Consider the following 115,343-nt stretch of genomic DNA (forward strand, 5'->3'; position numbering starts at 1 on the left):
TGTATCTTATACTGGAGGCGCAGCCCCCACTGACTGCCATCACCCAGAAGTTGCTCAAAGCGAGAGGTATCCTGCGGTGTGCTGATGATAAGAATATCTTTAATACCTGCGAGCATCAGCGTTGAAAGCGGATAGTAGATCATCGGCTTGTCATAAATGGGCAACAGCTGCTTACTCACCGCCATTGTTACGGGATAAAGTCGAGTGCCCGAACCGCCCGCCAGGATAATACCTTTACGCTTCGTCATTACCTGCGTTCTCCATAATTCTGTTCAATCCAGCTCTTATAGGCACCACTTTTAACATTAGAAACCCATTCTGAATTATTTAAATACCATTCGACCGTTTTACGTATACCGCTCTCAAAGGTTTCCTTGGGCGTCCAGCCCAGATCATGACTAATTTTATGCGCATCGATAGCATAACGGCGGTCGTGGCCAGGACGGTCTGCGACATAGGTTATCTGTTCGCGATATGATTTTTCCTTCGGAACAATTTCATCCAGCAAATCGCAAATGGTGTGTACAACCTCAATATTTTTCTTCTCGTTGTGACCACCGATATTATACGTTTCGCCGGGTTTGCCTGTTGTCAGAACGGTATAAAGCGCACGGGCGTGATCTTCCACATACAGCCAGTCACGAATTTGATCGCCCTTCCCGTAAATCGGTAACGGCTTGTTCTCAATGGCATTAAGAATGACAAGCGGGATAAGTTTTTCCGGGAAGTGGAAAGGCCCATAATTGTTTGAGCAGTTAGTTACTATTGCCGGCAGGCCGTAAGTACGGACCCACGCCCGGACTAAATGATCGCTGGACGCTTTGGATGCGGAATACGGGCTACTCGGTGCGTATGACGTTGTTTCTGTGAAGAGCGGTAACGGCGTGGAAACAGCTTGCTCATCCGGATGAGGTAAATCACCATAAACTTCATCAGTCGATATATGATGAAAACGAAATGCTGCTTTTGCCGCATTATCCAGTGATGACCAGTAAGCGCGGCAGGTTTCCAGCAGGACGTAAGTACCGACAATATTGGTTTCAATGAACGCCGCAGGCCCGGTAATTGAACGATCGACATGGCTTTCTGCCGCCAGATGCATTACTGCATCGGGTTGGTGAGCAGCAAAAATACGCTCCATTGCATTTTTGTCGCAAATGTCAGCATGCTCAAAAACATAACGGTCGCTATCGCTTACCTCACGCAAGGATTCCAGGTTACCGGCATAGGTCAGTTTATCAACGTTAACAACGCTATCCCGTGTATTGCTAATAATATGTCGGATGACAGCAGAGCCGATAAAACCGGCACCACCAGTAACAAGAATTTTCACGCAATCTATTCCATTAAAAGTGAGTGGATTGGGCGGGACAAAAAAGCCCGGTATCGCTACCGGGCTTAGTGAAATGGCTAAACCGAGATCGGATTAATCAAGCCATTCGGTGTGGAACACACCTTCTTTGTCGGTACGTTTATAGGTGTGCGCACCGAAGTAGTCACGCTGAGCCTGAATCAGGTTGGCAGGCAGAACGGCAGCACGGTAGCTGTCGTAGTACGCCACCGCAGCAGAGAAGGTTGGAACTGGAATACCGTTCTGTACAGCGTAAGCAACGACGTCACGCAGCGCCTGTTGATATTCGTCCGCGATTTTCTTGAAGTACGGAGCCAGCAGCAGGTTCGCAATGCCCGCATTTTCTGCGTAGGCATCGGTGATTTTCTGCAGGAACTGCGCGCGAATGATGCAGCCAGCGCGGAAGATTTTCGCGATTTCGCCGTAGTTCAGGTCCCAGTTGTTTTCGTCAGAAGCGGCACGCAACTGAGAGAAGCCCTGCGCGTAAGAAACGATTTTACCCAGGTACAGTGCGCGACGCACTTTCTCAACGAACTCAGCTTTGTCGCCTGCTGGCTTGGCCTGCGGGCCAGACAGCACTTTGGATGCCGCAACGCGTTGCTCTTTCAGAGAAGAGATGTAGCGAGCGAATACGGATTCAGTAATCAGAGACAGCGGTTCGCCCAGATCCAGAGAGCTCTGGCTAGTCCATTTGCCGGTACCTTTGTTTGCTGCTTCATCCAGAATCACATCAACCAGGTATTTACCCTCTTCATCTTTCTTGGTGAAGATATCTTTGGTGATGTCGATCAGGTAGCTGTTCAGCTCGCCTTTGTTCCACTCGCTAAAAGTCTCAGCAAGCTCCTCGTTGGAGAGGTTCAGGCCGCCTTTTAGCAGGGAATACGCTTCAGCAATGAGTTGCATGTCGCCGTATTCGATGCCGTTGTGAACCATCTTCACATAATGGCCTGCACCGTCTGCACCGATATAGGTTACGCACGGCTCACCATCTTCAGCAACGGCTGCAATTTTGGTCAGGATAGGTGCGACCAGCTCGTACGCTTCTTTCTGACCACCAGGCATGATGGATGGGCCTTTCAGAGCGCCTTCCTCACCACCGGACACACCGGTACCGATGAAGTTGAAGCCTTCGGCAGACAGTTCACGGTTACGACGGATAGTGTCCTGGAAGAAGGTATTGCCGCCATCAATGATGATGTCGCCTTTATCCAGATAAGGTTTCAGGGAGTCGATTGCTGCATCTGTACCTGCGCCCGCTTTCACCATTAACAGGATACGACGAGGCGTTTCCAGGGACTCAACGAACTCTTTAACCGTATAGAAAGGAACCAGTTTCTTGCCTGGGTTTTCGGCAATCACTTCTTCAGTTTTTTCACGGGAGCGGTTGAAAACGGAGACGGTATAACCACGGCTTTCGATGTTGAGCGCCAGGTTGCGCCCCATCACTGCCATACCGACAACGCCGATCTGTTGCTTGGACATTACATACTCCTGTCAGGTGTGGATACCCCGCCGTAACGGAGTCGGCGGGTAAAGTGAAGAACATGTTAACTCAGGATAGAGGCCAGAAGGTAGCAATAGATGTCTTCTTGAGAATGAACTTAATGGGTATAAAACCCTATTATTGATGCATTAATATGCACCATCACGATGAAGAACGACTTTCACTGTTTTGAACAAAATTGCGATGTCATTCCAAAGCGACCAGTTCTTGACATACCAAGAATCAAAGTAGACGCGCGTATCGTAATCTACATCGTTACGACCACTTACCTGCCATAAACCCGTCATACCGGGCTTCGCCATCAGGTAATAGTCGACGTTATCATCATAGCGAGGCAGCTCTTCCGAGATAATGGGACGTGGCCCCACCAGGCTCATTTGTCCTTTAAGAACATTAAATAACTGAGGCAGTTCATCCAGGCTCGTTTTCCGGATAAAGCGACCTACTGAAGTGATTCGAGGATCATTTTTTAACTTAAAATCACGATCCCACTCTTCACGAGCGGCAGGATCTGAATCGAGAAGTTTTTGCAGGACTTCCTGGGAATTCATCACCATCGAACGGAACTTGTAGCATGGAAACAGTTTGCCATGCCTACCGACGCGCATATGCCCGTAGATTGCCGGTCCACCGTCGCGAGTGACCTTGTACCAAAGGTAAATAAGCAGTGGCGACGATATCAGGATGATCAGTGAGGAACAAACGATATCGAACGTGCGCTTCAGGAAGCGAGAGGTACGTTTTGCCAGATTATTATGGATCCGTAACAGCATCACTTCATGGCTGAAGATGAATGACATATCGGTATTGTATAGCGGCAGCCCGCGCAGAGAAGGAATGACCGTCACCGATCGACAATCCTTCTTCGACAGTTCTCGCAGCCAATTCATCGTTTTATCGCTGTTTTCCATTTCAAAGGCAACGATGAAATGGATATCACCGGTTTTCTTCATCTCCCAAAGAATATTAGGATCGCGCAGAACGGGCAGCCCCTGCAGCACCGGTTCTGTTGATTCCTCGTCGAAAAATGCGACGACATCAAAACCTAACATTTCTTCGCTCTGTAAAGCGAAATAAGCCTCTACAGCATTACTCCCGCTTCCAATGATGATCGTTTTTTTCTTCCAGATACCAAGACGATTCAGAAGATGTTTGGTCATAGCTCTGAAGAATGGCAGCAAGATTAATGCAAAGGTCCAGCAAAAAACCCACACATATCGTGAAAATTGCCATTTAGAAAAGGCCACAAGGGCCAGATCAAAGACGGCAAAAATAACAATTGTGCGGATGATTTCCTTCAACTCAAACCAGAATGGTTTGCGATAAGAATAGTGCCGCAACCGAACCCAGAACCATCCCACGCAGATCACGCTTAAAACGACGTGGGAGATGATACGCATCTCCAGCTGATTGTCCGGGATAAACCGATACAGATCGTTAAAGATCCAGTACACACAACCGATGGAAAGCGCGAGAGAGATATTAAAAAAAATAAAATCCGAGGCTGCCAGAAAAACCTTGCATAGCAACGGGTTATATTTATTCAAAAAATTATCCGTATCCATGACAACACCTGAAATTAACGAGGATTAATATTAAATACAGGCATTGGCTCCTGATTTCTTTGGCATTCGAGATATTTTTTGGCAACGTCAATGGCTTCGCGAATAGTAACGTCCATATCCAGATAGCGATATGTGCCAAGGCGTCCAACAAACGTGGTATTGCTTAGCGCCTGAGCTTTATCCAGGTAACGGTTGAGCAGCTCTTTTTCCTTTACCATGCGAATTGGGTAATAAGGAACGTCGTTTTCAGTGCACAAACGGCTGAACTCACGGTAGCACGTGGTATTTTCGTGAGATTCCCACGGAGAAAAATGCTTATGCTCGGTGATACGTGTATAAGGAACGTCTTCTTCACAGTAGTTAATAACCGCCGTCCCTTGATAGTCGCCTTCAGCAGAGAATTTTTCGAAATCCAGGGTACGATAGCCGAGACGCCCTTCGCTAAAGTTAAAGTATCCATCAAGTGCACCAGACCAAAATACGTGCTGGTAGGCATTGCTTTCATCCGCAGAAAACTCAGTATCGGTTCTCACCTCGATCAGTTCATGGTCGAGAATTTTTGCGACCATATCGGTATAGCCTTCTTTAGGCATACCCTGATATTTGTGGTTGAAGTAGTTATCATTGTAGTTAAAACGCAATGGGAGGCGTTTCAGAATGCTTGCCGGTAATTCAGTCGGTTCAACGCCCCACTGCTTACGCGTATAACCCCGGAAGAATGCTTCATAAAGCTCCCGGCCGATCATACTTATTGCCTGTTCTTCGAAGTTCTGCGGGTCAACAATAGATTTATCCGCTTTTGATTCGATGAAGGCTCGAGCTTCATCCGGACGCAGCGTTTTATTGAAGAACTGGTTGATAGTGTGCAGGTTAACAGGCAGCAGATAAACGTTGCCTTTGTAGACAGCTTTTACACGGTTGGTGTAAGGCATAAATTCTGAATAATCATTTACGAAATCCCAAACTTCTTTATCATCCGTGTGGAAGATATGAGGGCCGTAAACATGTAACATTACATTCGTCTGCGGATCACGTTCTGAATGGCAGTTACCTGCAATATGTGAGCGCTTATCAAAAACAACGGATGATATTCCTTGCTCAGCTAACAGCCTGGCGATAACGGCCCCAGAGATACCTGCTCCAACAATAGCGACTGTCATTTTGTTCCCCAAAAATGTCGTTTTAATAATCCAATACCTTTCAAAACCAAGTTCTCACCATCAATATTGACCACCGGCATATATTTGATGCTCAGCCGATCGCGCTGATGATAAAGCCATACGTTGAAAAGTCTTTCTGCCATAAAGCCAAATACGCGTTTTTGGTACGCATCATAATTTTGGTAATCTATTTTTTGTTCCAGTGCAAACAGCAGCGGGAAGAGCCAGGCAAAATACTCGTCAATCAATGATTTTTTACAAACGAACATATTGTAAAGACTGATTTTGGTTCCACCCATGACATGGTCGAAATCGGCGACATAATCAGGCTGCTGCAAAATAATTTCGTCACGAAGTTGAGTATAGTCGGACTCATGATGAGCGTGGATATAATGGCTTTTAATACTGGTGATGAAATAGTTGCGTGGCTTTGCTACCAGAATATCAGCACTTTTGAGCATATCCGCCATCTCTTCTGGAGACGCAATACGCTTGCCCTTTACCGTCAGGTTGCTCGTGGAAGAGGCAAAATAACGACGATAGTGTGCAAGGCCGACAACCTCTTCCTGAACGTTTTTCCAAATCCAGTATGCTGCGGTAAGTTCGCAGAATGATGGATTCAGGTGGGTGATGTTGTCGCTTACACAATCTTGCTCGTAACTCGAAGAAATGTCATCACTCGACATACCAACTTTAAGAGGCACATATTCCCGAGTGATTGGGAATTCATAAGGCTTATGAGACACTACAAATACTTTCATTTATTACCTTTAACATAATCACTGCCAGAGAAATTGGCCGACCCGCCTTTTTATTTACTAATAATTTTGTACAGCATCTTGAAACAGAAAAAACCGATCTTATTCATTTTTAAAAGTGCAAAACAAATTTTGTCTGGACGGTTAGCATCACATTGCAATATTGTAGAAAGTGAATATCGATTAAATTTTGTGTAAATAACCTCTTGATTTTTATTTAATATAAGTGAAGAACTATCTGCTTTAGATGTTTTATATAAAGTAATCAATGCACTTCTCGATAAGTGAGCAACACAAGCATAAAGACTGGGTCGATATTCATTGAACCCTTCGACTCTTTCCTCAAGAAGCGAGAGCGCACTTACTAACTCCATATTTCTTAGTACATTAAAATTGGTCAACGAATCTTTTCTAATGCGGTAATGATAGAGCACTTCATTGATTCTTAGAACTTTTACAGCCCTAGCATTCAGCAGAGGAATCGTTACAGAATCCTCATAAATAATACCTTCTGGAAAAAGATTATCTCTATATAGTTCTCGCCGCACAATTCTTATCCAGGGGTAGTTGTGCAGAGCATAAAGCGTTTTTTTCGGAACATATTCAAACGAAGAAAAATCAACTTCATGATTATTTAATACTTCAACACCTGTACCATCAAGAAATTTCTCATAGCGGTAAATAATTGTGTCAACATTATGAAAATTTTTGATTGAAAAGTCTATATATTTAAAAAATACTGGGGAAATTATGTCATCCGGATCTAAACATGAAATAAATTTTCCTGAGGCATGACAAATACCGTGATTCCTTGCAGTTGATACGCCACCATTTACCTTATCTAAAACAATTACTCGCGGGTCATCCTCAGCAAACAGTTTGAGTATCTCAGCTGACGAATCAGTAGAACCATCGTTAATAAAAATTATTTCGCAAGACAATGTGCAAAGCTTGAAAGGCGAAAAAAAATCCCTAAGATAAGCAGACACATTATAGACGGGTATGATAAAAGAAATATCAGGCATTGGTTCCATAAGCTCTGTTTTTTGTATGTGCGACCAAGGCAAAAATCAAAGGCAGCAGTAAAAGAATGATTTTCCATTCAAACAAAAGATATACTCTACCCATTAATATGAACTGAATAGCGATATTGAATACCTTCATCGCTATAAATAACAAGATATAATCTCTATTTCTTAGCGTATAAACTGTGAACCAAAGTGCCAGTGCGAGGAAAACTGCCAGTATCGCGCATACTAGTATAGAAAAAAATGGTCCAAAAAATAGTAATATGTTTGCAGGAAATGCCATCGTCAAAGCAATTCCCGCTTCTTGGTAAACATTGAATAATTGCTGAGGCATTACCAACCCCATCAGATATAACATGCCTGTATTTTCAGGCTGAACTCCAATACCGAAAAAGTTACCAGTAATATTCAACATATCAATTTCAGCATTCTTCGCACTTTCTGTCAACGACCACCAAAGCTGGCTTTGCGCGGCAATACGTGTTTTCAGGGATTCAAATGCGAGCGAACTATCTCCAGAAAGTGAGAAATAGCTAGTCCATACCAGAATAATAAAAATAATGGCCAGAATTGAGAAAAATAATATAGTTTTAAATGAAAACAATTTTTTGCTGATTGTTTTGTTAGATGCGATAAGAAAACATACGCTGAAGAAAAGAAGCATCTGGAAGATTCCCGTGAATTTTTCCCCAACAAGAATTTGTGAGATTAAACCAAGAAGAAATACTCCCAGAATATTTTTACTCTTAGTTCTTGCATAAATACAACCAAGAATAAAAACTGACTGTTCCACAAACAATCGCATAAGATTGCCCCAAGCTGGAGCAACGTTATTCCAGTAATAAAATCTGTCCTGGCCGTAGTCGCTTGGTCTACCGAACTTGATGAAGAAAAATATCACGACAAAAGTGGCCAGTAGCACTAATACTGGATATATTCTTTCTATAATTGCATTCAAAAAAAATGATGTATTTAAATTAACCATTATACGATCATTCATGAAAACAAAAACATTCGAGGCAATCAAAAGGGTTATTACTGCTAAGCTAAGATTAATAGCAGTTGCACCATTTACCGTAGACATTTCCCCAAGTTCAGGTAAAAACACACCAGTCTCAAGAATCAAACCGCTTATGGCTGTTGTTAAGATCGACCACAAGAAGAAACTACTAATGATAAAAAAAGATTCTTTTTTCATTAAAAGCAAAAAAAGAACTACTATATAACCCAGTACGATGACCAGATTAAATATCTCTGAACCATGGAAGATATAGCTTGCTATGAACAAACATATCCAGCACCACAACATTAACATTTAGTGGCCCTTTAATGTGTGCATTATTTGTGAGCTAATTTTTTCAACAAACTCATTAGCTGGGGATTTTGCATAATTTATTGTTAGTGGGAAACAAAGCGAATCATAAGCACCGACAAACCTGATATTGTATTCGCTGTAATTCGCAGATTGGTTCTGATCAATATGCTGAACGGCATTTATAATATCATGGTATCCTTTGCATTGATGGACAAGAGGGTGCCCCATATAAAATACATCACCAAAAACTGCAACTGGCTTATTCATCAGTACAGCTTCATAGCCTACCGTACTAGTTAATGTGAATACCCCTAGTGATTTTTTTATCAATTCTTTCGAATTCAGTTTCGGATTGGCAAGTTTAACGTTAGGCAGTTTAAGGATTTTCTTATAGAACTCTAACCCTTCATATCCCGTAGCAGATATATGATCTTTTACCACCAAAGATTTGCCATGCGGGAGACTGAAAGCTAAATTACGAATAAGATTATATTCATCATAAAATTTTGCAAGTATAGACGTTGATGATTCTGGATGATAGTGTAATGGATATAGGTAGAAGGCTTGCGATGTAAGATCTTCGCTAAATAAATTCTTTATTTTTTTTACACAAAACCATCGTTTCACTTCTCTGAAATTCATGTGGAAGCTTTTTAATAAAGGATTTCCCACTTGGAACAAAACATTTTTGCCGACAATAGTTTGTCTGATAGTTTCTGTAATGAAAGTAAAATCTCGTTTCTTTAAAATTTTATTCAGAAAATTAACGGAAGAAAGACCGTTATTTTTCATATAATCAGGTTGGATATATTGAATGTTATCAATATATTCACTTAACTCAGCTTTTTTTTCCTGACTGAGTTCAGGCATTGTATCTGTCAACTTAAATATTTCTTGAGATAAACTGTCATCCAGAGAAGAAAATAAAGACTTACCAGGCAAACGACTCGCTGTTAAGCCTAAATACTGAACGCCGAATTTTTTAGCGACTTCATTTGCAGTATATGCCAATCCATTTGAAACGTTTTCATAAAAAATAAAATCAAATTTTTGCTGACTAAAAACACTTTCAAAAAAGCAGTATAAATCCTTAGAGACGTGCCCCCAAAAATTGCTATCACTAGATTTAATTGAATGATAATAGTTATCACGATCATAATCAGAATGTATATTCCACTTGTCATATTGAGCCATTAATTCAGTGTGTTTATCTGCTTTGGAATATTCTTCAAAGCAAATAATTTCGCACTGAACTTCATGAAGCTTATATTTTCTTATGGAAAAATAGCTATCGGTAACAATGGTAATATCGAAATTTTTATTTTTTAATTCAATCGCCAGCTTTTTAAATACCGGGGAGAAAATTGCATTATTAATTAAGATGACGCCCTTCACCATTGAACTCCTTTTTAAAAGTTTTATATTTAGCCATCAGGATAAATAGATTAGAACCAATCAAACCTATTAATATTGCAAGCATACCACTATCAGGAAGTAGCTTAACACCGCCGAATGAAGTTATTACAAATAATAGCAACGCCATTGCATTGATACAAATGATGGATATATCTTTCTTCATCGAATACAACACATAGTGATATGGCATTGACATATTTAAAAAAGATGTTGCAATGACAATTAAAATGTACCATGAGAAATGGTCAGCATATTCAACTTTACCTGTCAATTTAATTATTAGATAAGTAGCTGGGATAGATAATGCAAAAAAGATACAATTATACAAGAAGATTTTCCGCTTGAATATTACAAATGCTTTTTTCGCACCCACCCAATCATTAGCTTGAACGGCTTTAACTAGAGAAGGGTAATATCTTGTCACGACTAAAACATCAATAATTGCCTGAACGGCGGCCGCTATTCCAAAAAAGAATACATACACCCCTAAATTGGGCGACGAAATAAAATGAACAGCAATAACTTTGTCAAGATAGTTTATTACCCGAAGACATATCGTACCTAGAAAAAAAAGAAATGATGTTTTTATACCTCGTTTCAACCATTGAATGTCAATTTTAAAATCATAAAATGATATCGATTCAAATTTTGCGATAAAGATAACACCGATAACTACGGATATTCCAGAAAAGACAAGCCATAAATAAAATATTTGTTCTAACTTTATAAATTGGAAATACAGCAATGGCACACACAAATAACACCATATTCCTGAACGAATAAATAATATAAAATTAGCAAGCGTAATTTTTTCTTTAATAATTAGTATACGATAACATTCTTGGGAAAGATGTTCAGTGATTGTTAAAACAAATAGCAATCCGCCGACTCCAGTTATTGCGGATAAAGTCAACAATCCAGGCCAAACTGCTGCAAGTAGTAAATAACTAAAAACAAAAAAAACAAACTGATTAAAAAGTATCTCACCTGTTTTTTTCTTAACTTTTGGATCTAACATCTCTCGAGTTGAAAAAATATAGAAATCCAGTCCAACAAAATAAAGTGAGATGACTATTATACTAACATATAACCCGTAATCGCCAACATCTTTAACTGTTAAGAATCTGGCAATAGCCATCATCAGCAAAAATTTACCACCAAGCGCAGCGATTCGTAAAGACAAATCAAATAGATATGTTGGAAATTTTATTTTCAATAACATTACACCATCCTAAGAACTCTTAACCGTCCCTGGTTAATATTTCAATTAAAATGTTCTTTCTGAAGTGGGGTGCCTTTAGTGAGATCACGAGTAGAAATTTTACCAATTACATCGTCATAATTTTTTGGCGCAAGCCCATAACCAGGACGAATGCTTTTGACATTTTCAGTAGTTAGCTTTTCACCCTTTTTTACATCCTTAACAATATAAAGTGAACGCCGAAACTTAACATTTCCCTTTTCGCTTTCTTTACGTTCATAATTCACACAGCCTAACGCTTTCCAGGCTGTTTTAGCATCCCTACAAAGCGCTACTAACTCAGCGGGCTCAAGCGAGAAACTATCATCTGGCCCCCCACCATTTCGATCCAGCGTAACGTGTTTTTCAATGACGTTGGCACCAAGGACTACAGATGCCACTGCTGTTGTATTATCAATGGTATGATCGGAAAGACCAGTAATAACACCAAATCGCTCAGCCATATCAGGTATGGTTGCAAGATTATAATCTTCTGCCGGAGCCGGATAGCCACTTACACAGTGTAGAACGACGAGCTCCTTGCATCCCCCTTCGCGAGCAGCTGTAATCGCTTCCTGAATTTCCTGCTCGTCTGCCATGCCTGTTGATATAATCATTGGCTTGCCAGTTTTGGCTACATATTTGATTAACGGTAAATCAATCGCCTCAAATGAGGCAATTTTATACGCCGGAGCCCCTAACTCTTCAAGCAAGTCAACAGCTGTAAAATCAAACGGACTACTGAAAATAGTAATACCAAGCTGTTTTGCTTTGTCAAACAGTGGCTTGTGCCATTCCCATGGCATTTGGGCCCCTTTGTATAAATTAAAAAGGGTTTGCCCATCCCATAAGCCGCCATGTATCTGAAAATCTTCAGTATCACAATCAATTGTGATGGTATCAGCACGGTATGTTTGTAATTTTATGGCATCGGCACCTGCAGCTTTCGCTTCTTCCATAATCTTAAATGCACGGTTGATGTCACCATTATGGTTCGCAGAAAGCTCAGCAATAATATAAGGAGGATGATCTTTACCAATTTTTCGGCCATTAATTGTAATAAATTCGTTCATTAATTTTTCTCGCTGATATATTCGCTAGGCGATAATTTGTAAAATCCAAGACGCTCAAATAAGTGATGCGATATATAATTTTCTGATAAAACCGTTGCCAATAGAGCTATACCCTCATGCAGCATCAAAACGCGTTTGATAGATGCACTCGCAATGCCTCTACCATGACATGCAGATGTCAGAAAAATCGATATTTCATATTTTGCAAAGGCATGCTCAACTGGATCTAATCGAATAACACCACATGCACCACCATTTTCGATGATATAAAAGAACGAATCATCGGCATTTAATTTACGTTTCATCCATTGAAGATGATTATCATAAGAAGGAATGTCAGGATTTCGCGCATACTTACGCGTTTGGGGCTCACACTGAAGCTGATATACAAAGTCGATATCGTCGAATGTTGCCTGGCGAAGAGTAACATTAGTGCCATCTTTAGCTGGCATAATAACTATTTCCTGAATATCCCTGTAAAGCCCTTGACCATCGCAAATGTTCATAGCAAGGAGACGTTGCTCGTGATAATTCCTAATCAAGTGATTGAGTGCGACTCTGAGATCTTCAGAGCTAAAATTATCAGCATAGAGCACAATTGCACCAGCTTTAGCCAAGTTGTTTGCAATGGTTTTTTGGTTATCCGCAATGGCTACGTTTACTGCAGGTAATCCCATAGCACATCGTTCCCAGGTCGTTCCCCCCATAGCGCCGATTGCAAAATCGTGTTCTAGCATCAATTCTGCCATATTTGACACATTGACGAGGACGTCAACATCATATTTCGATTTATTAGCAAGGGAGATAATTTCTGCGCGGTATGGGCAGGCAGTACCTAATACGACAGTGATTTTTTCTATGTTTTCAAAAACTGACTGCTCAAGAAAACCCAACATTTTTCCAGCAACATTATGAGCATCTACTCCGCCCATTGTTAACAATAGTCTTTTCGGCAAGGTAATTTTCGTTTTACGATCAATTGATTGATTTCTTAAATGTGGAAACTCAGGATTAAGCAAGGCATAATTCGCGCCAGCTAAAATTTTACCTTCATTTTTATTGAACGGTGCGTATTCTTTCGCGCTACGCATATATGTTTGATCGATCAGTAAATCACTGCAATGCGGTCGGTTGCAAAGATCATCGATTACCACTAAATGTACGTCAGGAAAACGGGTTTTCACAATCACTTCCCACTCATGATCAAGGGAATAGTGATCCATAATGACAATGTCTGGATAAAAACAACTATCTATAATTAAATCGATAAATTTCTCAGCATCATCAGACTGACTTCCATTGAGCCAGGATTTTTCATCTCTGATGTAAGTGCTCGACTTGTCGGAGACTGTGATGACCTGGACAGGAAAACCTTCCTGTTTTATTTTATCCAGAATATTGCCTGGGTGGTCTTTTGAAATGAAAGAACATCGCGCTCCTGCTTTTTCTAAGCCCTTTGCTAGATTCAGACAACGGATTATATGACCAGAACCGATCGAAAGCGATGAATCAGCCCGCAGAAACACGTTCATTTTTAAACTCCATGGCTTTAAACAACCACTCTGCTACGCGCCAGTCTTCTGGAGTATCAATATCCTGGACACGTTCACGCGGAAGTTCAATCGAGAAGGAATTTGCGCTAAAAATCGGTTTTTCATTCAACCAGGCAGTGGATGTCCCCCAGTAAAATTGCCCGGCATCGTGCCACGACTCTTCAAGATCTTGTGAACGAACATGGAACATATCAGGTGAAAACATACTTATACGTTGCTCATCACTGACTCTAAGTGCTCGTTGAATGGGATAAGGAAATCTAGAAACAGTGAAAGCATAATCGCCTTGCCGCTCCTGGAGAGTTCCTAATCCCAGAACAATATCTTCAGCGCAGATAAATGGGGCTGTAGCATAAATACAGCAAACGAAATCAACCGCACAATCGTGACTAATGAGCCAATCAGTAGCATGGCGAATAACAGGAATAGTTCCCGCAAAGTCATTCGACAATTCTTCTGGCCTCATGAACGGCACTTCCGCACCATATTGGCGTGCAACCTCAGCAATCTCGTCATCATCTGTTGATACAATGATTCGATCAAAGACGCCGCTCTTTTGAGCGGCTTCAATGGACCAGGCAATCATTGGTTTCCCACAAAATTCTTTAATGTTTTTGCGTGGAATACGTTTACTGCCACCACGCGCAGGAATGATTGCCACATTCATTTAAAAGAACTCCCGAATGCACTGGATAACGTAATCCTGCTCTTCATCAGTCAACGTGGAGTACATAGGAATGCTAATTGCACGCGCATAGTAATCCTCCGCGACCGGGTAATCCCCTGCTTTATGCCCTAACTGCTCATAGTACGGTTGAGTGTGAACGGGAATGTAGTGCACGTTAACACCAATCCCTTTTTCACGCAGGTGATCGAATAATGGCTTACGCATGCCAGGGTCATTGACCGTTAACGGGTAAAGATGTAATGCGCTGTAGCCACTTTCTGCTTGAAGTGGTGTCGACACAGGAATGCCATCAAACGCAGTATGATAACGTTTTGCGAGTTCATGACGGCGCGCCACAAATCCATCGATACGCTTAAGCTGGGTCACACCCAGTGCTGCCTGCAGTTCGGTCATGCGGTAGTTCAAACCAAGGTCAACCTGCTGGTAGTACCAACCACCTTCAGATGCTTTGGTCATTTTATCGCCGTCACGCGTAATGCCATGGCTGCGGAAAAGCTGCATGCTTTCAGCCAGTACATCATTGTTCGTCAGCGCCATACCACCTTCCGCCGTGGTGATGATCTTAACCGGGTGGAAGCTCAGAATGGTAATATCAGCAAAACGGGAGTTGCCAATTTTGGCTCCCTGGTAGTTGCCGCCGATGGCATGTGATGCATCTTCAATAATGGCAAAACCATACTCTTTCGAAAGCTGATGGATCGCTTCCATATCGCATGACTGTCCAGCAAATGCCACCGGTACAACAATTTTAGGCAACTTGCCTTCCGCTTTCGCCGCAATGAGTTTGGTTTTCAGCGCTACAACACTCATGTTATAAGTCTGCGGGTCGATATCCACGAAGCTTACATTTGCATCGCAATAGAGCCCACAGTTTGCCGAAGCCACGAAGGTGTTAGGCGATGTCCACAGCCAGTCACCTTTTTTCAGCCCCAGTGCCAGGCATGCAATATGAAGTGCAGACGTTGCACTGTTTACCGCAACGGCGTGCTTAACGCCAACGTAATCAGCGATGGCCTGCTCGAACTGTGGAACACAAGGCCCCTGAGTCAAGAAATCAGACTTCAGTACGCCCACTACTGCATTGATATCTTCATCAGAGATATCCTGCCGTCCATAGGGGATAAATTTCATTAGATATTGCCTACTTTTTCACGATTATCATCAATCCATTGACGCAGCTCTTCAATGCTCATCCATTCTGCATTGCTATCACTCTCGTAAACGAAGCCTTCTGGAACGCGCTTGCCATCCTTAATACGTTCTGGGGAATCGCACCAGTTATGGATAGCAGGCAGGATTTTGAAGTGTTCAGGATACTCATAGGTGTAATGCGCATCTTCAGCACTGATCATCTGCTCATGCAGTTTTTCACCAGGACGAATACCAATCACTTTCTGAGCAGCATCTGGCGCAACGGCTGTTGCCACGTCGGTCACTTTCATTGAAGGGATTTTCTTAACGTAGATCTCGCCGCCTTCCATATCATTGAAGGCATGCCATACCAGCTCAACGCCCTGCTCCAGGGTGATCATGAAGCGGGTCATGCGATCATCAGTGATTGGCAGTTCACCCTTGTCTTTGATGGAAAGGAAGAAAGGAATAACGGAACCGCGGGAACCCATCACGTTGCCGTAACGCACAACGGCAAAGCGGGTTTTGGTTGCACCCGAATAAGAATTACCTGCCACAAACAATTTGTCAGATGCAAGTTTGGTTGCACCGTACAGGTTTGCTGGACTACTTGCTTTGTCAGTCGAAAGTGCAACGACACGTTCGATACCTTTGTCAATACATGCATCAATTACATTCATCGCGCCGTTAATGTTGGTTTTAACACATTCGAATGGATTGTATTCTGCGGTAGGTACGATTTTGGTTGCTGCTGCATGCACCACAAAATCAACCCCATCCAATGCACGGTATAAACGATCTTTATCACGTACATCGCCGATGAAAAAGCGGATACGACTTTCATCTTTAAAATGCTTAGCCATTTCCCACTGTTTCATTTCATCACGTGAATAAATGATAATTTTTTTAGGATTATATTTTTCAAGCGTCATGCGAACGAACTTATTGCCAAATGAACCTGTGCCGCCAGTTACCAGAATTGTTTTATTATCAAACATGTTTTTCACCAGAAAATATCAACTTATTGAATGCTACAATTGAAGAGATTGTAACCCAGCCCCGCAAGGGTTTTTCCACGCTACCGCCCCTGGCTTAACAGCTACCAGTGCACTGAGAGAAGGTAAATGTTCCATATGCTGAAGTCTGACACCGCACGCTTGCTGGCGCTGGACAACTGCAAAAGCTGGCGTTAATTGTCGTCCTAAACGACCTTAGAAACAAGCACAAATCGTTACAAATCTGGAGAGATTTGAATCAGATAAATCCATGTTATTATTAGAATTAATAACAAAAAACGGCAGACATCATTTTGGTTATGTATCCACATACCCTGAAGATGACTACCGTTTATACAGATCGTGTAAGAAAATATCAGTCGTTAGCCAACAACTTCTCAATGCGGCTTCTGAACTTCGCCCCTTCCTTCAGGTTACGCAGCCCGTAGTTCACAAATGCCTGCATATACCCCATTTTCTTTCCGCAATCATAGCTGTCGCCGGTCATCAGCATGGCGTCAACGGACTGTTTCTTCGCCAGTTCAGCAATTGCATCGGTCAGCTGGATACGGTCCCAGGCGCCTGGCTCCGTTTTTTCCAGCTCGGCCCAGATATCCGCGTTCAGAACATAACGGCCAACGGCCATCAGATCGGAGTCCAGCGTCTGAGGCTGATCCGGCTTTTCGATGAACTCAACAATGCGGCTCACCTGCCCTTCCGTCTCCAGCGCTTCTTTAGTCTGAATGACAGAGTACTCAGAGAGATCGCCATCCATGCGTTTCGCCAGCACCTGGCTGCGGCCCGTTTCGTTGAAACGCGCCACCATTGCCGCCAGGTTGTAACGCAGCGGGTCCGCAGACGCGGTATCAATGATGATATCTGGCAGAACGACGATGAACGGGTTATCACCCACGACCGGACGCGCGCACAGAATCGAGTGGCCCAGACCCAGCGGCTGCGCCTGGCGCACGTTCATGATGGTCACGCCAGGCGGGCAGATAGATTGAACTTCTGCCAACAGCTGACGCTTAACGCGCTGCTCAAGCAACGCTTCGAGTTCGTAAGAGGTGTCGAAGTGGTTTTCAACCGCATTCTTTGAGGAGTGCGTGACCAGAACGATTTCTTTGATCCCTGCAGCAACAATCTCGTCGACGATGTACTGAATCATCGGCTTGTCGACAATCGGCAGCATCTCTTTAGGAATTGCCTTGGTGGCTGGCAGCATATGCATGCCCAGACCCGCTACCGGAATGACTGCTTTCAAATTAATCATTATCTCTTCCACCTTAAAATGGTTGACGAATTATAGCTTTTAAACCTGTTTTCGCCAGTACGTTTTGCTGTAATTCTGGATTCATGTTACGCCCAGGCACCACAAATTACAGTAGTTGTAATCTGAATAGATCACATTATCCAACCAGGAATCGTCGCAAAATTGCCCGCGGGTGATTATCTATTCGGCAGCGCAAAATTCAGCCGTTCCGTATTAACCACATGCTGGTCAACCCGGTCAATATCCACCGAGCTTTGCCCCTTTTCATTGACGGCCTTAACGTTTGCCAGCGACAGCAGCGTTTCGTCTTTGGCCATAAACTTACCCCGCACGTCCTTACGCAAATCGAATTTGATTTTCAGCGCCGGTCCCACGGCCGCTTCCTGCATCACGTTGATGTTACGCAAGAAAAGATGCTGAGGCTTGTTGTGCAGCTCAAGCGTCGCGCGCTGCATTTCAACATTGGTGATGGCGACAAACGAGGTCGCGTTGCCGGATGAAATTTGTATTCCGCGCAGCTTATAGGCAAGTTGCCGATTATCCAGGCGAATATCGTTGAGCTTAAAATTCTGCGGTATCGACAGGTAGTTGCCTTTAATTACGCCGTAACCGATTAACATTCCAGCACTATTGACCATGTCGACATTATCAATAACGAAATTATCACAGCCGTAAATCGCTACCGTGGCGTTATCTATTCCCGCTTTTTTGCTGAAGTCGGGGGTGATATTTTTAGCCTTAATATTGCGAATGACAAAGTGTTTACCGTTTTCGACGTGAACTAACTGACGACAGTTGCTGCCCGTAATATTGGCCACCACGAAGTTCTTCACGGTTTGCTTTTCGGGGTAGTCATTGTCGTAGGTACTGCCCGCAAGCCCGATGCCAATCCCCCAGTTGATTTTACCGTTGGTGCAGTTGATGTTGTCGATCACATGGTCAGAGATCAGAATGTTACGGTCGTTGATCGCCACGTTCCACTCAATCGCGTCACCCTGCAGGTGGCTAAATCTACTGTTAGTAATGCGTGCACCGTCCACCTGATTATGGAAGCCCTGTCGCAAAATGGCGTAGTTGGCCTGGCTCACGTTGATATTATCGATGAGAAGGTTGCGCATCACCCTCGGCTTTTTGCCGCCGATGTAGATCTGCGTGACGGGGCCAAAGCCGCTCATCGCCAGATCTTTGATGACGCAATCGGAGCCGCGGACATCCAGCGTGATGTTGTGCGTGCGCCCTTCTCCCTCAGCGATAACTTTACTGCCTTCCTGAAGCACAAAGCGTCCGCGCCCGTTGCCCTTGAGCCCACCCCGTATCAGGAGCGTTTTACCGTCGGGGATAAAAATCCCGGTATTGATGTTGTCACAGACGAGATCGGCGGGTACCACAACGGTGTCGGCCTCGGAGAACGCCTGCTTAAAAGCGGCGATCCAGTCGCTGTTGTTGTACTGTTCCACAGAGACCGTCCTTCCGGTGGCTGCCCGCGCGGCGCGCGGCGACAGCAGCGGCATTGCCGCCAGCACGGATAAGGAAGAGACAAAATGGCGTCGGGTAATCTTTTTCAGCATACAACCTCGGCGTTACAGCGTTTGCAGCAGGCTCGCTAACTGGCGATTAATCACCTGCTGGTTAAATTCTGTTTCGACTTTTTGTCGGGCATTTTGCAGCACCGGTACCAGCTCCTGCTGGTCGATGTCGCTGAAGGCCGCTAAGCGATCGGCCAGGGCGAAAGCATTATTTTCAGGCACCAGCCAGCCGGAATACTCCGATCTGATCAGTTCAGGGATCCCGCTGTGCAGCGTAGACACAACAGGAATGCCCACGGCCATTGCCTCCATCAGCGCGACCGGAATACCTTCCATATCACCGTCTGCACCGGTCACGGAGGGCAGCAGGAAAACGTCCGCCTCGTCGAGCATCGCCTTCACCTCATGGCTTGGCTTGAAGCCCGGCATCTCCACGCAGCCTTCCAGCTGATACTGTTCGATCAACGTGCGCAGTCGGCGCTCCCAGGGGCCAATACCTAAAATGCGATAGTGGAAATCCACCCCACGCGCTTTTAGCTGACGACAGGCTTCAATCGCGACGTGCAGACCTTTCTTCTCGGTTAACCGCGCGACCGAAATAATCTGCAGCGGTTTCCCCGGCACCTTCACCGGGCGCTGGGTGAAGCGCTCCATATCGACGCCCATCCTTGATACGGTGATTTTTTCGCCCGGGCAACCCATCTTTTTCAGCCGACCGGCCCACAGTTCGCTGATGGGCAGCATCATGTCGCCGCGGCGGAAGAGCTGCTGATACTCAGGCGTATAGTGGTTCAGCACTTCCCGGCTGGAAATGTCGATACCGTGGAAAATGGTCGCGATTTTGCCGTCAATCACCCCCAGCTCGCGCAGCTTCGCGGCGGTCACGCCCGCCGGGCCGAAGTGGGCGATAAACACATCCGCACAATACGGCTGCGACGTTTGCCCGCAGATGGCGGAGAGGATCAGATTGCGGGATTCCGCCCCGTAGCGCGACACGTTCAGCGCCCGCCACGTCGAGGGACGATGCAGCCCGCGCAGCGTCTGGCTGGCGCGGTAGCGAAGTTTGTTTAGCCGTCCGCCCGGCTCATCCTGCAGCCAGCGGGTTTTGGCTTCCAGCCCATACTGGGTGTACGCCGCATGGGTGTTTTGCGTATCGCCCTTTTGCAGGGCGATAATCTCCACGTCATATCCCATATCGATAAACGCGGTGATCTGGTTCAGTACAAAGGTCTCAGACGACAGCGGAAATTTCAGTAAGAAGAAACCAACCTTCATTTCCCCTCCCCGACGCGGTCGAGCACCGATTTCACCATGCCGATCCCCTTTTCGCGCTCGGCTTTCACCGCCACGGCCAGGCGTTCGTTAATCGCAGGCAGCTGTCCCAGCGTGTCGCCGACCATGGCCCCCAGCGAACCGTCGAGAAGATGGCGAATATCGACCGCCATTTCCGGCATGCCGAGCTGCTGCATAATGCCCGCTGATTTGTGCTCGTAGTTGATGGCAATCGCTGGCGTGCCGAAGTTCATGGAGATAATGGCCGAGTGCAGGCGCGTGCCGACGGTGAGGTCACAGGCGGAGAGCAGTTTGCCCATCTCCAGGTCGTTCAGCTCGTCCATCACCACGTGATAACGGGACGGATCGTTAACCAGGTTGCGCAGATTGAGCGCCACCATGCGGTCATCTTTGTTGTAGCTGTCAATACCGGTACAGGTTGAGAGCGCCAGCACCTGGTAGCCACTGTCCAGCACGCGGTTCACCACATCGGCGAAGGCTTTCTCGTAGGCCGCCTGGGTGGTGCCAAGACGTTTATCAAATGGCGCGAGCTCGCGCAGGGTGATGGCGACGGTTTTCTGTTTCGCCGCCACGTCGAGCCAGTGCTGTACCGCATAGCTTGGCTGGAAATTATCGTCCTGGTGATCCACCAGCCAGGCGGTATCCACGCCGTGCTCAACTTTTGACGTGTCGATCTCGCTGCGCTTCATCAGGTCGAGGCTCACGGACTCGCGCAGGATCAGCGCATCGCAATGACCAAACACGTAGTTCGCCAGCTGGTTAAACTGCGGATCCTGGAATGGCCCGACGCTGTGGCCGATCATAAACAGCGGCTTTTTCGCCATAAAGGTGCAGAGCGCATGCTCAAACTGCGGCACGCCGTAGAGATCGACGAAGAACGAACCGCCAACCTGAATAATGGCGTCATAGCCCGACAGCAGACGGACGAAATCGGTAAAGCCCTGCGCGATAGCGATATTGCGCAGCTTGCCGGTATCGGTCACGCGGGAAAGCAGCACCTGATGCTGGTAACGACGACGCAGGACTTTCTTCACGCGCCCCATCACGCCCGCAGCGTTGTTTTGCTGTTTCATCTGGCTGTAGAGCGGATCGCCCATCACCGGGCGGTTCAGTAACCAGGATGAGCTGACCGGATAACGGCTCATCACATCCACTTCTGTCTCAGGCTCAAGGGTGTTAATTGCATCCAGTAAACCGCGCAGGATGGCACTGTCGCCACGGTTGCCGCAGGTATGGTTGCCAAGAATAAGTAATTTCATAATGGCCTCTTAAAATTAGCCTGCGCGAAGCAGCGTTTTCATTTTTTCGTTACGGCAAAACTGGCGCTTCATCTCGACCACCAGCGCATTGCGCGACAGCACAATCATCACGCCGAACGCCAGCGCGCCTGCGGCAACCTGCACCGCCAGCAGCGCCGCCAGCGGCAGATGACCGCTGAGCACCACGCCCAGGCCATAGCTGACCGCCAGAGTGGGTAAAGAGAGATAAAACGGCAGCCACAGGCTCAGGATGTACTGACGGTAGCTAGAGCCCAGCACCGGCTTGATCATGATGAAGTAGCTCAGCACGGTGTTGATAATTTGTACCAGCAGGAACCCGAGGGTGACGCCAATGGCACCCGCCATATGCCCGCCCACGAGGATCGCCGGAATAAACAGGAAGGTTTTGAACACGTTGAACTTAAAGCTGATGTCCACACGCGCTTTTGCCATCAGCAGGGAACCAATCGGATTCCCCACGGAGCGCAGCAGCCCGACCACGCACAGCAGCTGCAGGATTGGGATGATGCTGTTCCACTTCTCGCCAAACACCAGCGGCACGAAATTGCTGGCGACCACCATCAGCCCCAGCAGTACCGGGAAGTTGATGATCCCCACCACGGAGAGCAGCTTGTAAAAGTTCACGCGCAGCTTCTCGGTATCGTCCTGAATTTTGGCGAACGCCGGGAACAGCACGCGGGTAATGATCGGGTTGAGCTTCATCGGCGGAACAACCGCGACGTTATACGCCAGGTTGTAGCCACCCGCGACGCTCGCGCCCAGAATACGCGCCAGCACCAGCGTGGAGAGGTTAGTATTCACGTAGTTGATAATGCTGTCTGCCGTCAGCCACGCGCCGAAGCGCAGGTTGGATGAAACCGACGCCAGCGAAAAATGCATCCCCGGGCGATAAATCTTGCGGCCAAAGAAGCCAAACAGCAGCGTGCGCACGGCAGAGTTAACGAGGTAGCCGAGGATGGCGGTCATCGCCAGCGGCCAGAAATGGGCGCTGACCACGGTGAAGGTAAAGCCCGCCAGCACGGCGCTGGTTTCAATCATGCCGATTTTGTTGAACTCCAGCTCTTTCTGCATCAGCGCGCGGAACTGCTGCCCGTGGGGGATCACCACGAACGCAAACGACAGGGTGCGCATCAGCGGCGCCAGGTCCGGGTTATGCAGTACGCCGGCAATCACATCGCTCAGCAGAAACACCAGCACAAAGACGAAGATACCCAGCCCGACGTTCAGCCAGTAGAGCGTGGTCAGCTCCAGATGGCTGATTTCCTTGCGCTGAATAATGGAGTTGGCGATACCAAAGTCCGACAGCGTATCGGCCAGGGCGATAATCACCAGCGAGACGGTCAGCAGGCCGAACTGGTGATTATCGATAATGCGCGCCAGCACCGTCATCTGCACCAGGCCGAGGCCAATGATGACGATGGTGGCCATGGCTGACCATTTCGCACCGCTGATGGTTTTTTCTCGTAAGCTCATCTTAGTACGCCGCTTTGTTCACGAAGCCTTTGAAAATGGTCAGAAAAACAATCTTGATATCGAACCAGAGGCTCCACTCGCGGATGTACTCCAGATCGAACTCGATACGTTTCTCCATTTTTTCCAGCGTGTCGGTCTCGCCGCGCCAGCCGTTGATCTGCGCCCAGCCGGTGATGCCTGGCTTCACCTTATGGCGCAGCATGTAACCTTCAATCAGGGTACGGTACTGCTCGTTATGGGCCACGGCGTGCGGACGAGGCCCGACGATGGACATCCCGCCGGTGAACACGTTGATGAACTGCGGCAGCTCATCGAGCGAGGTTCGGCGCAGGAAGTTGCCCACGCGGGTGACGCGCGGATCGTTCTGCGTCGCCTGGGTCACTACCTTGTCGTTCTCCATCACCTTCATAGAGCGGAATTTCCACACCATGATCGGCTTACCGTCCATGCCGTAGCGGGTCTGACGGAAGATGATCGGCCCCGGCGAGCTGAGCTTCACCGCCAGCGCAATGCAGCACAGCACCGGGGAGATAAGCAGCAGGATCAGGGACGAAAGCACGATATCTTCCACGCGCTTCAGCACGCGGTTAATCCCCGACAGCGGCGTGTCGTACAGTGGAACAACCGGTACCCCGTTCACCTCTTCAATACGGGAGTGGAGAATATTAAAGGTGAAGACATCCGGGATGAGGATCACCGAGCAGGTGGTATCCGCCAGCTCGCGCATCAGTTTCTTGATGCGGGATTCATCTTTCATCTGCATGGCGATATAGACGTTGTGGATCTTTCCGGCTTTCGCGTCGTCAATAAGCTGTTCGTAGTTACCCGCCCAGTCGGACGGCACGCCGCCGGGCTTCGCGTCGTGATAAATCCCGACCACTTCAAAACCTAACCACGGCTCTTTGCGGAAGCTGTCGAGCAACACCTGTCCCACCGGCAGATCGCCCGCCACGGCAACGAAGCGACGGTTATACCCGCGGTTGCGCAGCCAGCCCGCGCCAAAGCGGATCAGCGAGCGGCAGACCACCATGCCAACGCTGGTTAACAGATACCAGCAGAGATAGGTCACAAGACGGTTATCAAAATCATGGCTGAACGCCACCAGGCCTGCGCTGAAAATCAGGCTTAAGGTCCAGTTCTGGAGCAGCAGCATCAGTTCGGTGGTCATTTTGACGCCGCGCCATGAACGATAGAAATCGGTCATGCCGCCGATCATCTGAAACACCACCAGCGCAATCAACGCCATCAGCAAGTGCATGTATAAGAACGACTGCCCGCTAACCCAACACACCGCCCACAGTCCGCCGACCATGATGGTGATATCAGAAAAACGCTGCACCATAGAGATTAACGATGCATTCGTTCTCGCTCGTTCGCGCTTTTTTAGATTTGTCATCGTTGTTCCTTTAGTTCTAAACCTTACCCCTCGCCCCTCACCCCGGCCCTCTCCCCAAAGGGGAGAGGGTGTTCAAGTTCCCTCTCCCCTTTGGGGAGAGGGTTAGGGTCAGGGGTAAGGTTTTCTTTTTACTGATTCAACAGCGCCAGAATGTCCTTCGTTCGGGCTTCCATCAGCGCGGTATCGGCGCGGGACTCTACGTTCAGGCGCACCACCGGCTCGGTGTTGGAGGAGCGCAGGTTGAAGCGCCACTGCGGGAACGCCATGCTGATACCGTCCGTACGGTCAATCTCCAGCGCGTGAATGGCAAAGTGGTGCTCCACGCGGGCAATGGCGTCGGCAGGCTGCGCCAGCTTGCTGTTAATCTCACCGCTCGCCGGGAAGGCCGCCATGCGGTCGCGCACCAGCTCGCCCAGGGTCTGCCCTTTCAGGCACAGCAGCTCGGTCACCAGCAGCCACGGGATCATCCCGCTGTCGCAGTAGGCAAAATCACGGAAATAGTGGTGAGCGCTCATCTCGCCGCCGTAAATGGCGTCTTCTTCACGCATGCGCTCTTTAATAAAGGCGTGGCCGGTTTTGGACATCACCGGCGTGCCGCCCGCCGCGGACACCACGTCGACGGTGTTCCAGGAAAGGCGCGGGTCGTGAATGATCTTCGCCCCCGGGTTTTTCTCGAGGAAGGCTTCCGCCAGCAGGCCGACGATGTAGTAGCCCTCGATGAACTGCCCTTTCTCGTCGAACAGGAAGCAGCGGTCGAAGTCACCGTCAAAGGCGATACCCATGTCGGCACCGTGCTCAATCACCGCGTTACGGGTGTCGTCGCGGCACTCCGGCAGCAGCGGGTTAGGAATACCGTTCGGGAAGTTGCCGTCCGGGGTGTTATGCACTTTGATGAAGGTGACCGGCACGTTCAGCGCCTTAAAGCGAGCTTCCAGGGCATCCACTACCGGGCCTGCCGCGCCGTTACCGGAGTTGATGACCAGCTTCAGCGGCTTCAGGTTTGCCACGTTGATATAGCCCAGCAGGTGGTCGATGTACTCGTTTTGCAAATTGATTCGCTTGTAGCTGCCGCGCTTCGCGTCGTTCACCGGCGGGAAGTCGTTGGCTTCGGCCAGACGCTGCACGTCGCGCAGGCCGGTATCGCCGCTGATCGGACGCGCGCCCTTGCGCACCAGCTTCATGCCGTTGTAGTCCATCGGGTTGTGGCTGGCGGTCACTTCGATACCGCCGTCCACGCCCAGGTGGAAGGTGGCAAAGTAAATCTCTTCAGTGCCGGAAAGGCCGATGTCCAGCACGTCCACGCCCGCATCCTGCAGCCCTTTCGCCAGGGCCAGCTTCAGGGACTCGCTGGTCAGGCGCACGTCGCCGCCCAGCACGATGGTTTGCGGCTTTAAATATTCGCCGTACGCGCGGCCAATGCGCCACGCAATGTCTTCATTCAGCTCTTCGCCCAGCTTGCCGCGAATATCGTAGGCTTTAAAACAGGTTAACTTTTCCATGATGACCCCTTTTTCAGGCAACAGTTGGCCCTGACCAATTAATGGCCAAATTCATTTTTTTCATTCGTAGGCCCGGTAAGCGCAGCGCCACCGGGCAGGAAGCAGAGGCGCTACACTCGCCCGTAGCGGTCCTGGAAGCGAACGATATCGTCCTCCTCCAGATACGAACCGGAGCGCACTTCAATCAGGTCGAGCGGAATTTTCCCCGGGTTCTCCAGACAGTGCGTCGCCCCCAGCGGAATGTAGATGGATTCGTTTTCGCCCAGCAGTTTGATTTCGCCGTCAATGGTGACTTTCGCGGTTCCCGCCACCACCACCCAGTGCTCGGCGCGATGGTGGTGCATCTGTACGGACAACCCTTCACCCGGCTTCACGGTAATACGCTTCACCTGATAACGGTCGCCGGAATCGATGGAGTCATACTTGCCCCACGGGCGGTAGACTTCGCGGTGAATATGGTGCTCGTGACGGCCATCGGCCTTGATTTGTTCAACCACTTTTTTAACGTCCTGCACGGCGTTACGGTCGGCAATCAGCACCGCATCTTTGGTCTGCACGACCACCAGGTCCTTCACGCCAACCGTGGTGACCAGGCCTGATTCGGCGTAAACGTAGCTATTTTCCGTTTTGTGGCTAATCACATCACCGTGATGGACGTTACCCTCCGGGGTATGGGCGCTGATCTCCCACAGGGATGACCAGGACCCCACATCGCTCCAGCCAGCGTCCATCGGCACCACGACGGCATCCGCCGTGCGCTCCATGACCGCGTAGTCAATGGACTCCTCCGGGCAGGCGAGGAAGGATTGCTCATCCACACGAATAAAATCGAGGTCAGGATCCACCACCGCCATCGCTTTCTCGCAGGCGCTCAGGATGTCCGGACGGTATTTTTCCAGCTCTTCCAGGTAGCGTCCGGCGCGGAACAGGAACATGCCGCTGTTCCAGTAATATTCCCCGCTGGCCACGTAGGCCTGCGCGGTTTCCAGATTCGGTTTTTCGACGAACTGCGCCACGTCAAACGCCACGCTGTCGCCTTCGCCCGGCGTCACGCTGCCGCGACGGATGTAGCCATAGCCGGTTTCCGGCAGGTCCGGCACGATGCCGAAGGTCACCAGCTTGCCGCTTTCCGCATAAGGAATGGCCGCACGCACCGCGTCGCGGAACGCCTCCTCCTGCTGAATGACGTGGTCAGCCGCCAGGACCAGCATCAGCGGGTCGCAGTTCGGGCTGCTGCGTTTCGCCGCCAGCGCCGCCAGGGCGATCGCAGGGGCGGTGTTACGACCGGCAGGCTCCAGAATGATGTTTTCTGTGAGTTTGTTCAGCTGGCGCAGCTGCTCGGCAACGATAAAACGGTGCTGTTCGTTACAAATAACGACCGGACTTTCACACTCCACGCCGTGCAGACGGTTGACCGTCGTTTGCAGCATGGTGAGGTCCCCTTTCAGGCAGAGGAACTGTTTTGGATAGAGCACGCGGGACAGCGGCCACAACCGGCTACCAGAGCCACCTGCCATCACAACCGGATACAACGTGGTTTGACTCATGATTTATCCCCGTATATCTGCAATAAATTGGCTCAGCACGTTCTCTTTTTCGAGCGTGCGTTCGGCATATTCACGTGCCACCGTGTTCTCTTTCGGCATGGCGAGTGCCTGCTCAATACCGGCTACCAGCGCGGGAACGGATTCCGGCTCCACGCAAACGGCAATGCCGGGATAGCTGTTACACAGCTGGCCTAATTCTGTTTCGGCTTCTGCTGTAATCACCGCATTACCGCCCACCGCCAGAATATTGGTCAGTTTGGACGGCAGCACCGCGTCCGCCGCGCCGCGCTTTTGCACGACCAGATGGCAGTCGCCCATCTTCAGCAGGGCAGGCAGCGCCTCGTAAGACTGAAGCGGGAAAAATTTCACGTTGGTCAGGCCGCGTTCGAGGGCCATTTTTTCCAGCCGCGCTTTTCCACCGCCCTGCCCGACAATCACAAACGTCCACGGATGTGCGCTAAGCTGCTGCGCCGCTTCAATGACGCTCTCCAGCCCCTGCTTTTCGCCGATGTTGCCGGAGTAAAGAATGATTTTTTGATCTTCAGGCAAACCGAGCTGCGCGCGGAGCGCATAAGCGTCTTGCTCTGTCACATCGCGGAAACGCGCCACTTCGGACCAGTTCGGGAAGAAAATGACTTTCTCCGCCGGGACGCCCTTCTCCTGCGCTTTGTTCATCATCGAGCGCGAGATCGTCGAGACGTAATCCACGTTGTGCAGCCCGCTGCGCTCAAAGGCGCTGGCGAGCTTCGCCACCTTGCCGCCCTTACCCTTGCCTGCCATTCCCAGGCCGAGCATGGCGTCCACTTCATAATCCTGAATGTGCAGCAGGGTACGCGCGCCGGAAAGTTTGCCCAGCAGACGCATGCCCGGCGTACAAAACAGCGTCGGCACCACGCCGATAATGCGATCCGGCTTCCAGCGACGCTGCGCCATCAGCGGGAAAAAACTGCTCAGGGCAAAGCTGCCCAGATGAATTAAACGTTTCAGGGTCGAAGGCTGTTTCGGCACATAGAGCGGGCAGCGCCACACGGTCGCTGCACCCTCTTCGCGGCGATAGCGCCAGCTTGAGTAGCGCTCGCCCACCTTCCACTCCGGGTAGTACGGCGGCGCGGTAATGACCCGCACGTCATGTCCCTGGCTCGCCATCCACTCGACCATCTCGCCGGTGTATTTCCCGATGCCGGTTAATTCCGGCGAATAGTTAATGCCATACACAAGGATCTTCATAAACCCGGCACCCCGGACTGACGTTCTGCGAGGAAGTACGCTCGACTGTTATCGTGAACGTTATCGCTCGCCAGCAGCGCCTCTGGCGTCTGCCAGCGGTAGTCGTCATGCTGAGAATCAGGCAGACGCAGGTCTGCCTCACTCACCTTCAGGCGGAACCCCAGTACAATGTAGTGCGTGGAGAACCCGGTGCCTGAAAAGTTATCGTCATAGAAGTGCTGCCAGACCCCGTAAAACTGGCCTGCCGCCATTGGCAGCTGCAGGCCCAGCTCCGCCAGAGTGAGACGCTCAAACGCATCGGTAAGCCGCTCATCCTTCTGCACGCGCCCGCCGGGCACGAACCAAAAGCCCTGTGCAGGACGATTGGTTCGTTTCCCCAGCAAGAACTCGCCGCGTCCGTTCTCCACGATCAGATCAATTGAGATCAGCGGAGTAGAACGCACTACCGTGGCAAAATCTTCCTGACTTAAAAACATCATTACCCCCGGAAGCGGTGCTGGTTTTCCAGGAACCACTGGTAGGTGCTGGCCAGCCCCTGCTCCAGTGACACCTCGTGATACCAGCCCAGCTGGTGCAGGCGGGTCACGTCCAGCAGTTTGCGCGGCGTGCCGTCCGGCTTGGTGGCGTCAAACACCACGCGGCCTTTGTAGCCCACTACCTGCGCGATGGTTTGCGCCAGCTCGCGGATGGTGCAGTCCACGCCGGTACCGACGTTGATGTGCGACAGCATCGGCTCGGTGTTCTCCTGCCATACCTCGCGATCCAGCTCCATCACGTGAATGCTGGCCGCAGCCATGTCGTCCACGTGCAGGAACTCGCGCATTGGCGTACCGCTGCCCCACACCACCACGTCCGGCGCGTTCTCGGCGGTCGCCTCGTGGAAGCGACGCAGCAGCGCCGGGATCACGTGCGAATTGCTCGGGTGGAAGTTGTCGTGCGGTCCGTACAGGTTGGTCGGCATCACCGAGCGATAGTCACGGTTGTACTGACGGTTGTAGGACTCACACAGCTTGATCCCGGCAATTTTGGCAATCGCGTACGGCTCGTTGGTGGCTTCAAGCGTGCCCTGCAGCAGTTCGCTCTCGGCGATCGGCTGCTTCGCCATTTTCGGGTAGATACAGGATGAGCCGAGGAACAGCAGCTTATTCACGTTGTGCAGGTGCGCTGCGTGAATAATGTTGCTCTCGATCATCATGTTCTCGTAGATGAAATCCGCCGGGTAAGTGTTGTTGGCAACAATGCCGCCCACTTTCGCAGCCGCCAGATACACCTGGTCAATACGTTCGTTGGCAAAGAAATCCTGCACCGCTTTGCTGTCGAGCAGATCCAACTCGTCGCGCGTGCGGACAATCACCTCTGCGTCGCCGCGCTGCTCCAGCTGGCGAACAATCGCGGAACCCACCATTCCGCGATGACCGGCGACAAAAATACGTTGTTTTGTCATTCTCAGGACTCCAGCGCGATGGCAACCTCGTAGCCATGAGACTTGAGCAGGGAGTGTTTTTTCGCTGCTTCAAGATCTTTGGCCACCATCTCGGAAACCATCTCCTGCAGAGTGGTCTCTGGTTTCCAGCCCAGGGTCTCGTGCGCTTTGGTTGGGTCACCCAGCAGGGTTTCCACTTCAGCAGGACGGAAGTAGCGCGGATCAACCTGAACGATAACGTCGCCCGGCTTCACGCCCGGTGCGTCGTGACCAGTCACGGACACCACAATGCCCTTCTCTTCCACGCCGGTACCTTCGAAGCGCAGTTTGATGCCCAGCTGCGCGGCAGCCATTTCAACGAACTGACGCACGGAATACTGCACGCCGGTCGCGATCACGAAGTCTTCTGGTTTGTCCTGCTGCAGCATCATCCACTGCATTTTCACGTAGTCTTTCGCATGGCCCCAGTCACGCAGGGAGTCCATGTTGCCGAGGTGCAGGCAAGATTCCAGGCCCTGAGCGATGTTGGCGATCGCGCGGGTGATTTTACGGGTCACGAAGGTTTCGCCGCGACGCGGGGATTCGTGGTTGAACAGAATGCCGTTACAGGCGTACATGCCGTAGGATTCACGGTAGTTCACGGTGATCCAGTAGGCGTACAGTTTAGCGACCGCATACGGAGAGCGCGGGTAGAACGGCGTGGTCTCTTTCTGCGGAATTTCCTGCACCAGACCGTACAGCTCGGAGGTGGACGCCTGGTAGAAGCGCGTTTTCTTCTCAAGGCCAAGGAAGCGAATGGCTTCCAGCAGACGCAGGGTGCCCATGGCGTCAACGTCGGCGGTGTATTCCGGGGATTCGAAGGAGACCGCAACGTGGCTCATCGCGCCCAGGTTGTACACTTCATCCGGCTGCACTTCCTGCAGGATACGGGTCAGGTTGGAGGAGTCGGTCAGATCGCCGTAATGCAGATGGAATTTCGGGTTCGCGGAGTGAGGATCCTGGTAGATATGGTCAACACGCTCGGTGTTGAACGAAGAGGCACGACGTTTAATACCGTGTACTTCATACCCTTTTTCCAGCAGCAGTTCTGCCAGGTAAGAACCATCTTGTCCGGTAACGCCGGTGATGAGAGCGACTTTAGACATGTTTATATTCCTCTGTACTTATCAAAGTTTTTCAGTTTCAACGCGTTCGCGTATCACCACTGCGGGGTTGCCACGGCAAATTGTATTTGCCGGTAGCGATTTAAAAACGCTGCTGCGGGCACCGACTACCGTGCCATCACCAACAGAAACACCAGGTGCAACAAAGACATCTGTTGCCAGCCAGCATTTTTCACCAATCACAATTGGCGAAGCGGTAATATCAAAATGCTGACTCATAAAATCATGGCTGCCGGTGCACAAATAACACTTCTGCGACACCACCGAATTTGCGCCAATCGTAATCTCGCCCAGGGTATATAACACCGCGTCATCCCCTACCCAGGCGTAATCCCCGAGCGTTAATTTCCACGGGTAGGTAATTTTCACCGAGGGGCGAATCACTACGTTTTTTCCGATTTTTGCGCCAAACAGACGCAATAAAAAGGCTCGCCAGCGGTACAGAATTTGCGGGGACCAGGCAAATAATGTCGCCTGAACCGCCCACCATAGCTGCACCTTAATACCGTTCCCGCCCCGAAAGCCTTTCGGCACGGAGAATCCATTAAGTTCCTGCATTACGCTTCCTTATATTTCAGGCTTTGTTATATAAGGCTTTCGCTTTACCTGTCGTTTTCAGGCGTAAAAAATAAGACAATTCCGCCCAGAACCCCGGCACGCGTAATATTTTACGCTGCACGTTTTTTGCATCCTGGCACAATTCCAGATTATTTGAGGTTGACACACCGCCCATGGAAAATTCAGACACCAGCCCTTTAATTCGACGGAATGGATAACCTGATTTGTACAAGCTGGCAGTCAGTGCATAATCTGATGACACTTTATACTGCAAATCGTAAGGCTGTTTTTTCAGACCCTCGACCGGGAAGAAAATGGCCTGATGGCTGGCCGGCAGGCTGTGGTAGATATACCAGCCCGGCTTGGCGCTGCGCAGGACTTTATTTCCGTCACCAAAATCAAGCAGTGCATCGCCAATATACAAGGCGTCCTCTTTCTGGCGGGCGAGCTGACGGGCAAACAGGGCCACGTCCTCATGGAACACATCGCCAGAATTCAGGAAGATAGCGTAACGCCCCTGCGCCATCGCGATGCCTTTATTCATCGCGTCGTAAATGCCTTTATCTTTCTCGCTGATGTAACGTAAGTTGAACTCACCGTTGAGTTTTTCCAGAAACTCAGCCGTACCGTCGTTCGAACCGCCATCAACCACGATCCACTCAAAGGTGAGGCTCGGATCGCGCGCCAGATTGCGCAGCGAGCGCCAGGTTTTTACCACCCCTTCGTAGTTACGAAAGGCGACAGTAATGACGCTTAGAAACATAAATCACCTCATTTCGTCATGCCCGTCATACTTCAAGTTGCCTGTGCGTTGGCTTCCTCGCTCACCCCAGTCACGTACTAAAGTACGCTCCTGAGGATTCGCTACGTCGCCGCCTTCATGCAACTCGAATTATTTAGGGCTTACGCGCGTAATATTGAGCGCTTTGCGCAAAATAAACGGGCAGACAATCAAGAAAGCATATTCCGGGCTAAATATTGACCCCGTAAAGAACAACGACACTGGTGTAAAAAGATAAAGCTGCACGCGAAAGTTTTGGTTATCACCGAACGCGTTAATCATCATTTTAAAAACTTTAAACAGATACCAGATCGTCAACAGTACGGCGAACCACGAAAAATAAATAATTAACAGATACAGGCCATTGTCTATGGTTTTACCGACATCCGCACCGTTAAAGATTCCGAATGATGCAACATATTCGTAAAGTGAGCCGAATCTTACTACCCCATCAATATGGGTTAAGGAATAACCCACCATCACCAGCGGCCCGATGATGCGATAATAGGACGAAGACCCTTCCGTTCCTAAATCTCCCAGACGTTCTGAGATGTAAGGGAAGGCAAATATCACGCCAATCATAAATACCGTCAGGGAGATAATCGCCAGCGGCAGTTTTTTCTTAATTGCATCTTTGTTCAGGTACTGGAACGCCCACTCCAGGAGGTAAAACAGGATAAATGTCATTACCCCTGAGAACGATCCAGACAGAACAATTCCTGCAAGAATCATAGCATCGGTTTTGGGGGTTTTGATACCAAACTGTTTGATGCTGAGCCAAATTGAGATTAATGCCAGAGCAAAGAAAGCCGGTTCAAAATAGAGCGCAGTAGTACGCTTACCGCCAAACTTAATGAAGTTCAGTACATAGCTGTTACTGTATATGAGATATTTCGAAATTATCTCCATCAGGCTGCTGCCGCCGGTCAAAATAATTTGCGCCATTTCCATCGCGGCAAGCATAACAATGACCCCGACGACAATATAAAAGAACCTAAGGATTTTCTTATAATTGTGCGGAGAAATAGTTTTAAAGCGAATACTCCACACCATACCAATAATGATAACGATATAAACAAACAGCATGGTTGAGGTGACGTATTTGCTGGCATCCAGCGACTGACCAAAGATGTAGTTAAACGCGGTCAGACCAAACCCGAGTCCTAGCGCAATCATCAGCTTCTTGAGACTGATTTTCTCAACGTAGAGTAAAAGCAGAACGGGCAAGAAGGTGACGATGGTAATCGGGAAGCTCTCTCCCAGCTGGGCAATCTTGACGTTGACCAGCAGGTAGATCAGCGGCAGCAGCAGATAACTACAGATTCTGATAGAACGAGACATACTCCTCCAGCATCTGTTGTCCACTGTAGGCCTTGCGGCTGCGGTTGCGGAACGATTCCAGGTCAGTGCCAAAAACGGCCTGAGCGATCTGCGCCTTCGGCATTTGCACCAGCGGCAGGACCTCCTGCTCCGCAAAAGTTTTCCCGCCGGATTTTTCCAGCACCTCACGTGCCGCATCGCTGTGGGTGGCAATCACCGGCACGCCAATAGAGAGCGCTTCACAGAGGATCAGCGGATAGTTGTCCACGCGGGAGCTGAACACCAGCGCATCCATTCCATTCAGCGCGCTCATCAGCTTGCGCTTGTCGGTTTCAAATCCATGATTCACCACGTTCGCCCCTTCAAACGGGGAAAACTTGCCGAAGGTGTGCAGTTCAATTTTGTCGCCAAGCGCCATGATGTCGCGCACCAGCTGCTGGTTGGTTTTGCCGTCGTAGCGCAGGTCATGCGCAACAATGGCAATTTTCGGTTTGCCTGGCGTTTCGGCTACGGGCGTCAGTTCCGCCAGGATCTCTTCCGTTGCCACGTCGATCCCGTTGTTGATGATCTTGCAGCGCCCTGCCCCGTACAGGCTGTTGAAGGCATCCGCCACGTGCTGGCTTGGGGAAATAAAGGTGCAGCCGAGCGAGAGCATGTCGCGGAACAGCTGACGCTTGCCCTCAACCAGCTGATGCGCACGATCCACCTTCACCGGCGGGTAATTGTTCAGCGTCGGGCATTTCTGGCAGTTATCTTTCCAGCCTTCACAGCCGTCCGTAAAGGCACAGCGTCCGGTCACGCTCCAGTGATCGTGCAGCGTCCAGACGAATCGGGTGTCCGGCTTATGCCCTTTCACCTTCTCACAAAACGCCACCACCTCTTCCAGATTCAGCCAGTAGCTGTGCAGAACGTGAAAATGCAGCACAACCGGGCCGGTCGTGCGCGTCACGGTGCGGTAAAGGTTGTTCAGGTTGCCAAACAGATCGCGGTTAAACAGGCGGAACAGCGCGATGTTGGCAATGGATGTCAGACGCGGGGTCTGCTTCAGCACCTGAGGATAGTTATCATGGCTAACGCTTTTCTTGCCGCCTTTGCCGTAGCCGTAAACAAAACGCGACTGTAATCCTTTTTGCAGGGCGCGCTGATGCAGATCCAGCGCCACGCCTGCCGCGCCTCCTTCTGCGAGGCGGACGTTAAATTGCAGAATGTTCATTTAATCACCTTCACGCGGGCTTTTTCCCCCACCACCAGCGCGTTGTCCGGAACGCTGTCCAGCACCACGCTACCGGCGCCAATCGTGACGTTGTTGCCGATAGTAATGTCGCCGATAATCACTACGTTGGCGCCCAGCTCGACGTTATTGCCAATCACCGGACAGGCCAGGCTCTCTGGCCCACGGTTGCCGATGGTGACCGCGTGGCGAATAGTGAAATCATCCCCCGCCACGACGAACTTATTGATCACCACGGCATACCCGTGATGGATGGTGAAGCGGCGGCCAATGGTGGCTGCGGCCTGAATCTCATAGCCAAAAAAGCATTCGGTGATGATGCGGTACAGCACCAGCACGGGTGCCGCCCAGAGGTTGTTCAGCACATTTTTCTTACGCCACACCGAGCAAAAGTGCGCGATGCGGTACGCCAGAACCATGCAGCACGGGCGCAGGCTCCAGCTGTTAGCGCGACAATCTTCCAGAAACATTATTTCCCCCGAAGCCCGTCGGCCAGACGCTTGCCGTTACGCACGGAAAGCAGCGTCAGCAGCGTGCGCCAGTTCATGCGCTTGTTGCGGATCTGATACAGGGTAAAGAGCTGATACTTCCGGCTTGCACGGTCAAACTTGTCCTTGTGCTTGCGGTAGAAGTGGAAGTAGCCCGAGAACTTCTTCGGCGACGAGGTGATTTGCATCTCCCCGTGGTTGATGTGCAGGATCTGCGTGGCCTCTTCCACCTTCCAGGGCTCGCCATACTCCACCACCATCCGCAGGAAGATGTCGTAGTCCTGCGCGGCCTTCAGTTCGGTATCGAACAGGCACTCTTTAAAGCGCCACGCCCAGGTAAAGACCTGGTTACCGATAATGTTGCGCTTGTAGAACAGGCGGCGGGAGTACGGTGATTTCGGGTACAGCGGCAGGCTGGCCGGCTGCGAGTACACTTCGCCCTGGCAAACGTAATCGTTGGCATACAGGAACGCGTGCGTCACCAGCTGCGCTTTATGAGAGAGGAAGATCGACAGCCGGTTTGGCGTCCATTCATCATCGTCGTCAATCCCGGTCAGATACTGCCCTTTCGCCTGCATAATTGCCTGATTACGCACCGCACATGCGCCGGAGTTAATGGCGTTATGCGTATAGACCACCCGCGGGTCGTTGAGGTCAGTCACAAACTTTTGCAGCTGTTCATACGAGGAAGAGCAGTCATCAACGATGATCAGCTCCCAGTTATCGTAATCCTGTCGCAGGACCGATTTAATCGCGCGGATCGCCAGCTGCTGACGATTCCATGTCGGCATATAGATTGAAACTAAAGGGCGTTGTGTGGTCATTTCTTCCTCCTACACCCACACCCCTCACCCTAACCCTCTCCCCAAAGGGGAGAGGGAACGATGACACCCTCTCCCCTTTGGGGAGAGGGCCGGGGTGAGGGGGGTGGGGATATGTTTTGGCTGTTATTTGCTGTCAGACTTGTATTCGTACTCGTAATACCCGTAATCCTGGTATCCGGTCGCGCGACGGAAGATGGAGTTCAGGATCACCCCTTTTACCTCAATGCCGTTCTGCTCGAAGCGGCTCAGGCTGGTTTCCACTTCCTTCAACGTGTTCACCGCGTAGCGCGCCACCATCAGCGTGGTGCCGGCATGACGGCCCACCACGGCGGCATCGGTCACGGCCAGAATTGGCGGGGTATCGATCAGCACCAGGTCGTAATGCTTACTCGCCCACTCCACCAGCTCGGTGAAGCGTTCGCTCATCAGCAGCTCGGACGGGTTTGGCGGCACCTGACCACGCGGGATCAGGTCAAATTTCGGGATAGAGGTCGGTTTCGCACTCTCGCTAATCTCCCCTTTGCCGAGCAGGATTTCCGACAGGCCGTTAACGTTATTGGTGCCGAGCAGCTCATGGGTGTAGCCCTTACGCATATCGCAGTCGATCAGCAGCACGCGCTTGTTGGTCTGGCTTACCACCGCCGCCAGGTTGGCACAGACGAAGGTTTTACCGATAGAGGGGCTAACACCGGTCATCATCAGGACGTTGTTTTTCGCCTGCATCATGGCGAAGTGAAGGCTGGTACGCAGGCTGCGCACTGCTTCAATCGCCAGGTCAGTCGGGTTACCCACGGCCAGCAGCTGGCTCTGTTTGTAACGCTTGACCCCTTTGATGGTTTTGACGCTGTCACGCGATTTTTGCCATTCGGAAAGCGGGATGCTGGCGTACACGTTGATGCCATGCTCTTCCAGCACCTGCGGACTTTCGATACCGCGGTTGAACAGCGAGCGCAGCAGCACACCCACGATGGAGAGCATCAGGCCGAGAATAATGCTGCCGAGGATAATCAGCGCTTTCTTCGGCTTCAGTACGCCCGGCTGGGTAATCGCCGGGTCAACGATACGCACGTCGCCGACGGTGCTGGCTTCGGTGATTTTCAGCTCCTGCTGTTTGTTCAGCAGCTGCATGTAAACCTGCTGGCCGGATTCCACATCACGCGTCAGGCGTACAATTTCCTGCTGCGTCTTCGGCATCGCGGTCACGCGGTCATTCAGCTTCGCCTTCTCTTCTTCCAGGGTACGACGTTTCTCCAGCAGCGTGCGGTACGCCGGGTGACGTTTGGTATAGAGCTTGGAAATCTCCGCCTCTTTGAAGGTCAGCTCGTTCAGCTGCGCATCAATATTCACCATGGAGTCGAGAACCGATTTCGCCTCCAGCGGCAGATCGACGGAATCCTTGTCCTGACGGTAGGCGTTCAGCTTGTTCTCAGCGTCATCCAGACGGGCGCGCACCTCCGGCAGCTGTTTGCTGAGAAACGCCAGGCTTTTTGCGGCTTCCGCTGACTTGCGCTCAACGTTCTGCTCCAGATAGTTGCGGGTGATGCTATTAAGGATGTCGCGGATTTGATCCTTGTCTTCACCGGTAAAGGTCATGCTCAGAACGCCGGTGTCCTTCCCATTTTCGGTGACGGTGAGGTTGTTTTGCAGGTTATTGATCATCCCCAGCGTGGAGAATTTGGTGACGGTAAACTCACCGCCTTCCTGGGCGTGGATTGCGCTCACCATCATGCTGACGCCATCTTTGGTCAACATCTGCCCCACTTCGCCGCGCGCGCTAAGACCCGCATCGCTGGTCAGCTGGTACTGCTTCGGACCCAGTACCGTCAGGGTAAAGGTCTGATCGCCCGCCCCTTTTGGCAGCACGAAGTCCGTCACTTTGACAGTGTCATTGCTGCGCCCCATCAGGCGATCCCAGCCAGCCCCGAAGATCGGGAAGGTGTTTTTGGTGACGGAGATATCAAGCCCCAGATCGTGCACCGTTTTGCCCAGTACCAGACGCGACTGGATCAGCTGAATTTCAGCGTCAGATGCAGGCGGTTTGTTCGCCAGCGCAGAGCCGATATCCTGTACCAGCGAGTTACCGGTGTTCTGTTCAATTTGCACCAGCGCGTCAGCGCTATAGATAGGCGTCGCGAACAGCGTATAAACAATCGCCGCCACGGCAAACACGGCGGTGATCCCTATCACCCACCATTTCGCTTCAACAACGGTGCCGACCAGGCGACCAATATCGATTTCATCACTGCCCGAAGTCGGGGCGGCAGAAGGTTTTGTTTTTTCTGTCATTGTTATCCCTGCTGAGCTTTCAGTGCCTGCGCCCACTGACGGGCAGACTGGTCAAGTAAGGTGTATACCGCCTCAAATGCCTCACGGCTCTTGCGATACGGATCGGGGATTTCACGCTCGCCATCCCAGTGACCAAACAGCATCACCTTGCCGCGCATCTCCGGTGCGATCTCGCACAGCGCGTGAATGTGGCGTCTTTCCATCGTGAGGATCAGGTCATATTCGCGGCACATCCGGCCTGAGACCTGACGGGCAACATGCCCGTCGAGGGAGAGGTTATGCGCCTGCGCAACGCTCGTCGCACGCTCGTCGGCCCCTTTGCCAACCAGCGCGCCAAGCCCTGCGGACTCGACCGTTAACGCAGGCTGATACTGCTTCAGCAGCCGCTCAGCCGTGGGGGAACGGCAAATGTTCCCCACGCATACCACCAGAATTTTGTTAAACATCGCGGATTACCAGGTATGAATGTCGCGCGCCGTATCCGTCATGTAGCGAACGCCACTGATGGTTGGCAGCAACTGGTTGATCAGGCGGTTCCAGCGAGCAACCGGCGCGGTGGTAACGTAGACCACATCGTATGGCTGGAGACGGAACTCCGTTGCCATCACCAGCGACGTCGCGTCAGACATATCCAGCTGGTAGATGTTGGCAATCTTGCCTTTCGTACCCTCGCCTTTCAGCGGACGGATAACGAAGATACCGCTGGCGTTCGACGAGGTCAGGTCGATGCCTTCCGCGTTACCCAGCGCTTCGGTCAGGGTCATACCGCTGAAGTCCATCTTGAGGGTGCTCTGTTTCTTCACTTCACCCATCACGAACACTTTCAGATCGTCGTTGCGTGGCACATACAGAATGTCACCCGGATAAAGCAGTCGGTTCTGCGTCAGGTCGCCGTTTTGCATCAGCGCCTGCAGCGAAATGCGCTGCTCTTTGCCTTCGTGGGTCAGGACAACGTTGCGCCAGTCGGCACCGTCGGTTAAGCCGCCTGCAGCGTTGATGGCATCCAGAACCGTCAGCGGGACGTTAGTGATGGCCTGCTGGCCGGATTTGTTCACCTGGCCGGAGATATAGGCTTTCTGCGAGCGGAAGGCGGCGATATTAACGTCCACCTGCGGGTCAGCGATGTACTGCGCTAAGCGGCCGGTAATATCACTACGGATCTCGGCCAGCGTCTTGCCAACCACATGCACTTTGCCTATGTACGGATAGAACATCGTGCCATCAGACTGAACCCAGTTACCGGTGTCGCTTGAGCTGCGGTACTGGCCCGCTGGAGTCGTCAGTTCCGGGTGGTCCCATACGGTCACGTTGATCACGTCACCCGGTCCTACGCGGTACTGGTAAGAGGCGATTTCCTGGTCCAGCGACATATTCGGCTGGGCAACATTAGGACGCGGTCGTAATTGTTCCACCAGACGTGGGGTCAATGGATAAACATTCACCATTTTGTCGAGGTCAAAATCGGCGTCCTGTTGTTTGATCACATCCTTGCCCATTGTTGACATATTGCTGCCGGGAAAGACCGTGCAACCACTCATCAAGGTCACAGACACCAATAATGGCATCAATTTCATTTTGGATTTCATCATTGATTATTTATCACTTTGGCAGAGTAATTATCCTGTGCAATTTAAATAAGCGCGGGTCGTTTTGGCATTCAGAATGCAGTTAAGCAATTAGAAATATAACTGGCATCAGTCCTAAAAAAAGCTTATTCATCCATTGGCTATTGACAGAATAATCGAGGCTGATTCACACGCTTTCAGGCACGCTACCGCCCTTGGCTTTCAGTTACCAATCCACTGACTAAACAATGTGTTATGGATAGACACCCTCTTAAACAAGGTCTTATGGGAATATTTCAGCCACGTTAAATAGCCCGCTGGCAATGAATTGCCACGCCATAAGAACGAAACAAAAATAGCAACAAAGAAATTTAACATTTGATGCTGGGAGAATTGTTGCAGCTAACCTAATAGCAGGCAAGGAGACAACCCTCCTAATATCTGTTTTTAAGATTAATATTAATAGCAAAGTTTTGAGGTTTTAGGATTTTCTTTATATTGACAAAATACGAGTTAAAACCATTTGTTGCGATATATCCTAAATGTGAACCAGTGTAATTAAATCTTCGCCATTACCTTATTTACACGGCTCATTTTTCCAGTTGTTTTATCCTGCCTTCTATTAAGAGAAATCTCAGCCTGGCATTGCAATTTCGGTCAGCTTTATCCATGATCGAAGTGTGACATTGCTCATGTAACTGAAGGTATTGCTATTACTATGGAATGGATTGCCGATCCATCAATCTGGGCCGGGCTGGTTACGCTGGTCGTCATCGAATTAGTGCTCGGTATTGATAATCTGGTCTTTATCGCCATCCTCGCTGAAAAGCTGCCCCCGGCGCAGCGCGACCGTGCGCGCGTTACGGGTTTGCTGCTGGCGATGGTGATGCGTTTGCTGCTGCTGGCCTCAATCTCCTGGCTGGTTACCCTCACCACACCGCTGTTTACGCTCTACGGCCTGAGCTTCAGCGCGCGTGACCTGATTATGCTCTTTGGCGGGTTGTTCCTTCTCTTCAAAGCCACGGTTGAACTCAATGAGCGGCTCGAAGGGAAAGACAGCGATAGCCCCACGCAGCGGCGCGGCGCGAAATTCTGGCCGGTGGTGGCGCAAATTGTGGTGCTCGACGCTGTTTTCTCCCTGGACTCCGTTATCACCGCCGTCGGCATGGTTGATCACCTCGCGGTGATGATGGCCGCCGTGATCATCGCCATCACGCTGATGGTGATGGCCAGTAAAGCGCTCACGCGGTTTGTGAACAGCCACCCGACTATCGTGATCCTGTGTCTGAGCTTCCTGCTGATGATTGGTTTCAGCCTGGTCGCCGACGGATTTGGTTTCCACATTCCGAAAGGCTACCTGTACGCGGCGATTGGCTTCTCGGTCATGATCGAATCGCTAAATCAGCTGGCAATCTTTAACCGTCGCCGCTTTCTCTCTGCAAATCAGACGCTGCGCCAGCGCACCGCCGATACGGTAATGCGCCTGCTGAGTGGGCGAAAAGAGGATGCCGAGCTGGATGCCGAATCCTCTGCAATGCTGGCCGATCACAGCGACGGGCAGATCTTCGATCCGCAGGAACGCCGGATGATTGAGCGGGTGCTCAACCTGAACCAGCGCTCCGTCAGCAGCATCATGACCTCCCGTCACGATATCGAGCACATCGATCTGACGGCGCCGGAAGAGCAAATCCGCGCCCTGCTGGATAAAAACCAGCACACCCGGGTCGTGGTAACGGGCGGTGAAGAGGAAGAGGAGCTGCTGGGCGTGGTGCACGTGATTGACCTGCTTCAGCAGCAACTGCACGGCGAGCCGCTTAATCTGCGCGTGCTGGTACGCCAGCCGCTGGTGTTCCCGGAAGGGCTGCCTCTGCTCTCTGCGCTTGAGCAGTTCCGTAACGCGCGTACCCACTTCGCCTTTGTGGTGGATGAATTCGGGTCCGTCGAGGGGCTGGTGACGTTGAGCGACGTGATGGAAACCATCGCCGGTAATCTGCCGAATGAGGTGGATGAAATCGATGCGCGCCATGACATTCAGAAAAACGCAGACGGTACGTGGACGGCTAACGGCCATATGCCGCTGGAAGACCTGGTGCAGTTTGTGCCGTTGCCGCTGGATGAGAAGCGTGAGTATCACACCATTGCGGGCCTGCTGATGGAGTATTTACAGCGTATCCCGCAGCCGGGGGAAGAGGTTCAGGTGGGCGACTATCTGCTGAAAACGCTGCAAATTGAAAACCATCGCGTGCAGAAAGTTCAGCTCATTCCACTGCGGGATGAGGACGAAATGGATTTTGAGGTATAAAAAAGCCGGGTGGCGCTTCGCTTACCCGGCCTACGGCGTCTGGCTTTTGTAGGCCGGGTAAGCGAAGCGCCACCCGGCACAACAGGCATCACAGCTTATCGAGCAGCTTCTTCACGTCCTTGCCGGTTTGGGAATCTTTATTACGGTCCGCCCAATTATTCAGCCGACGTTTTGCTTCGTCCTGCAGATGCTTACGCAAGATCTGATCGACCTGCAGGCTGTAATTCATCGCCTGCCATTTACCGTAAACGTTCAACGGGATCGGCGTCTCTTTCAGGAAATCGACAAGCTCGCCTTCGCCTTCCCATCCGGAAAGCACACGGACGTTAAACCGCGTATCCGCCGTCTCTTCCACTAAATCCAGCTTGCCCTCACCCGTTAACGACAGCAGAGAAGACGTTCCCTGCATCTCGTCCAGGGACAGCTTTCCGTTATCCAGGGTCAGCTCACTGGTAAAGTTATCGAGACGCGTTGCGCTATCGTAGTTTTCTTGCGCTTTGACATTGCTGCTGCGCTCTACCGCCTGTTGCACCAGCTGCTGGAAGTTGAGGCCTTCCATTCGGGTATCTTTCAGCTCAACGTGCGCCTGACCCTGCCAGTCGCGGCGAAATGCCTCCGCGTCAATCTTCGTGCCGGAGAAATCCCCCGCCAGCGTCAGCTGCCCCGTGAGGTCAATTGGATAATTGAAGGCTTTAAGGATCGTGCCAATCTCAATGTTTTCAAGGCGTGGCTGGAATTCGGCGCTGGCCACGTCTTTGCGCACGTCCAGCGTACCCGGCAGCGACATGTGCCCCGCCCCCATCTTGCCGCTGAGTTCAGAGATCACCAGCAGGCCATTATGGTTGAACATCTGGCTGCTGACGTCGGTAAAATCAATACCGCGCCAGCGTACGCTGTTGGCTTTCAGCAGGATGTCGGCGGTAAATCCGCGCAGACCGTTATAATTGGGCTGATCGAGGTTTGAGGAGATCACCGGACGCGGTTTCGCGGCCTGGCTTTGCCCTGTCTGCGCGACGTCGCCGTCAGCCGCTGCGTTCGGCTGCGGTGGCAGCAGGTTTTCCAGGTTCAGCTTGTCGAACTGCAGATCAAAAACCCATTTCGGTTTTTCAGCAAGCGAGACGCTCGCCTGTCCTTTCAGGGTACTGTCGTTGGCCTGCAAATTGAGAGTGTTTAGCTCCAGCTGCTTGTTCTCTTCATGCCAGACGGCCTGCAGCGTGCCCTGACCGGTAATCCCTGCTGTCGGCAGGTCTGCCCCCGTCAGCTGCCAGTTCAGCTGCTGGACATCCGCCGTCAGACGATGGGGATAGTCCGACGCGTTCACGTTAGCCTTCATGGAGAGGTTCAAATCGCGCTGATCGCGGTTCACCCGCCCGGAGAACTCCACGGTGGCGATATGGTTGGCGTCTTGCTCCATCCTGAGGTTGATGTTGCGCACGGTGACCTGCTCGTCACCTTCATGCTGGAAAACCAGCACGCTGTCGGCCACTTTCAGGTTACCAATATCGAACGACCAGCCGGTATCAGACGGCTCATCCGGTAAGGTATTTTCGCGTGGCGCGACAGGGGCATCCGCTTTGCGCACTGCCTCGGTTTGGGGAGTAAGCTGGATCACCGCCCCTTTCAGCATCACCTGGTCAACCTGAAGCTGATGGGAGAAGAGCGGGATCAGCGCCACATCAAGGCGCATGTTGTCTGCCGACACCAGCGGCTGAGACGCCCCTGGCGCGGTTAACGACATACGACCCGAGAGAATGCTGAGTTGCGGCCAGACGTGCCAGCGCAGCGGCCCGTCCAGCTTCAGTTCATACCCGCTGCGTGCTTCGACCTGCCGCACCATATAAGCACGGAAATCATTGGGGTTAACCAGCAGCACCAACGCAGAAAGGCCAGCCACCAGTACCACCAGCAAAATCATCAGCGTTGTCAGAACTCTTCTCATGGCATCCTCAGTGAACGAACAATCAGTCTTTATCAATACGACTGGCAACCGCACCCTGCTGGTCGCGATATTTTGCGTCCTGACGGCGGTTGTAAGGACGATCTGCCGGGCCTGTCAGCGGCTCAAAGCTCAACGCGCCAATCATCATGCCCGGGCGCAGCGCCAGAGGCAATTTACCGGCGTTGAAGAACTCCAGCACGATGCGGCCAGACCAGCCGGGATCGATACGGTGAGCGGTAACGTGAACCATCAGGCCCAGACGCGCCAGCGAAGAGCGGCCATCCAGCCAGCCCACCAGATCGGCAGGCAGCGTCACCGACTCAAAGGTCACTGCCAGCGCCAGTTCGCCAGGATGCAGATAAAACGCCTCGCCCTCATCAAGGACGATTTCGTCACTCATCACGCGATCGAGCGCGGCGCTGACTTCATCTTTCGGCCCGCTGAGATCGATAAACGGTGCCGTGTGGCCGCTGAAGGTGCGGAATTTATTCCCCAGGCGCACGTCGACGGTGACACCGTTAATGCGCTCTACCGGCGGACGCGGGGTGATAGACAGGCGGCCTTCATCCAGCCAGGCTTCTATATCGCGGTCACAAAGACGCATGGCACTTTCTCCTTTCGTGCATCGTGCCCCGCAACCGTATGGCCACAGGGCAAAACCAGGTTATCTCTGAACGGTACACAATTCGCGCGGCTTATTCAAAAAACTGGCTGATTTTCGCTTTTAAGATATCAATAGCAATACGGTTTTTACCGCCGCGAGGCACGATAATATCGGCGTATTGCTTAGATGGCTCGATAAATTGCAGGAACATTGGACGCACGGTTTTCTGGTATTGCGCCATGACGGAGTCCATGGAACGACCGCGTTCGTTAACGTCGCGCTTGATGCGGCGCATCAAACAGATATCCAGCGGCGTATCGACGAAAATGGAGAAATTCATCGACTCGCGCAGACGAGCATCGGTCAGCAGCAGGATGCCTTCAAGGATAATGACTTTTTTCGGTTCAATGTGAACCGTTTCCTGCGTACGGGTGTGTTCTACGTAACTGTAGACCGGCAGTTCAATGGCCGTACCGTTTTTAAGTGACTGAAGATGCTGGAACAACAAGCTGTGATCCATCGCACTGGGGTGGTCATAGTTGGTTTTGACGCGCTCTTCCATCGAAAGATGGGATTGGTCTTTGTAATAGCTGTCTTCGGGAATGACGCCGATGTGCTCATCACCGACTTGTTCACGCAATTCGCGATAAAGCGTACTGGCAATTAGACTCTTACCTGAAGCCGATGCGCCGGCGATGCCTATGATGACGCACTGATGAGACTTATCAGTCATAAATTTAGCGACCTGATTAACCTGGATGTTAAGGAAGGACGACGCCGGAGCGTCAAACGCGGCAATTATAGGGATTTCGCGGGCGTGATACCAGTCGAAAGCGCAGGTTATGCGAGACGGCCTGAAAAGTGTCTTTTTACTCCCTGAGTGAAATTTTAATGCCTGCTTTTTCGGCGTTCACCCGAAATTTTTCCCGGAGTAACTATTTAATAAGTCTATGATGTCAAAATCTGAGCAGTCAGCATATGATTTGTAAATTGTTTGTACTAGCATAAACGAAATTAATCCTTTCACGCGCCCGGACCTCGCTCCTGACGGCATGGCGTCCCTGGATAGAGCGGTAATGAATAAACAATACCAACGGGTTTTGGTTACCACCCCACATCCTTTATTACGACTTGTCTGCCTGGGCCTGGTCACCTTCATTTTTACCCTATTTTCTCTTGAGCTGACCCGCTTTGGTACGCTGCTGGCACCGCTGTGGTTCCCGACGTCCATCATGATGGTGGCCTTTTATCGCCACGCCGGGAAAATGTGGCCCGGTATTGCGTTGGCCTGTTCGTTCGGCAATATTCTGGCCTCGTGGATGCTGTTCTCATGGGGATCCCTCAACCTCGCCTATACCTTTGTGAATATTATCGAGGCGTGCGTTGGGGCGTTACTGCTGCGCAAACTCCTCCCCTGGTACAACCCGCTGCAGAACCTTAACGACTGGATCCGCCTGGCCGTGGGCAGTGCGTTGATCCCGCCTCTTGTGGGCGGGGTACTGGTTTATTTACTGGTACCGAGCACAGACCCCCTGCGTAATTTCCTCATCTGGGTGTTGTCGGAATCCATCGGCGCGCTGGCGCTGGTGCCATTAGGGCTGCTGTTTAAACCCCACTACCTGCTGCGTCACCGTAACCCGAAACTGCTACTGGAAACGCTGGTGACAACGGGTATAACGCTGGTTCTCTGCTGGGCGGCGATCACCTGGCTCCCGTGGCCTTTCACCTGCGTCATCGTCCTGCTGATGTGGAGCGCCGTTCGCCTGCCGCGGATGGAAGCCTACCTGGTATTTTTAGCCACTATCATGATGGTCTCCCTGATGATGGCGAGAAACCCGGCGTCCATAACGCCGCAGAATGTTATCGTTGCGTTCAACGCGCCCTGGCTCCCCTTCCTGATGATGCTGCTCCCCGCCAACGTCATGACCATGGTGATGTACGCGTTTCGCGCCGAACGCAAGCACATCACCGAAAGCGAAGAGCGTTTTCGTAATGCGATGGAGTATTCCGCCATCGGTATGGCGCTGGTGGGGATCGAAGGCCAGTGGCTGCAGGCCAACAAAGCGTTGTGCAATTTCCTTGGCTATAGTCAGGCGGAGCTTCAGTCCCTCACCTTCCAGCAGTTGACCTGGCCTGAGGATTTGAACACCGATCTGGAGCAACTTGAGCAACTGGTCAGCGGCGAAATTAATACCTACACGCTGGAGAAACGCTATTACACCCGTAACGGCGAGGTTGTCTGGGCGCTGCTCGCCGTCTCCGTTGTTCGTCATGCTGACGGCACGCCCCTCTATTTTATCGCCCAGATTGAAGATATTAACGACCTGAAACAAACCGAGTGGGTCAACAAACGCCTGATGGAGCGCATTACGCTCGCCAACGAAGCGGGCGGGATTGGCATCTGGGAGTGGGATCTGGAGCCGGATATCATCAGCTGGGACAAGCGGATGTTCGAGCTTTACGACATCCCGCCGCACATCAAACCGACCTGGCAGCTCTGGCATGACGCCATGGTGCCAGAAGACCGGGAGCACGCCGAAAAAGTGCTACGCGATTCATTAATCGCAAGGCTGCCGTTTAAGCTGGAATTTCGCATTCGGGTGAAGGACGGCATTCGCCACATTCGTTCGCTGGCGAATCGGGTGCTGAACAAGCAGGGCGAGGTGGAACGCCTGCTCGGCATCAATATGGATATGACCGAGGTGAAGCAGCTTAACGAAGCGCTGTTCCAGGAAAAGGAGCGTCTGCATATTACGCTCGACTCCATCGGCGAAGCGGTGATCTGTACCGACATCGACATGAACGTCACCTTTATGAACCCGGTCGCCGAGAAAATGAGCGGCTGGCCGCAAACCGAAGCCATTGGACAACCGATCCTGCGCGTGCTGCATATTACCTTTGGCGAAAATGGGCCGTTGATGGAGAACATCCACAGCGGCGATATGTCACGGTCAGATATCGAACAGGACGTAGTGCTCAACTGCCGCAACGGCGGGAGCTTCGACATTCACTACAGCATCACCCCATTAAGTACCCTGGATGGACACAATATTGGCTCCGTACTGGTGATTCAGGACGTGACCGAGTCGCGTAAAATGCTGCGTCAGCTGAGCTATAGCGCCTCCCATGATGCGCTAACCCGGCTCGCAAACCGCGTCAGTTTCGAGAACCATCTCAAACGCCTGCTGCAAACGGTGCAGGAGACGCACCAGCGTCATGCCCTGGTGTTTATCGATCTCGATCGCTTCAAAGCCGTTAACGATACGGCAGGTCATGCCGCGGGTGACGCCCTCCTGCGGGAGCTCTCATCCCTCATGCTGACCATGCTGCGTTCAAGCGATGTTCTGGCGCGGCTGGGCGGGGATGAGTTTGGTCTGCTGCTACCGGACTGCAATCTCGAAAGCGCGCGCTATATCGCGGGACGGCTGATCAACACCATCAATAACTACCACTTCACGTGGGAAGGACGGCTGCACCGGATCGGCGCCAGCGCGGGTATCACGCTGATTGATGAGAGTAACCATCAGGCGGCGGAAGTGATGTCTCAGGCAGATATCGCCTGCTATGCCTCGAAAAACAGCGGACGTGGTGTGGTAACACTCTACGAGCCACAGCAGGAGCGGATCCACAGCAACCGCAGTATGATGTCACTGGACGAGCAGTGGCATATGATCAAAGACAATCATCTGATGATGATAGCCCGCAGCGTGGCCTCCCCGCGCATTCCGGAAAGCGCCAGCTTCTGGCTGCTGTCGCTTCGCCTGTGGACCAGCCAGGGTGAGATGCAGGAAGAGCATGCCTTCCGATCAGGTCTGGCGGAGCCTGAACTGCTGCACGCCCTCGACAGGCGGATCTTCAACGAGTTCTTCCGTACCTTTGCCGCGCCCGTCGCCGCAAAAGGCATGGGCGTTGCCCTGCCGCTCTCGGAAGCCGGATTAGCCAGCGTCACGCTGGTGGATGAACTGCTCGATTTGCTTGAGAAAGGCCCGCTGCCCGGCCGTCTGCTGCATCTGGTTATCCCCGTTGACGTGGTGCGCAATCCGGATGAAAACGCGCAGCGTAATTTGCAAAAACTCCGCCATGCGGGCTGCCGCGTGGTATTAAGCCATGTGGGACGCGATATGAATGACGTTAACCACCTGAGCCCCAACATGGCGGATTATCTGATGCTGGATACCGACGTGGTTAACAACGTTCACGGCAATTTGATGGACGAAATGATGGTGACCATTATCCAGGGGCACGCACAGCGTCTGGGGATGAAAACCCTCGCGGGACCCTGCCATCAGCCGATCGTTATGGATACGCTTTCAGGCATTGGTATCGACTTCATATACGGCGATACCATCGCTGAAGCGCAGCCGCTGGAGCTACTGCTGAATACCAGTTACTTCGCCATCAATTAAGGGTGACCAGCCGTCGGTATACCAGATGTGCAACAGCGCATAGGAGCGCCACGGCTGCCAGCGTTCGGCATAGCGACGGATTTGCGCGGGCGTCATGCCCGCGAAGCGTTGCTTAATCAGATAATCATCCGGAAGAAAGACATCTTTCGCCTGCCAGCCGCGCAGGGCCAGATAGTTTGCCGTCCAGCGACCAATTCCCGGCCGCTGCTGCAGCGCCTTCATCCCGGCCTCGATATCCGCGGGCGGGGAAAGCGGAAACGTCCCATCGATCACCGACTGTGCCAGATGAATCAACGACTCCGCGCGCTTTACCGGCATGCCCAACGCTTTTAACGCCAGCGGGTCCGCTGCCGCCAGCGCGTCCGGCGTGGGGAAACAGAGATAGCCCGGACAATCTGCCACCGGTTCGCCGCACAGCGCCACCACGCGCGACGTCAATTTCGCCGCCATCGCCACGCTCACCAGCTGCCCGAGAATGGCCCGAACGCCCTGTTCGTAGGCATCCATTGCTCCCGGCAAACGCAAGCCCGGCCGGGCAGCACCGAGATCGCCCAGCGTATCCGCGATCTCCTGCGGGTTGCAGGCGAGATCGAACAGGCGCGCTATACGTTCAAGGCAGGTCTGTGCCACCGGGATTAACCCCGGACTGAGCGTCACGGTCAGCGTATGGGCCGCGATATCCGGCGTAACGCGAAAGATCCCCTGATGCCCTTCGCAGGCAAAACTGCGCTCGTAGTCGTCGTGCGTGACGGTTTCAATACCCGTGACCGCACGCGCGCCAAGAAAGCTAAACATCCACTGCCAGTCGTAAGGGGGTTGCCAGGTCAGGGTGTACATCGTGTCTCCTTTTGGGTTCTCCACAGCATAAACGGAAAGGTCTTGTTTCGCCTTGCTTTCATATTCCTGTTGTCGCCATGAAGACATTTCGTTAAAGTCTCGCCCCTTCTCACTGGCATGGGGATTCATCGTGTTTATTGGATTCGACTACGGTACGGCAAACTGCTCGGTTGCGATTATACAAAACGGACAACCGCAGCTCCTGAAAATGGAGAAAGAGAGTACGCTGCTGCCGTCAATGCTCTGCGCGCCGTCGCGCGAAGCGGTCAGCGAATGGCTGTTCCGCCATCACCAGGTTCCTGCCAACGCAGCGGAAACCCAGGCGCTGCTGCGCCGTGCGGTCAGTTTTAACCGTGAAGAAGACATCGACGTTACGCCGTCCAGCGTGCAGTTCGGCCTCTCCTCGCTCGGTCACTATATTGAAGATCCGGAAGAGGTGTACTTCGTCAAATCACCGAAATCCTTCCTCGGCGCCAGCGGCCTGAAGCCGCAGCAGGTGGCGATGTTTGAAGACCTGGTGTGCGCCATGATGCTGCACATCCGTCATCAGGCGCAGTCCCAGGTACCGGACGCCATCACCCAGGCGGTGATTGGTCGCCCGATCAACTTCCAGGGGCTGGGTAGCGACGAAGCCAACCAACAGGCGCAGGGGATCCTTGAGCGTGCGGCGCACCGCGCGGGCTTCCGCGACGTGGTGTTCCAGTATGAGCCCGTTGCCGCGGGGCTGGATTTTGAAGCCACGCTGACGGAAGAAAAACGCGTATTAGTCGTGGATATCGGCGGGGGCACAACGGACTGCTCGCTGCTGCTGATGGGGCCACAGTGGCATAACCGTCGTGACCGTGAAAATAGCCTGCTGGGGCACAGCGGGTGCCGCGTAGGCGGTAACGATCTCGATATCGCGCTGGCATTCAAGAGCCTGATGCCGCTGCTCGGCATGGGCGGACAAACGGAAAAAGGCATCGCCCTGCCGATCCTGCCGTGGTGGAACGCGATCGCCATCAACGACGTTCCCGCACAGAGTGATTTTTACAGCACCGCGAACGGCCGCTTGCTCAACGATCTGGTGCGCGACGCGCAGGACGGCGAAAAGGTCGCGCTGCTGTATAAAGTGTGGCGTCAGCGCCTGAGCTACCGCGTGGTACGTACTGCGGAAGAGAGTAAAATTGCGCTTTCCGACCGCGCAGAACACGCGGTCTCACTTCCGTTTATCAGCGACGATTTGGCTACGGCGATTTCGCAGGACGGGCTGGAAGCGGCGCTTACTCAGCCGCTGCAGCGCATTCTGGAACAGGTGCAATTGGCGCTGGAAAACGGCAAAGAGAAGCCGGACGTTATCTATCTGACCGGGGGGAGCGCCCGTTCACCGCTGATCAAGAAAGCGCTGGCGGAACAGCTGCCGGGCATTCCGATTGCCGGTGGGGATGACTTTGGCTCCGTTACCGCAGGGCTGGCGCGCTGGGCGCAGGTGATGTTTAGCTAAACACAAAAACTGAAGCCCCTCAGTCACCTTGTGGGGCATCAGTATCTACATTGCGCTGATGTGCTCTTCTTCGCTTCTTTCTAATTTTACCCTCTTCCGCCCCCAGGACGGCCCTTTTGCAGCGGGTTCATGCTGCTGTAGGTAACTGCGAAAATCAGCCAATGATACAGGCGGCATGAAATAGTATCCCTGCAGGAAGTCGACCTGGTTGGTGATAAGCCATTCGCGTTGACAATCATACTCCACGCCCTCTGCGACAGTACGCAGCCCCAGAATGGCAGCCAGATTAATAATCGACTCCAGCATAGGCAGCGACTGGTCTTTTGCATGGATACCGCTGATAAAGGTCTTATCGATTTTAATGACATCCAGATCCAACTCATTCAGATAGCATAAATTGGCATAGCCCGTACCAAAATCATCCAGTGCAAAGAGCACACCGCGATTACGTAATGAACGAATCAGCTCCTTTATTGCCGGGGTGACCACCAGCGTCTGATTTTCGGTTATCTCAATCATCAGCCTTATCGGCAGTGATTCCGTTAGCTCTATAAAGTTAAGGCACTCCCAGTAGAAAACGGGATTACTTAAGCTAGAGGGGCTAACATTGAACGCGACAAAAATATCATCGCCCTGCCAGTCAATATCGTGACTTAAATCACTGGCAACCTTATTCATTAAATAACTTGTTAGCTCATTAATTTGACCACTACTTTCCGCCAGGGGAATAAATTCTCGTTGAGAAATGGCATAATTGTGACCCAACGGCCAGCGTGCCAGCACTTCAACGCCACATAGTTCCCCTTCATTTCCAATGATAGGCTGATAGTAAGGGATAATTTCATCATTCTTCATCGCCAGATTTAACCGGCCAGCATCGTTGCTATCGTAGAAACGCTCTTTCGATGCTTGTCTTGTCGTATTTTCGTGCCCAACCATTCTTTCTGCTAAAAAGCCATTTCTGGTCAGAAAGATGATCGCTTCGTTGAAATTATCAAACCCTAATCGATGGGTTATTTTATCCCGATAGCGATAAAGTGATTTAGAGGCTAACGAGTTAGCCTTACAAAATTCGTCCAATCCTTCCCTGGTAAAAGCAGCATTAAGCATCTCTTCTTCAAAATCGCTCAAACGGAATGTATCAATACTTCCCTCTTTATATTTTTCTTCCATCACAAGGTCAGACATCAATATGTCCTTAAGAGTATTAACAACCGAGTTAAAATGTATTTTTGCGTTGACAAACTCATATTTTTCATACCCTCGATTAATACATTTATTTTCACTCAACCTCAGAACAACACTGTTCATATTGATAAACTGACTGCTGTTCCTTTGCATCCATTTTCTTACTAAAAAAAATGGCATTCTGCTGTCAATTATTAACAGACAGGTATTATATTGTGGAATATAGACATCTGAGTCAGAGACAAACGCTCCAGCATCCACCAATACAAGATTAGGTAAAAAAGACCTAATTCCTGAGAAAAGATAAATGTCATAACTGAGAAGGAAGACCTTTTTTGTGTTCATAATAATCACCATAAAAGTTTAATTGCAAAGCACTCTCCCCTCTCTTAAAGAAAGAATATTCGCAATCGTATCGATTTTCATCAAACATCCAATGCCAGATAGACAACATTTATTCTATGTTCTAATAAAATAAAATTCTAAAAGTTAAAGTGAGCGTTTTCCCCTTCAGAAAAAATTCGTATTGCGGATACAATGATAAAAGTCTTCATGATGTTTATACAGGGAATTTTCTTAATCTGAATCAGTACAAATTAATGCACTTACATTCAGCTCGCAGCAAAACAAAACACCAGAAACGACATACAAACAACAAAACACCAGAACAAGCGACCACAAAAACAACTCACCCCAGCCAATCATTTCAATAAAAAGAGTCAAAGTGGCCAGCATTCACTTCGCCCGGCACACCATCAGCGTGCGCCGAAGATCCCTAACCCCATAAACATTATCGGATATATGCATAATCTTGTAGTAAAAGGCCTTCTGTTTTGACATGAGTAAGTCTGTTATTGCGTCAGGTAAGTCATCATTGTCATTCTTTACCACAGAAACGCGTTGAGTACGCAAGTAGCCATCGCTGTCCTGCCCGGTAAATTTCAGTGTTGTTGAGCGATTTACCGAATAGTTCTGCCCATTAACGTCCAGCACTCCCACTTGTGAGAACACCCCTTCCCTGGCAGAAGAAATTCTGAATACTAATAAGACTTCGCCTTCAATTTTCACTCCATCTTTTTGCGTATTGAGGAAGAGGTGGGTTTTAGCAGTACAGACTAAAGCTGATGGGACCTTAGTGCGATTCAGCATAAAGAAAAAAATCACCACCAATGCTGTAATCAAGCTAATAAATATAATTCTCGCACTCACTCGCTATCCCCTTCCGATCCATTTTACATACACTGAAGAAATACTCTTTCAGTTTATTACCTTCTGATAAACTGTTGTCATCATAAAATACGATAACTTTGTTTCTTCGTTTACAAATGGAATTGTAATTTTGCCACTTTGGCGAATTCATAAACTGGGATAACTGTTCTGTTGAATTATCATCTGTCGTATAGATATCACACGAACCAGATTTTATAACATGCACAATATTGTCGTGATCTCTTAACATTGCGACGAGTATAACGCCTACGGAAACAAAAATAATGAAACCAAATAAAAACAATAATACTGACTTACGATAACGCGCGAATTTAATCGTTTTGTTAACCGTATATAATGTAGCCATACTACAGTTTAAGACTTCATCACTAACATTTTTGATCTGCGCCTGGAATAGAAACCCTTCCCGCGGAATAGTGACAATCAGATCGTCCATACCTAAAGCTGAAAACGCTTTGCGCAACATGCTTACACTTTTATTAAGGCTATGCCCGGACGGGATCATGCCATGCCGACCCCACACCTCTTCAATGATCAGTTCCCTGTTTAATTGCTTATAATTATTTGCGATAAAGAGTTCAAGTAACCTTGCGGTTGGCGCTGACAGGACAGTTCTTTCGCCTTGCGCACTCAACACTCGCGTCTCTGAATCGTATAAAACCTGATCATTAATGATTTTTTTCATCCAAGTAAACTCTTATATTTTTAACTTTGACGTTAGCAAAAAACCCCGTACAGAATATATTCACTATATAACGTTATCAATATAAGAAATTTTTATTTTATGAGCTATGTTTGAAACACCCATTACCAATTGGGAGGTATTTCTGTAAAGCAACAATAAACTTTTTATTTTGACTTTTCAGACCTGGACTATTGTACGTCTCCCTTGGCAGAACATAACGAATAGTTGCTTCATCATCTGTTGAATTGCATCCTTTCTGAACGATGATTTTAAAAAAAGTATTCCCGGTGTTTTTGAGAATACCGGCCTGCTCATCCAGCTTATAACGCAGATCCACTTTTCTGGGGCGAACCACCAGAATCGTGTCCAGGGCGATAGCCGGTATCGCTTCACTCTTTTTACCCGTGTTGTGCTCCGGGAACAGCGTCACAGGCATTTCGGTGAACTGCACCCGGTAATAGCGCTCTTTGTCGTCCTGCGGCCCACGATAAAAAATTTTGAAATACTCCCCGGCATCCGGTGCCAGGGAGAAATTAAGCGGGGCAAAAAGCAGCTCCCCTTCCTCTATTGACTCGCGCCGTTCCCCGCCAGGACCAGGTTTATCAATTTTCACCGCAGAAATGCTGTACACATTCTGTTTCTTACTGTCATTGAAAATACGCTTGCTAATAAAGGCCTTATCTGCAGCCATGTCGTAAATCGTTGAATCGAGATACAGGGCGTGGGCAGAGAGACTAAACAGCGCCACGTATGTTAAACCCACACAGGTCATTGCCGCACGCCATGCCATTATTTTGTGACTCCCACCCAGTTAGCCGTGACCTGGATTTCTCCGCTGGCGCTGACCACGCCTTCCCAGTCAGAGCCTGACACCGTCAGAGCTGAGCGAGAATCATCCATCGGGAACAGCAGCGATAAATTGGTGCTGAAGTAGCTTCCATCGTCAGTATTGTTTGCATCCCACGGCGTTTGCTGCCACAGCGCATCGTTCAGGCTAATCGGGTTTTCGTTACAGCTATTCCTCATCTGAGTCAGGCTACCAGACTGGTTGTTATATTGAAGATAAGCCGGAATCGGTACGCTTATCCCCCCCTGCGCAGACGTAAACAGGCAATACGGCGTATCGTTAATCGTCGTGCTATCCCCAACAACCTTAGCGGTAATACTGTCTGCCTGACGCGGGCCAGAGACGGTGACGACATAATTCATTTCAATGGGTGTTTCATCGCCAATAGCGCCACTCCCGCTTGCCGATGTCGTATTATTTGATGAAACAATACTTATCCCGTACTCCTTAGGGACAATATTAAGCTGTAAAGAAGGCGTAAATTGGTAATAACCTGACTCAGGGGTCAACGCATTACTAAACGCAAAGGTAAAGGGCTGACTGTTTGTAATACTGTTGCCAGAGTCGACAAGGTTTTTAAGGAATGTCTGCGACAAAAAGAGGTAAACATACTGGCCGCCTGTTGAGAAGACATTGTAATACGCCGTAGAGGTACTGAAGTTATACCAGGTAGAGCCATTTCCAGAATAACGCACCGTTGCTGCCGCGGGGGTAAAGCCAAGAGCCGCCGAATCGACATACGCCCTGAAGGTCAGCGATGCGGTCAGGTTGGCCGTCTGCTGAAGGTTATAACTGACCATTTTGCAGATAACGCCACTCACGTTACTCACCACACCCAGCTCACAGGCACCGGAGTCATTAGTGATGCTCGGCGTACCGTCGCTGGCAATCCACAGTTCCTGAAATGCACTGGTCGATTCAAGCGCCAGGTGGCCGCGCTTGGTTAACGTATAGTTCACGTAATTCCACAATCCGGTGGTTTGATCCTTACAGCGCTGTCCTGAAGCGTAATCATAGTTAACCGAGGTATAGCAGCGGTTGAATACATACGTTTCGCTGCTCCCGGTGGGCATGTTACGGAAATATTCGTAGGAAGAATCACTCAGCGAGGCAAAGCCGTAAGCCCCACCGATAACACCCGCAACCGATCCCACCTGGGCATGGTAGAAGCCGTTACTGTCGGTTCCTTGCCCTGAAATGTAACCTGACGTTGGGCATTGCGTGCCGGTATAACAGCGAGTCCCGCGAAACGGCCCATCAATAGGTGAATTATCAATCCACATATCCTGATAGTAGTTGGCAGGCGCGGTCCAGGCGACAAACCCCATATAGCCAAGACTCACCTGCGAAGTACCGTATTTCACCCAGGTGTTTGATCCACTAAAGCGAGGGTCGAGGGCTGATGGTGTAATGAAGTATTCACTGTCTACGGCGTTCTCGATGAACAGAAAATTATTACTGGCCGAACCCGATGATGTCGCATTCAGCGCTTTAGCCGCAAACGGCGTCATCGCACCAACAAGCAGTAACGGAAGAATGATGTTGGAATTTTTCATAGCATTATCTCTGCGCCATTGTCGATTGCAGTGCACATTTCACATCCCCGACCCACGCGGCGCCCCGGGCTTTATCCAGATCCAAATCGGCTTCGCAGATATTGCCATTGGCCGAAACAAGGGTAATGACGGGAAACTTCTTATCGATATCGATCGCGAACTCACCTTTCGCGTCGGTACGTGTTTTACCGATGTGGTTATGAATATCGGTATTCGTGGCCAGTTCACCATCCGGATAACGGACGCGACCAAACACGGTCACCATGCTTTTCACCTCTGGCTTAACCACTCCCACGTTGCCGGGATACAGATTCAGCAATTGCTTACGCCCGGAGACAATATCGAAGCTGTCTTCTGAGTTGCGGTCGTTCATGATTTCCAGCTTGTATTGCGCATACGGTGGCAGCGCAATAAAGTTAGATTTCCCGCTCAATACGTAATTACGGTTGTTTACTTTTGCCGCCAGCTTGCCATCGCCAGCCATACCGGTTTTAACAATGATCCCGGAGCGCTGACGCTCTTTGCTCAGGCCGAAATCTCCGCCCGCCCAGGCAACAGACCCCTGTGAAGAGAAATTCATATTGGTTGAGTTATCCCCTGAACGGGTAACCGAGACGGTCCCGGCGTTATATTTGGTGTCGTAGCTCATGTTGCCGTTAACGGAGTAATTGTTTCCGTAATTCTGTTCGCCGCTCAGGCGCGTGGATGCCGAGATCCCAGCCGAGGTAATCGGTCCATCTTCAAACTGTTTGCGGGCACTGATATTGCCTTGCGTTGCGCCGTAACGATCGCGCGATGCCCCAAAACTCAGCCAGGATGCCAGTGGCAATGAGAGGTCGAGGCTGACATAACGTTCCTGGCGACCGTCATCGTTGGTGTTGTTGTAGTAATAACGCTGTACCCCGGCGCGCAGACCAACGGTGGCATAACGTCCGGCGTACAGTGTGGTGCTGTAATCCAGGTTGCGGTATTTGTTGCCCGAGTAGCGGTTTTCCGTCTGGCTCACCGTCAGTGAGCCCCCGTGCGGAATAAAGCTACCGAGGTTAATCGTGCCGCCAATCGAGTAGTTGTCACGCTCCTGAACGGGCAAACGGTCGCCGATTTTACTGTCTTCACGTGACGCCCACATCGAACCAAACCCGCCTGGCGCATTCAGGTTCACGTTACTGACGTTACGCCAGCTACCGTCGTTCGCCATCAGCGTTTGCGTCGCCACGCTCACGTACTCATTCACGTTTAAAGTCAGATCGGTTTCGTTTACCGCGTTGGAGTCAAAGCCGTAAACCGTGGATTTGATGCTCAGACCCGAGAGGATAGCCAGGGTCAGAGAGCCCGCACCACCGGCAATCCAGGTCTGTTCACTGCCTAAATCGCGGTAGTGATTACGCTTGTAGCTCACGCGATCGTAATCAAGCGAACCGCCAAAGACCTGCCATGAGATCTCATCCAGCCCGGCCGCCTGCTGGCGCGCAAAGATTTTGTTCACGCGGCTGACGCGCGTATTCACAGTACGGCCATTAACGACAATATCCACCGTGACGTCATAAACCCCGTAAGGGAAACGGCTGGTGTCAATTTCGTAGCTACCCATGTTGAAGTTCTGAACGCTCAATAAGCGTCCGTCACGAAAAACGTGTACCTCACCCGCTGCTGGCAGGAAAACGGTAATCGGGGTCAGTGACAGGGAGGTATTTTCAACCACGGTACTGCCTTTGTTGCCATAGCTGGCACCGTAGATTTTTCCGCCATTCAAGGCATTAAGGCTGGCAATAGATTGCACGTTCCATGTATCAAGCATCCCCATTGCCAGGCGATAGCCTTCATAGTCTCGCTCGTACATCGCGCGATAGACCTTGCTGGAGCCATTGCTCTCGCCAATACCGTATACCGAACCGTTAATGTTGAAGTGGTGCTCACGCAGAGATGTCGTGTTATCCAGTGTTAAGTAGCTGCGCGAACTGCTGCCATTCTGATAGTCGTTGTAGTAGGTGCCAAAATTGTAATTCAGCACGTTAGACAGCCGATCGACGCTGGACGGGCCTAACAACGTGCTGCGCGCCACAACCGCCTCGGTCAGTGCGTCCCTGCTGACAATCATCTCCAGGTGAAATGATGACACGTTCAGCTGTAAGCGGGCTTCAGGTGTCAGTGCAATCGATGTGTTGTCGACAAATTTAACATCACCTATTTTTTCTACCATCGCGCGCGTTTTATCCGACAGCACGGCATTATTGGGCAGATCGGAAACCATAATCGACTTCACGGCAATATTACCGTCGACCAGGGAGATCACCGCATCAGCTATCTTTTGCTGGCTTTTTTCATCCGTTTCTTGATATCGAATAAACACCGGAACCGTCATTCCCTGCTCAAGCGAACGAGCAAAAGCACCGGGAATAACGTAATTACCGATCTTAACGGGCGCTGAATGAGCAAACCCTGGTGTTAACGCTAAAGAGAGAAATACACTCCCCTCAACAAGATATTTAAATGACATACGCATCCTTACACTTCGGCATTTATTATGGGTACCGATAATGGCGTTGTTCATTACTTCACTGTAATAAATTGCTTGCCATGCCAAATACCAATACGGGTACGGCTGTTAGATACATCACTTTTCTGAAGTCTTATTTTTGTCCCTGGCATGACGTAGTAACGTTCGCGGCAACCTTTACCCTGATCCAGAGCGGGATCTTTGCACACGCCGTAGGCAATAACGCGGAAAGAGACATTGCCGGTGTTGGTGATAAGATCGCCCTGTCGGCTGTAATCAAAACGCTCCTTACGTGGAGCGACCACAAGGATAGTCCCAATTTCCGCCGAAGCCGTTGCGGTGGCGGCTTTACCGGCTTTGGTCGCAACGCTTTCACTTACCGGTTCATCAATCCATTGCAGGCGATAATAGCGCTCCTTATCGTCCTCTGGCCCTTTATAGAAAAAGCGAAAAACATCTTTCGCATCGCCAGGAAGAATCAGGTTTGCGGGTGTCGATAATAATTCACCTGGATTTGCCAAATTCATTTCCACACCACCCGGTAGCGGCGATGAAAGTTGTTTTACCGTCACGCTGACATAGCGTGCTGAATCAGTTGTGTTAATAATTTCTTTCGATAATGAACTCTCGTCAGAAGTCATTATCGACGTGATATCACCCACATTAATTGCCCAGCTGGAAAAAGATGTAGCGATCCCCACCAATATGGCAATTGGTAAATATTTATTCATCTGTCAATTCCTGATAAATTCGGGAGAATAAATCTCCCGAATTTTTATTCATTACGCTGGGGTAGTCCAGGTCGCGTTGAACTGAACTTTAACATCGCCAGTCCAGTAGCCATCAGGCAGCGTTGAATAGTCAGTTACAGCCGTAGAACCATCAGACGTTGCAGATGCAATAGAGAACTTGAAGCTAGACTGATCGCTCACACGGTCTGCGCCGTTATAGGCGCCATCAGCCATCAGGCTTTCCAGACCAGAGGTTGAAGAGGAGTTCACCAGTACAGTCTCAGCAGAGCTGGAAAGTGCAGCACCATTCCATGCAACACCGACATCCAGCGTAGATGCATCGCCGCTTGCATTGGTCAGAGTATTGCTGATGACCTGTGCAGTCAGCTCAAAGTCTGTTGCACTTTCCTGTCCCTGAATCGTAATGTCAAAAGCACCGTCCTGAGTATTAAACCCGTTCAGGCCTTCCGCATACTGGAAAGTCAGAGAGTTCAGTGGAGTAACAACCAACATGCTGGTTGTATCTTTTGTTGCAGTTGCATCCCAAGATGCCGTTGCAGATGCAGTTACATCAGCCATCGCATTTGCTGCTGCGAATACAGAAGCCAGAGAGGCCACCAGTAATAACTTTTTCATTTTCTTCTCCTAAGAAAGACGCGCAACCAGGTACTGTTCATATAAGAAACCAGGGTGCTCCATTTAATTGCGAGCGAGATTTGCTGCGCCAAAAAAGTATTATTCGAAACATGTTTAACGACAACATGACGTAATACGAAAAACCTCATATTCTTTAAGAAATTTCCTACAAGAAACATGTACAAAAACATTTTTGTAAATATATAAATCCATAAAAAGACATATAAGCAGATGTTATAACTGAGAATTTGTATTTGTAAGGTCATTAACCCTGTTTTTGCTTTTTGATACAAATCAAAATTAAAAATAGACTTACAAAACCAAAAACACATTTTAAATCAATAAACTATAGAGGCTACGCAAAAACAAAAAACTTGTTAAAAATTTGCTGTGAAAATGCACCTTTTTAGTAAAGGTGGAAATAATCCTACGCAAAACAAATAAAAAAAGGAAAAATCCTACAATGGAGTTGAATAACAATCCCGTTTCAACCTTTTATTTTTTACAAACAACAGCAAATATAAGAATATTCCTCGAATAATGAAATACTCCTGGAATAATGATTAAATTCTTACTTTATGTATGGATTTATTAATGTGACGTAGTGAGCATGTTCGGCTTTTCCAGACAGGGTAGCCAAATCGCCCCCAGGCCCCCTTTGCCCTAATCAGACAATTCCCGACAGTCTTCCATATTTCCTCCATTTTTCCGCTGCTTTAGCTGACTAAACTAGTATCATTCCCCGAAGTGTTTCAGGATGAGAACGTATAACGATGAAAGGCAGTAACAAATCCCGCTGGGCAATCGCCGCTGGCATCATTGTGGTGGTCCTTGCCGCCGCCTGGTACTGGCACAGCCAATCCGCTAACGCCCCGGCACCTGCAGGGGCCAACAGCCCGACACAGCGACCCGCAGAGGGTGGCCGACGCGGCATGCGCGGCGGGGCACTGGCACCGGTTCAGGCTGCTACGGCGATCAATAAAGCCGTTCCGCGTTATCTAACGGGTCTGGGGACCATTACCGCCGCCAACACCGTGACGGTGCGCAGCCGCGTCGACGGTCAGCTTCAGGCCATTCACTTCCAGGAAGGGCAGCAGGTCAAAACCGGTGACTTGCTCGCGGAAATCGATCCGAGCCAGTTCAAGGTTGCCCTCGCCCAGGCGCAGGGCCAGCTCGCGAAAGACAAAGCCACCCTCGCCAACGCTCGCCGCGATCTGGCGCGCTACCAGCAGTTGGTGAAAACCAACCTCGTGTCACGTCAGGAGCTGGACACCCAGCAGTCGCTGGTCAGCGAAACGCAGGGCACCATCAAAGCCGACGAAGCCGCCGTCGCCAGCGCACAGCTGCAGCTGGACTGGAGCCGCATTACCGCGCCGATTGACGGACGCGTGGGCCTTAAACAGGTCGATATCGGCAACCAAATCTCCAGCGGGGACACCACGGGCATCGTAGTCATCACCCAGACTCACCCTATCGATTTAGTCTTTACCCTGCCGGAAAGTGAAATTGCGACCGTGGTGCAGGCGCAGAAAGCCGGAAAGGGGCTGGTGGTGGAAGCCTGGGACCGCACCAACAAGCTGAAGCTGAGCGAAGGTTCGCTGCTCAGTCTGGATAACCAGATCGACACCACCACCGGCACCATCAAGCTTAAGGCGCGCTTTAACAACCAGGACGATGCCCTCTTCCCGAACCAGTTCGTCAATGCGCGAATGCTGGTCGCGACCGAAGAGAACGCGGTGGTGATCCCAACGGCTGCGCTGCAGATGGGTAATGAAGGAAACTTCGTCTGGGTGCTGAACAGCGACAATAAAGTCAGTAAACATCTGGTGAAAACCGGGATTCAGGACAGCCAGACGGTAGTGATCGCCGCCGGCCTTTCCGCAGGCGACCGCGTGGTGACAGACGGCATTGACCGCCTGACGGAAGGCGCGAAAGTGGAAGTGGTTGAACCGGTGAAACAGGGAGCGAAAGCCTGATGCAGGTGATGCCACCAGGCTCTACAGGTGGGCCATCACGCCTGTTTATTATGCGACCTGTCGCCACCACGCTATTGATGGTGGCGATCCTGCTCGCCGGGATTATCGGCTACCGCTTCCTGCCCGTCTCCGCGCTGCCGGAAGTGGATTACCCGACCATTCAGGTTGTGACGCTCTATCCCGGCGCCAGCCCGGATGTCGTGACGTCCGCCATTACCGCGCCGCTGGAGCGCCAGTTTGGGCAGATGTCTGGCCTGAAGCAGATGTCCTCGCAAAGCTCCGGTGGGGCATCCGTCGTGACGCTGCAGTTCCAGCTAACGCTCTCGCTGGACGTCGCCGAGCAGGAGGTGCAGGCCGCGATTAACGCCGCGACCAACCTGCTGCCGTCGGACCTGCCTAACCCGCCGGTCTACAGCAAGGTGAACCCGGCGGATCCGCCGATCATGACGCTCGCCGTGACCTCCTCCGCCATGCCGATGACGCAGGTGGAAGACATGGTCGAAACCCGCGTGGCGCAGAAAATTTCGCAGGTCTCGGGCGTGGGTCTCGTTACGCTGGCAGGCGGCCAGCGCCCGGCCGTTCGCGTGAAGTTGAACGCGCAGGCGATTGCCGCGCTGGGCCTGACCAGCGAAACTATCCGCACCGCCATCAGCAATGCCAACGTCAACTCGGCGAAAGGCTCGCTGGACGGCCCTACCCGCGCCGTGACGCTTTCCGCCAACGACCAGATGCAGTCTGCCGATGAATACCGTCAGCTCATTGTGGCCTACCAGAACGGTGCACCGATCCGTCTGGGCGACGTGGCGACCGTGGAGCAAGGGGCGGAAAACAGCTGGCTGGGGGCGTGGGCCAACAGGCAGCAGGCGATCGTGATGAACGTGCAGCGCCAGCCGGGCGCGAACATCATCGACACCGCCGACAGCATTCGCACCATGCTTCCGCAGCTCATTGAAAGCCTGCCGAAATCGGTCAGCGTGAAGGTGCTCTCTGACCGCACCACCAACATTCGCGCCTCGGTCACCGATACCCAGTTCGAACTGATGCTGGCAATTGCGCTGGTGGTGATGATCATTTACCTGTTCCTGCGCAACGTCCCGGCCACCATTATCCCCGCCGTCGCCGTGCCGCTCTCGCTGGTCGGCACCTTTGCGGTAATGGTGTTCCTCGATTTCTCGATCAATAACCTCACGCTGATGGCGCTGACTATCGCCACCGGGTTCGTGGTGGATGACGCCATCGTCGTTATCGAGAACATTTCGCGCTATATCGAAAAAGGCGAGAAGCCCTTAGCCGCCGCGCTGAAGGGCGCAGGTGAGATCGGCTTCACCATTATCTCGTTGACCTTCTCGCTGATTGCGGTGCTGATCCCGCTGCTGTTTATGGGTGATATCGTCGGGCGGCTGTTCCGCGAGTTTGCCGTGACGCTGGCGGTGGCGATCCTCATCTCCGCTGTGGTCTCGCTGACCCTGACGCCAATGATGTGCGCCCGCATGCTGAGCCACGAATCACTGCGCAAGCAAAACCGCTTCTCGCGCGCGTCCGAGCGCATGTTCGAGCGCATTATTGCCGCCTATGGCCGCGTGCTGGCGAAAGTCCTGAACCATCCGTGGGCGACGCTCGGCGTGGCGCTGGGCACGCTGGCGCTCAGCGTGATGCTGTGGGTTTTCATTCCGAAAGGTTTCTTCCCGATCCAGGATAACGGCATTATTCAGGGCACGCTTCAGGCGCCACAGTCGGTTTCCTTCGCGAACATGGCGCAGCGCCAGCAGCAGGTCTCTGAAATTATTATGAAAGACCCGGCGGTGGAGAGCCTGACCTCCTACGTCGGCGTGGACGGCACCAACCCGTCTCTCAACAGCGCGCGCCTGCAGATCAACCTCAAGCCGCTGGATGACCGCGACGACCGCGTTAACGCCGTCATTGAGCGTCTGCAAAACGCCGTGGCGCGCGTACCGGGCATTGAGCTCTACCTGCAGCCGATTCAGGATTTGACCATCGATACCCAGGTGAGCCGTACGCAGTACCAGTTTACGCTGCAGGCCACGACGCTTGATACACTCAGTACCTGGGTACCGCAGTTGGTCGATAAACTGAAAGCGCTACCGCAGCTCTCGGACGTCAGCAGCGACTGGCAGGACAAAGGGCTGGCGGCCTACGTGAACGTCAACCGCGACACCGCCAGCCGTCTGGGCATTACCATGGCGGACGTGGACAACGCCCTGTATAACGCATTTGGTCAGCGCCTGATTTCCACCATCTATACCCAGGCGAACCAGTATCGCGTGGTGCTGGAGCACAACACGGATAACACGCCGGGCCTCGCCGCGCTGGACTCGGTGCGCCTGACCAGCAAAGACGGCGGTATCGTGCCGCTAAGCGCCATTGCCAGCGTGGAGGAGCGCTATACCCCGCTGTCGATCAATCACCTGGATCAGTTCCCGTCCACCACCATTTCGTTTAACGTGCCGGACGGATACTCGCTGGGCGAAGCGGTAGAGTCCATTCTTAGCGCCGAAAAAGAACTCAGCTTCCCGTCTGATATTCAGACCCAGTTCCAGGGGAGCACGCTGGCGTTCCAGGCCGCACTGGGCAACACCGTCTGGCTGATCGTGGCCGCGGTGGTTGCGATGTACATCGTCCTCGGCGTGCTGTATGAGAGCTTTATCCACCCGATTACTATCCTCTCCACCCTGCCGACAGCAGGCGTGGGAGCGCTGCTGGCGCTGATGCTGGCGGGCAGCGAGCTGGACGTTATTGCCATCATCGGCATTATCCTGCTGATCGGTATCGTGAAGAAAAACGCCATCATGATGATCGACTTCGCCCTTGCCGCCGAGCGCGAGCAAGGCATGTCGCCACGTGATGCCATCTTCCAGGCGTGCCTGCTGCGTTTTCGTCCGATCCTGATGACCACCCTCGCCGCCCTGCTGGGCGCGCTGCCGCTGATGCTCAGCACCGGCGTCGGCGCGGAGCTGCGCCGTCCGCTGGGGATCGGTATGGTCGGCGGTCTGCTGGTGAGCCAGGTGCTGACGCTGTTCACCACGCCGGTGATCTACCTGCTGTTTGACCGTCTTGCGTTGTGGACCAAAAGCCGCTTCCCGAAACGTGAAGAGGAGGCGTAAGTGAAGTTTTTTGCCCTCTTCATTTACCGCCCGGTGGCGACAATTTTACTTTCCGTCGCCATTACCCTGTGCGGCGTGCTGGGTTTCCGGCTACTGCCGGTCGCCCCGCTGCCGCAGGTGGATTTCCCGGTGATCATGGTCAGCGCCTCGCTGCCGGGCGCATCGCCGGAAACCATGGCCTCGTCGGTCGCCACGCCGCTGGAACGCTCGCTCGGAAGGATTGCAGGCGTCAACGAAATGACCTCCAGCAGCTCGCTGGGCAGCACGCGCATTATTCTGGAATTCAGCTTCGACCGGGATATTAACGGTGCCGCCCGCGACGTGCAGGCGGCGATCAACGCCGCACAAAGCCTGCTCCCGAGCGGGATGCCGAGCCGCCCAACCTACCGCAAGGCCAACCCGTCCGACGCGCCGATCATGATCCTGACGCTAACCTCGGACACGTACTCTCAGGGGCAGCTGTACGACTTTGCGTCAACCCAGCTGGCGCAGACGATCTCCCAGATCGACGGCGTCGGTGATGTGAGCGTCGGCGGAAGCTCCCTGCCCGCCGTGCGCGTGGGGCTGAATCCGCAGGCGCTGTTCAACCAGGGCGTGTCGCTGGACGACGTGCGTTCCGCCATCAGCAACGCCAACGTGCGTAAACCGCAGGGGGCGATTGAGGACGGCAGCCACCGCTGGCAGCTCCAGACCAATGACGAACTGAAAACCGCCGCCGAATACCAGCCTCTGATCATTCACTACAACAACGGCGCGGCGGTGCGTTTAAGCGACGTTGCCAGCGTCACCGATTCGGTGCAGGACGTGCGTAACGCCGGGATGACCAACGCCAAACCTGCCATTCTGCTGATGATCCGCAAGCTGCCGGAGGCCAACATCATCCAGACGGTCAACAGCATCCGCGAGCGCTTGCCGGAGCTGCAGGAGACCATCCCGGCCGCCATTGATTTGCAGATTGCGCAGGATCGCTCCCCCACCATTCGCGCCTCGCTTGAAGAGGTGGAGCAAACGCTGATCATCTCCGTGGCGCTGGTGATCCTGGTGGTGTTCCTGTTCCTGCGATCGGGTCGTGCGACGCTGATCCCTGCTGTTGCCGTCCCGGTCTCGCTGATTGGCACCTTTGCGGCCATGTATCTGTGCGGCTTTAGCCTCAACAACCTGTCGCTGATGGCGCTGACTATTGCGACGGGTTTTGTGGTGGATGACGCCATCGTGGTGCTGGAGAATATCTCCCGCCATCTGGAAGCGGGGGTAAAACCGCTGCAGGCCGCGCTTCAGGGAACGCGTGAAGTGGGCTTTACGGTGCTCTCCATGAGCCTGTCGCTGGTGGCAGTGTTCCTGCCGCTGCTGCTGATGGGCGGACTGCCGGGCCGGCTGCTGCAGGAGTTTGCCGTCACGCTTTCGGTCGCCATCGGTATCTCGCTGGTAATTTCCCTGACGCTCACGCCGATGATGTGCGGCTGGATGCTCAAGCGCAGCAAACCCCACTCACAGCCGCGCCGTAAAGGTTTTGGTCGTGTTCTGATGGCGATGCAGGAAGGCTACGGTAAATCGCTGAAGTGGGTGCTGAACCATACGCGGCTGGTCGGGCTGGTGCTGATCGCCACCATCGGGCTCAACGTCTGGATGTATATCACCATCCCGAAAACCTTCTTCCCCGAGCAGGACACCGGCGTGCTGATGGGGGGGATTCAGGCGGACCAGAGCATTTCGTTCCAGGCGATGCGCGGCAAGCTGCAGGACTTTATGAAGATCATTCGTGAAGATCCCGCGGTGGATAACGTCACCGGCTTTACCGGCGGGTCGCGCGTTAACAGCGGGATGATGTTTATTACCCTCAAGCCCCGCGACGAGCGTAACCTTACCGCGCAGCAGGTGATTGACCGCCTGCGCGTGAAGCTCGCTAAAGAGCCGGGCGCGAACCTGTTTTTGATGGCCGTTCAGGATATCCGCGTCGGCGGTCGTCAGGCCAACGCCAGCTATCAGTACACCCTGCTCTCGGATGATTTAGCCGCCCTGCGCGAGTGGGAGCCGAAGATCCGCAAGGCGCTGGCCGCCCTGCCGGAGCTGGCCGACGTCAACTCGGATCAGCAGGACAACGGCGCGGAGATGGCGCTCACCTACGACCGCGAAACCATGTCGCGGCTGGGCATTGACGTCGCAGCGGCTAACAGCCTGCTGAACAACGCTTTTGGTCAGCGCGAGATTTCTACCATCTATCAGCCGATGAACCAGTACAAGGTGGTGATGGAGGTTGACCCGCGCTACACCCAGGACATCAGCGCGCTGGACAAGATGTTTGTCATCAACAGCGACGGCAAGGCCATTCCGCTGTCGTACTTCGCCAGCTGGCAGCCGTCGAATGCGCCGCTGTCGGTTAACCATCAGGGCCTTTCGGCCGCCTCGACCATTTCGTTTAACCTGCCAACCGGCTCGTCGCTCTCAGAGGCCAGCGATGCCATCAACCGCGCCATGACGCAACTTGGCGTGCCGTCCACCGTGCGCGGCAGCTTTGCCGGCACGGCGCAGGTGTTCCAGGAGACGATGAACTCGCAGGTGATTTTGATTCTGGCGGCGATTGCCACGGTTTATATTGTGCTGGGCGTGCTGTATGAGAGCTACGTTCACCCGCTGACCATTCTCTCGACGCTCCCGTCGGCGGGCGTGGGGGCGCTGCTGGCGCTGGAATTGTTCGGTGCCCCGTTCAGCCTCATCGCGCTCATCGGGATCATGCTATTAATCGGCATTGTGAAGAAAAACGCGATTATGATGGTCGACTTCGCGCTGGACGCCCAGCGTAACGGTAACCTGACGCCGGAGGAGGCGATTTTCCAGGCCTGCCTGCTGCGCTTCCGCCCGATCATGATGACCACCCTGGCGGCGCTGTTTGGCGCCCTGCCGCTGGTCATATCCGGCGGTGACGGTGCCGAACTGCGTCAGCCGCTGGGGATCACCATCGTCGGCGGGCTGGTGATGAGCCAGCTGCTGACGCTGTACACCACGCCGGTGGTCTATCTGTTCTTTGACCGCCTGCGGCTGCGCTTTTCACGTAAAAAGAGAACCACGGTGACCGAGTAAATGACCGACCTCCCCAATAACGTTCGCTGGCAGCTGTGGATAGTCGCGTTCGGCTTCTTTATGCAGTCGCTGGATACGACCATCGTTAATACGGCCCTCCCCTCAATGGCGAAAAGCCTGGGAGAGAGCCCGCTGCACATGCATATGGTGATTGTCTCCTACGTGCTGACGGTTGCGGTCATGCTGCCTGCCAGCGGCTGGCTGGCGGACAAAGTGGGCGTGCGTAATATCTTTTTTACCGCCATCGTGCTGTTTACCACCGGATCGCTGTTTTGCGCACAGGCCAACACCCTCGACCAGTTGGTGATGGCGCGGGTGCTGCAGGGCATCGGCGGGGCGATGATGGTGCCGGTCGGGCGGCTGACGGTGATGAAGATTGTGCCGCGCGAGCAGTATATGGCGGCGATGACCTTTGTGACGTTACCAGGCCAGGTGGGACCGCTGCTGGGCCCGGCGCTCGGCGGCATTCTGGTGGAGTACGCCTCCTGGCACTGGATTTTCTTAATCAACCTGCCGGTTGGCATCATCGGCGCCATCGCCACCCTTACGCTGATGCCGAACTACAAAATGCAGACGCGGCGCTTTGATTTCTTCGGCTTTATCCTGCTGGCGGCGGGCATGGCGACGCTCACACTGGCGCTCGACGGGCAAAAGGGGCTGGGCATTTCGTCCCTGACGCTGGGGATGCTGGTTGTTATCGGCATCACCGCCATACTGTGGTATCTGTGGCATGCTCGCGAGAATGACAAGGCGCTGTTCAGTCTGAATTTATTCAAAAACGCCACCTACCGTCTTGGCCTGTTCGGCAGCTTCGCCGGGCGTATTGGCAGCGGGATGCTGCCGTTTATGACGCCTGTATTTTTACAGATCGGCATGGGCTTCTCGCCGTTCCACGCCGGGCTAATGATGATCCCGATGGTGCTCGGCAGCATGGGGATGAAACGTATCGTGGTGCAGGTGGTGAACCGCTTTGGCTACCGCCACGTTCTGGTCGCCGCCACCCTGGGGCTGGCGCTGGTAAGCCTGCTGTTTATGGTCGTGGCGCTAATGGGCTGGTATTACGCCCTGCCGCTGGTGCTCTTCTGCCAGGGGATCATTAACTCCATGCGCTTCTCGTCGATGAACACCCTGACGCTGAAGGACCTGCCGGACGAGTTGGCGAGCAGCGGCAACAGCCTGCTGTCGATGGTCATGCAGCTCTCCATGAGCGTCGGCGTGACCATTGCGGGCTTGCTGCTCGGCATGTACGGGCAGCACCATCTGAGCGTGGACACGCCCGTTGCGCATCAGGTCTTTTTATATACTTATCTCAGCATGGCGGTGATTATCGCCCTGCCCGCCGTCATCTTCGCCAGAGTCCCGAATGACACCACTAAGAACGTCGTGATCCGACGCGGCAAAAGGAGTGCACCATGAAATTCTGGCGTCCGGGTATTACCGGCAAACTCTTTGTGGCGATTTTTGCCACCTGTATCGTCCTGCTGATCACCATGCACTGGGCGGTGCGGGTCAGCTTTGAGCGCGGGTTTATTGACTACATCAAACACGGCAACGAGCAGCGCCTGCAGGGATTAAGCGATGCGCTGGGCGAGCAGTATACGCAGCATGGCAACTGGCGGTTCCTGCGCAATAATGACCGATTTATCTTCCAGATCCTGCGCTCGCTGGAACACGATAATGACGACGACCGCCCGGGGCCGGGCATGCCGCCGCACGGCTGGCGCACCCAGTTTTGGGTGATAGACCAGAACATGCGCACGCTGGTTGGCCCGCGCGCACCAATACCGCCGGACGGCACACGGCGCGCCATCACCGCTAACGGCGCCACGGTAGGCTGGGTTATCGCCTCGCCGGTTGAACGCCTGACGCGCAATACCGATATCAACTTTGACCGCCAGCAGCGTCAGACCAGCTGGCTGATTGTCGCCCTGTCGACACTGCTCGCCGCGCTCGCCACCTTCCCGCTGGCGCGCGGCTTGCTCGCCCCGGTTAAACGGCTGGTGGAGGGCACCCACAAGCTGGCCGCCGGAGACTTTTCCACCCGCGTCGACACCCGCAGCCAGGACGAACTGGGCAAACTGGCGCAGGATTTTAACCAGCTCGCCAGCACGCTGGAGAAGAACCAACAGATGCGCCGCGACTTTATGGCCGACATTTCCCACGAGCTGCGCACCCCGCTGGCGGTGCTGCGCGGCGAGCTGGAGGCCATACAGGACGGCGTGCGTCAATTCACGCCCGAGTCCGTGGCCTCGCTGCAGGCGGAGGTCGGTACGCTGACCAAACTGGTGGACGACCTGCACCAGCTCTCCATGTCCGACGAAGGCGCGCTGGCCTACCAGAAAGCGCCGGTGGACGTCATCAATATTCTGGAAGTGATCAGCGGCGCCTTCCGCGAGCGCTTTGCCAGCCGCAACCTGAAAATCGACCTCTCTCTGCCGGACAGCGCGGTGGTGTTTGGCGATAAAGACAGGCTGATGCAGTTGTTCAACAACCTGCTGGAAAACAGCCTACGCTACACCGACAGCGGCGGTGGGCTGCATATTTCCGGGAGGCAGGAAAACGGGCGCTTTGCCCTCACCTTTGCGGATTCCGCCCCCGGCGTGCAGGATGCGCAGCTGGAGAGACTGTTTGAGCGGTTTTATCGCACCGAAGGATCGCGCAACCGCGCCAGCGGCGGCTCCGGGCTGGGGCTGGCGATTTGCGTCAACATCGTCGAGGCCCACAACGGCACCCTCCGCGCCGCCCATTCGCCTTTTGGCGGGGTTAGCATTACAGTAGAGTTACCTCTGGAACGGGATTTATCGAGAGAAGCATGACCGAGTTACCGATTGACGAAAACACGCCACGCATTTTGATTGTGGAAGACGAGCCTAAGCTTGGGCAGTTACTGATCGACTATTTACGCGCGGCAAGCTATGCCCCGTCGCTGATTAATCATGGCGATCGGGTGTTGCCCTATGTACGCCAGACGCCGCCGGATCTGATCCTGCTCGACCTGATGCTGCCGGGTACTGACGGCCTGACCCTGTGCCGCGAAATTCGTCGTTTCTCTGACGTGCCCATCGTGATGGTGACCGCCAAAATTGAAGAGATCGACCGCCTGCTGGGACTTGAAATAGGTGCAGACGATTACATCTGTAAACCCTACAGCCCGCGTGAAGTGGTCGCCCGCGTGAAAACCATTCTGCGCCGCTGCAAACCACAGCGCGAACTTCAGGTGCTCGACGCCGAGAGCCCGCTGATTGTCGACGAAAGCCGCTTCCAGGCAAGCTGGCGCAGCAAGCTGCTGGACCTGACGCCTGCGGAGTTCCGCCTGCTGAAAACCCTCTCCCACGAGCCGGGAAAAGTGTTCTCCCGCGAACAGCTGCTGAACCACCTGTATGACGATTACCGCGTCGTGACCGACCGCACCATCGACAGCCATATTAAAAACCTGCGTCGCAAGCTGGAGGCGCTGGATGCCGATCAGTCGTTCATTCGCGCGGTGTATGGCGTAGGGTATCGGTGGGAAGCGGATGCCTGCAGGATTGTGTAACGTTTCACCTCTGAAACCCGCCTCAGGCGGGTTTTTCTTTTCTGGAATCAATCCATGAATCAACCATACTCTTTTTACCGGTTCGCTTATTTATAACTGGTGCTGATAATTTTACTTTCGATAAAGAGGTACCTATGTCTGGTTGGTTCGAATTAAGTAAAAGCAGTGATGGTCAGTTCAGGTTTGTGCTGAAAGCTGGCAACGGTGAGATCATTCTTACCAGCGAGCTTTATACCAGCAAAAGTGCGGCAGAAAACGGCATTGCTTCCGTACGCACAAACAGCCCCCTGGACGAGCGCTTTGATAAGAAAACGGCCTCGAACGGGAAGTTCCATTTCAATCTAAAGGCGGGCAACCATCAGGTGATTGGCAGCAGCCAGCTTTATGCAACGGAACAATCGCGTGATAAGGGTATAGCCTCGGTCAAAACCAACGGGTCTAGCCAGACGGTGAAAGACAACACCTGACAGCACGCCGGGAGCGCGGTGACGCGACCCGGCGCTTTACCTCCCTGCCCCACAGCGCTACAATGCCCGCCCTTAAAGTGGGGGATCTCCCCTTACCGCTGCACCAGGTGCACGCGGATCTGACCTGTCATCAGAACGAGAACAAACATGTTTAAACCGGAACTCCTTTCCCCGGCGGGAACGCTGCAAAATATGCGTTACGCTTTCGCCTATGGTGCCGATGCGGTGTACGCGGGCCAGCCGCGCTACTCGCTGCGCGTGCGCAACAACGAATTCAACCACGAGAACCTGCAGCTCGGCATCAACGAAGCGCATGCCCTGGGCAAAAAATTCTACGTGGTAGTGAACATCGCGCCGCACAACGCCAAGCTGAAAACGTTCATCCGTGACCTGAAGCCCGTCGTGGAGATGGGGCCGGACGCGCTGATCATGTCGGACCCGGGGTTAATCATGCTGGTTCGTGAGCACTTCCCGGAGATGGACATTCACCTCTCCGTGCAGGCCAACGCCGTCAACTGGGCGACGGTGAAGTTCTGGAAGCAGATGGGGCTAACCCGCGTCATTCTGTCTCGCGAACTGTCTCTGGAAGAGATCGAAGAGATCCGCACCCAGGTGCCGGATATGGAAATCGAGATTTTCGTCCACGGTGCGCTGTGCATGGCCTACTCCGGCCGCTGCCTGCTGTCTGGCTATATCAACAAGCGCGACCCGAACCAGGGCACCTGTACCAACGCCTGCCGCTGGGAATATAACGTCCAGGAAGGCAAAGAGGATGACATCGGCAACATCGTCCACAAGCACGAGCCGATCCCGGTGACCAACGTTGAGCCAACGCTGGGCGTCGGCGCGCCAACCGACAGCGTGTTTATGATTGAAGAAGCCAAGCGTCCGGGCGAGTACATGACCGCCTTTGAAGACGAGCATGGCACCTACATCATGAACTCCAAAGACCTGCGCGCCATCGCGCACGTTGAGCGTCTTACCCAGATGGGCGTGCACTCCCTGAAAATCGAAGGCCGCACCAAATCTTACTACTACTGCGCGCGTACCGCGCAGGTGTACCGCAAGGCCATCGACGATGCCGCTGCCGGTAAACCCTTCGATACCACCCTGCTGGAAACGCTCGAAGGTCTGGCGCATCGCGGCTACACCGAAGGCTTCCTGCGCCGTCATACCCACGATGATTATCAGAACTACGAGCACGGCTACTCCATTTCTGAGCGCCAGCAGTTTGTCGGCGATTTCACCGGCGAGCGCAAAGGCGCGCTGGCGGCCGTGGCGGTGAAAAACAAATTCACCAAAGGCGACAGTCTGGAACTCATGACCCCGCAGGGCAACATGAACTTCCGTCTGGAGCATCTGGAAAACAAAAAGGGTGAATCAATTGACGTCGCACCGGGTGATGGACACGTCGTCTGGCTGCCGGTTCCTGAAGAGGTCGAGCTGGAGTTCGCACTGCTGATGCGTAATTTTGAAGGTGAAAACACCCGTAATCCGCACAGTAAATAGTCAATCAACGGGATTTTTTCACGCTGGGATAATTCTTAGAATCGGATCACATACCGCTTCGTTCAATACGGGTATTATCCCCCCGCTGAAAAACATAACCCATAAATGCTAGCTGTACCAGGAACCACCTCCTTAGCCTGCGTAATCTCCCTTACGCGGGCTTATTTTTTGCCTTTCATCCTGTTCTTACCCGCTTTTTTCCTCCCTGAGATACACTCTTACTAACGCTAAAAAAGGGAGCAGCGCGGATGGCAACCTATCCAGACAGTTTACTGATTCTCAACGGCAAAAGTGCGGGCAACGATGTGCTTCGCCAGGCCATTACCGATTTGCGGGAAGACGGTGCGCGCATTCACGTGCGTGTGACGTTTGAAAAAGGCGACGCGGCGCGATATATCGCTGAAGGTATACGCCTGGGCGTCGGAACCATTATTTCCGGCGGCGGCGACGGTACCATTAACGAGATTGCCAGCGCGCTGATTGATCTCAACCCTGAAGATCGTCCGGTCATGGGGATTTTGCCGCTCGGCACGGCAAATGATTTCGCCACCAGCGCGGGGATCCCGGAAGACTTCGGGAAAGCGCTACAGCTGGCAATCCTGGGCAAAGCGACCGCTGTAGACATTGCGCAGGTGAATGATAAAACCTGCTTTATCAATATGGCAACAGGCGGATTCGGTACGCGCATCACCAGCGAAACGCCGGAAAAGCTGAAGGCTGCGCTGGGCGGCGTGTCGTACCTGATCCACGGTCTGATGCGCATGGACACGCTCAAGCCCGACAGCTGTGAAATCCACGGCGAGAATTTTCACTGGCAGGGCGACGCGCTGGTGATTGGCATCGGCAACGGGCGTCAGGCGGGCGGTGGGCAGCAGCTTTGCCCGGAGGCGTTGATCAACGACGGTCAATTACAGCTACGCATTTTCACCGGTGACGGCCTGCTGCCTGCGCTATTCACTACGCTGACGCAGCCGGAAGAGAGTCCAAATATCATCGCCGGGAAATCGGCATGGTTTGAGGTGAATGCCCCACACGGGATGACCTTTAACCTCGACGGGGAACCTCTGAGCGGTGAGAGGTTCCGCATCGAGGTCCTTCCGGGCGCGCTGCAGTGCAGGCTGCCGCCGGACTGTCAGCTTCTGCGCTGATGGCTTGCCGGGTGGCGGCTACGCCTTACCCAGCCTACATGACGATTGCGCTGACGGTTTGCCGGGGGCGGCTACGTTTTCTCCCTCTCCCTGTGGGAGAGGGCCGGGGTGAGGGCACCAGACAGCACCCCACTAATACACCGCCACCTCCCGCGCCATCTCGCGGGAATAATGCTGTGAGGCATTGACCAGCATCCGCGTATAGTCGGTTTTGGCCTGCCCGGCCACCAGCGCGTCGACGGTCAGGCTTTCGAGAATTTTGCCGTACTGCATTACCGCCACCGTCTGGCACAGGTGGGCAATCACGCCCAGATCGTGCGTCACCATCAGGTAGGTCAAATTTGACTCACGCTGAAGCTCCGCAAGCAGGTTGAGGATTTCCGCCTGCACGGAGACGTCCAGCGCCGAGGTCGGTTCATCCAGCAGCAGCACCTGCGGCTCCAGAATCAGCGCTCTTGCTATCGCCACGCGCTGGCGCTGGCCGCCGGAAAGCTGGTGCGGATAGCGGTCGCGAAACGCCCGGTTTAATCCCACTTTATCCAGCAACGTATAAATACGTCTGTCGCGGTCTTTTATGCCGTGGATCTGCAGCGGTTCTTCCAGAATATCACCGATGGTGTGGCGCGGATGCAGCGAGCCGTACGGGTCCTGAAATACCATCTGCACCCGACGGCACCGTTCCTGACTGATACGCTTTTCCAGCGGCTTGCCGTCAATCGCCAGCTCACCGTCCCAGTGGGTAAACAGCCCTGCCAGACATTTCAGCACCGTGGTTTTGCCCGAACCGGACTCCCCCACCAGGCCATAAATCTCTCCCACTTTGACGCTGATATTCACATCGTCCAGCACCTGATTGCGCTTCTCTCCCTCGCCGAACGCCAGGTTGAGGTGGTTAATTTCGATCATCTCTGCTCCTTACTCGGTGAGCCAGCTGGCCTGACGCTGCAATACCGGCAGCGTCGCACGGCGATGGTTGATTTCTGGCAGCGCGCTAATTAAACCCTGCGTGTACGGATGCTTCGCGTTGTGCAGATCCTTCGCGGCAATGGACTCCACCACGCGACCGGCGTACATCACCAGTACCCGATCGCAGAAGCTGCGCACCAGGTTAATGTCGTGGCTGATAAAGATCAGCCCCAGACCGCGGGACTGCACCAGATCGTCCAGCAGGCCGAGCACCTGCAGGCGCACCGACACGTCCAGCGCCGAGGTGGGTTCATCGGCAATCACCAGCTCCGGGTCAGTAATCAGCATCATGGCGATCATGATGCGCTGCCCCTGCCCGCCGGAAATCTCGTGCGGATAGAGGCGATACACCCGCTCGGGCTGGCGAATACGCACCACGTCGAGCATTTCCAGCACTTTGGCTTTGGCTTCGGCCCTGCGCCCCGGATGATGGGTCAGCCAGGCTTCGGCAATTTGATCGCCCACGCAAACCACCGGGTTGAGCGAGTATTTCGGGTCTTGCATGATCATCGAAATCCGCTTGCCGCGAATCCCACGCATCTGCGCCTCGCTGACAGATTGTAAATCGACGTCGCCAAACTGCATCCGCGCGGCGCTGATTTGCGCTTTCGCCGGATGCAGGCGCAGCAGCGCCCGCCCGACGGTGGATTTGCCTGAGCCGGACTCGCCGACAATCGCCAGCTTTTCGCGTCCAAGCTGGAAAGAGACACCGCGCACCGCATGGGTTACCGCGCCGCCGTTGATGAAATCGACATGGAGGTCGCGCACGTCGAGCAAAGGGTTATTCGCTGCGAGGATCGAGGATGTCACGTAGGCCATCTCCTAAGAAGTTGAACGCCAGGCTGTTGATCAGGATCGCCAGCCCCGGAATAGTCACTACCCACCAACACTCCATCATGTAGGTGCGACCGCTGGAGATCATCGCGCCCCACTCCGGCTCGGGCGGCTGAGCGCCGAGGCCAAGGAAGCCCAGCCCGGCAGCGGTGAGAATGATCCCCGCCATGTTCATGGTGATACGGATAATCACCGACGGCAGGCACAGCGGCACGATGTGGCGCCACAGCACGCGTACCGATGACGCCCCCTGCAGACGCACGGCGGAGATAAAATCGGCCTGACGCAGGGAGAGCGTTTCGGCGCGCGCCAGACGGGCAATCGGCGGCCAGGCGGTGAGCGTAATCGCAATAACTACGTGCTCCAGCCCGGGACCGAGCGCCGCCACAAACGCCAGCGCCAGCACCAGGCTCGGGAAGGAGATAAAGATATCGGTCACGCGCATCAGCACGGCATCAACCTTGCCGCCAAAATAGCCTGCGGTGACGCCCAGCAGCAGCCCCAGCGGGCCGACGGTCACGGAGACCAGCAGCACGATATAGAGCGTAATGCGCGAGCCGTACACCAGGCGGCTGAAGATGTCGCGGCCAAACTCGTCGGTGCCGAACCAGTTCTGCGCGTTCGGGGCGGCGAGCGCGTTGCTAAGGTCCTGAACCAGCGGGTTGTACGGGGCAATCAGCGGCGCAAAGGCCGCCACGATCAGCAGCAGCAGGATAATCCCGCCGCCAATCGCGGTGAGCGGGTTGCGCGCCATCTTGCCGACAAAACCGGCGGCGCGGCCCAGCGTGCGCCTGATACGCTGGCGGCTTTCGGACGGCCCTGCCCCCAGCGGCGTATCCAGAGAAACGGTCATGATTTCGTCCTCGGGTCAAAGAGTTGATACAGCATGTCGGAGAGCAGGTTGAGCATCACGAAGATAACCCCCACCAGCAGCACGCAGCCCATGACCGCGTTCATATCCCCGAGCAGCAGGCTGCCGGTGAGATACGAACCGAAGCCAGGCCAGGAGAAGACGGTCTCAATCAGCACAGCCCCTTCCAGTAGCGAGCCGTAGGCCAGCGCCACCACCGTCAGCAGCTGAACGAGGATATTGCGAAACGCGTGGTTCCAGATCACCTGACGTTCGGTCAGGCCTTTCACCCGCGCGGTGATGATGAACTCCTGCGACAGCTGCGCCAGCATAAAGCTGCGGGTCATGCGGCTGATGTAGGCCAGCGAGTGGAAGCCGAGCAGGGAAGCGGGCAGTACCAGGTGATTAATGGCGTTCCAGAATACCGCACCGTTTCCGGCCAGCAGCGCATCCACCGTCATGAGCCCGGTGCGGCGCGGGACTAATCCCTCCAGCCCGAGATCCAGACGCCCTGCGCCTCCCACCCAGCCAAGCCAGGCGTAGAACAGCAGCAGCCCCATCATCCCGACCCAGAAAATAGGCGTCGAGTAGCCCGCCAGGCTGATGATGCGCACCACGTAGTCGGAAACGCTGTTACGCCGCGCCGCCGCCAGTACCCCCAGCGGAATGCCCAGGCCCGCGCCGACGATAATCGCCATCGTCGCCAGCTCCAGCGTCGCCGGGAAGACGCGCAGGATATCGGCGGTCACCGGTTTGCCCGTCAGCAGCGCGTTGCCCAGATCGCCGTGCAGAAGGTTGCTGAGGTAGATGCCGAACTGCGTCAGCAGAGATTTATCGAACCCCAGCTGGTGATAGACCTGCTGGTAGGTGCTGTGGTCGGCATCCGGACCAACGATCGCCAGCACCGGGTCGACGGGCATCACGCGGCCGATGAAAAAGGTCAGCAGCAGCAGGCCGAACAGCGTCACCAGCACCTGCGTGAGCCGCTTTGAGAAGCGCCGGGTCCGGGAGCCGGGAGAGAGGATCGCCACGCTCATTTATCACCTCCGGTTTTGTAGACGTCACGCAGGAAAGTGGTGGCCGACGGGTGCGACTGGAAGTTCTTCACCTCGTTACGCACCACCACCGAATCGACCATCTGCGACAGCGGAACCATCGCCGGGATCAGTTCGTCGTAACGCACCTGGATCTGCTGGTAGTCGGCAATCTGTTTTTTCGGATCGCGCTCGAGCAGGGCCTTGTCGATCATTTCGTTAAGCGGCTTATCGTAAAAGCTGGTGCGCCAGCCCTGGAAGTTGGTTAGACGCGCTTCGTCGCTGTTGTCCGGGTTGTAGACCAGCGCGCGCAGGCTGGAGTGCGGGTGCGGCTCTACCCCGCTGCCGCCTCGCCCGACCAGCATGTCGAACCTGCGCTCGCGCATTGCGCCGTAGATCTGGTTCCCGGTGCCGGTGATGATTTTGGCGTTAATGCCCGCCTGCATCAGCGTTGACTGCACGGCGATGGCGATATTGAGGAACGGCTGATCCGCCAGCACGCGCAGGGTGGTGTCGAACCCGTCCGGGTAGCCCGCCTCCGCCAGCAGCTTTTTGGCGCGAGGGATATCGAGCTTATAGCCCGGGTCCGGCAGTGTTGATGGCATACCCGCCTTGATGGGGCGCTGGTGCAGCACACCGTAGCCCGGCATCAGCGCGTTGTTGATGCCCTGGTAGTCAATCAGGTAGCGCACCGCTTCACGCACCTTCGGGTTAGCGAAATGCGGCTCTTTCATGCTCATCGCCACGTAGTAGACCGTCCCTTTTTGTACGGCTTCGACGGTGAGCTGCGGGTCTTTGCGCAGGGCGTTGATGTCCGCCACCGCCATGTTGTTGGCAATGTCGAGATCCCCCTTTTCAATCATCAGGCGCAGGGTTTGCGACTCCTGGAAATGGCGCAGCACCACGCGACTCATCTTCGGCGCGTCGCGCCAGTAGTGCGGGTTACGCTGCATGCGCAGCACGTCCTTCGCCTGCCAGGTCTCCAGCATAAACGGGCCGGAACCGGCTTCGTTGGTGGTCAGCCAGCGGTTGCCCCAGTCGTTGTTGACCGCGTGCTGCTGTACCGTTTTGCTGTCGAGCACGCCGAGGTTACCCAGCGCGCCGAGGGAGTAAATCACCAGTTGTGGATCGTTGGCCTTTGGCAGGACAATCTGCACCGTGTAAGCATCCGGTGCGCTGATTTGGCTATCGATGTTTTTCTTTGAAAATCCGTAGGATTTCCACACCGACGCCTGCGCAAGGTTGAGGTGCAGCAGGCGGCGCATCGACCAGACCACATCCTCCGCCGTGAGCGGGTTGCCGGAGTGAAACTTCACGTCATCGCGCAGGTGGAAGGTCAGGGTTTGACGGTCCGGCGAAATATCCCATGACTTTGCCAGCGCGGGCCTGACGTTGGTGAGTTCGTTCGGATCCAGCTCCACCAGTGAATCGTAGAGATTGACCACAATGCCGACCACTTCGTTACCGGTCATTGCCGCCGGGTCGAGGGTCAGGAGGTTGTTCATATTCATGCCAATGATGAGCTGGTCGGGAGGCGTTTTTGCGACCGCCGCACCGCTCCCCATCATCAGCGAGAGCGCGAGCAAGCACGCCCCAGCTAAAGGAGATCGTTTCATGTATATATCGCCTGTAGGGTACGTTTTTATGTGTCAGTCGTGGCTGACGGTATTGGCTTCGATATATGCAAAATTAATGTCTTCGCCCAGTCCCGGGCGGGTTGGCAGGCTGACCATGCCGTGTTCATCCATCGGGTCGACCAGGCTGTTGAGGTACGCCGCCGGTTCGTCGTAGTCGAGGAACGGGTGCAGCAGGCCGCGCTCGTACCAGCGGCAGTTTTTGATGGCGCCAATCACCGCCAGGCTCGCCGCGCCGTTGCCGTGCACTTCGCAGTCCATCCCGAAGGCTTCCGCCAGGTTCGCCACCTTCAGCGTCGGAGAAATGCCGCCCACGCCATTGGCGCCCGCGCGCAGGATGTCGCAGGCCCCGGCTTTGATCCAGTCCGCGCGGCTGTGGTGTTTTCCGCCCAGGCTTTCCGGGCCGATAATCGGGATCGACAGGTTTTCCGCCAGCCAGGCGTAGGAGGCCATGCTCTCCTCTTCCATCGGCTCTTCGAACCAGGCAAAGTTGAGTTTTTCCAGCTCTTTGCCGATGTACAGCGCCTCGGTGCGGCTGTACCAGTGGTAGCCGTCGATCATTAAATCGATATCCGGGCCCACCGCTTCACGCACGGCGGCGCAGGCTTTGACGTCCATCTTCGGATTGGGCGCAAAGGAGACCGGCGGCATCCAGGTATGCAGCTTGATGGCCTTGTACCCGCGCGCCACCAGCGTTTCCGCGAAGCTGGCGTACTCGTCCGGCGTGGATAAGCCTCCCGGCAGATCGTCGCCGCACATGGTGCTGCCGTAGGCCGGAACCGTGTCGCGGTATCCGCCCAGCAGCTTCCAGACCGGCATATTCAGCTTGCGGCCGATGAGATCCCACAGCGCCTGTTCAACGAAGCCCAGCGCGCGCTCGGTCAGCTGATGCGCACTACCGCGCTGCCAGTGCGCCAGATCCTGCCAGATGCGCTCACGGTTGAATGCGTCCTGGCCGACCAGTACCTTGCGAAAGAAGGTGTTGACCACAAAGGGGCGCACCACCTCCGGCGGCGCAAAGGAATACCCTTTGGTGCCATCGTCTGCCGTGATGGTCAGCATCGCCATTTTGGCCATGCTTTCCGGGCCCGGATGCGAGTGCCCGGCGGCGTCGGAAATCCGGCGCGTCGGGTACTGGAAAACGGTGACGTTTACAGATTCAATTTTCATTATCGGTCCTTAAGTCCGGCGAAAAGCCCAGAAGCAGTAAATGGCAAAGGGGTTTTATGATTTTAAAAATGCGTTTCAATATCCAATTTAAGCATAAAAAATCAGCACGTCCTCGGACAAAACGCGTTAAGGAGAGGCTATTTTTTGGGCATATGCACGGTCGGACGTGACAGTTTTCACAAAAGCGCGGGGAAATGTGAGGTGGATCGGGAGACGTTTTCTGAAGGTAAGCGCAGAAGCAGGAATGTGCTGACCGGCAACAACCCACGGGAACTTTTGCGCCTACGAATCAGTCAGTTAACCCGCTTCTGGGGCTGGAACGGCAAGCGTTTCGAGCAGCGCATGCATAGACGCATACCGACCGCTGGCATCTTTAAAGCTGGCGTGACGGCACGCTGGCGAGACGACGAGGGTTTTTAGCCCCGCGCTCAGGGCGGCACGGTAGCCGCTCGGGCTGTCCTCAATCACGATGCACTGTGAGGCCGCCAGGCCTAATTTTCGCAGCGCAGAGAGATAGACCGCAGGGTGCGGTTTACCGTAGCGTTCATCGTCGGCGCTGCAAATGACCTCAAAATAGTGGCCGATACTGAGTTTCTCTAGCACAGCATGCACGATTTCATACGCCGAAGAGGTAGCAAGTGCAATCCGGTAGCCTGCCTCACGAAAATATGTCATCACGTCGTAGACGCCCTCTATCGCTTTGCCTTCCCGGCCAATCAGTTCGATGATGCGCAGACGGATGGCCGCTTCAATCATTGCAGGATCGGCCTCAAGTCTGCAGTGTTCGCACCAGGTCCGGGCAATCTCATCCAGCCGCTTGCCTTTTGTCAGTGACTCACACTCTTCGTCGCTGACCTCAGCACGCCAGCCTGCCAGGGCTTCTTTTTGCGCCTGACGCCACAGCCCCTCGGAGTCAATGATGACGCCATCCATGTCAAAAATTACCGCCTTAACACCCATCATACGCCTCCGTGAATGGCCTGACGCTGCCGTCAGGCCTGAATAAATTACGAAATGCCGACCGTTTCACCCTTACAGGCTTCCTGACGAACAAACCCAGGCTGTTCAACCCGAATAAACGGACACAGGATGAAGGCCACGACATACAGCACCGTATAGGCGATGACCACGCCGAGGGTGCTGAACCAGGGCAGCAGCACCACGGCAATCGCCGGGGCAAGGAAGTTGGACAGACCGGCTGAAAGGTTATACACCGAAATCGCCGCCCCCTTGTGCCCCGGCTCCAGCGCCGGGAACACCGCCGCCATCGGTACAAAGGCCGCCACGAAAATCCCCAGCGCGATGGCCGGCACCAGCGCTATGGCAAAGTTATGTCCGAAGTGCTGCGGAATGTAGTAAAACGCCAGGCTCGAGAGCGCCATCCCGATGCAGCCAAACCAGCGCACCACCCGCATCCAGCCCATTTTTTCCGCCACCACGCCCCAGAAGACGTTCGAGAAGATGGTGGTGAAAAAGAATACCGCCCAGACCTGCAGCCACTCGGAGGTGGTGAAGCCCAGCTCGTCAACAAACATCATCGGCATGATGACCGCAAACCCGAACAGGGAGAGGGTGTTGATGATACGCACCATGCTGGAGAGCAGAATACTGCGGTTGGTGTAGAGCAGCGTTGCCGCACGGCCCAGCTCGGCGAATTTTTCCCGGGTGGAGAGAGTCTGCATATGCCGTGGCGTTTCCACCTTACGCAGAGAGACCAGCGCAATGATCCCGCCGGTTACGCAGAATGCCAGCGCCAGCCACAGCGTGCCCATCTCCCCGATGTGCGGAATGGTAAAGCTCGGAATGTAGCTGCCGAACACGCCGATGCCGATAGAGTAAACCGCCCAGAACCAGCCCAGCGCCGCGCTGGTACTGTCGCTGCGAACGTTATGCACAATCGCGACGATAAAGGCGTAAAGGAACAGCGGATAGGCCAGGCCGCGGATCCCGTAAAACAGCAGAATTAATCCGTAATTTGCCTGACCCAGACCAAAAACGAGAAACAGGACGTGGAAAACGCACCACAGGACGAAGCCAATCAGCATGGTTTTTTGCGGGGTAATTATTTCAGCCACCACGCCGGAGATCCAGGCGGAGAGCGCCGCCGCGAGACCGTAGAGCGTAAAGGCGAAAGAGGCCTCTGCAGGCGTGAAGCCCAGCGCCTTAATATAGTGCGACAGAAATGCCAGCTCGAAACCGTCGCCCGTCATAAAGACCGCGATAGCGATATACCCCCAGACCAGACTCAGGGGTAATCCCAGCCATTGTTTGTTATTTAACGACATATTGACCTCGTTTTTAGGGTACAGGGAACCGCTCCGGCAGCATCGCCGGAGGGTCTTTGCCACAGAAATTATGGTTTTCGGTAGTTCAGGTCGTTTTGGTAAAGCGCGTTGAACTGCTGGTAACGCGTCATCAGCGCACGGTGGCGCGCCGGATCGCTGTGCCAGGTTCTATGGACTTCAGGCTTTTCGCACACGGAAGCCAGCGGCTTACCGGCTGCGAGACAGGCCAGCCGTGCAGCCCCCAGCGCGCCGCCGGTTTCGCCTCCCTTATGCGTCACCACCGGCATAGCCAGAATATCGGCCAGCAGCTGAGCCCAGAAAGGGCTACGCGCCCCGCCGCCGACGAGAGAACACTGTTCAATCTGCGTGCCGCTCTCCTGCAACACGCGAAGGCCATCGGCAATACCGAAGCTGACGCCTTCCAGCACCGCATACCCCATCAGCGCACGCTGGCTGGCGTGCGTTAGCCCCCAGAACATGCCCCGCACATCGGGATCGTTGTGCGGCGTACGTTCCCCGGACAGGTACGGCAGGAACATCGGCGCGCTCGCTTTCTCCGCATCGCTTAGCTGCGCGATCTCCTCAAGCAGCTCCAGCTCCGTGACGCCCACCAGACGACAAAACCACTGCAGACAGCTGGCGGCGCTTAACATCACGCTCATCTGGTGCCACAGGTTTGGCAGCACGTGACAGAACGCGTGCACAGCGGACTGCGGCGCCGGACGATAGGCATCCGTTACCACAAACAGCACGCCGGAGGTGCCGAGCGAAATAAACGCATCGCCCGGCGAAACGGCCCCTACCCCTATCGCGCTGACGGCGTTATCTCCCCCGCCGCCGGCAACGATAACCGAGGGGTTCAGACCCCACCGCTGCGCCACCGCAGGTTCGAGTACCGCCGAGACCTCACACCCTTCCACCAGCGCAGGCATGGCGGCACGCGACAGACCGCATTTTTCCAGCAGCGCATCAGACCAGTCCCGTTTTCCTACATCCAGCCACAGCGTTCCGGCCGAGTCCGACATATCAGAGATCTTTTTACCGGTCATTTTGAAGCGCAGATAATCCTTCGGCAGCAGCACGGTGGCGAGACGGCCGAAGTTCTGCGGCTCATGGCGGCGCACCCAGAGCAGCTTTGGTGCCGTAAACCCCGGCATTGCCAGGTTACCTGCAACCTGATGCAGCTCGGGCGCCATCTCTTCCAGCTCTGCGCACTCCTGCGCGCAGCGGGTGTCATTCCACAGGATGGCCGGACGCAGGGGTTCACCCGCGGCATCAAGCAGTACCGCACCGTGCATCTGCCCGGAAAGGCCAATAGCTTTTATCGCCTGCCAGTGGTGACCGCACTTCTCCCGGAGGGTGGCAATCAGGTATTCGGTTGCCTCCCACCAGGCTTCCGGCGATTGTTCAGACCAGTGCGGCTTCGGACGCTGTATCGTCAGCGGCGCGCTATGGGTGGCGACAACGCCGTTGTTTTCGTCAATGACCAGCGCCTTTACTTCTGATGTGCCAAGATCGATGCCCAGATACATACCCACCTCTCAGTTAATCAGCGCGTAGACGTCAGCGATTTTTTCACGCAGTAGCGCGGCAAAGTCCTTGCGGTCGGCCAGGTCGCCAAACAGGGCGGTATCGCTGGCATATCGTGCTATCGGATCGTCCGATTCGAACATCGCATGTACCGCAGAGGCGTTGAGGATACCGTCCTGATATTCATACGGCAGCTTGCCGTGATGCCACTGCTCCATATAGACGTAGAACAGCGCAGGCAGCATAGCGGTAGCGTCAGGACGTGCGCCGCGCTGGTAACATTCACGCATCGTTGGGGCAATCATGGCCGGGATCTTCGAGAACCCGTCGGCCGCCACGCGCTGGTTGGTGTCCTGAATCCAGGGGTTGGTAAAACGCTTAAGCACCACATCGCGGTAGGCTGGCAGATCTATGCCATTATCCCCCAGGCAGGGAATGACATCTTCCGTTACGTAGCGGTCGGCAATCTTGTAGATAAACTCTGTTAGCGTGCTTTCGTGGATATACTGCTGCCCCACCAGAGTGCCCGCCCAGGCAATACAGCTATGGGATGCATTGAGGATGCGGATCTTCGCCTCTTCATAGGGGATGACGGATCCCACCAGCTCCACGCCCACCGTTTCCAGCGCCGGACGAACGTCGCGGAAATTGTCTTCAACCACCCATTGAATAAAGCGTTCGCCCATAACCGGGGCGTTATCGTCTATGCCCGTCCGGGCCTTAATGCGCGCCGGGAGATCGGCTGCCGGACGCGGTGTGATGCGATCCACCATGGTATTCGGACAGGTCGCGTTAGCGCTCAGCCAGTCGATGACCCTCTGTTTGCCGCTAAGGGTTAAGAATTCAACCAGCCCGTCGTGGAAGCGCTCGCCGTTATGCCGCACGTTGTCACAGTTAAGCAGAGTTACCGGACCCGCTCCGTTCGCCATACGCGCTTCGAGGATCCGGGCAATTGTCCCGTAGATGGTTTTACAGCCGCCCTTGATATCGCTCGTCAGATCGGCATTGGCCACGTCCAGCCTGTGGCTGGTGTCCAGATAGTAGCCCCCCTCCGTCACGGTAAACGCGATAACCCGAGTCTGCGGGTTCGCCCCTTCGGCAATCAGCGGCTGCAAATCCGCCTGCCACGGGATCAGCGTTTGAATCGAGGCGATCTCTTCATAGTCTCTCTCACCTTCCGGGCTGACGGTCTCGAGTACATATCGCCCCTTCTGCGCAGCCAGCGCCTGCACCACATGTTCGGCATCGTTGCGTATATTGCCGGCAGCGATGTGCCAGCGCGTATCGCCGCCGGCACTCAGGCGGTGCAGATACCACGCCTGATGCGCACGATGAAAAGACCCAAGCCCAATATGTAGCCATGTGTATTTCTCGGTCATTGTTCTGTTCTCCAGTGAGGTTATGGCTGAACTTTAGAGGATCATTTGCTTAAAATAAGAGCCGTAGATCACAAAAGAACAAATGACCATTAAAATTACAAATGACCAGCAAGGAGCAAACCGCTTGCCTCAGCGCGGTGCTCCCGCCAGAATGACAGACAATTGTTGTGGGCGTTGACCGCCCTCAACCCCACTCTTGAGGCAGGGAAACGTGAGCAAAGAAGATGACATCAGGCTCGATCAAAAGGTGCGGGCGGCATGGATGTATTACATTGCCGGGCTTAATCAAAGCGAAATTGCCAGCGAGCTCGGCACCTCAAGACCGGTGGTGCAGCGGCTGATTGCCGCCGCGAAAGAGGAAGGCATTGTCTCGATTGGGCTTCATCACCCTGTCGCTAACTGTCTTGATTATGCGCAGCTTCTCGCGGAAAAGTATCACCTTACCCACTGCAACATTGTGCCCGTCTACCGCAATGAAAGCGCGCTGGATAGCGTGACGTTTGGCTGTTATCAGCTGATGGCCCGCTACCTGCAGGGTGATAAACCCACGGTTGTCGGAATTGGCTCCGGACTGACGCTAAAAAAAACCATCAAGCGTATCGATTTTGACAGCCACAACACCCGCTGTGTCGCCCTGATCAGCGCCATGAACGAGCACGGACAATGTAACTATTACGATGATGTGCCTTTGCTGCTGGCGCGTAAAATTCAGGGCAAATATTACCAGTGGCCGGCGCCACGTTATGCTCAGTCCAGCGAGGAGCATGAAATGTGGTGCTCAAACCGCCTGTTCCGTAACGTCTGCGCCGTTGCGGATGCGGCCGATGTGATTTTTGTCGGCATCGGGGCGCTGGGCAGGCAGAGCCCTATCTTCAAAGACGGTTTTATCGATGAGGCACAGCTGGAAGAGTTGACCCAGCGCGGTGGCGTAGGCGAAATACTCGGACGCTTTATCGATGCCGACGGCAACGTCATCGACAGCCAGATTAATCGCTTGATTACCAGCTACGATATTCGTCAGGGTCAGTGTCCGCGCATTGCGGCCGCCTGCGGCGAAGATAAACGCCCGGCGATCCTTGCCGCCCTCAAAGGCGGCTGGGTAAACGGGCTGGTGACGGATGAGCAGACCGCGCGCTGGCTGCTGACGCGTTAGGGCTAGCCCGTGACGCTCTGGCTGCCAATCAGCTCCGGTGGGATCTCAATACGCCTGACCGAGGTATCACCGGAATCGAGAATTTCAAATACCTTTTCCAGCATCGCTGAGACGTCCTGGCGCACCATGTCGATATCATGTCCCAGCAGAGAGACAAACGGGTCCCAGTCAAAACAGCCCATCGGCGGCTGGTTTAGGCCGGTCTGCCCGTTTTGAGCCAGCCAACGTACCACCCCCTCCAGCGAAATGGTCGAATTGACAAACAGCCCCTTTAGCGCCGTCGATGGCGACGGGAAGGTGGCTCTGAGCTGCTCCTCCACGCGTGATGACGAGTACCCGGTGACCAGCAGCTGCGGTTCCGGAACGGTCAGCCCGTGGGCCTGATGGGCATCGAGGAACCCGCGCAGGCGCTCTGCGGTGTTGTTATCACTCCGGCGTCCGCCCACGAAGGTCAGCGGTGCCAGCGAACCAAAGCGTTTAAAGCTGCTGGCGAGGATCCGCTCTGTCAGCATCTTTGCGCCGCCGTAGTTATCTGAAATGATGGAGGGCGCCAGGGTACCCGGCAGATCAAGATTTAGCGTAGGCACGCCCGCCTGATGACAGAGTTCAGCAATTTTGTCCGGGTGTGTCGCCCCCGTGGCAATGACCCAGTCAACCTGCCAGGAGAGCATGGCACGGGCGGCGTCCAGCTCGAGTTCCGGCTGTCGGCGTGTGCAGGTAATAATCGGCAACAGCCCTCTGGCACGCGCCATCTCTTCAAATTTTTCCGCTATAGAGCCGAAATAGCGGTTGTCATATTTCGGCACGATCATGCCGATAACGTTCGATTTCTTGCTGCGGAGCAGGCTTGCCTGACGGTTAACCGCGTAGCCCTGCTCCTCCGCAATGCGGGTCACCTTTTCCGCCAGCTTCGCGCTGATGCGACGTTTCTTCCAGTTGCCATTCAAAATAGCACTCACCGCACTGGCCGAAACCCCGGTGAGTTCCGCCAGATCGTAGATGGTCGTTTTCTTCGTTTTCTCAACGCGCGTCACAAAATCGCCTCTTCATTTTGAATGTCTCTTGCTGGAGAAATAAGCAAGTGCTAGATCTGCTTCATCGATTGAGCAGTTTGCTTCACGCGTCAGTCAGAACCCCCGTTCTTCACGCGAAAGCAGACACACCCTAAAAATCATCTCTGCATAAAGGATTATAAAATGAATCACTCTGTCCCCTCCATGAATAGTTCCCTTCAGGGCAAAGTCGCTGCTATCACTGGTGCCGCCTCAGGTATTGGCCTGGAGTGTGCAAAAACGCTGCTCGGCGCTGGCGCTAAGGTGGTGTTAATCGACCGTGAAGGCGAGAAGCTTCAGCGCATTGTCGCCGAGCTGGGCGAGAACGCGTTTGCCCTGCAAATCGATCTGTTCAAACCCGAGCAAGTCGACGCTATGCTGAGCGATATTGTCGGCCTCGCCGGCGGCCTGGATATTTTTCACGCCAATGCAGGCGCGTACATCGGCGGGCCGGTTGCTGAAGGCGACCCGGACGTCTGGGATCGCGTGCTAAACCTGAATATCAACGCCGCCTTCCGCTGCGTTCGCGCCGTACTGCCGCATATGATTGCGCAGAAGTCAGGCGATATTATCTTCACCAGCTCCATTGCGGGCGTGGTGCCGGTTATCTGGGAACCGATCTACACCGCGTCCAAATTTGCCGTTCAGGCGTTCGTACATACCACCCGTCGTCAGGTCGCGGAACATGGCGTACGCGTTGGAGCCGTCCTGCCTGGGCCGGTAGTGACGGCTCTGCTCGACGACTGGCCGCAGGCCAAGATGGATGAAGCGCTGGCAAACGGCAGCCTGATGCAGCCGATTGAAGTCGCGGAATCGGTGTTGTTCATGGTGACCCGTTCGAAGAACGTTACCGTCCGGGACCTGGTGATTCTGCCTAACAGCGTCGATCTTTAAGGACCACGAGGATGAAGATTACACCAGAAACCGTTATAGGCGTAGACGTCGGCTCCGGCAGCGTTCGCGCAGGCATTTTCGACCTCAGCGGCAGGCTGCTGTCCCACGCGACGCAGAAGATTGCCACCGTGCACCGCAGCGGAAGCCGCGTGGAGCAGTCCAGCGCCGAGATCTGGCAGGCCGTTTGCCACTGCATCCGCGAGGCGCTGGCGCGCTCCGGGACGCCCCCTCAGAGCGTTGCCGGAATCGGGTTTGACGCCACCTGCTCGCTGGTGGTGCTGGGCAACGACGGCGAACCGCTGGCGGTCAGCCCTGACGGTGAAGCGGAAAACAATATCATCGTCTGGATGGATCATCGTGCGACGGAACAGGCAGCGCGCATCAACGCCACCCATCATCCGGTGCTGGACTATGTTGGCGGAAAAATATCGCCCGAAATGGAGACGCCGAAGCTGCTGTGGCTGAAAGAAAACCATCGTGAGGTCTACGATCGCGCCTGGCAATTTTTCGATTTGGCCGATTTCCTGACCTGGCACGCGACCGGCGATGTCACCCGTTCCATCTGTACCCTGACCTGTAAATGGACGTGGCTGGCCCATGAGAACCGCTGGGACCCGGACTATTTCCGCACCGTTGGCCTGGACGAACTGGCCGGAGAAGATTTTGTCCGCATCGGCCAGCATATTGCCGCCCCCGGAACCCCTTGCGGCGAGGGCCTAACTGAGCAGGCCGCGCGTGAGATGGGCTTGCTGCCTGGCACACCGGTAGCGGTAGGGTTAATTGATGCCCATGCTGGCGGTATAGGGACCCTGGGCGTTGGCGGCGGCGCGCTGAATAACCTCGCGTATGTCTTTGGCACTTCATCGTGCACCATGACCAGCGCCGCGAGCGCCGTTTTTGTGCCCGGCGTCTGGGGGCCTTACTTTAGCGCCATGGTACCTGGACTGTGGCTGATTGAGGGCGGACAAAGCGCCGCAGGTGCCGCTATCGATCGGTTGTTAAGTTTCCATCCTGCCGCGCTGGAAGCGCGCCAGCTGGCACAGGAGTCAGACCTGCCGCTGCCGGTGTACCTGGCAGACAGGCTTTTACAGACCTTCGCCACCGCCTCAGAGGCGGTGACCCTGGCAGCCGGACTGCACGTGGTGCCCGAATTTCTGGGTAACCGCGCACCCTTTGCCGATCCCCATGCGCGGGCCACGATCTGCGGGCTGGGCATGGAGAACGACATCGATAACCTAATGTCGCTGTATGTGGCCGGCCTGTGCGGTATCGGTTACGGTTTGCGACACATCATCGACGCCCAGCGTGAATGCGGCGTACAGACCGAAAATATCGTCATCAGCGGCGGCGCGGGCCAGCACCCTTTTGTCCGCCAACTGCTGGCAGATACCTGCGGCCTGCCGGTGTTAGCGACCCGGTGCAGCGAGCCGGTATTACTGGGTTCGGCCATCCTCGGGGCTGTGGCGGGAAATATTGCCCCTTCGGTGACCGATGCCATGAAGCAATTTACCCACGTGGATAAATATTATTATCCGCAAGCGAACTATCAGTCCGTGCATCTGCGTCGATACGAGGCTTATAAGCAGCTACAACAGACTGCGTCAGTAATCAGAGAATAAATACGCTTCATTATATTTATAGAAAAAGACAATAAGAAAACTCACGCCGGAATATTTCCGGTGTGGGCTCACCTGTACGCTACAAACGAGGTCAATATGTCCGAAATAAATAAACAGTGGCTGGGATTGCCGCTGAACCTGCTATGGGGATATCTGGCAATCGCGGTCTTTATGACGGGAGACGGTTTCGAGCTGGCATTTCTGTCGCACTATATTAAATCGCTGGGCTTCACGCCTGCTGAGGCCTCTTTCGCCTTTACGCTCTACGGTCTCGCGGCGGCGCTCTCCGCCTGGATCTCCGGCGTGGTGGCTGAAATCATCACGCCGCAAAAAACCATGCTGATTGGCTTCGTCCTGTGGTGCGTTTTCCACGTCCTGTTTCTCGTTTTTGGTCTGGGTCAGGCAAATTATGCATTAATTCTGCTGTTTTACGGGATCCGCGGCCTGGCCTATCCGTTATTCCTTTACGCCTTTATCGTGGTGATTATTCATAATGTGCGTAGCGATAAATCCAGCTCAGCGCTGGGCTGGTACTGGGCAGTTTATTCCGTGGGTATTGGCGTGGCGGGCAGTTATATTCCGAGCTTTACCATTCCGCACATCGGGGAAATGGGCACCCTGTGGCTGGCGCTGGCGTTTTGCCTGGCGGGAGGAATCATCGCCATGGTATCCCTTCGCAACGTCAAAACCCCAACGCACATGCATAATCTCTCCACCCGGGAAAAATTCGCCGAGCTGGGCCGTGCGGCAACGCTGCTCTACACCAACCGCAGTATTCTGCTCTCCAGCATGGTGCGTATCATCAACACCCTCTCCCTGTTCGGGTTTGCCGTCATCATGCCGATGATGTTTGTTGACGAGCTGGGCTTCACCACCTCCGAGTGGCTGCAGGTCTGGGCGGTATTCTTCTTCACCACCATCTTCTCGAACGTCTTCTGGGGCGTGGTGGCGGAAAAAATGGGCTGGATGCGGGTGGTGCGCTGGTTTGGCTGCATCGGGATGGCGCTCTCGAGCCTGGCGTTTTACTACATTCCGCAGCACTTCGGACATAACTTTGCCATGGCGCTGGTGCCGGCCATCGCGCTGGGGATTTTCGTGGCGGCCTTTGTACCGATGGCGGCGGTGTTCCCGGCGCTGGAGCCGGGGCACAAGGGGGCGGCGATTTCGGTGTATAACCTTTCAGCCGGTCTGTCCAACTTCCTTGCCCCGGCGATTGCCGTGGTGCTGCTGCCCTGGTTCAGCACCCTCGGCGTGGTCATCGCCTATACGGTGCTGTATCTGCTGGCATTTGTTCTGTGCGCCTTTATCAGCGTCACGCAGCCGGGATTAGAACAAGCAAATAGCAGCAAGAGAGGAACGGCGAGTCTGCTGAATACTCCTCATCCTGAAACGCTTAAGGAGTAAGCCGGAGAACTTTCCTGCCGGGTCACGCTTATCCCGGCAGGAAGATGCGTTGCGATTAGGCAATCGTCACTTTGCTGTCCAGATACACATCCTGAACCGCATTGATCAGCTTCACGCCGTCGGCCATGGTTTTCTTGAACGCTTTACGGCCCAGGATCAGCCCCATGCCGCCCGCGCGTTTGTTGATCACCGCCGTACGCACCGCGTCTGACAGGTCAGTATCCCCACCCGCCGCACCGCCGGAGTTAATCAGCCCCGCGCGGCCCATATAGCAGTTCGCCAGCTGGTAACGTACCAGGTCGATCGGGTTATCGCTGGTCAGCTTGCTGTACACGCGGTCATCGGTGTAGCCAAAGTTCACCGCCTTATAGCCGCCGTTGTTCTCGGCCATTTTCTGCTTCACGATATCCGCGCCGATGGTCGCCGCCAGATGGTTCGCCTGGCCGGTCAGATCGGCGGATACGTGGTAATCCACGCCGTCTTTCTTGAACGCGTTGTTTCGCAGGTATGCCCATAGCACCGTCACCATGCCCAGCTCGTGCGCGCGCTCGAATGCCGCGGAGATCTCTTCAATCTGACGACGAGACTGCTCGGAGCCAAAGTAAATGGTCGCTCCCACTGCCACTGCCCCCATATTGAACGCCTGCTCCACGCTGGCGTACAGCGTCTGGTCATATTCCGTTGGGTAGCTCAGGGTTTCGTTATGGTTCAGTTTGACGAGGAACGGAATGCGGTGGGCATAGCGACGCGAGACGGAGGCCAGCACGCCGTAGGTCGATGCTACACAGTTACAGCCCGCCTCAATCGCCAGTTCGACTATATTCTTCGGATCGAAATAGAGCGGATTCGCCGCGAAGGAGGCACCAGCAGAGTGCTCAACGCCCTGGTCTACCGGCAGAATTGAGAGATACCCGGTGCCGCCCAGTCGCCCGGTGTTATAGAGCGTCTGCATGTTTCGCAGCACGGCAGGTGGACGGTTGTTGTCCACCATCACGCGATCCACGTAGTCATGCCCAGGCAGGTAGAGCTGGTCGGCTGGAATGGTCATACAACGATGCTGTAAAAGGCTGTCGGCGTCTTTGCCAAGCAACTGCGCAATATCAGTCATAGTGATGCTCCCGTAAGTCCGACGTCGAGTCGGAGCGTGTGATCCAAACCCACAAGTTTGCAGGCAGACTAAGCCTGGTACCGACTTAACAGATTTTCCACCGTCTGCAACTTTTTTAAGCACAATCTGCTGGCTCGTTTCGTATACAACAATTTTGTTACACTGATCAAATATTCACCCCAAAGGTATTTAAAAGGTATTATTAAATGGTATGTTAAAGGCGTACCCTCACTGACATGCAGGATTAAAAAATGAAAACGAAAGTCCAACTGTCATTCATGATGTTTGTTGAATGGTTTATCTGGGGCGCGTGGTTTGTGCCGCTGTGGCTGTGGCTGAGCAAAAGCGGTTTTACCGCCGGGGAAATCGGCTGGTCTTATGCCTGTACCGCGATTGCCGCAATCCTTTCACCGATTCTGGTCGGCTCACTGACGGACCGCTTCTTCGCCGCCCAGAAAGTGCTGGCGGTGCTGATGTTCGCCGGTGCGATACTGATGTACTTCGCCGCACAGCAAACCCAGTTCAGCACCTTCTTCCCGCTGCTTCTGGCCTACTCCCTGACCTATATGCCGACCATCGCGCTGACCAACAGCATTGCCTTTGCCAACGTGGATGACGTCGAGGCAGACTTTCCGCGCATCCGCGTGATGGGCACCATCGGCTGGATCGCCTCGGGCCTGGCGTGCGGCTTCCTGCCGCAGATGATGGGCTACAGCGACATTTCCGATACCAATATCCCTCTGCTGATGACCGCAGCCAGCTCCGCCCTGCTCGGCGTCTTTGCCCTGTTCCTGCCGAACACGCCGCCGAAGAGCACTGGCAAGCTGGACTTCAAGGTGATGCTGGGGCTGGACGCGCTGATCCTGCTGCGCGACAGAAACTTCCTGGTGTTCTTCTTCTGCTCGTTCCTGTTCGCGATGCCGCTGGCCTTCTATTACATCTTCGCCAACGGGTATCTCACCGAAGTGGGAATGAAAAACGCCACCGGCTGGATGACGCTCGGCCAGTTTTCAGAAATCTTCTTTATGCTGGCGCTGCCGTTCTTTACCAAACGCTTTGGTATTAAGAAGGTCTTACTGCTGGGTCTTATTACCGCTGCTATCCGCTACGGCTTCTTTGTTTACGGCGGTGCGGAACAATACTTCACCTACGCCCTGCTGTTCCTCGGCATTTTGCTGCACGGCGTAAGCTACGACTTCTATTACGTGACCGCGTACATCTACGTGGACAAAAAAGCGCCAGCGCACATGCGCACCGCGGCGCAGGGCTTGATCACGCTGTGCTGTCAGGGCTTTGGTAGCCTGCTGGGTTACCGCCTGGGCGGCGTGATGATGGAAAAAATGTTCGCTTACAAAGAGCCGGTGAATGGGCTGACCTTCAACTGGGCCGGAATGTGGACATTTGGTGCAATCATGATTGCCGTGATTGCCGTGCTGTTTATGCTGTTTTTCCGCGAATCGGATAAAGAGATCACCGCAATTGAGGTGGTTGATGGCGATACCGCGCTGACACAAGGGGAAGTTAAATGAAACAAGAACGTGTTCTCGGTGCCCTTTACGGGCAGGCGTTAGGGGATGCGATGGGCATGCCGTCGGAGCTGTGGCCGAGAAAGCGCGTCAAAGCGCACTTCGGCTGGATCGACCGTTTCTTACCCGGCCCGGCGGAGAATAACGCGGCCTGCTATTTCAACCAGGCAGAGTTCACCGACGATACCTCGATGGCGCTCTGTCTGGCGGATGCAATTATCGAGTGCGACGGGCAGATTAACGCGGACGTTATCGGCAAGCATATTCTTCACTGGGCGCTCGATTTTGACGCGTTTAATAAGAACGTTCTCGGCCCCACCTCGAAAATTGCCCTGAACGCCATTCGCGACGGCAAGCCGGTGAGCGAGCTGGAAAACAACGGCGTGACCAACGGGGCGGCGATGCGCGCCTCTCCGCTGGGCTGCCTGCTTCCGGCCACGCGTCTGGAGCATTTTGTTGAGCAGGTGGCGCTGGCCTCCAGCCCGACCCATAAATCCGATCTTGCCATTGCCGGTGCGGTGGTGATTGCCTGGGCGATTTCCCGCGCCGTCGACGGCGAAAGCTGGCAGAACATCGTTGATGCCCTGCCGGGGATCGCCCGCTTTGCGCAGGAGGCGAAAACCACCACCTTCAGCGCGTCACTCGCGGCGCGTATTGAACTCGCGCTGAAAACCGTACGAGAAGCCAACGGGATTGAGTCCGCCAGCGAGCAGGTGTATCAGCTCGTGGGTGCAGGAACCAGCACCATCGAATCCGTTCCGGCGGCCATTGCGATGGTCGAACTGGCGGGAACCGACCCAAACCGCTGCGCCATTTTATGCGCCAACCTGGGCGGCGATACCGACACCATTGGCGCAATGGCGACGGCCATCTGCGGCGCGCTCCACGGCGTGCAGGCCATTGACCCGACGCTGAAGGCCGAACTCGACGCCGTTAACCAGCTCGATTTTGGTCACTATTGCGAAAAACTCCTGCACTACCGGGAGCAAAGGGAGGGCGTATGACTTCTTTGGCTCAGCGCCTTGAAACCTTGCACGCCACGCGTCCGGTGACGGTGCTGGGCGCAGCGGTGATAGACGTTATCGCCGACGCTTACGCCCTGCCCTGGCGCGGGTGCGATATCGAGCTTAAACAGCAGGGCGTCAATATCGGCGGCTGCGCGCTCAATATCGCCATCGCCCTGAAACGGCTCGGCATTGCGGCGCAAAATGCCCTTCCCGTCGGCCACGGCGTGTGGGCGGATATTATCCGCAACGCCATGGCGAAGCAGGATCTGCACAGCGCAGTGGAAGCCGATACGGGTGATAACGGCTGGTGTCTGGCGCTGGTGGAGCCAGACGGCGAGCGCACCTTTATGTCCTTTAGCGGCGTCGAGAACCAGTGGCAGCAGCGCTGGCTGGATGCGCTTCACGTTCCGCAAAACAGCCTGGTCTATTTATCCGGCTATCAGCTAGCCTCGCCGTGCGGCGAGCTGCTGACACGCTGGCTGGAGGAGTTGCAGGATGTGAAGGCCTTTATCGATTTCGGTCCCCGCATCGCGGATATCCCCGACGCGCTGATGGTGCGGATTATGGCCTGCAGGCCAATTGTGTCGCTCAATCGTCAGGAAGCGGAGCTTGCCGCAGAAAGACTGGGCGTTGAAGTGGAGACCCTCGGCACGCAGTGGCAGCAGCGTTTCGGTGCCGCGCTGATTGTGCGCCATGATAAAGACGGTGCCGCATGGTATGACGGTGACGTCTCGGGCGTTGTTCCGGCATTTCCGGCCACGGTGGTGGACACCATTGGCGCAGGCGACAGCCACGCGGGCGGCACGCTTGCCGGGCTGGCGGCGGGATGGTCGCTGGCAGCCGCCGTTCTGCTGGGGAATGCCGTGGCGTCCTGGGTGGTCAGCCATCGCGGCGGCGATTGCGCACCGACTCGCGACGAATTACTCCTCGCACACAAAGACGTATAGGTCGCTGCGGCAGTAGCTGATGCTGTACTCAATCGGCCGGTGCTGTTGGTCAAGCGCAACCTGCTTGATCACCAGCACCGGTATTTTTTCATCCATCTTAATGTGTGCCTGAAACTCGCTGTCCGGCATACGGGCGCTCACGCGCGAACGGGTGCGCTGCGGGAAGATATTCTGGCTGCGGAAGTAATCGTACAGCGAGACGCCAATCGCATCGGGGTCGTGGATGAATCCCGTTGGCACCCATGACTCCTCAATCGAGACGGCGTCATCGTCAACGTAGCGAATACGCTTGAGCAGGAAAACCTCGCTCTCAGGGGGAATTGAAAGATGGTTCGCCACCTCTTCGGGACACTTCACCACCCGCTTGTTGACCCACAGCGTATTGGGCTTTTGACCACGCAGGACCACCTGTTGAGAGAACCCGCGCGCCTCTTTCAGCGAATACTCGAAGATGTTATTGATTTGCGTGCCATAGCCACGGGAGCGCGTGACCACGCCCTCTTCCTCCAGCGCCTGCATCGCTTTACGCACGGTAATGCGCGACACGCCGGTTAACTGGCTCAGATCGCGCTCGCCGGGCAAAATATTCCCGTGCTCCAGCATGCCGCTTCGCACCGCATTTTTTACCGTTTCGGCAAATTTCAGGTACAGCGGCGTGTTGTCCGGCGCGGCGATCCGTTCATTCAGTTGAGCGATTAACCGGGTATGCGCTTGTTCCATCTCTGTTTTCTCAGGCGTGGTGTTTCCTGCCAGTATACTGGGTTACCACCATGCATGAAAATGATGAACCGGCCCAATACCGTGACCCACTTCCAGAGTATCGGCTTTTGCCAGCGCCGCGGAGAGCCAGATTTTCGCTTCGCGCACCGTGTCGGCCCAGCTGTCATGCCGTGGACGCAACGCCGCCAGCGCGGCAGAGAGCGTGCAGCCCGTACCGTGGGTATTTTTGGTCTGCACGCGCGGCGCGGTAAAACGCATTTCGCCGTCGCGAGTAAAGAGCCAGTCCGGGCTTTCGGCATCGTCAAGATGACCGCCCTTCATCAGCACCGCACCGCAGCCCATCGCCAGCAGCGCGTTCCCCTGCGCTTTCATTTCACGTTCGTTTTGCGCGTGCGGGGCACTCAGCAGCGCGGCGGCTTCCGGCAGATTGGGCGTGATCAACGCCACCTGCGGCAGCAGCTTTGTGCGCAGCGTCTCCACGGCGGAGTCGGAGAGCAGCGGGTCGCCGCTTTTTGCCAGCATGACGGTATCCAGCACCACGTTTTGCACCTGATAACGCTTAAGCCGCTCGGCCACCGCTTCCACAATGTCCGTTTCGGCCAGCATACCGATCTTGGTGGTATCGATGCGGACGTCGCTGAACACCGAATCCAGCTGCGCGGCAACAAAATCCGGCTCGATACGGTAGACCGACTGCACGCCGCGGGTGTTTTGCGCCACCAGCGCGGTAATGACGGAACAGCCGTATGCGCCAAGCGCGGAGAAGGTTTTAAGGTCAGCCTGGATGCCCGCGCCGCCGCTTGGATCGGTACCGGCAATGGTCAGAGCGTTAATCCGCTTCATACCTGCTCCTCCAGCGTATAGAGCGCATCCAGGAACGCGCTGGCAAAACTGCCCGGCCCTCGAGACTGCGAAACGGCCACCGTTCCGGCTCGCTTCATCAATCCGCAGGCGGCTGTGACGTTATCCAGCCGGTCGCCCGGCAGCGAGCAGCTCGCCGAGACGACGGCAGAGAGCGCACACCCGGTGCCCACCACGCGCGTCATAAGCGGATCACCGCCCGTTACGGTGCGCGTGCGCTGTCCATCGGTGATGTAATCCACTTCTCCCGTGACCACGACAATTGCATTCGTCTGACGCGCCAAAGCCTGCGCGGCAGGCACCGCGCTGGCTGCGGTGTCGGTGGTATCAACACCGCGCCCGCCCGCGCTCATCCCGGCAAGGGCAAGGATTTCAGAGGCGTTACCACGGATCGCAGCTGGTTTCAGAGAGAGGATTTGATGGCAAAAGCGGGTACGGAACGCGAGCGCGCCAACGGCAACCGGGTCGAGCGTCCAGGGCTTACCAGCCGCCACCGCGCGTTCAATCGCCCGACGCATCGACTGGGCGCGCGGCGCGGTCAGCGTGCCAACGTTAATCAGCAGCGCATCGGCTATTTCAGCAAACTGCTCGGCTTCTTCGGCTTCAATCACCATCGCTGGCGATGCACCGAGAGCCAGCAACACGTTGGCTGTGAAGGTCTGTACAACATCGTTAGTCATACAGTGCGTGAGCGGGGAACGGGCTCGGAAGTGGTGTAAAACGTGTAAATCGAGCAGGTCAGGCTGCATGGGTTCGCTCCTGCCTTGCGTGAAGAAGCGATGACCGGGAAGGCATCTGACTTCCCTACGCTGGCATTATCCAGATCAGGTAATACGGGTATTTCTCAGCCTTCAACGAAGAAGGGCACCCCGAGTCATGTAGATTGAATCTCTATACTTTTTGCCAGCTTAGGGGAAGTGGGTTGCTGTTGCAAGCCCCACCTTTCCGGTCATCGCATCTGCATCGCTCCACCAAACACACGCGCCTACCTGGGGATCACACAGGCCAAAGTAAACGCACTACGAACGAAGTATTCAACGGGCATTAAGGGAGGGATGCGCGCTTAGGGCATTTCATATTGATATCAAGAGTGCCCAGTGTTGGTAATTGCGATGGTATAATTCATACCGAATAGAATAATACTTCGTGAAGTGTATTTATTTTCCTGCAATACTCTGGATTAAAGACGTAAACTTTGAATCTAATCTTTTATTATTTGCTTTTAATCTCTCCAATTCAGAGTTAAAAACTTTATGATACTCCGAAAATTCGTCTTCACTTAATGTATCAAAGTTATCTATTAATTTTAAACAAGTTACTTTGGCATCAAGCACGCACTGCTTATAGAATGTGTCACGCTGTGAAATCAATTCATTCAAAATGATACTCTTTGGTTCTGCAAAGACCGTGTTATTTCCTTGCAATTCTTTTATAAAGCCATCTATCTTATCATATGAATCTTGAAAAGCAATTTCAAACTCCCGCGCCTTGAGTAACGTTTCCGTCTTAAATTTATAAAGAGCATCTTTGTCGTTCTTCTTTTTTACTAATTTACTGTTCCTATAGCTCAAGAAAGATAAAACCAATGCAACTAAGGAAAAAATCAATCCAATTTTATTTACGATGAAGTTAACAACCTCTGATGCCAACTCAATCATTTCTTAATCTCCTTTTAATCCCTGTAAATAATTCTTAATTTTATCACGGATAAACAAGTCAGTATTTACTGGGGGCGGTGTGCCCCCTCATTCGTACAACCATCTTCCGGCTTTAGCTGATTCGATCAGCATGCCAACATTGAAATCTGGTACAGGAACAGGCTCTTTTTTCTTAAATGGATTCCATGAAACAGGCTGGTCAGGATAGTAAGTTTCTATTTTAAAGTTTCCCCGTTCAACCTTGAACGCATCGAAAAACGTATCCATTAACTCACCAGCTTCAAGCTCATCAAGACTCAAATCAGTATCAAGATCCGTTTCAGGTGTTAGCTCTACTTTCTTGAACTTGAATAGGTACGTGCCAGCGTAAGGCCGTACAAGCTCATAAACGCGCTGCTCAACATTATTATTTACCATAACTTATCGTTACCCCGCGCTATAGCATTGTAGTCTCGGATAGTGCGATAGGTGATTTGAGAGATATCAGAAGCTAAGATAATCCACCCCACGACAGGAATAGCCCTGCCCGTAAAGGTTCCAATGTTAGCTACCGCCCTGATTCTGATTGTAGAAGGTGGATAACCACCAATAACGGAAGGTAGTTTGATACCGAAAGGGAACTGCGCTTTTTTGAACACTTTTCGTGAGGCTTTAGACGCATAGGATGTTCCCTTTTCAGCACCGTTTGGTTTTGCCCTTGTTGGGAGAGTATTACGCCCAGATACAATGGCAACTACTGCACCGAAATCAACAAGACCTAAACCAAGTTGATCAACAACATTTTCACAGAAGACCATGAAAAATAGCTCGGAGGCGGTGAGGTTTGATCGCCCCGCATAGAAGTATGTTCCGTTAAGTTCCTCGACAGTATCCACATCTCAACCCTTATGACTCTGCATATATTGCAATCATAACGACTGATTTACAGACAGTCACCCCTAAACCATGGCGTTAGCAGTATGAGTTAAGAAGATAATACGAGGGAGCGCAACGCCCCCTTGCGCCCTTTTTCATCTTTGTACATAGCCCACGCATCCGACAGGGTTAGCACTTTTTCCGGTTCGGCTGGCGACTGAGGTTCCAGGAGTTCAGAAAGAACAATTATCTGCTGTTGGGGCAAGAGTGGATTTCATGCAGCCCTGCGTTCTGACGCGCTCAAATTACGATATTCAGATTTTGGCAATCTGTAAGGCATCGTTCTGAATTTGAAGGAGCAAAAGACCGGAAAAACCCGTCCTATTATGCTGACAGCGAGAGCGCTCGAAATGGGATAACACGGATCAAATTTGTCGAAGAGATAAAACAGGTCGTAGAGAAAGAATTTGAAACAGCGCGACGAGCCAAAACCGATAATGAAGATTGTCGGTTATGGTGTTAAAGCAAAAGTGATTTTCGACCTATTAACAACAGAAAATGGAACCAGTTAATCCTTGATAGTTTTTCGGTAACGCCAGGATTTATAGGAAATTACCGGCGGCTGTGCGAAGGACATAACGGCAACCCCAAAGATCATCGCCAGCCCCCATGCAACTGCTCTGTCAGGTGAGCTGAAGACGGTAAGTAGCAGCAGGATAAAGGTACACACAGCCACCACTCCCGCCAAGGTAACAAAACGTCTGGCGAGGTCATTTATGGCCTCTCCAAGCGTTCCTCCATATTTTTCAATATTGTTTTTTATCTTCTGCAATTCGGGCTGCGTAAAGCCAGAACGTAACAAAGCCTCATCAGTCACTTTCATATTGTATCGTCCTTTATCTTCCAGGAGTGGTTTCTCAATCACTGATTGTGCAAGCAATCATACTGATGAACTTTACAGCAATCCTGCCGAAACTTTGCGGCAGACTCTACCGCCCTTTCCTTAGCCCTGGTAGTACCAAGACGTTACAACCAAACCACCCAAAGCGATCGTAAAACGTCTCAATGCGGGTTTTTACGAGATTCACGGTGATGGTTTTGTTATATCGTTTAGCCTTGATGAGAACGGAATTACCGATGCCTCATGGAATAAAACGAAAGGTCGCGACCACGGCATTTTGCAGGTTAGGCAGAAATAACGTGTTCAAGGAGGCTATGCGCCTCCTTTTTCAACAGCGAAAAGCACGATTTGTCACACTCTTTTCTCTACTTTTACAGTTCTGACAAACCCATCATAAGCGGCTGTTTTTATTATGCATAAAGTGCAACTTTCTTTCTGAAAACGGGGATAACCCTCCCCCTGTGCTCTCTGTCACAAAACAGTAAACAAATTAACCATTGAGCCTCGTGGCAAAAGGCTCTATATTGGCGGCGTTTTTTTCAGGCCCCATCTGTTTTTTAACTTTTTATTCAATCGTGGCTCATAACGAAGCGGCGGTTGTAGGAGTGATATGATGACGGATAAAGTCCGTATTGACACCGTAGATGCCCACAAAAGCAACGAAACCTATCTGGCCCGTCAGGCCGAGTTTGAATCTAACGTCAGGAGTTATCCGCGCAAACTGCCTTTAGCCATCACTAAAGCAGAAGGCGTGTGGATCACCGATGCAGATAATAAAGAATACCTTGACTGTTTAGCAGGCGCAGGAACCCTTGCGCTTGGCCATAACCATCCTGATGTGCTGAAAAGCATCCAAAATGTCATTACCAGCGGCTTGCCGTTACATACCCTGGATCTGACTACGCCTCTGAAAGACGCGTTTTCTGAATACCTGCTCTCTCTGCTGCCTGGTCAGGGCAAAGAGTACTGCCTGCAGTTCACCGGTCCATCCGGTGCGGACGCCGTTGAAGCGGCGCTGAAGCTGGCGAAAAAAGTGACCGGCCGTAGCGGTATCATCAGCTTCTCTGGTGGTTACCACGGTATGACCCACGGCGCTCTGTCCGTGACCGGCAACCTGTCTCCGAAAGAGGCGGTAGACGGTATGATGCCAGAAGTTCAGTTCATGCCTTACCCGCACGAATACCGTTGCCCGCTGGGTATCGGTGGTGAAGCGGGCGTGAAAGCGCTGACTTACTACTTCGATAACCTGATCAACGACGTTGAAAGCGGCGTGCGTAAACCTGCTGCGGTGATCCTGGAAGCCGTTCAGGGCGAAGGCGGCGTGAACCCGGCTCCGGCTGAGTGGCTGCAGCGCATCCGTAAAGTGACTCAGGAACACGGCATTCTGCTGATCCTCGACGAAGTTCAGGCTGGCTTTGCCCGTACCGGTAAATTCTTCGCCTTCGAACACGCGGGTATTGAGCCAGACATCATCGTGATGTCTAAAGCAGTGGGTGGCGGTCTGCCGCTGGCCGTGCTCGGTATCAAAAAGCAGTTCGATGCATGGGCGCCAGGTCACCATACCGGTACCTTCCGCGGCAACCAGCTGGCGATGGCCACCGGCCTGACCACGCTGAAAATCCTGAAAGACCAGAACATCGCTGGCAAAGTGGCTGCACAGGGCGAATGGCTGAAAGGCCAGCTGAAAGAGATGGCGAAACGCTACCCGGTGATTGGTCACGTTCGCGGTCTGGGCATGATGATCGGTATTGAGATCGTTAAGCCGCACGAAGCCGCTGACCACATGGGTTGCTTCCCGGGCGACGGCGAGCTGTCTGCACTGATTCAGAAGAAGTGCTTCGAAGCCGGTCTGATTCTGGAGCGTGGCGGTCGTAACGGTATCGTTCTGCGTCTGCTGCCGTCTCTGCTGATCAGCGATGAAGAGCTGAAAATCTTCCTGGATAAATTCGAGCAGGCGCTGCTTGCTGCGGGCGTTCGCCCGGCGTAACCGGAGTTGTTGATTACGATGTCTGATTCAAACCCAATTTTGTTCTCCTCTGCGCAGAGCATTGACGCTTACCAGCAGGCGATTGAACAAAGCACTCAGGCTGTGATGCAGTGGCTGAAACAGCCTGAGATGTACCAGGGCAAAACGGTCGCGGAACTGCGCGACCGTATTAAGCTGGATTTCAACCCGAAAGGGCTGGGCAACGAAGCGGCGATTGAACGCGCCGTCGAGTTCTTCCTGAAAGACAGTTTGTCCGTTCATCACCCGCAGTGTGTCGCGCACCTGCACTGCCCAAGCCTGGTCGTAAGCCAGGCGGCGGAAGTGCTGATCAACGCCACTAACCAGAGTATGGACTCCTGGGATCAAAGCCCGTCCGCAACAATCATCGAAATCAAACTGATTGAATGGCTGCGTACCCGCGTGGGTTATCAGGCTGGCGACGCAGGTGTCTTCACCAGCGGCGGCACCCAGAGCAACCTGATGGGCCTGATGCTGGCGCGCGATGCGTTCTTCGCGCGTCTGGGTCACTCCGTTCAGCAGGATGGCCTGGTAGGCGATCTGCGCAAAATTCGCGTGCTGTGCTCCGAGAACGCCCACTTCTCCGTGCAGAAAAACATGGCGCTGATGGGTCTGGGCTACCAGTCCGTGGTACAGGTAAAAACTGACGAATTCTCCCGCATGGATCTGACCGATCTCGCGGCGAAAATTGAGCAGTGCAACGCGAACGGCGAGCAGATTCTGGCAATCGTCGCGACGGCAGGTACCACCGATGCCGGTGCTATCGACCCGCTGCGCGCCATCGCAGAACTGGCGGCGAAGCAGAACATCTGGGTACACGTTGATGCGGCCTGGGGCGGCGCACTGCTGATGTCCGAGCAGTATCGTCACTACCTGGACGGCATTGAGCTGGTGGATTCCATTACCCTGGACTTCCACAAGCAGTTCTTCCAGACCATCAGCTGCGGCGCGTTCCTGCTGAAAGAAGCGCGTCACTATGAGCTGATGCGCTATCAGGCGGCCTACCTGAATTCTGAGTTTGACGAAGAAGCAGGCGTGCCTAACCTGGTGTCCAAATCTCTGCAGACCACCCGTCGTTTCGACGCGCTGAAGCTGTGGATGAGCCTGGAAGCGCTGGGCCAGGAGCAATACGCGGCGATCATCGATCACGGTGTGACCCTGGCACAGCAGGTTGCGGGCTACGTGAAAGAGCAGTCTGCTCTGGAACTGGTGATGCAGCCACAGCTGGCGAGCGTGCTGTTCCGCTTCCGTCCTCAGGCGCAGATGGATGATGCAGGTATCGCCCTGCTGAACCAGAAGATTGGTGATGCGCTGCTGGAATCTGGCCGTGCTAACGTTGGCGTGACCGAGCATAACGGTATCACCTGCCTGAAGCTGACCCTGCTGAACCCAACCGTGACGCTGGAGGACGTAAAAGTTCTGCTGTCTCTGGTTGAGCGTACCGCACAGGAAGTTCTGGCTAAGTAATGCTTATCCCTCTCCCGTTCGGGAGAGGGTATTTTCCCCTGCCCTATCCCCTCAGTGTGTCCTCAAGGTTTCAACCATTAGCGTGAAGCAAGATTCGATAAGCGTCGGTAACGGCTGTGGCGCACGCATCAATGCCACCGTTCGGGCAAGCGCCGGTTGCTGAAGATGAACCACCTTAAGCTGCGGATCCTGAAGATGCGTGGTATAGAGTTGCGGCAGTATCGCCACGGCCAGTCGGGAGCGCACCAGACCGTAAAGCGTTTCGATATAATCCACCTGATAACGTGTCTGCAACGATAAACGGTGGCTTTCAGCGAGCGCTCCGACCAGCCGTTGGATGTTACCTTTTGAAAACACGGCGATATCTTTCCCAACAAGCTGCTTCCAGGGTAAATGCGCCGACGCCGCCAGCGGATCGTCACAATGAATCACCGCAACAAAAGGATCCTCCTGCAGCGGGAAGACAGAAAGCTGTTCCGGCACAGAACTGTCCAGCGCGCCTATGCCAAAATCAATCTGCCCTTTCAGCAATTGCGCCACCAGCGCATCATTGGTTTGATCGTGAAACTCTACCTTAAGACGCGGAAAAGCCTGCGCCAGCGTTTGGGGCAACAGCGGGAACAAGAGCGAGCTGACGGATGGCACCAGCCCAATGCGCACCGTGCCGTCACCGCCTGCCTGCACAATCTGCTGCATATCGTCGAAGGCAAGCTGAGCCACGCTGAGCACCCGCTGCGCGTGCGGGAGGATGGCGTTGCCCAGCTCCGTCAGCGTCACCGCTGATGCGGTACGGTTCACCAGCTTGCCGCCGAGCACCGTTTCGATTTGCCGCAATGCGCTGCTGAGCGCAGGCTGGCTGATCGCCAGCTTACTGGCGGTATCGGTGAAATGACGCAGCTGCGCCAGGGTGACAAAATACTGTAGCTGTCGCAGTGATAGCGCAGGCAAGCGCTGCCAGGGTTCCATCGTCATTATCGTTTACACGCGTCGCAGAATAAGCCGGGGTTATCGGGTGATAAATTTTATCAGCTGGGCAAACGTTTGCCGCGTGCATAGAGTAACGTCATTATTTTCATGCTGGAACCGTTAATTACATGAGTGCCGAAACCCGACGCCGTGCCGTCCAGGCTGCACGCGGTGAAATGCCGTTCGACCTGCTGCTCACGCACACCCGCATTGTTGATATGGCCACCGGTGAGATCCGCGAAGCCGATGTCGGCATCGTGGGGGGCCTTATCGCCAGCGTTCATCCGCGCGGCAGCCGCAGCGATGCGCGTGAGACGCACGATCTGAACAACCAGTATCTCTCTCCGGGACTGATGGATACGCATGTACATCTGGAGAGTTCACACCTGCTTCCCGCTCGCTATGCAGAGATTGTGTTGGCACAGGGCACCACCGCCGTATTCTGGGATCCGCATGAGCTGGCGAATGTGCTGGGCATTGCAGGCGTACGTTTTGCCATTGAGGCCAGCCGTAACCTGCCGCTGCAGGTGATGGTCGCTGCGCCATCAAGCGTGCCATCGACCCCGGGGCTGGAGATGTCTGGCGCAGACTTCGCGGGGAAAGAGATGGATACCCTGCTCGGCTGGCCGGAAGTGCGCGGCGTGGCGGAAGTGATGGATATGCACGGCGTGCTTAACGGCAGCCAGCGCATGCTGGAGATTATGCAGGCCGGGCTGGACAGCGGAAAGCTGATTGAAGGCCACGCGCGCGGGCTTCAGGGTGCGGATTTACAGGCTTATCTGGCCGCAGGCGTGACCTCCGATCACGAGCTGACCTCCGCAGACGACGCGCTGGAAAAGCTGCGCGCCGGGCTGACTCTGGAGATACGGGGTTCGCATCCTTATCTGTTGCCCGATATCGTGAGCGCCCTGAAATCTCTGCCCCACCTTTCTTCACAAATCACGGTCTGCACCGACGATGTCCCACCCGACATGCTGCTGGAAAAAGGGGGGATCGTTGCGCTGCTGAACCTGCTGATTGAGCATGGATTACCGGCAACGCACGCACTGCGTTTCGCCACGCTGAACGCCGCCATTCGCCTGCAGCGTAACGATCTGGGGCTGATTGCTGCCGGGCGTCGCGCGGATCTGGTGGCGTTTGACTCTCTTGAAAAGCTGACGGCTCGTCAGGTGTACGTCGCCGGAAAGCTGATTGCGCGCGATGGGGCAATGATTGAACCCATCGCTGATACGATATTGCCCCTCCCGCGTGATACCGTGCGGCTGTCAGCTCTGGCTGACGATGATTTCCGTATGAAAATCGACAACGCGAAACACGGCGTGGCGCGCCTGCGCCATATCAGTGGCGCACGCTTCACGCAGTGGGGTGAAGTTGACGCGCAGGTACGTCACGGCGTAGTGGCGATCCCGGATGGCTTTAGCCTGATTTGGGTTCAGCATCGCCACGCGCGCCATGCGGCTCAACCGCAAATCGCCCTGCTCGAAGGCTGGGGGGAGCTGCGCGGGGCGATTGCCACCAGCTATTCTCACGACTCTCACAATCTGGTGGTGCTGGGGCGCGATCCGCGCGATATGGCGCTGGCGGCCAACATGCTTATCAAGAGCGGTGGCGGGATGGCGCTGGTACAGAATGGCGACGTCATCGCCCACGTCGCCATGCCGATTGCGGGGATGCTTTCTGAACTGCCGCCTGTTGAGCTGGCTCGACAGTTCAGGGAACTGCGCGAGCGCAGCAATTTGATTGCCGACTGGGAACCGCCGTATCGGGTCTTTAAAGCAATAGAGGGCACCTGTCTTGCCTGCAACGCCGGTCCGCATTTGACCGATCTTGGACTGACCGATGGCACCACGCGCCAGATTGTCGATCCGTTAATTTCTTACCGGGAAACACCGGACAACACACAATAATGCCGAAGGAGAGCCGGATAATGGCCGACAACACCGTTAATTCGCCAGCACCAGGGAGCTGGCTAGAACGCCGTTTTGCACTGCATGCGCGTGGCAGTACTGTACGCACCGAGTGCCTGGCTGGCATCACCGGTTTTCTCGCCGCCGCCTACTTGCTGGTGGTGATCCCAGGACTGCTGGCGGTCGGAGGGATGGATAAAGGCGCGGCGACAACGGGCACCATTCTGGTCTTCGTTGCCGGAACGCTGCTGATGGCTTTCTATGCCAACCTGCCCTTTATCGTCGGGCCTGGTATTGGAGGTTCGGTTCTGGTCGGCGTCACGCTTGCGGGCAGCGAAGGTATTGGCTGGCAAATTGGTCTCGGCATAGCCTGCTGGTCAGGGATTTTATTCTTCCTGCTGACCCGCTTTGGGCTGCGTGAAGTCGTCACCCGTTCCGTCCCGCAATCCATCAAGCTGGGGTTGACGGCCTCCATCGGCCTGTTTGTTGCCGTGCTCGGCTTTCGTAACGCCGGGCTGGTGTTGGCAAACGCGAAAACCAACGCCCTGATGCTGGGGGATTTCCTGTCACCGGCGGCACTGGTCGCGTTAGCGGCTCTCTTCCTGGCCATCGCATTACAGGCGCGCCGGATTCCAGGGGCAATACTGTGGGCCATTCTGTTTGCCACCCTGGTCGGTATTCCGCTGGGCGTGACAAAACTCCCTGGTCATTTTATTGATATGCCGCATTCTCTGGCCCCGGTTATCGGCCATATTGATATGCTCGGGGCGCTGAACATTGCTTTCCTGCCATTCCTGTTTGTCTTCTTTGCGTCGGAATTTTTCTCCACCATGGGTACCACGCTGGCTGTTGGTGGTGAGGCGGGATTACTGGATGACGAAGGCAACATGCCGCATATCAACCGTCCGTTTATGGTGGACTCCATTGCCGCTGCGGTAGGTCCGTGGGTCGGTATCCCTGCAGCGACGGCGCTGATCGAATCTTCGGCTGCTGCTGAAGCGGGCGGTAAAACGGGCATGACGGCATTGGCAGCGGCAGTGATGTTCCTGCTGATGTTGCTGTTTACGCCTGTTGCACTGATGATCCCGAAAGAAGCCACCGCACCGGCGCTGATCCTCATCGGACTGAATATGTTTAGCGGCTTACGTAAGGTTGATCTGGCGAACTTCACCGACGGCTTGCCGGTGCTGATGATGGTCATGATTACGCTGATTGCCAACAGCTTCGGAACGGGAATTGCTGGCGGTTTGCTGTTTTACATCGTGATCAAAGCGATTGCCGGGAAATGGCGCGAAATCCCCGTTGGTCTGTGGATCCTCGCCATTCCCCTGGTCTATTACTTCGCTACGCTGGTCAAGCACTAGCCTTCACGCCGCTTTTCCTTCGGGGTATAGCCGTAGTCGTAATGGCTGTACCCCGAGTTGTAATAGAGCGAGGCGGACTTCACGATATCATTAAGAATAGCGCCATTCACCTGCACACCCATTTGCTGCAGACGCTTCAGACAGTGCTCAATCTCCTTGACGCTGGTTTTACCAAAGCGTGCAACCAGTAAGGTGGTCGCCGCCACTTTGGCAATCAATGAGGCATCCGTAACGGCAAGCACCGGCGGGGTGTCAACAATCACGATGTCATAATGTTCGTTCATCTGCGACATGGCATTCCGGAAGCGTTCTCCCATAAGCAACTCCACAGGGAGTGAAGGCTGTGGACCGCAGGTTAAAACATCAAATCCGCCTTTCTCAAAACGCTGGAGTGCGTCCTGCCATTTAACATCTGCCTCAAGGACTGAGGACAATCCGCAATGGTTGTCCAGTTTAAAGATGTTATGCACATAGCCCTGACGCATATCCGCATCAACAAAGAGCACCCGCTGCCCGGCCTGAGACGCCAGCGCCGCCAGTGCGGTACTGACCAGCGTTTTGCCGCAATCTTGTGTGGGGCCAGAAATGACGACAATCTGATTCGCGGCGTCCATCATGGTGAAGTGCAGACTGGTACGCAGCCCGCGCATTGCCTCGATAAAAATATCGGCTGGCCTTTCGATGGGCAGGAAGGGCACATCCGAGGTTTTGTGTCTCCAGCGAGAGCCCGGGAAACTCCTTTTGCGCAGATGCGTTTTTTTCCAGAGCCATACCGAGCGCGGCAGCGTCGCCAGGACCGACATCCCCTGCACTTCCAGTTGCTCAGACGAGGTTATCCCCCGTTTAAAGGCTGCGAGAATCAACACCCAGCCACTGGAGAATATCAGTCCCAACAGTATGCCAAGCACAATAATGAGTGCTTTTCGTGGTTTTATGGGTTCAGGTTGCGTAACGGCAGAGTCAATAATCCGCACGTTTCCGATAGCGCTGGAGCGAGAGATATTAAGCTCTTGCTGACGCGTTAATAACTGCAGGTAAATGGCGCGCCCGGATTCAACATCCCGGCTCAATCGCAAAATTTCCTGCTGTGTGGAGGGCATGGTTGATACGCGTTCGTTCAGGCGGGCACGCTGCTTCTCAAGGGTTTGGCGCTTTTCGCGTAGTGCGCGATAGGTTGGGTGATCCTTTTTGAAAAGCTGAGAGATCTCCGCTTCGCGGAACGTCAGCTCGTTGAGCTGATTCTCCACATTAACAACCTGATCGAGAACGGACTTCGCCTCCAGGGATAAATCGACGGAATCGCGCTGCTCACGGTAACCATTCAGTCGCGCTTCGGCCTGATCCAGCTCGTGACTGATTTTCGGTAACTGATGCTGTAAAAAGGTCAGGCTGCGGGAATCCCGGGCTTCCTGACGTTCAATATTCTGATTGAGGAAATTTTCCGCAATCGTATTCAGTACCTGGGCAATCTTACCTGGATCTTCGCCCGTCAGCGTTAACGCGATCATTCCGCTCTGTTTCGCTGATTCCGCAACGGTGAGGAGTTTCTGAAGTGCGTTGATGGCTTCAAGCTTTGTAATGGTTTTGAGTGAGAACTGCGTTCCTGGTGCAGCGCTGAGCGATATCACCAGAAGAGAGACACCGTCTTTTAACAGCGTTTTCCCGACATGACCCACAGCCTCGAAGGTTTCGCCCTCAAGGTGATATTGTCCCTGCTCCAGTACGGTCAGCACAAGCTCTTGCGGTTTGCCATCCAGTCGGGGGATGGTAAGTTCACCGATGGTCAGGCTACCCGGCTTGCTGGGGCGAAAACGTGCCCACAGATGCCCCACGATCGGGGTAACACGCTGCTTAACCCGGTACGTCAGCCCCAGTTCATCCACGGTCTTCCCGAGGATCATTCGCGATTTTATCAGCAAGATTTCCGGGGCAACGTCAGGCGAAAGATCGGCGTCGAACTGGCTTAAGCTTTTCAGTAATGAGTTATCCTGCTTCGCTTCTATCTGGACAAGAGCATCAGCCTGATAGACTGGGGTGACAGAAAACGCATAGAGCCCCGCGCACACCGTAAACAGGAGTGTTACCAGGACTATCATCACCCGATGATCGAATATCTCAGCAAGCAGTTGCAGAAGATCAATTTCATTATTTTGCGGTGCCGTAGCCCCATAATTATCTGATGTATAAGATGACATTACGACTTCATTCCTTTATGGCCCAATCGACGAGCCCATTCCTGACTGGCTTTTCCCAACTGCCCGAAAACGTATTCGAAAGCATCACGGCTTTTGCGGTAGGGATCGGGAATATCTTTTGTCTCCAGCCATTGTCCAAATAGCAGTGATTTCCCACGGTTCTCCGGGGCCATGGCAGCAATAAAACGAAGATGTTCCGGTTCCATCACCAGAATCAGATCGGATTTTTGCAGCAAGCTGCGCGTCAGCTTGCGCCCCACGTGATCGTCTAGCGAGACACCATGATGCCAGGCAACATCCTGAGCAACTGCATCTGCCGGATGTCCCTCAAGACCGAAAATACCTGCTGAGGTCACCTGTTTTCCGGGTAATTGCTGACGCAACAGTCGCTCCCCCATCGGGGAGCGGCAAATATTGCCCGTGCAAACCACTAAGATTGAGTTGAACATTATTGCGGCCAGGATCGGATGTAACGAACCGTTTCGGTCAGGTCATGTACACCACTAATGGTCGGCACAAGCTGTGTAATAACGCGATTCCAGCGCGACAACGGTGCCGTTGTTACATAGACAATGTCATACGGCTCGAGCTGGAATTCAGTGCCCAATACCATCGCTGAGGCATCTTTCGCATTGAGCTGGTAGATCTTCGCGATGATGTCCGTCTGGCTTTTTTGATGCACTGAGCGAATGACAAAAATGCCGGTTGCATCAGCCATGTTCTGGTTCAGGCCGCCCGCATTGCCCAGCGCTTCCGCCAGCGTCATGCCACTGCGATCCATCTTCAGCGTGCTCTGCTTAACCACTTCGCCCATGACAAAAACTTTCAGGGCATCATTACGCGGTACAAACAGGATATCGCCAGGGTAGAGCAGTTTGTTTTGTGTTAAATCGCCGAGTTGCATCAGGGCATACAGCGAAAGGCGGGAATCCTGGCCATTATGGGTGAGAACGACATTGCGCCAGTCGGCATCCGCTGAAAGACCGCCTGCGGCATTCACCGCATCCATCACGGTCAAGGGGATGTTGGTGATGGGTTGTTGGCCAGATTTCTCGACTTCTCCCGTCACGTAGGCTTTTTGCGAACGGAAAGAGGCAATGCTGACATCCACCTGGGGACTCTCAATGAATTTATCCAGTCGCGCTGTAATTTCTTCACGTACCTGCGAAACCGTTTTTCCTGCCACATGCAGTTTCCCAACGTAAGGATAAAAGAGCGTACCGTCCGCGTTGACCCAGTTTCCCGCGTCACTCGCGCTACGGTACTGCCCTGCTGGTGTCGTCAACTCAGGATGGTCCCAGACGGTGACCGTCAGGATGTCACCGGTGCCGATTCGGTATTCCCAG

General features: G+C 53.6%; 94 protein-coding genes, 1 pseudogene and 1 riboswitch (2 of these 96 running past the window's edge). Of the genes and pseudogenes, 24 read left to right on the top strand and 71 right to left on the bottom strand.

Annotated features, from left to right (window positions below; translation table 11 throughout):
- From rfbA to N2K86_RS14360, 36 genes are all read right to left on the bottom strand, one after another.
- Nucleotides 1-248: the start of a glucose-1-phosphate thymidylyltransferase RfbA gene (rfbA, locus tag N2K86_RS14185; RefSeq protein WP_260659014.1), read on the bottom strand. It extends 634 nt beyond the left edge of the window; only the first 248 of its 882 coding nucleotides appear in the window; the start codon lies at nucleotides 246-248; the stop codon falls past the left edge of the window.
- Nucleotides 248-1,333 (bottom strand): dTDP-glucose 4,6-dehydratase, encoded by a 1,086-nt coding sequence (rfbB, locus tag N2K86_RS14190; protein WP_260659015.1) that lies wholly within the window; start codon nucleotides 1,331-1,333, stop codon nucleotides 248-250. Before rfbB ends, rfbA begins: the two co-directional genes overlap by 1 nt.
- A 93-nt stretch (nucleotides 1,334-1,426) precedes the next feature.
- Nucleotides 1,427-2,833, bottom strand: coding sequence for an NADP-dependent phosphogluconate dehydrogenase (gene gndA, locus N2K86_RS14195; protein WP_047625678.1), 1,407 nt, complete (start codon nucleotides 2,831-2,833; stop codon nucleotides 1,427-1,429).
- A gap of 150 nt (nucleotides 2,834-2,983) precedes the next feature.
- Nucleotides 2,984-4,420 carry an undecaprenyl-phosphate galactose phosphotransferase gene (locus tag N2K86_RS14200; protein ID WP_260659016.1) on the bottom strand — a complete coding sequence of 479 codons (1,437 nt, stop codon included), beginning with the start codon at nucleotides 4,418-4,420 and terminating at the stop codon, nucleotides 2,984-2,986.
- Nucleotides 4,421-4,434: 14 nt separating this feature from the next.
- On the bottom strand, nucleotides 4,435-5,580 hold the full coding sequence (gene glf, locus N2K86_RS14205; protein WP_260659017.1) for a UDP-galactopyranose mutase: 1,146 nt from the start codon (nucleotides 5,578-5,580) through the stop codon (nucleotides 4,435-4,437).
- Entirely contained in the window at nucleotides 5,577-6,341 is a 765-nt protein-coding gene (locus N2K86_RS14210; RefSeq protein WP_260659018.1) for a DUF4422 domain-containing protein, read from the bottom strand. Before N2K86_RS14210 ends, glf begins: the two co-directional genes overlap by 4 nt.
- Before the next feature lie 50 nt (nucleotides 6,342-6,391).
- Nucleotides 6,392-7,363: a glycosyltransferase family 2 protein gene (locus N2K86_RS14215; RefSeq protein ID WP_260659019.1), complete on the bottom strand. Its 972-nt coding sequence runs from the start codon at nucleotides 7,361-7,363 to the stop codon at nucleotides 6,392-6,394.
- Entirely contained in the window at nucleotides 7,356-8,681 is a 1,326-nt protein-coding gene (locus N2K86_RS14220; protein ID WP_260659020.1) for a DUF6418 domain-containing protein, read from the bottom strand. The genes N2K86_RS14215 and N2K86_RS14220 overlap by 8 nt, the downstream gene beginning before the upstream one ends.
- Complete coding sequence (locus N2K86_RS14225) at nucleotides 8,682-10,079, bottom strand: capsular polysaccharide export protein, LipB/KpsS family (protein WP_260659021.1); 1,398 nt, start codon at nucleotides 10,077-10,079, stop codon at nucleotides 8,682-8,684.
- The gene (locus tag N2K86_RS14230; protein ID WP_260659022.1) at nucleotides 10,054-11,319 is read right to left on the bottom strand and encodes a lipopolysaccharide biosynthesis protein; all 1,266 of its coding nucleotides are present in this window, start codon (nucleotides 11,317-11,319) and stop codon (nucleotides 10,054-10,056) included. The genes N2K86_RS14225 and N2K86_RS14230 overlap by 26 nt, the downstream gene beginning before the upstream one ends.
- Before the next feature lie 41 nt (nucleotides 11,320-11,360).
- Nucleotides 11,361-12,410 (bottom strand): pseudaminic acid synthase, encoded by a 1,050-nt coding sequence (gene pseI, locus N2K86_RS14235; RefSeq protein WP_260659023.1) that lies wholly within the window; start codon nucleotides 12,408-12,410, stop codon nucleotides 11,361-11,363.
- The gene (gene pseG, locus N2K86_RS14240) at nucleotides 12,410-13,942 is read right to left on the bottom strand and encodes a UDP-2,4-diacetamido-2,4,6-trideoxy-beta-L-altropyranose hydrolase (RefSeq protein ID WP_260659024.1); all 1,533 of its coding nucleotides are present in this window, start codon (nucleotides 13,940-13,942) and stop codon (nucleotides 12,410-12,412) included. Before pseG ends, pseI begins: the two co-directional genes overlap by 1 nt.
- Nucleotides 13,920-14,630 (bottom strand): pseudaminic acid cytidylyltransferase, encoded by a 711-nt coding sequence (gene pseF, locus N2K86_RS14245; RefSeq protein WP_260659025.1) that lies wholly within the window; start codon nucleotides 14,628-14,630, stop codon nucleotides 13,920-13,922. The genes pseG and pseF overlap by 23 nt, the downstream gene beginning before the upstream one ends.
- Nucleotides 14,631-15,782 carry a UDP-4-amino-4,6-dideoxy-N-acetyl-beta-L-altrosamine transaminase gene (gene pseC / locus N2K86_RS14250; protein WP_260659026.1) on the bottom strand — a complete coding sequence of 384 codons (1,152 nt, stop codon included), beginning with the start codon at nucleotides 15,780-15,782 and terminating at the stop codon, nucleotides 14,631-14,633.
- Nucleotides 15,782-16,780: a UDP-N-acetylglucosamine 4,6-dehydratase (inverting) gene (pseB, locus tag N2K86_RS14255; protein ID WP_047625690.1), complete on the bottom strand. Its 999-nt coding sequence runs from the start codon at nucleotides 16,778-16,780 to the stop codon at nucleotides 15,782-15,784. Before pseB ends, pseC begins: the two co-directional genes overlap by 1 nt.
- A gap of 373 nt (nucleotides 16,781-17,153) precedes the next feature.
- Nucleotides 17,154-18,050 carry a GalU regulator GalF gene (gene galF, locus N2K86_RS14260; protein WP_010431970.1) on the bottom strand — a complete coding sequence of 299 codons (897 nt, stop codon included), beginning with the start codon at nucleotides 18,048-18,050 and terminating at the stop codon, nucleotides 17,154-17,156.
- Between the two features lie 176 nt (nucleotides 18,051-18,226).
- Nucleotides 18,227-19,618, bottom strand: coding sequence for a colanic acid biosynthesis protein WcaM (wcaM, locus tag N2K86_RS14265; RefSeq protein WP_260659027.1), 1,392 nt, complete (start codon nucleotides 19,616-19,618; stop codon nucleotides 18,227-18,229).
- A 12-nt stretch (nucleotides 19,619-19,630) separates the two neighbouring features.
- Nucleotides 19,631-20,851, bottom strand: a complete 1,221-nt coding sequence (wcaL, locus tag N2K86_RS14270; protein ID WP_260659028.1) for a colanic acid biosynthesis glycosyltransferase WcaL — start codon at nucleotides 20,849-20,851, stop codon at nucleotides 19,631-19,633.
- On the bottom strand, nucleotides 20,848-22,128 hold the full coding sequence (gene wcaK, locus N2K86_RS14275) for a colanic acid biosynthesis pyruvyl transferase WcaK (protein WP_260659029.1): 1,281 nt from the start codon (nucleotides 22,126-22,128) through the stop codon (nucleotides 20,848-20,850). Before wcaK ends, wcaL begins: the two co-directional genes overlap by 4 nt.
- Before the next feature lie 15 nt (nucleotides 22,129-22,143).
- Nucleotides 22,144-23,622 carry a colanic acid undecaprenyl disphosphate flippase WzxC gene (gene wzxC / locus N2K86_RS14280; RefSeq protein WP_260659030.1) on the bottom strand — a complete coding sequence of 493 codons (1,479 nt, stop codon included), beginning with the start codon at nucleotides 23,620-23,622 and terminating at the stop codon, nucleotides 22,144-22,146.
- Between the two features lies 1 nt (nucleotide 23,623).
- Nucleotides 23,624-25,018 (bottom strand): undecaprenyl-phosphate glucose phosphotransferase, encoded by a 1,395-nt coding sequence (gene wcaJ, locus N2K86_RS14285; RefSeq protein ID WP_260659031.1) that lies wholly within the window; start codon nucleotides 25,016-25,018, stop codon nucleotides 23,624-23,626.
- 128 nt (nucleotides 25,019-25,146) lie between these two features.
- Nucleotides 25,147-26,517 carry a colanic acid biosynthesis phosphomannomutase CpsG gene (gene cpsG, locus N2K86_RS14290; RefSeq protein ID WP_260659032.1) on the bottom strand — a complete coding sequence of 457 codons (1,371 nt, stop codon included), beginning with the start codon at nucleotides 26,515-26,517 and terminating at the stop codon, nucleotides 25,147-25,149.
- A 110-nt stretch (nucleotides 26,518-26,627) separates the two neighbouring features.
- Nucleotides 26,628-28,064 (bottom strand): mannose-1-phosphate guanyltransferase, encoded by a 1,437-nt coding sequence (gene cpsB / locus N2K86_RS14295; RefSeq protein WP_089598073.1) that lies wholly within the window; start codon nucleotides 28,062-28,064, stop codon nucleotides 26,628-26,630.
- Nucleotides 28,065-28,067: 3 nt separating this feature from the next.
- Complete coding sequence (wcaI, locus tag N2K86_RS14300; protein ID WP_260659033.1) at nucleotides 28,068-29,291, bottom strand: colanic acid biosynthesis fucosyltransferase WcaI; 1,224 nt, start codon at nucleotides 29,289-29,291, stop codon at nucleotides 28,068-28,070.
- Nucleotides 29,288-29,767, bottom strand: coding sequence for a GDP-mannose mannosyl hydrolase (locus N2K86_RS14305; RefSeq protein ID WP_260661695.1), 480 nt, complete (start codon nucleotides 29,765-29,767; stop codon nucleotides 29,288-29,290). Before N2K86_RS14305 ends, wcaI begins: the two co-directional genes overlap by 4 nt.
- Before the next feature lie 2 nt (nucleotides 29,768-29,769).
- On the bottom strand, nucleotides 29,770-30,735 hold the full coding sequence (gene fcl / locus N2K86_RS14310) for a GDP-L-fucose synthase (protein ID WP_260659034.1): 966 nt from the start codon (nucleotides 30,733-30,735) through the stop codon (nucleotides 29,770-29,772).
- A gap of 2 nt (nucleotides 30,736-30,737) precedes the next feature.
- Complete coding sequence (gmd, locus tag N2K86_RS14315) at nucleotides 30,738-31,859, bottom strand: GDP-mannose 4,6-dehydratase (RefSeq protein ID WP_010431938.1); 1,122 nt, start codon at nucleotides 31,857-31,859, stop codon at nucleotides 30,738-30,740.
- Nucleotides 31,860-31,880: 21 nt separating this feature from the next.
- On the bottom strand, nucleotides 31,881-32,435 hold the full coding sequence (wcaF, locus tag N2K86_RS14320) for a colanic acid biosynthesis acetyltransferase WcaF (RefSeq protein ID WP_010431937.1): 555 nt from the start codon (nucleotides 32,433-32,435) through the stop codon (nucleotides 31,881-31,883).
- Between the two features lie 16 nt (nucleotides 32,436-32,451).
- A complete protein-coding gene (gene wcaE / locus N2K86_RS14325) occupies nucleotides 32,452-33,198 on the bottom strand; it encodes a colanic acid biosynthesis glycosyltransferase WcaE (protein WP_260659035.1) in 747 nt (248 codons plus the stop codon).
- 129 nt (nucleotides 33,199-33,327) lie between these two features.
- A complete protein-coding gene (gene wcaD / locus N2K86_RS14330; protein WP_260661696.1) occupies nucleotides 33,328-34,557 on the bottom strand; it encodes a colanic acid polymerase WcaD in 1,230 nt (409 codons plus the stop codon).
- The gene (gene wcaC, locus N2K86_RS14335; protein ID WP_260659036.1) at nucleotides 34,532-35,749 is read right to left on the bottom strand and encodes a colanic acid biosynthesis glycosyltransferase WcaC; all 1,218 of its coding nucleotides are present in this window, start codon (nucleotides 35,747-35,749) and stop codon (nucleotides 34,532-34,534) included. Before wcaC ends, wcaD begins: the two co-directional genes overlap by 26 nt.
- On the bottom strand, nucleotides 35,746-36,237 hold the full coding sequence (wcaB, locus tag N2K86_RS14340; RefSeq protein ID WP_260659037.1) for a colanic acid biosynthesis acetyltransferase WcaB: 492 nt from the start codon (nucleotides 36,235-36,237) through the stop codon (nucleotides 35,746-35,748). The genes wcaC and wcaB overlap by 4 nt, the downstream gene beginning before the upstream one ends.
- Nucleotides 36,237-37,079 carry a colanic acid biosynthesis glycosyltransferase WcaA gene (gene wcaA / locus N2K86_RS14345; protein WP_063138246.1) on the bottom strand — a complete coding sequence of 281 codons (843 nt, stop codon included), beginning with the start codon at nucleotides 37,077-37,079 and terminating at the stop codon, nucleotides 36,237-36,239. Before wcaA ends, wcaB begins: the two co-directional genes overlap by 1 nt.
- A gap of 123 nt (nucleotides 37,080-37,202) precedes the next feature.
- Entirely contained in the window at nucleotides 37,203-39,365 is a 2,163-nt protein-coding gene (wzc, locus tag N2K86_RS14350; RefSeq protein WP_260659038.1) for a tyrosine-protein kinase Wzc, read from the bottom strand.
- 2 nt (nucleotides 39,366-39,367) lie between these two features.
- On the bottom strand, nucleotides 39,368-39,811 hold the full coding sequence (wzb, locus tag N2K86_RS14355) for a low molecular weight protein-tyrosine-phosphatase Wzb (RefSeq protein WP_260659039.1): 444 nt from the start codon (nucleotides 39,809-39,811) through the stop codon (nucleotides 39,368-39,370).
- Nucleotides 39,812-39,817: 6 nt separating this feature from the next.
- The gene (locus N2K86_RS14360; RefSeq protein WP_063144532.1) at nucleotides 39,818-40,954 is read right to left on the bottom strand and encodes a polysaccharide export protein; all 1,137 of its coding nucleotides are present in this window, start codon (nucleotides 40,952-40,954) and stop codon (nucleotides 39,818-39,820) included.
- Between the two features lie 694 nt (nucleotides 40,955-41,648).
- Here N2K86_RS14360 and N2K86_RS14365 point away from each other — a divergent pair.
- On the top strand, nucleotides 41,649-43,232 hold the full coding sequence (locus tag N2K86_RS14365) for a TerC family protein (protein WP_260659040.1): 1,584 nt from the start codon (nucleotides 41,649-41,651) through the stop codon (nucleotides 43,230-43,232).
- 88 nt (nucleotides 43,233-43,320) lie between these two features.
- Here N2K86_RS14365 and asmA read toward each other — a convergent pair whose 3' ends face one another.
- The 3 genes from asmA to udk form a co-directional block, all read right to left on the bottom strand.
- The gene (gene asmA / locus N2K86_RS14370) at nucleotides 43,321-45,171 is read right to left on the bottom strand and encodes an outer membrane assembly protein AsmA (RefSeq protein ID WP_260659041.1); all 1,851 of its coding nucleotides are present in this window, start codon (nucleotides 45,169-45,171) and stop codon (nucleotides 43,321-43,323) included.
- 22 nt (nucleotides 45,172-45,193) lie between these two features.
- On the bottom strand, nucleotides 45,194-45,775 hold the full coding sequence (dcd, locus tag N2K86_RS14375; protein ID WP_006176323.1) for a dCTP deaminase: 582 nt from the start codon (nucleotides 45,773-45,775) through the stop codon (nucleotides 45,194-45,196).
- A gap of 91 nt (nucleotides 45,776-45,866) precedes the next feature.
- Nucleotides 45,867-46,508: a uridine kinase gene (gene udk / locus N2K86_RS14380; protein WP_010431898.1), complete on the bottom strand. Its 642-nt coding sequence runs from the start codon at nucleotides 46,506-46,508 to the stop codon at nucleotides 45,867-45,869.
- A 343-nt stretch (nucleotides 46,509-46,851) separates the two neighbouring features.
- Here udk and N2K86_RS14385 point away from each other — a divergent pair, with 343 nt between their 5' ends.
- Nucleotides 46,852-50,181: a diguanylate cyclase gene (locus N2K86_RS14385; RefSeq protein ID WP_260659042.1), complete on the top strand. Its 3,330-nt coding sequence runs from the start codon at nucleotides 46,852-46,854 to the stop codon at nucleotides 50,179-50,181.
- Here the strand turns inward: N2K86_RS14385 and alkA are convergent.
- Complete coding sequence (gene alkA, locus N2K86_RS14390; protein ID WP_260659043.1) at nucleotides 50,146-51,018, bottom strand: DNA-3-methyladenine glycosylase 2; 873 nt, start codon at nucleotides 51,016-51,018, stop codon at nucleotides 50,146-50,148. The two genes, N2K86_RS14385 and alkA, sit on opposite strands and share 36 nt — an antisense overlap.
- A 130-nt stretch (nucleotides 51,019-51,148) precedes the next feature.
- Between alkA and yegD the strand changes: the two genes are divergently transcribed.
- Nucleotides 51,149-52,501 carry a molecular chaperone gene (gene yegD, locus N2K86_RS14395; RefSeq protein WP_260659044.1) on the top strand — a complete coding sequence of 451 codons (1,353 nt, stop codon included), beginning with the start codon at nucleotides 51,149-51,151 and terminating at the stop codon, nucleotides 52,499-52,501.
- A gap of 45 nt (nucleotides 52,502-52,546) precedes the next feature.
- Here yegD and N2K86_RS14400 read toward each other — a convergent pair whose 3' ends face one another.
- The 8 genes from N2K86_RS14400 to ecpA form a co-directional block, all read right to left on the bottom strand.
- Complete coding sequence (locus N2K86_RS14400) at nucleotides 52,547-54,034, bottom strand: EAL domain-containing protein (RefSeq protein WP_260659045.1); 1,488 nt, start codon at nucleotides 54,032-54,034, stop codon at nucleotides 52,547-52,549.
- 390 nt (nucleotides 54,035-54,424) lie between these two features.
- Complete coding sequence (locus tag N2K86_RS14405) at nucleotides 54,425-54,898, bottom strand: hypothetical protein (RefSeq protein ID WP_260659046.1); 474 nt, start codon at nucleotides 54,896-54,898, stop codon at nucleotides 54,425-54,427.
- Nucleotides 54,873-55,604, bottom strand: a complete 732-nt coding sequence (locus N2K86_RS14410) for a winged helix-turn-helix domain-containing protein (RefSeq protein ID WP_260659047.1) — start codon at nucleotides 55,602-55,604, stop codon at nucleotides 54,873-54,875. Before N2K86_RS14410 ends, N2K86_RS14405 begins: the two co-directional genes overlap by 26 nt.
- Before the next feature lie 97 nt (nucleotides 55,605-55,701).
- On the bottom strand, nucleotides 55,702-56,376 hold the full coding sequence (locus N2K86_RS14415; RefSeq protein WP_260661697.1) for a molecular chaperone: 675 nt from the start codon (nucleotides 56,374-56,376) through the stop codon (nucleotides 55,702-55,704).
- Nucleotides 56,377-56,393: 17 nt separating this feature from the next.
- Complete coding sequence (locus N2K86_RS14420) at nucleotides 56,394-58,007, bottom strand: fimbrial protein (RefSeq protein WP_260659048.1); 1,614 nt, start codon at nucleotides 58,005-58,007, stop codon at nucleotides 56,394-56,396.
- A gap of 4 nt (nucleotides 58,008-58,011) precedes the next feature.
- Nucleotides 58,012-60,504, bottom strand: a complete 2,493-nt coding sequence (locus tag N2K86_RS14425) for a TcfC E-set like domain-containing protein (RefSeq protein WP_260659049.1) — start codon at nucleotides 60,502-60,504, stop codon at nucleotides 58,012-58,014.
- A gap of 53 nt (nucleotides 60,505-60,557) precedes the next feature.
- Nucleotides 60,558-61,235, bottom strand: a complete 678-nt coding sequence (locus N2K86_RS14430) for a hypothetical protein (protein WP_260659050.1) — start codon at nucleotides 61,233-61,235, stop codon at nucleotides 60,558-60,560.
- A 51-nt stretch (nucleotides 61,236-61,286) separates the two neighbouring features.
- On the bottom strand, nucleotides 61,287-61,871 hold the full coding sequence (ecpA, locus tag N2K86_RS14435) for a common pilus major fimbrillin subunit EcpA (RefSeq protein WP_260659051.1): 585 nt from the start codon (nucleotides 61,869-61,871) through the stop codon (nucleotides 61,287-61,289).
- Nucleotides 61,872-62,644: 773 nt separating this feature from the next.
- On the opposite strand from ecpA, the gene N2K86_RS14440 reads away from it, so the two are divergent.
- The 9 genes from N2K86_RS14440 to yegS all read left to right on the top strand — a co-directional run bounded on the left by N2K86_RS14440 (nucleotide 62,645) and on the right by yegS (nucleotide 76,706).
- Nucleotides 62,645-63,847 carry an MdtA/MuxA family multidrug efflux RND transporter periplasmic adaptor subunit gene (locus N2K86_RS14440; protein WP_260659052.1) on the top strand — a complete coding sequence of 401 codons (1,203 nt, stop codon included), beginning with the start codon at nucleotides 62,645-62,647 and terminating at the stop codon, nucleotides 63,845-63,847.
- Entirely contained in the window at nucleotides 63,847-66,969 is a 3,123-nt protein-coding gene (locus N2K86_RS14445; RefSeq protein ID WP_260659053.1) for an MdtB/MuxB family multidrug efflux RND transporter permease subunit, read from the top strand. The genes N2K86_RS14440 and N2K86_RS14445 overlap by 1 nt, the downstream gene beginning before the upstream one ends.
- Nucleotides 66,970-70,047: a multidrug efflux RND transporter permease subunit MdtC gene (gene mdtC, locus N2K86_RS14450; protein WP_260659054.1), complete on the top strand. Its 3,078-nt coding sequence runs from the start codon at nucleotides 66,970-66,972 to the stop codon at nucleotides 70,045-70,047.
- Nucleotides 70,048-71,463, top strand: a complete 1,416-nt coding sequence (locus N2K86_RS14455) for an MFS transporter (protein ID WP_260659055.1) — start codon at nucleotides 70,048-70,050, stop codon at nucleotides 71,461-71,463.
- Nucleotides 71,460-72,863 carry a two-component system sensor histidine kinase BaeS gene (baeS, locus tag N2K86_RS14460; protein WP_260659056.1) on the top strand — a complete coding sequence of 468 codons (1,404 nt, stop codon included), beginning with the start codon at nucleotides 71,460-71,462 and terminating at the stop codon, nucleotides 72,861-72,863. Before N2K86_RS14455 ends, baeS begins: the two co-directional genes overlap by 4 nt.
- The gene (gene baeR / locus N2K86_RS14465) at nucleotides 72,860-73,582 is read left to right on the top strand and encodes a two-component system response regulator BaeR (RefSeq protein WP_010433713.1); all 723 of its coding nucleotides are present in this window, start codon (nucleotides 72,860-72,862) and stop codon (nucleotides 73,580-73,582) included. The genes baeS and baeR overlap by 4 nt, the downstream gene beginning before the upstream one ends.
- Nucleotides 73,583-73,716: 134 nt before the next feature.
- The gene (locus tag N2K86_RS14470) at nucleotides 73,717-74,049 is read left to right on the top strand and encodes a YegP family protein (protein ID WP_260659057.1); all 333 of its coding nucleotides are present in this window, start codon (nucleotides 73,717-73,719) and stop codon (nucleotides 74,047-74,049) included.
- A gap of 147 nt (nucleotides 74,050-74,196) precedes the next feature.
- The gene (gene trhP / locus N2K86_RS14475; RefSeq protein ID WP_260659058.1) at nucleotides 74,197-75,558 is read left to right on the top strand and encodes a prephenate-dependent tRNA uridine(34) hydroxylase TrhP; all 1,362 of its coding nucleotides are present in this window, start codon (nucleotides 74,197-74,199) and stop codon (nucleotides 75,556-75,558) included.
- 248 nt (nucleotides 75,559-75,806) lie between these two features.
- The gene (yegS, locus tag N2K86_RS14480; protein WP_260659059.1) at nucleotides 75,807-76,706 is read left to right on the top strand and encodes a lipid kinase YegS; all 900 of its coding nucleotides are present in this window, start codon (nucleotides 75,807-75,809) and stop codon (nucleotides 76,704-76,706) included.
- Between the two features lie 132 nt (nucleotides 76,707-76,838).
- On the opposite strand, the gene N2K86_RS14485 is transcribed toward yegS, so the two are convergent.
- The 10 genes from N2K86_RS14485 to dalD all read right to left on the bottom strand — a co-directional run bounded on the left by N2K86_RS14485 (nucleotide 76,839) and on the right by dalD (nucleotide 88,388).
- Nucleotides 76,839-77,612, bottom strand: coding sequence for an ABC transporter ATP-binding protein (locus tag N2K86_RS14485; RefSeq protein ID WP_260659060.1), 774 nt, complete (start codon nucleotides 77,610-77,612; stop codon nucleotides 76,839-76,841).
- Nucleotides 77,613-77,621: 9 nt separating this feature from the next.
- The gene (locus tag N2K86_RS14490; protein ID WP_260659061.1) at nucleotides 77,622-78,482 is read right to left on the bottom strand and encodes an ABC transporter ATP-binding protein; all 861 of its coding nucleotides are present in this window, start codon (nucleotides 78,480-78,482) and stop codon (nucleotides 77,622-77,624) included.
- Nucleotides 78,454-79,359 carry an ABC transporter permease gene (locus N2K86_RS14495; RefSeq protein ID WP_260659062.1) on the bottom strand — a complete coding sequence of 302 codons (906 nt, stop codon included), beginning with the start codon at nucleotides 79,357-79,359 and terminating at the stop codon, nucleotides 78,454-78,456. Before N2K86_RS14495 ends, N2K86_RS14490 begins: the two co-directional genes overlap by 29 nt.
- Nucleotides 79,356-80,393, bottom strand: coding sequence for an ABC transporter permease (locus N2K86_RS14500; protein ID WP_119938316.1), 1,038 nt, complete (start codon nucleotides 80,391-80,393; stop codon nucleotides 79,356-79,358). Before N2K86_RS14500 ends, N2K86_RS14495 begins: the two co-directional genes overlap by 4 nt.
- Nucleotides 80,390-82,006 (bottom strand): ABC transporter substrate-binding protein, encoded by a 1,617-nt coding sequence (locus N2K86_RS14505; RefSeq protein ID WP_260659063.1) that lies wholly within the window; start codon nucleotides 82,004-82,006, stop codon nucleotides 80,390-80,392. Before N2K86_RS14505 ends, N2K86_RS14500 begins: the two co-directional genes overlap by 4 nt.
- A 33-nt stretch (nucleotides 82,007-82,039) precedes the next feature.
- The gene (locus tag N2K86_RS14510) at nucleotides 82,040-83,194 is read right to left on the bottom strand and encodes a mandelate racemase family protein (RefSeq protein WP_260659064.1); all 1,155 of its coding nucleotides are present in this window, start codon (nucleotides 83,192-83,194) and stop codon (nucleotides 82,040-82,042) included.
- Nucleotides 83,195-83,491: 297 nt separating this feature from the next.
- On the bottom strand, nucleotides 83,492-84,157 hold the full coding sequence (locus N2K86_RS14515) for an HAD family hydrolase (protein ID WP_260659065.1): 666 nt from the start codon (nucleotides 84,155-84,157) through the stop codon (nucleotides 83,492-83,494).
- A 44-nt stretch (nucleotides 84,158-84,201) separates the two neighbouring features.
- A complete protein-coding gene (locus N2K86_RS14520; RefSeq protein ID WP_260659066.1) occupies nucleotides 84,202-85,479 on the bottom strand; it encodes an RbtT/DalT/CsbX family MFS transporter in 1,278 nt (425 codons plus the stop codon).
- Between the two features lie 68 nt (nucleotides 85,480-85,547).
- Nucleotides 85,548-87,011 carry a xylulokinase gene (gene xylB, locus N2K86_RS14525; RefSeq protein ID WP_260659067.1) on the bottom strand — a complete coding sequence of 488 codons (1,464 nt, stop codon included), beginning with the start codon at nucleotides 87,009-87,011 and terminating at the stop codon, nucleotides 85,548-85,550.
- Nucleotides 87,012-87,020: 9 nt separating this feature from the next.
- Nucleotides 87,021-88,388 (bottom strand): D-arabinitol 4-dehydrogenase, encoded by a 1,368-nt coding sequence (dalD, locus tag N2K86_RS14530; RefSeq protein ID WP_260659068.1) that lies wholly within the window; start codon nucleotides 88,386-88,388, stop codon nucleotides 87,021-87,023.
- Between the two features lie 211 nt (nucleotides 88,389-88,599).
- Here dalD and N2K86_RS14535 point away from each other — a divergent pair, with 211 nt between their 5' ends.
- Entirely contained in the window at nucleotides 88,600-89,541 is a 942-nt protein-coding gene (locus N2K86_RS14535; protein ID WP_260659069.1) for a sugar-binding transcriptional regulator, read from the top strand.
- Between the two features lie 2 nt (nucleotides 89,542-89,543).
- On the opposite strand, the gene N2K86_RS14540 is transcribed toward N2K86_RS14535, so the two are convergent.
- Complete coding sequence (locus N2K86_RS14540; protein ID WP_260659070.1) at nucleotides 89,544-90,575, bottom strand: LacI family DNA-binding transcriptional regulator; 1,032 nt, start codon at nucleotides 90,573-90,575, stop codon at nucleotides 89,544-89,546.
- A 162-nt stretch (nucleotides 90,576-90,737) separates the two neighbouring features.
- On the opposite strand from N2K86_RS14540, the gene N2K86_RS14545 reads away from it, so the two are divergent.
- The 3 genes from N2K86_RS14545 to N2K86_RS14555 all read left to right on the top strand — a co-directional run bounded on the left by N2K86_RS14545 (nucleotide 90,738) and on the right by N2K86_RS14555 (nucleotide 94,510).
- Entirely contained in the window at nucleotides 90,738-91,487 is a 750-nt protein-coding gene (locus N2K86_RS14545) for an SDR family oxidoreductase (RefSeq protein ID WP_161799062.1), read from the top strand.
- An 11-nt stretch (nucleotides 91,488-91,498) separates the two neighbouring features.
- Nucleotides 91,499-93,106: an FGGY-family carbohydrate kinase gene (locus N2K86_RS14550; RefSeq protein WP_260659072.1), complete on the top strand. Its 1,608-nt coding sequence runs from the start codon at nucleotides 91,499-91,501 to the stop codon at nucleotides 93,104-93,106.
- A 96-nt stretch (nucleotides 93,107-93,202) separates the two neighbouring features.
- Nucleotides 93,203-94,510 (top strand): RbtT/DalT/CsbX family MFS transporter, encoded by a 1,308-nt coding sequence (locus tag N2K86_RS14555; protein WP_260659074.1) that lies wholly within the window; start codon nucleotides 93,203-93,205, stop codon nucleotides 94,508-94,510.
- Between the two features lie 55 nt (nucleotides 94,511-94,565).
- Here N2K86_RS14555 and fbaB read toward each other — a convergent pair whose 3' ends face one another.
- The gene (gene fbaB / locus N2K86_RS14560; protein ID WP_010433688.1) at nucleotides 94,566-95,618 is read right to left on the bottom strand and encodes a class I fructose-bisphosphate aldolase; all 1,053 of its coding nucleotides are present in this window, start codon (nucleotides 95,616-95,618) and stop codon (nucleotides 94,566-94,568) included.
- Nucleotides 95,619-95,869: 251 nt separating this feature from the next.
- On the opposite strand from fbaB, the gene N2K86_RS14565 reads away from it, so the two are divergent.
- From N2K86_RS14565 to N2K86_RS14575, 3 genes are read left to right on the top strand one after another with little or no spacing between them, the layout of a single operon-like run.
- Nucleotides 95,870-97,147, top strand: a complete 1,278-nt coding sequence (locus N2K86_RS14565) for a nucleoside permease (RefSeq protein WP_089599315.1) — start codon at nucleotides 95,870-95,872, stop codon at nucleotides 97,145-97,147.
- On the top strand, nucleotides 97,144-98,148 hold the full coding sequence (locus N2K86_RS14570; RefSeq protein WP_260659075.1) for an ADP-ribosylglycohydrolase family protein: 1,005 nt from the start codon (nucleotides 97,144-97,146) through the stop codon (nucleotides 98,146-98,148). Before N2K86_RS14565 ends, N2K86_RS14570 begins: the two co-directional genes overlap by 4 nt.
- Complete coding sequence (locus tag N2K86_RS14575; protein WP_260659076.1) at nucleotides 98,145-99,098, top strand: PfkB family carbohydrate kinase; 954 nt, start codon at nucleotides 98,145-98,147, stop codon at nucleotides 99,096-99,098. Before N2K86_RS14570 ends, N2K86_RS14575 begins: the two co-directional genes overlap by 4 nt.
- Here the strand turns inward: N2K86_RS14575 and N2K86_RS14580 are convergent.
- From N2K86_RS14580 to N2K86_RS14605, 6 genes are all read right to left on the bottom strand, one after another.
- On the bottom strand, nucleotides 99,072-99,818 hold the full coding sequence (locus N2K86_RS14580; protein WP_010433675.1) for a GntR family transcriptional regulator: 747 nt from the start codon (nucleotides 99,816-99,818) through the stop codon (nucleotides 99,072-99,074). The genes N2K86_RS14575 and N2K86_RS14580 overlap by 27 nt on opposite strands.
- 42 nt (nucleotides 99,819-99,860) lie before the next feature.
- Nucleotides 99,861-100,661 (bottom strand): bifunctional hydroxymethylpyrimidine kinase/phosphomethylpyrimidine kinase, encoded by an 801-nt coding sequence (gene thiD, locus N2K86_RS14585; RefSeq protein ID WP_260659077.1) that lies wholly within the window; start codon nucleotides 100,659-100,661, stop codon nucleotides 99,861-99,863.
- Nucleotides 100,658-101,428, bottom strand: coding sequence for a hydroxyethylthiazole kinase (gene thiM, locus N2K86_RS14590; protein WP_260659078.1), 771 nt, complete (start codon nucleotides 101,426-101,428; stop codon nucleotides 100,658-100,660). Before thiM ends, thiD begins: the two co-directional genes overlap by 4 nt.
- A 35-nt stretch (nucleotides 101,429-101,463) precedes the next feature.
- A riboswitch (TPP riboswitch) is annotated at nucleotides 101,464-101,561 on the bottom strand.
- A 275-nt stretch (nucleotides 101,562-101,836) separates the two neighbouring features.
- The gene (locus N2K86_RS14595; RefSeq protein ID WP_260659079.1) at nucleotides 101,837-102,337 is read right to left on the bottom strand and encodes a hypothetical protein; all 501 of its coding nucleotides are present in this window, start codon (nucleotides 102,335-102,337) and stop codon (nucleotides 101,837-101,839) included.
- 87 nt (nucleotides 102,338-102,424) lie between these two features.
- Nucleotides 102,425-102,754 (bottom strand): DUF1493 family protein, encoded by a 330-nt coding sequence (locus tag N2K86_RS14600; protein ID WP_260659080.1) that lies wholly within the window; start codon nucleotides 102,752-102,754, stop codon nucleotides 102,425-102,427.
- The gene (locus N2K86_RS14605) at nucleotides 102,748-103,212 is read right to left on the bottom strand and encodes an STM2901 family protein (RefSeq protein ID WP_260659081.1); all 465 of its coding nucleotides are present in this window, start codon (nucleotides 103,210-103,212) and stop codon (nucleotides 102,748-102,750) included. Before N2K86_RS14605 ends, N2K86_RS14600 begins: the two co-directional genes overlap by 7 nt.
- Nucleotides 103,213-103,598: 386 nt before the next feature.
- Here N2K86_RS14605 and N2K86_RS22705 point away from each other — a divergent pair.
- A pseudogene (locus tag N2K86_RS22705) lies at nucleotides 103,599-103,694 on the top strand (DUF4225 domain-containing protein); the annotation flags it as partial.
- A 66-nt stretch (nucleotides 103,695-103,760) separates the two neighbouring features.
- On the opposite strand, the gene N2K86_RS14610 reads toward N2K86_RS22705, so the two are convergent.
- Entirely contained in the window at nucleotides 103,761-104,075 is a 315-nt protein-coding gene (locus N2K86_RS14610) for a hypothetical protein (protein ID WP_260659082.1), read from the bottom strand.
- A gap of 628 nt (nucleotides 104,076-104,703) precedes the next feature.
- On the opposite strand from N2K86_RS14610, the gene N2K86_RS14615 reads away from it, so the two are divergent.
- Together N2K86_RS14615 and N2K86_RS14620 are read left to right on the top strand one after the other, a co-directional pair.
- A complete protein-coding gene (locus N2K86_RS14615) occupies nucleotides 104,704-106,080 on the top strand; it encodes a diaminobutyrate--2-oxoglutarate transaminase (RefSeq protein ID WP_014884533.1) in 1,377 nt (458 codons plus the stop codon).
- An 18-nt stretch (nucleotides 106,081-106,098) separates the two neighbouring features.
- Nucleotides 106,099-107,565, top strand: a complete 1,467-nt coding sequence (locus N2K86_RS14620) for a pyridoxal phosphate-dependent decarboxylase family protein (protein WP_260659084.1) — start codon at nucleotides 106,099-106,101, stop codon at nucleotides 107,563-107,565.
- A gap of 51 nt (nucleotides 107,566-107,616) precedes the next feature.
- Here N2K86_RS14620 and N2K86_RS14625 read toward each other — a convergent pair whose 3' ends face one another.
- Nucleotides 107,617-108,537 (bottom strand): LysR family transcriptional regulator, encoded by a 921-nt coding sequence (locus N2K86_RS14625; protein ID WP_260659085.1) that lies wholly within the window; start codon nucleotides 108,535-108,537, stop codon nucleotides 107,617-107,619.
- A 122-nt stretch (nucleotides 108,538-108,659) separates the two neighbouring features.
- On the opposite strand from N2K86_RS14625, the gene N2K86_RS14630 reads away from it, so the two are divergent.
- A complete protein-coding gene (locus N2K86_RS14630; RefSeq protein WP_260659086.1) occupies nucleotides 108,660-110,438 on the top strand; it encodes an adenine deaminase in 1,779 nt (592 codons plus the stop codon).
- A gap of 20 nt (nucleotides 110,439-110,458) precedes the next feature.
- Nucleotides 110,459-111,802 (top strand): NCS2 family permease, encoded by a 1,344-nt coding sequence (locus N2K86_RS14635; protein ID WP_260659087.1) that lies wholly within the window; start codon nucleotides 110,459-110,461, stop codon nucleotides 111,800-111,802.
- Here the strand turns inward: N2K86_RS14635 and N2K86_RS14640 are convergent.
- The 3 genes in view from N2K86_RS14640 to N2K86_RS14650 are tightly spaced (each overlapping or abutting the next) and all read right to left on the bottom strand, a layout consistent with a single transcriptional unit that may run on beyond the window.
- Nucleotides 111,799-113,997, bottom strand: coding sequence for a polysaccharide biosynthesis tyrosine autokinase (locus N2K86_RS14640; RefSeq protein ID WP_260659088.1), 2,199 nt, complete (start codon nucleotides 113,995-113,997; stop codon nucleotides 111,799-111,801). The two genes, N2K86_RS14635 and N2K86_RS14640, sit on opposite strands and share 4 nt — an antisense overlap.
- Complete coding sequence (locus N2K86_RS14645) at nucleotides 113,997-114,446, bottom strand: arsenate reductase/protein-tyrosine-phosphatase family protein (RefSeq protein ID WP_313771629.1); 450 nt, start codon at nucleotides 114,444-114,446, stop codon at nucleotides 113,997-113,999. Before N2K86_RS14645 ends, N2K86_RS14640 begins: the two co-directional genes overlap by 1 nt.
- Nucleotides 114,446-115,343, bottom strand: the 3' portion of a protein-coding gene (locus N2K86_RS14650; RefSeq protein WP_260659089.1) for a polysaccharide export protein. The gene runs 242 nt beyond the window's last position; only the last 898 of its 1,140 coding nucleotides appear in the window; its start codon lies beyond the right edge, outside the window; its stop codon occupies nucleotides 114,446-114,448. The genes N2K86_RS14645 and N2K86_RS14650 overlap by 1 nt, the downstream gene beginning before the upstream one ends.

Origin of the sequence: Enterobacter mori (genome assembly GCF_025244905.1) — a bacterium.
Classification (GTDB): domain Bacteria; phylum Pseudomonadota; class Gammaproteobacteria; order Enterobacterales; family Enterobacteriaceae; genus Enterobacter; species Enterobacter mori_A.

Coding starts and splice junctions, on each gene's coding strand:
- gndA (WP_047625678.1), bottom strand. CDS start 2,833: ATGTCCAAGCAACAGATCGGCGTTGTCGGTATGGCAGTGATGGGGCGC.
- N2K86_RS14200 (WP_260659016.1), bottom strand. CDS start 4,420: ATGGATACGGATAATTTTTTGAATAAATATAACCCGTTGCTATGCAAG.
- glf (WP_260659017.1), bottom strand. CDS start 5,580: ATGACAGTCGCTATTGTTGGAGCAGGTATCTCTGGGGCCGTTATCGCC.
- N2K86_RS14210 (WP_260659018.1), bottom strand. CDS start 6,341: ATGAAAGTATTTGTAGTGTCTCATAAGCCTTATGAATTCCCAATCACT.
- N2K86_RS14215 (WP_260659019.1), bottom strand. CDS start 7,363: ATGCCTGATATTTCTTTTATCATACCCGTCTATAATGTGTCTGCTTAT.
- N2K86_RS14220 (WP_260659020.1), bottom strand. CDS start 8,681: ATGTTAATGTTGTGGTGCTGGATATGTTTGTTCATAGCAAGCTATATC.
- N2K86_RS14225 (WP_260659021.1), bottom strand. CDS start 10,079: ATGGTGAAGGGCGTCATCTTAATTAATAATGCAATTTTCTCCCCGGTA.
- N2K86_RS14230 (WP_260659022.1), bottom strand. CDS start 11,319: ATGTTATTGAAAATAAAATTTCCAACATATCTATTTGATTTGTCTTTA.
- pseI (WP_260659023.1), bottom strand. CDS start 12,410: ATGAACGAATTTATTACAATTAATGGCCGAAAAATTGGTAAAGATCAT.
- pseG (WP_260659024.1), bottom strand. CDS start 13,942: ATGAACGTGTTTCTGCGGGCTGATTCATCGCTTTCGATCGGTTCTGGT.
- pseF (WP_260659025.1), bottom strand. CDS start 14,630: ATGAATGTGGCAATCATTCCTGCGCGTGGTGGCAGTAAACGTATTCCA.
- pseC (WP_260659026.1), bottom strand. CDS start 15,782: ATGAAATTTATCCCCTATGGACGGCAGGATATCTCTGATGAAGATATC.
- pseB (WP_047625690.1), bottom strand. CDS start 16,780: ATGTTTGATAATAAAACAATTCTGGTAACTGGCGGCACAGGTTCATTT.
- galF (WP_010431970.1), bottom strand. CDS start 18,050: ATGATTAATTTGAAAGCAGTCATTCCGGTAGCGGGTCTGGGCATGCAT.
- wcaM (WP_260659027.1), bottom strand. CDS start 19,618: ATGCTGAAAAAGATTACCCGACGCCATTTTGTCTCTTCCTTATCCGTG.
- wcaL (WP_260659028.1), bottom strand. CDS start 20,851: ATGAAGGTTGGTTTCTTCTTACTGAAATTTCCGCTGTCGTCTGAGACC.
- wcaK (WP_260659029.1), bottom strand. CDS start 22,128: ATGAAATTACTTATTCTTGGCAACCATACCTGCGGCAACCGTGGCGAC.
- wzxC (WP_260659030.1), bottom strand. CDS start 23,622: ATGAGCTTACGAGAAAAAACCATCAGCGGTGCGAAATGGTCAGCCATG.
- wcaJ (WP_260659031.1), bottom strand. CDS start 25,018: ATGACAAATCTAAAAAAGCGCGAACGAGCGAGAACGAATGCATCGTTA.
- cpsG (WP_260659032.1), bottom strand. CDS start 26,517: ATGGAAAAGTTAACCTGTTTTAAAGCCTACGATATTCGCGGCAAGCTG.
- cpsB (WP_089598073.1), bottom strand. CDS start 28,064: ATGAGTCAAACCACGTTGTATCCGGTTGTGATGGCAGGTGGCTCTGGT.
- wcaI (WP_260659033.1), bottom strand. CDS start 29,291: ATGAAGATCCTTGTGTATGGCATTAACTATTCGCCGGAATTAACCGGC.
- N2K86_RS14305 (WP_260661695.1), bottom strand. CDS start 29,767: ATGTTTTTAAGTCAGGAAGATTTTGCCACGGTAGTGCGTTCTACTCCG.
- fcl (WP_260659034.1), bottom strand. CDS start 30,735: ATGACAAAACAACGTATTTTTGTCGCCGGTCATCGCGGAATGGTGGGT.
- gmd (WP_010431938.1), bottom strand. CDS start 31,859: ATGTCTAAAGTCGCTCTCATCACCGGCGTTACCGGACAAGATGGTTCT.
- wcaF (WP_010431937.1), bottom strand. CDS start 32,435: ATGCAGGAACTTAATGGATTCTCCGTGCCGAAAGGCTTTCGGGGCGGG.
- wcaE (WP_260659035.1), bottom strand. CDS start 33,198: ATGTTTCTAAGCGTCATTACTGTCGCCTTTCGTAACTACGAAGGGGTG.
- wcaD (WP_260661696.1), bottom strand. CDS start 34,557: ATGTCTCGTTCTATCAGAATCTGTAGTTATCTGCTGCTGCCGCTGATC.
- wcaC (WP_260659036.1), bottom strand. CDS start 35,749: ATGAACATTCTGCAATTTAACGTCCGCCTCGCAGAAGGAGGCGCGGCA.
- wcaB (WP_260659037.1), bottom strand. CDS start 36,237: ATGTTTCTGGAAGATTGTCGCGCTAACAGCTGGAGCCTGCGCCCGTGC.
- wcaA (WP_063138246.1), bottom strand. CDS start 37,079: ATGACCACACAACGCCCTTTAGTTTCAATCTATATGCCGACATGGAAT.
- wzc (WP_260659038.1), bottom strand. CDS start 39,365: ATGACAGAAAAAACAAAACCTTCTGCCGCCCCGACTTCGGGCAGTGAT.
- wzb (WP_260659039.1), bottom strand. CDS start 39,811: ATGTTTAACAAAATTCTGGTGGTATGCGTGGGGAACATTTGCCGTTCC.
- N2K86_RS14360 (WP_063144532.1), bottom strand. CDS start 40,954: ATGATGAAATCCAAAATGAAATTGATGCCATTATTGGTGTCTGTGACC.
- N2K86_RS14365 (WP_260659040.1), top strand. CDS start 41,649: ATGGAATGGATTGCCGATCCATCAATCTGGGCCGGGCTGGTTACGCTG.
- asmA (WP_260659041.1), bottom strand. CDS start 45,171: ATGAGAAGAGTTCTGACAACGCTGATGATTTTGCTGGTGGTACTGGTG.
- dcd (WP_006176323.1), bottom strand. CDS start 45,775: ATGCGTCTTTGTGACCGCGATATAGAAGCCTGGCTGGATGAAGGCCGC.
- udk (WP_010431898.1), bottom strand. CDS start 46,508: ATGACTGATAAGTCTCATCAGTGCGTCATCATAGGCATCGCCGGCGCA.
- N2K86_RS14385 (WP_260659042.1), top strand. CDS start 46,852: ATGAATAAACAATACCAACGGGTTTTGGTTACCACCCCACATCCTTTA.
- alkA (WP_260659043.1), bottom strand. CDS start 51,018: ATGTACACCCTGACCTGGCAACCCCCTTACGACTGGCAGTGGATGTTT.
- N2K86_RS14400 (WP_260659045.1), bottom strand. CDS start 54,034: ATGAACACAAAAAAGGTCTTCCTTCTCAGTTATGACATTTATCTTTTC.
- N2K86_RS14410 (WP_260659047.1), bottom strand. CDS start 55,604: ATGAAAAAAATCATTAATGATCAGGTTTTATACGATTCAGAGACGCGA.
- N2K86_RS14415 (WP_260661697.1), bottom strand. CDS start 56,376: ATGACCTGTGTGGGTTTAACATACGTGGCGCTGTTTAGTCTCTCTGCC.
- N2K86_RS14420 (WP_260659048.1), bottom strand. CDS start 58,007: ATGAAAAATTCCAACATCATTCTTCCGTTACTGCTTGTTGGTGCGATG.
- N2K86_RS14425 (WP_260659049.1), bottom strand. CDS start 60,504: ATGTCATTTAAATATCTTGTTGAGGGGAGTGTATTTCTCTCTTTAGCG.
- N2K86_RS14430 (WP_260659050.1), bottom strand. CDS start 61,235: ATGAATAAATATTTACCAATTGCCATATTGGTGGGGATCGCTACATCT.
- ecpA (WP_260659051.1), bottom strand. CDS start 61,871: ATGAAAAAGTTATTACTGGTGGCCTCTCTGGCTTCTGTATTCGCAGCA.
- N2K86_RS14440 (WP_260659052.1), top strand. CDS start 62,645: ATGAAAGGCAGTAACAAATCCCGCTGGGCAATCGCCGCTGGCATCATT.
- N2K86_RS14445 (WP_260659053.1), top strand. CDS start 63,847: ATGCAGGTGATGCCACCAGGCTCTACAGGTGGGCCATCACGCCTGTTT.
- N2K86_RS14455 (WP_260659055.1), top strand. CDS start 70,048: ATGACCGACCTCCCCAATAACGTTCGCTGGCAGCTGTGGATAGTCGCG.
- baeS (WP_260659056.1), top strand. CDS start 71,460: ATGAAATTCTGGCGTCCGGGTATTACCGGCAAACTCTTTGTGGCGATT.
- baeR (WP_010433713.1), top strand. CDS start 72,860: ATGACCGAGTTACCGATTGACGAAAACACGCCACGCATTTTGATTGTG.
- N2K86_RS14470 (WP_260659057.1), top strand. CDS start 73,717: ATGTCTGGTTGGTTCGAATTAAGTAAAAGCAGTGATGGTCAGTTCAGG.
- trhP (WP_260659058.1), top strand. CDS start 74,197: ATGTTTAAACCGGAACTCCTTTCCCCGGCGGGAACGCTGCAAAATATG.
- yegS (WP_260659059.1), top strand. CDS start 75,807: ATGGCAACCTATCCAGACAGTTTACTGATTCTCAACGGCAAAAGTGCG.
- N2K86_RS14485 (WP_260659060.1), bottom strand. CDS start 77,612: ATGATCGAAATTAACCACCTCAACCTGGCGTTCGGCGAGGGAGAGAAG.
- N2K86_RS14495 (WP_260659062.1), bottom strand. CDS start 79,359: ATGACCGTTTCTCTGGATACGCCGCTGGGGGCAGGGCCGTCCGAAAGC.
- N2K86_RS14500 (WP_119938316.1), bottom strand. CDS start 80,393: ATGAGCGTGGCGATCCTCTCTCCCGGCTCCCGGACCCGGCGCTTCTCA.
- N2K86_RS14505 (WP_260659063.1), bottom strand. CDS start 82,006: ATGAAACGATCTCCTTTAGCTGGGGCGTGCTTGCTCGCGCTCTCGCTG.
- N2K86_RS14510 (WP_260659064.1), bottom strand. CDS start 83,194: ATGAAAATTGAATCTGTAAACGTCACCGTTTTCCAGTACCCGACGCGC.
- N2K86_RS14515 (WP_260659065.1), bottom strand. CDS start 84,157: ATGATGGGTGTTAAGGCGGTAATTTTTGACATGGATGGCGTCATCATT.
- N2K86_RS14520 (WP_260659066.1), bottom strand. CDS start 85,479: ATGTCGTTAAATAACAAACAATGGCTGGGATTACCCCTGAGTCTGGTC.
- xylB (WP_260659067.1), bottom strand. CDS start 87,011: ATGTATCTGGGCATCGATCTTGGCACATCAGAAGTAAAGGCGCTGGTC.
- dalD (WP_260659068.1), bottom strand. CDS start 88,388: ATGACCGAGAAATACACATGGCTACATATTGGGCTTGGGTCTTTTCAT.
- N2K86_RS14545 (WP_161799062.1), top strand. CDS start 90,738: ATGAATCACTCTGTCCCCTCCATGAATAGTTCCCTTCAGGGCAAAGTC.
- N2K86_RS14550 (WP_260659072.1), top strand. CDS start 91,499: ATGAAGATTACACCAGAAACCGTTATAGGCGTAGACGTCGGCTCCGGC.
- N2K86_RS14555 (WP_260659074.1), top strand. CDS start 93,203: ATGTCCGAAATAAATAAACAGTGGCTGGGATTGCCGCTGAACCTGCTA.
- fbaB (WP_010433688.1), bottom strand. CDS start 95,618: ATGACTGATATTGCGCAGTTGCTTGGCAAAGACGCCGACAGCCTTTTA.
- N2K86_RS14565 (WP_089599315.1), top strand. CDS start 95,870: ATGAAAACGAAAGTCCAACTGTCATTCATGATGTTTGTTGAATGGTTT.
- N2K86_RS14570 (WP_260659075.1), top strand. CDS start 97,144: ATGAAACAAGAACGTGTTCTCGGTGCCCTTTACGGGCAGGCGTTAGGG.
- N2K86_RS14575 (WP_260659076.1), top strand. CDS start 98,145: ATGACTTCTTTGGCTCAGCGCCTTGAAACCTTGCACGCCACGCGTCCG.
- N2K86_RS14580 (WP_010433675.1), bottom strand. CDS start 99,818: ATGGAACAAGCGCATACCCGGTTAATCGCTCAACTGAATGAACGGATC.
- thiD (WP_260659077.1), bottom strand. CDS start 100,661: ATGAAGCGGATTAACGCTCTGACCATTGCCGGTACCGATCCAAGCGGC.
- thiM (WP_260659078.1), bottom strand. CDS start 101,428: ATGCAGCCTGACCTGCTCGATTTACACGTTTTACACCACTTCCGAGCC.
- N2K86_RS14595 (WP_260659079.1), bottom strand. CDS start 102,337: ATGATTGAGTTGGCATCAGAGGTTGTTAACTTCATCGTAAATAAAATT.
- N2K86_RS14600 (WP_260659080.1), bottom strand. CDS start 102,754: ATGGTAAATAATAATGTTGAGCAGCGCGTTTATGAGCTTGTACGGCCT.
- N2K86_RS14610 (WP_260659082.1), bottom strand. CDS start 104,075: ATGAAAGTGACTGATGAGGCTTTGTTACGTTCTGGCTTTACGCAGCCC.
- N2K86_RS14615 (WP_014884533.1), top strand. CDS start 104,704: ATGATGACGGATAAAGTCCGTATTGACACCGTAGATGCCCACAAAAGC.
- N2K86_RS14620 (WP_260659084.1), top strand. CDS start 106,099: ATGTCTGATTCAAACCCAATTTTGTTCTCCTCTGCGCAGAGCATTGAC.
- N2K86_RS14625 (WP_260659085.1), bottom strand. CDS start 108,537: ATGACGATGGAACCCTGGCAGCGCTTGCCTGCGCTATCACTGCGACAG.
- N2K86_RS14630 (WP_260659086.1), top strand. CDS start 108,660: ATGAGTGCCGAAACCCGACGCCGTGCCGTCCAGGCTGCACGCGGTGAA.
- N2K86_RS14635 (WP_260659087.1), top strand. CDS start 110,459: ATGGCCGACAACACCGTTAATTCGCCAGCACCAGGGAGCTGGCTAGAA.
- N2K86_RS14640 (WP_260659088.1), bottom strand. CDS start 113,997: ATGTCATCTTATACATCAGATAATTATGGGGCTACGGCACCGCAAAAT.
- N2K86_RS14645 (WP_313771629.1), bottom strand. CDS start 114,446: ATGTTCAACTCAATCTTAGTGGTTTGCACGGGCAATATTTGCCGCTCC.